Source organism: Microbacterium sp. ZOR0019, assembly GCF_000800925.1.
In the GTDB taxonomy this organism is placed as follows: Bacteria; Actinomycetota; Actinomycetes; order Actinomycetales; family Microbacteriaceae; genus Microbacterium; species Microbacterium aurugineum.
The window spans coordinates 1-114366 of the sequence record NZ_JRKC01000054.1 but is presented as its reverse complement, the minus strand read 5'-3'; the positions used below and the strand labels follow the sequence as shown (position 1 = coordinate 114366).

The following is a 114366-nucleotide window of genomic DNA, read 5'->3' as shown; positions in this document are numbered from 1 at the left end:
AACGCCAACACGAAGATCGGGATCGCGATCGCGACGAGTGCCACGATGAGCGACACGTTGTCGAACAGCTTCCCCTTGCGCAGCGCCGAGAGGGTGCCGATGATGATCGCCAGCACGAACTCGATCCCGATCGCCATGACCGCGAGACGCCCGGTGACGGGGAGCGTCGCAGCGAGCACCGAGGAGACGGAGCGACCGGAGTAGGTGTTCCCGAGGTCGCCCTGGAGAACGCCGGTGATGTAGTACCAGTACTGCACCAGGAACGGCTGGTCCAGGTGGTACTGCTCTCGCAACTGTTCGAGGACCGCCGGGTTCGGGGTCTTGTCACCGAAGAGGGCGAGGACCGGATCGCCGGGCATGGCGAACACGAGGAAATAGATGAGCAGGGTGGCTCCGAAGAAGACCGGGATCACCTGCAGAAGACGTCTCAGAATGTAACCGAGCATCCGCTTGTCCCTTCTTGAGGGCAAAGAAAGCGAGGCGAACACAGCCCATGAGGCGGTGACGAAGAATCGTCACCGCCTCATGGGTGAAGTGCCGTCAGACTTTACTCGCCGGCCTTCGTGATCTCGTAGTACAGCGGGACCGAGTTCCAGCCGAACGTCACGTTGTCGACGTTCTCGCTGAACCCACCGGTCACGTTCGAGTACCACAGCGGGATCGCAGGCAGGTCCTGGAACAGGATCTCCTGTGCCTTGGTGAAGTCCTCGAGCTGCGCGTCGGGGTCGGGGTTGCTGATGCCCGCGGAGATGAGGTCGTCGAACTCAGGGTTCGAGTAGTCACCGTCGTTGGAACCGGCGCCCGTCGCGTAGAGCGGTCCGAGGAAGTTGTACAGACCCGGGTAGTCGGCCTGCCAGCCCGAACGTGCCGCCGTGGTGATGGTGCGGTCGTTGATCTTGCTGCGCAGGTCCTGGAAGGTCGGGTACGGGTCGCCCGAGGCCTCGATGCCGAGCGTGTTCTTGATGCTGTTGCTCACTGCGTCGACCCAGGCGTCGTGTCCGCCGTCGGAGTTGTAGGCGATCTTGAAGTCGCCCTCCCACGGAGCGATGGCGTCAGCCTCGGCCCAGAGTTCCTTGGCCTTCTCGGGGTCGTAGCTGAGGACCTCGTTGCCGGGGATCGAGTCGGACCAGCCGGCGATGACAGGGGACGTGAAGTCCGCCGCCGGGGTGCGGGTGCCGGAGAAGATCGTGTCGGTGATCTCCTCGCGGTTGATCGCCATCGACAGCGCCTGACGACGCAGCTTGCCCTCTTCGCCGCTGAAGTGCGGGAGGAACTGGCCGATGGTGAACGACTGGAAGACAGCCGAAGGCTGGTTGACCGCGCGGTCACCGAACTCATCCTGGAAAACGGGCAGAGCATTGGTCGGGATCGCGTCGATCACGTCGACCTCGTTGCTCTGCAGGTCGGCGTACGCCGATTCCTGCGTGGCGTAGAACTTGATCGTCAGACCGCCGTTGGCCGGCTTGCGCCCGCCCTCGTAGTCGTCGTTGCGGACGAGGTCGATCTGCACGTCGTGCTGCCATGCATCTTCGCCGTCGATCATGTACGGGCCGTTGCCGATGGGGTTCTGGCCGAACGCGTCCATGTCCTCGAAAGCGACATCGGGAAGCGGGTAGTAGGCGGAGTAGCCGAGACGCAGCGCGAAGTCCGAGGCCGGCTTGTTGAGCGCGATCGTGAACGTGTAGTCGTCCACCTGCTCCAGACCGGTGAGCTCGGAGTCCTCGTCGTAGCTGAACCCCTCGATGTCCTCGAAGAAGTAGCTGGAGAGGTGTGCGTTGGAGGCCTTCGCGCCCTCGTTCCACGCCTTGATGAAGTTGTCGGCGGTGACCTCTTCACCGTTGGTGAACGTCTGCCCCTCCTTCAGCTTCACGGTGAGGTGCTGAGGGTCTTCGGTGGTGATCTCCTCGGCCATGTCGTTGACCGGCTCGCCATCGGCGTCGTAGTAGACCAGACCCGCGAAGATCTCGTCGAGGATCTTGCCTCCGCCGACCTCGTTGGTGTTGGTCGGGATCAACGGGTTCTCGGGCTCGGAGCCGTTCGTGGTGATGATGGCGTCGGGATCGGCGTTCGAGCCGTTGCCACCGTCACCGTTGTTGCCGGATCCGCTTGCGCAGCCCGCGAGCGACAGAGCGCCGACCGCGAACAGCGCGACGCCCGCGAGGGCGATCTTGTTGCGCTTCACTTTGTGTCCTCCTGTGGACGTGGGAATTCTGCGCACTCACCATCGAGCGAGCAGGGATACCTGAGCGTAACCCGCACCCCCGCCCGCGCCGCGCTCAGCTAACGAACCGTTACTGAGTGGTGACCATCCGTAATCTCGCCGAAACACGCGCAGACAGGAAGACGGTGCCGCACCCCACGGAGGTGCGGCACCGTCTGCTCACATGAGCACGAGAACTCAGGCGAACGCCTCCACCGGCGGGCACGCGCACACGAGATTGCGGTCACCGTAGGCCTGGTCGATCCGGCGCACGGGCGGCCAGTACTTGCCTGCGACGAGGGCAGGCACGGGATAGGCCGCCTCCTCTCGCGTGTAGGCGTGGTCCCACTCCCCCGCGATCAGCGAGACCGCGGTGTGGGGTGCACGCACGAGCGGGTTGTCGTCGGCGGGCCAGCGTCCTGCGGCCACGGCGTCCGCTTCCGCCTTGATCAGGATCATCGCCTCGATGAAGCGCTCGATCTCGTCCAGGTCCTCCGACTCGGTCGGCTCGACCATGAGTGTGCCGGCGACCGGGAACGACATGGTCGGCGCGTGGAAGCCGTAGTCGATGAGGCGCTTGGCGACGTCGTCGACCGTGATGCCGGTCGCCTCCTTGAGTGGACGCAGATCGAGGATGCACTCGTGCGCGACCCGGTCGTTCTCACCCGTGTACAGGACGGGGAAGTGGGCCGAGAGGCGCTCCGCGATGTAGTTGGCCGAGAGCACGGCCGCCGCGGTCGCCCGTCGCAGCCCGTCAGCGCCCATCATGCGCACGTACGCCCAGGAGATCGGCAGGATGCCGGCGGAGCCGTAAGGAGCAGCCGAGATCACCCCGCCGTCGAAGGTGAAGCCACCGAAGTGCTCGGCGCGCTGCGCGAGAGGGTGCGAGGGGAGGAACGGCGCGAGGTGGGACTTCGCCGCCACCGGTCCGATGCCGGGTCCCCCGCCGCCGTGCGGGATAGCGAACGTCTTGTGCAGGTTGAGGTGCGAGACGTCGCCGCCCAGATCACCGAAGCGCGCATAGCCGAGCAGCGCGTTGAGGTTCGCACCGTCGACGTACACCTGCCCGCCCGCGTCGTGCACGGCGGCCGTGATCTCGACGACCTGCTCCTCGTAGACACCGTGTGTGGAGGGGTAGGTGATCATCAGGGCCGACAGGGAGTCGGCGTGCAGGGCGATCTTCGCGCGCAGATCGTCGAGGTCGACGTTGCCGAGCTCATCGGTCGCGACGACCACGACCTTCATACCCGCGAGCACGGCCGAGGCCGCATTCGTGCCGTGGGCGGACGACGGGATGAGGCACACCGTGCGGTGCTGGTCGCCGTTCGCGTGGTGGTAACCGCGTATCGCCAGCAGACCGGCGAGCTCACCCTGCGAACCGGCGTTCGGCTGCAGCGAGACGGCGTCGTATCCGGTGACCTCGGCGAGCCAGCCCTCGAGCTGCTCGATGAGCTCGAGGTAGCCCTGCACGTCGGAGGCCGGCGCGAACGGGTGGATACCGGCGAACTCGGGCCACGTGATCGCCGCCATCTCGGTCGCCGCATTGAGCTTCATCGTGCACGAGCCCAGCGGGATCATGCCTCGATCGAGCGCGTAGTCGCGGTCGGCCAGGCTCTTGAGGTACCGCATCATGGCGGTCTCCGAACGGTGCGAGTGGAACACGGGGTGCGTGAGGTACTCGTCCTGACGGAGCAGGTCGACCGGAAGCGCCCGCAGCTTCTCGGCGCCGAAATTCCCGAAAGCCCGCTCGTTCTTGCCACCGAAGACGCGGGTGACCTGGTGCAGCTCGCCGAGGGTCGTGGTCTCATCGACCGCGATCCCGACCGTGTCGGCGTCTGCGACATGGAGCAGGATGCCGTAGCCGTCGTGCGCCTGCGCGGCGTACTCGGCCGCCCGCCCGGGGACCCGCACCTGCAGGGTGTCGAAGAACTGGGCATGCACGATGTCGACGCCCGCCTCCGTCAGCCAGTCGCGCAGCAATGCGGCCTTCGCGGCCGTCTGCGTCGCGATCTCGCGGAGCCCATCCGGACCGTGATAGACCGCATACATCGACGCCATGACGGCCAACAGCACCTGGGCCGTGCAGATGTTCGACGTCGCCTTCTCGCGACGGATGTGCTGCTCTCGCGTCTGCAACGAGAGGCGGTAAGCGGGCTTGCCGTCGGCATCCACGGACACCCCGACGAGTCGGCCGGGCAGCTGACGCTCCAGACCGGCACGAACCGCCATGTAGCCCGCGTGCGGCCCGCCGAACCCCATCGGCACGCCGAAGCGCTGGGTCGTGCCGACCGCGACGTCGGCACCGAGCGAGCCCGGCGATGCGATCAGGGTGAGGGCGAGCAGGTCGGCCGCGGCGACCGCGAGTCCGCCCGCGAGGTGCGCAGCATCGAACACGGCGGTCGGATCCCAGAGCCGACCCGATGCTCCCGGATACTGGACGAACACGCCGAACAACTCGGCGGGCAGCTCCTCCCCCGCAGCGAAGTCGACGAAGACGAGCTCGATTCCGAGGGCCTCGGCGCGCGTCGCGAGCATCGCCTTGGTCTGCGGAAGCGCGTCCGCGTCGACGGCGAACACCGTGGAGGTCGACTTCGAGGCGCGTCGCGCGAGCAGCATCCCCTCGACGACAGCCGTGGACTCGTCGAGCATCGAGGCGTTGGCCGTGGTGAGCCCGGTGAGTTCGGCGACCATCGTCTGGAAGTTGATGAGAGCTTCCAGGCGCCCCTGGGAGATCTCCGGCTGATAGGGCGTGTACGCCGTGTACCAGGAGGGGTTCTCGAGCACGTTGCGCTGGATCACCTGCGGCGTGATGGTGCCGTAGTAGCCCAGGCCGATCATCGGACGGTTCACCGTGTTGCGCGAAGCGAGGTCCCGCAACTCGGCGAGCGCCTCGGTCTCGCTCGCGGCGGCAGGGATCCGCGACGTCGCGCTCCCGGCGTCGGACGACGGGCCGGTGTAGATCGACGCGGGGACGGCCTGACGCATCAGCGTCTCGACCGGACTCAGAGCGTCGTCTGCTCCGGAGATGTCCAGACCGAGAGCGCTGAGCATGGTGTGCTGCGCGGCATCCGTCGGTCCGATGTGACGATCGGCGAAAGTGACCACTGCGCGATCAGCCCTCCGTCAGTGCGACGTAGGCGTCGCGGTCGAGCAGTCCGTCCAGCGCGCCGGCAGCGACGGACACCTTGAGCAGCCAGCCGCCCTCGAACGGCGCCGCATTGACGAGCGAGGGATCGTCGACGGCCGCATCGTTGATCTCGACGACCGTTCCCGAGACCGGCGCGTACAGCTCGCCGACGGACTTGGTGGATTCGATCTCGCCGACGACCGCTCCCGCGGTGACCTCGGTGCCGACCGCGGGAAGCTCGACGAACACGACGTCACCCAGCTTCTCTGCGGCGTAATCGGTGATGCCGATCGTCACGGTGTCGCCGTCAGCGGCGATCCACTCGTGTTCTTCGGTGTAGTGGAGTGCGGCGAGGTCGGTCATTTGGTCCTCCGGTAGAAAGGCAGGGCGGTCACGGTCGCGGGGATTCTGGTCCCCCGCACATCAAGGAATACTGCGGTTCCCGCGTCAGCGGAAGAAGGGTGCACATAGGCCATCGCGATCGGATGTCCGAGTGTCGGGCTGAGGGCCCCGCTGGTGATCTCGCCGAGCGTGGTTCCGTCGCCGTCGACCACGGCGTATCCGGCTCGCCCGGCACGTTTGCCCTCGGCGACGAGGCCGACCAGCACCGGTGCATCGGATGTCTCGTCCTGCTCAGCGGCGAGGAGTGCCTCCTTGCCCACGAACCGCTCCTTCGCCGTCACGACGACGCGACCGAGCCCGGCCTGCGCCGGACGGGTCTCGAGGCTCAGCTCGTGGCCGTAGAGCGGCATGCCCGCTTCGAGGCGCAGCGTGTCACGCGCCGCGAGTCCGGCGGGAACGAGTCCGTGCGGAGCGCCTGCTGCGAGCAGGGCGTCCCAGAGGGCGACCGCGTCGTCGGCTGCGACGAGCAGCTCGAAGCCGTCCTCGCCGGTATAGCCGGTGCGCGCGAGGAGAACGGGCTTGCCGGCGTATCCGGCCGACGCCCAGGCGTAGTACTTCTGCTCATCCCAGGGGGTGCTGACATCGGTGAGGTCGGTGGTCGCCGCGAGGACGGCCTCCGCGTGCGGGCCCTGCACGGCGATGAGGGCGTAGTCGTCGGACACGTCCTGCACGACGACCCCGAAGCCCTCGGTGCGAGCGCTCAACGCAGCGGACACCGCGTCTCGATTGCCCGCGTTCGAGATGATGAGGTAGTCGTCATCGGCCAGGCGGTAGACGATCACGTCGTCGATGATCCCGCCGGACTCGGCGAGCAGCAGCGAGTACTTGGCCTTGCCGACCGCCAGCGCCGACAGCCGACCGGCGAGCGCATGGTCGAGGAACGCCCCGGCTCCGTCGCCACGCACGGTGAACTCGGCCATGTGCGAGATGTCGAACATCCCCACGCTCTGGCGCACCGCATGATGCTCGGCGAGGTCGGACGTGTAGCGGACCGGCATCTGCCAGCCGCCGAAGTCGGTGAACGAGGCGCCAAGCGCTTCGTGGCGTTCACGCAACGGGGTGTAGCGAGGTTCGGACATGGAGTTCTCCCGGGCTGTGTCGGGCGGAACGGCGGCGGGCCGTCCCTCGGAACTCCCCCTCTGTCATAGGCCTGAGAGTTTCACCCGTGCACAGAGGCGGGGCTTTCACCGTCGGCGGATCCGCACGGTCGCGGGATCGCTTTTCAGAGTGGCCGGACCCGCGCGGTACGCATACCTGAGAGATTGGCGGGGAGGCTTGCTCCTTCGGTGCCCGGCTGCGTTCGCCGGGGCTCTCCCGCGTGGGTCATACGGCCTGTCTTCAGTTGTGGGTCCAGTCTAGCCGGTCGGATCCTCGGTGCCGGATCCGCCGGAACGGCGTTCGAATCGCGCGATTTGAAGGCGGAGTGCCGACCGTCAGTTCGCGATGCCGAGTTCGCGGCGGACCTCGTCACGGAGACGTCCGAGGTTGTCCGGCTCGGGTGCCGCGCCCAGGAGGGTCTTGGTGTACTCGTGCTGCGGGTTCAGGATGACCTCGTCCGCCGGGCCCCGTTCGACGACATCGCCCTTGTAGAGCACCATGATCTCGTCGGAGAAGTGCCTCGCCGTCGCCAGGTCGTGCGTGATGTAGAGCACGCCCAGGTTCTCCTCACGCTGCAGTTCCGCCAGCAGGTTCAGCACCCCGAGACGGATCGACACGTCCAGCATCGAGACCGGCTCGTCCGCCACGATGAACCGTGCCCCGGGCGCGAGAGCCCGCGCGATGGCGACGCGCTGCCGCTGTCCACCGGACAGCTCATGCGGACGACGCTCGGCGAAACTCTCCCCCGGCGTCAACCGCACACGCTCGAGGAGCTCCACCGCGCGCTCCCGCACCTGCGTGCGCGACAGCTCCGGGTGGTGCAGGCGCAGCGGCCGCTCCAGGTGGTGCACGATCGTATGGAACGGGTTCAGCGAGGCGAACGGGTCCTGGAAGACCATCTGCACATCCGAGCGATAGGCCTCCAGCGCCCGACCTCCGGTCCCCGACGGCTTCCCGTCGAGGAGGATCTCCCCGCTGGTGGGAGTCTCCAGCTTCATGAGCATCCGCGCGATCGTCGACTTCCCCGACCCGGACTCTCCCACCAGAGCAACCGTCTTGCCCGCTTCGATCGTGAAGGACACATCCTTCACCGCATGCAGGACGCTCGATCGGAACCCCGAACGCAGATGGAAGTCCTTCACCAGGTTCCGCGCCTCCAACGTCGCCGTCCCCCCGGCACCGGTCGCGGTCTCTGTGGTGGTGTTCCCGTTCATCGCACGCCCTCCTGGCTGACGCCGGTGCGGACGAAGTCCCCCCGCTCGCCCTTGAGCGACGGGAAGCTCGACAGCAACCGCCGCGTGTATTCGTGCTGCGGGGTGCGGTAGATCTCTTCCGCCGTCCCCTCCTCGACGATCTGCCCCTGCAGCATGATCGCGATCCGGTCACTGATCTCGATCAGCATCGGGAGGTCATGCGTGATGAAGATCACCGCGAACCCCAGCTTCTCGCGAAGACGCATGATCTCCCGGATGATGCCGCGCTGCACGACCACGTCGAGCGCGGTGGTCGGCTCATCCATGATCATGACCTGAGGGTCGAGTGCCAGGGCCATCGCGATCATCATGCGCTGCCGCATACCGCCCGAGAGTTCGTGCGGGAAGCTCGTGAGCCGACTCGGATCGACGCCGACCAGCGTCAGCAGTTCCTCGGCTCGCTCCTGCTTGGCTTTCTTGCTCATGCCGGGGCGGTGCGTGTCGAAGATGTCGAAGATCTGCGCCTTGACGCTGATCACCGGGTTCAAGGAGTTCATCGCTCCTTGGAAGACCATGGAGATCTTGTCCCAGCGGAAGGCTCGGAGGCCTTCGCCATCGAGCCCGACGACGTCGATGTCCTGACCGTCTCGGTCGTGGAACACGATCTCCCCGGCCGTCATCAGCGCGGGTGCCTTGAGAAGGCGGTTCATCCCGTACGCCAGCGTCGTCTTCCCGCAGCCCGACTCCCCGGCGAGGCCGAGGATCTCCCCGCGGTTCAGGGTGAGCGAGACATCACGCACCGCCTTCACCGGCGGATCGACTTCGTACTCGATCGACACGTTCCGTGCCGTCAGCACCGGCTCGCTCATGCGGTGACTCCCTTGGTCTTGGCGGCCTTGCGCACACGACGCGCGGCCTCCGGCGCATTGCGCAGCTTCGGGTTTATGACCTCGTCGATCGCGAAGTTGATGAGAGACAGCCCGGCGCCGAGCAACGCGATCATGAGTCCGGGCGGCACGAACCACCACCACGCTCCGCGACCGAGAGCCTGCCCCGATTGGGCGTCGTTCAGGATCGATCCCCACGTGATCGACGAATTAGGGCCCAGGCCGAGATAGGACAGACCCGCCTCACCGAGGATCGCGAAGATGATGGCGAAGAGGAACTGTGCCGCGAGCAGAGGGAGCAGGTTCGGCATGATCTCCACGAGGATCACGCGGAAAGAGCGCTCCCCCGCGACCTTCGAGGCGTAGACGTAGTCCCTCGTGCGCAACGACCTCGTCTGCAGCCGCAGCACATAGGCGGCCCCGGCCCATGACGTGATACCGAGCACGAACGCGACGAGCTGCCAGCTGCGCTGCGGCACGAAGGAGGCGATCACCATCACGAGCGGCAACCCGGGGATCACGATCATCACGTTGGTGAGGAGCGCGAGTCCGTCCTCCCGCCATCCGCCCAGGTAGCCCGCCAGGACACCGAACAAGAGGGAGAGGATGATCGCGATGCCGCCGGCGGTGACGCCGATGAGCAGCGAGCCCTGGGCACCGATGGCGAGCTGGGCGAACATGTCGTTGCCGAGCTTGGTCGTACCGAGCCAGTGCTCCGCGGAGGGCGGCTGGAGCGCGGGGTTCGCGGTGCTGCGCGGATCCTGCGTGAAGAAGGGCGCGATGATCGCGAAGAGCACGATCGCGACCACGATGCTCGCGCCGACGATGAACTTGGGTGAGGTGCTGGGCAGGATACGGCGCCGCTTGCGCCCTTGCTGAGTGGCCAAGGAGATCGTGCTGGCCGGTGCCGTGATCGGCGGCTCCTGCGTCAGGAGCGGGTTCTTCGTGTCAGACATTCTGGCGAGCCCTCGGGTCGATGAAGCCATAGACGAGGTCCATGATGAAGTTGGCGGCGAGCACCGTCAGGGTGATGACGAGGAACAGTCCCTGCATCAGCGCGTAGTCGTTGTTGGTCACGGCCTGGAACATCAGCTTGCCGATGCCGGGGTAGGTGAACACCTGCTCCATGACGATGGAACCGGCGACCACGAAGCCGAGTGTGATCGAGAACCCCGCGATCGAGGGGATCGCCGCGTTGCGAGCCGCGTACGTCGTCATGATGCGTCGCGGACGAAGCCCCTTGGCCTCCGCCGTGAGCACGTAGTCCTCGGCGAGGGTCGACACCATCATGTTGCGCATGCCGAACATCCAGCCACCGACCGAACTGATCACGATCGTGATCGCCGGGAGGATCGCATGCGCCACGGCATCGGTGAAGAACGCCCACGTCGGCTCGGGGCCGTCCGGATAGTCGAACACGTCGTAGCCGCCGAAGATCGGGAACCAGCCGAGGCCGACCGCGAACACGGCGACCAGGATCAGGGCCATCCAGAAGTACGGGATCGACTGGAGGACGGTGGTCGCGGGGATCAGGTGGTCGACCCAGGTGCCGCGCTTCCAGCCGGCCCAGGCGCCGAGCACGACGCCGAGCACGAAGGAGATGACGGTCGCGGTGCCGACCAGGACGAGCGTCCACGGAAGAGCGCCGGCGATGAGCTCCGTCACCGGAGTGGGGAACTTCGTGACCGAGACACCGAGGTCGCCCTGGAACATGCGTCCCCAGTACGCCAGGTACTGCTCCCACAGGGAGGAGTCGTCGCCGCCGAGCAGGAGCTTGATGTTGCGGATGGCCGTCTCGGAGACCTCGCCGCCGGCCCGCTGCATCTTGGCGATCATGATGTCGGCCGGGTTCCCCGGCATGAGCCGGGGAAGAAGGAAGTTGATGGAGATCGCGGCCCAGAGCGTGAACGCGTAGAACCCGATTCTTCGTGCATAGAACTTCATGTCACTGTTTCCTGACTTCCTTCTTCCCCGACTCCTCTCGGTTACTTGACCGGCTGCAGCTGCGTCAGGACGTAGCCCGCCGCGATCGCGCCCCAGGACGGCGGGAAGGCGTAGAGGTCTTCCTCGGTCGGCCAGCCCGTGAAGTCCTTCGTGTTGTAGAAGGTCTGGGTCGCGTTGATGACGAGCGGGATGTAGGGCAGGTCACGCACGATCTCGGTCTGGATCGTGCCGTAGAGTTCCTTCTTCTCCGCCTCGTCGTTGGTGCTGATGGCCGACTGGATCGCCTCGTCGACGACGGGGTTGTCGTAGCGGCTGAAGTTCCAGCGGCCCGCCGGGACCTCAGCACCCACCGGGCTGGTCGACTGGACGGTGGTGCCGCCGAACCAGTCACGGTAGATCTGGAACGGGTCCGCCACGGAGGTGCCGATGACACCACCGACGATCAGCTGGAACTCGCCACCCTGCCGGGCGTCGGAGAACTCCTGCCACTGCACCGTCGACGCGGTGATCTTGATTCCGGCGGCCTCGGCCTGCTCGGCGATCAGCTTCGCGGCGTCGTTGTAGTCCGTCCACCCGTCGACCGAGGTGAGGGTCAGCTCGAGGGGCACGCCGTCCTTCTCATAGATGCCGCTCGAACCCTTGGTGTAGCCCGCCGCCTCGAGGATCTCCCCCGCCTCGGCGACGTTCGCCTCCTGCGGGCTGACCTCGTTGGCAGGGTCCGCGACCCACTTCTCGTCGCGCGGCAGCAGGGCGAACGTCGGCGAGATGTCACCGGTCAGACCGACGAAAGCCTTGTCCTTGATGGTGGCGCGGTCGATCGCAGCGTTGAGCGCCTGGCGCACGGCGACGTCGGTCTGCGGACCGGTGCAGCCGAGGTCGGCGTTCGAGCAGGTGTACAGCACGGTCGGGTCCTGCGGGGTGTTGATCCAGTCGATCTTCCCGTTGCCGGTCACGTCGTCCGGGTTCGGGATGAACATGCCCGTCCAGTCGAGCTTGCCGGCCGCCAGCAGATCCTGCGCGGTCTGGTTGTTGTCGACGGCGATGTACTGGACCTTCTTGACGCCGAGCTTGTCGGCATCGCGGAAGTTCTCGTTCGCGACGAGGGTGTACGACTCGCTCGTGGTCTTGTCGACGACGTAGGCCCCGGAGCCGACGGGCTCCTCGTTCGTGAAGTTCGCGAAGTCGGTGACGTCCGCCCAGATGTGCTCGGGGAGGATGTAGGTCGAGCCCAGACGCTGGAACTCGGTCGTGTACTGCGCCGACGAGTAGGTCAGCACGACGGTGGTGTCGTCCGTGGCTTCGGCGGAGACCAGGCCGTTGCCCTCGGGGTTGTTGGCCTCGTAGTTGAAGGAGAACGCGACGTCGTTCGCGGTGAGCGGCTCGCCGTCGCTCCAGGTGAGGTCGGGCTTGATGGTGATCGTGATCGCCGTGCCGTCCTCGTTGTACTCGAACGTGTCGCCGATGAGTCCGACGGGCTCGGAGTCAGCCGTCTTGTTGAAGAAGAACAGCGGCTCGTAGATCGGCCCGAGCGCGCCGTGGAGCACGGTCGGTGCGAACGGGTTGTAGTTCGCGGTGATCGGTGTCTGGCTGCCGGCCCAGACACGAAGGGCGCGGTCGCTGTCGGCGTTGTCATCGCCGCTGCCGCCGGTGCCACAGGCGGTCAGGCCCAGGGCGAGGACGGATGCTCCGGCGATGGCGGTGAGCGCGAGCTTGCGCTTTCCGTTTCGGATCATTTCTCTTGTTTCCTCTCGGTGCTGCACTGCAGGAGGGATCGCTCCGGATGGAGCAGAACCCCGGGTATGGGGTTCGCGGGCCCCGGGGAGGCGACCGGCTGGCCACCACGAAGGGGTTTGTTAGGACAGTAACCTAACAAACCCCTATGCCGATAAACAAGGCTCCTTGCGCTCGTCGGATAACGTTTCGGACTCGGCGACGGATCGCGTCACACGTGCGCACTAAGGGTCCGCATGACACTAAGATCGTTCTCGGAGGTTAAGGTGTCTATGACTCAAAGCAGTGACATCCGGGTCGCCGTATCGACGGTGATCCTGACGCTGCGGCGCACCGATGACGGGCGGGCGCGGCTCGCGCTGCCGCTCGTGCTACGCACCCGCGAGCCGTTCGCACAGCAGTGGGCGCTTCCCGGCGGCTGGCTGACCGTGGCCGAATCCCCCGTCGACGCGGCTGCGCGCACACTCGCGGAGACCACAGGTCTCGCACCCAGCTACCTGGAGCAGCTCTACGCCTTCGGTGCGGTCGACCGCTCCCCCACCCGAGTCGTCTCGATCGTGTACTGGGCGCTGCTCCGCCAGGACGACGTGACCGCCCAGATCGCGGCGCACCAGGCTTCCGGCCGCGCCCCCGAGAACGTGCGCTGGTTCGATGTGGATCAGCTGCCCCGACTGGCTTTCGATCACTCCGAGATCGTCGAATACGCGCTGTGGCGACTCCGCAACAAGGTCGGATACAGCCGGGTCGCCCAAGGCTTCCTCCCCGAGGAGTTCACGCTTGCCGAGCTCCGGGAGGCCTACGAGTCGATCCTCGGCCGGACCCTCGACCCGGCGAACTTCCGCCGCCAGGTCGAGGCCGCCGGAAACCTCCTCCCCACCGACCGCTTCCGCACCGGAAGCCATCGTCCTGCACGTCTGTACCGCGACAACACCGATGTCGAGCTGGCCGACCGCGGCCCGCTCGGTCCCGAAGAAACGAGCACCCGATGAGCATCACCTTCGTACCCGCTCCCGCCGTTCCACCGCTGGACCCCTCGGTGGACCATGCAATCCAGGCGATCGTCACCGGCGCGTCGACCGACGCCACCTGCACGACGGACCTCGCCGCCGGCCCCTGGGACTTCGACGCGCGCCCGGGATACGGTCCCGGTTCCTCGATGGGCGACGTCATCCCGACCGGAGCCCCGCGGCAGGGCGAGCTGCCCGCCGAGTACCGGGAGGCATCCGAGGAAGAGCTCGACGGACGGATCCGCGCGGCCAAGGAGACGCTCGGCGACCGGGTCGTCATCCTCGGTCACTTCTATCAGCGCGAAGAGGTCGTCCAGCACGCGGACTACGTCGGCGACTCCTTCCAGCTCGCCACCGCCGCCAAAGGCCGGGCTGACGCCGAGGCGATCGTGTTCTGCGGGGTGCACTTCATGGCCGAGACCGCCGACCTGCTCTCCCAGCCCGACCAGGCCGTGATCCTCCCGAACCTCGCCGCCGGCTGCTCGATGGCCGACATGGCCGACATCGACCAGGTCGAGGAGTGTTGGGAACAGCTCGAGGAGGTCTTCGGCGACCTCGAGGCCACAGACGCCGAAGGCCGGGTACCGGTGATCCCGGTGACCTACATGAACTCCTCCGCCGCGATCAAGGGCTTCGTCGGGCGTCACGGCGGGATCGTCTGCACGTCGTCGAACGCCCAGACCGTGCTCGAGTGGGCCTTCGAGCGCGGCCGTCGCGTGCTGTTCTTCCCCGACCAGCATCTGGGGCGCAACACCGCCAAGGCGATGGGCGTGCCGCTCGAGCAGATGCCGATGTGGAACCCGCGGCGAGCGCTCGGTGGTTCGTCCGCCGAGCATCTCCTCGACTCCCGGGTGATCCTGTGGCACGGCTTCTGCTCGGTGCACCGGCGCTTCACGGTCGGTCAGATCGAGCAAGCCCGTGCCGAACACCCCGGCGTCCGCGTGATCGTGCACCCCGAATGCCCGATGGAGGTCGTCGACGCCGCCGACGAGGCCGGCTCGACCGAGTACATCCGGCGGGCGATCGACGCGGCGACCGAGCCTTCCGTCTTCGCGATCGGCACCGAGATCAACCTCGTCCGACGACTCGCGGCGCAGTATCCGCAGCACGAGATCTTCTGTCTCGACCCCGTCGTGTGCCCCTGTTCGACGATGTACCGCATCCATCCCGGCTACCTGGCCTGGGTACTGGAGGAACTCGTGGCGGGCCGCACCCCGAACCGGATCACGGTCTCCGGCGACATCGCCGATCCCGCGCGAGTGGCGCTGGAGCGGATGCTCGCCGCCAAGCCCCCGGTGGCCGCAGGCGTGCGATGAACGTCATCGTCGTCGGATCGGGCATCGCGGGCCTCACCGCTGCGCTCCACGCCGAGGAGGCCGGCCACTCGGTGACGGTGGTCACCAAGGGTGCGCTCGGAGACGGATGCACCGCGCTCGCGCAGGGCGGTGTGGCCGGGATCTACGGGCCCGGCGACTCGGCAGAGCAGCACGCGGACGACACGATGGACGCGGGCGCAGGACTCGCCGACCCGGCTGCGGTGCGGGCGCTCGTCGCCGACGCGGCAGAGCGGATCGCAGAGCTGATCAGCCGAGGTGTCGCCTTCGACAGGACGGCAGACGGCGAGCTGCAGCTCGGGCGGGAGGCCGCGCACGGCCACGCCCGCATCGTGCACGCGGGCGGAGACGCCACCGGAGCCGCGATCTCCGCAGCGCTCGTCGCCGCTGCCCGCCGGGCGTCCATGAGCATCGTGGAGCACGCGCTCCTGACCGAGGTGATCGTCGCGGATCACACCGCGCGCGGCGTCGTCCTCCTCATCGGCGGGAAGACCGTCGAGCTCTTCGCCGATGCCGTGATCCTCGCCACCGGCGGCGCCGGGCATCTCTACGCGCACACGACGAACCCCCGCGGCGCGACGGGCGACGGCATCGCCGCGGCCCTGCGCGCGGGAGCCGCCGTCGCCGATCTGGAGTTCGTCCAGTTCCATCCGACGATCCTGGCGTCGGGACCGGCATTCCTCATCTCGGAGGCTGTGCGCGGAGAGGGGGCGACACTGGTCGATGACCGCGGCCGTCGTTTCACCTTCGACAGTCACCCGGACGGTGAACTCGCTCCGCGGGATGTCGTGTCGCGCGCCATCGCGAGGCACGCAGCGATCCAGGCGACACCCGTGCGTCTCGACGCCAGCATGCTGGACGCCGAGAAGCTGGCGGCGCGGTTCCCGACCATCGATCGCGTGACGAGGGAACGCGGATACGACTGGTCACGCGAGCCCATCCCCGTCACTCCGGCCGCCCACTACCTGATGGGCGGCATCGTCACCGACCTCGATGGCCGCACCACGATCCCCGGGCTCTCTGCGGTCGGCGAGGTCGCACGCACCGGCGTCCACGGCGCGAATCGACTCGCCTCCAACTCCCTGTTGGAAGGGGCCGTGTTCGGGGCCCGAGCCGCGGCCGCGCTCGGGACTCCCTGGCGCCCGATCTCACCGGAACCGTCTCCCGCGGCCGTCCACGAGCCCGCGCCCCTTTCGTCTGCGCCGCCCGCCTTCACCCGCACCGCCTTGCAGCGGCTGATGTGGGAGGACGTCGGGCTCCTGCGCTCCGGCGCGCAACTCGCCCGAGCCTGGGCCACCGTGCGTGCATGGGCCGCCGCCGTCCCCGCTCCGGCCACGGCCACGGAGCACGAAGACGCGAACCTGCTGCTACTCGCCGAGGCCACTGCTGCCGCCGCCCTCGCCCGCACCGACTCGGTGGGGGCACACCATCGCGTCGACGCCCCCACCCCTGAAGCGCTCCCGTCGTCCCGCGACCGCTCATCGATCCTGGAGACCGTCTGATGCTCACCCGCGCCACCCTCACCCGCGTCGTCGGAGCAGCCCTCGAAGAAGACGCCCCCTGGGGAGACCTCACCAGCACCACCCTGCTCCCGGCGGAGGCGACGGCCACGGCTGACCTCGTGGCCCGCGAACCCGGCGTGTTCAGCGGTGGCGCGGTCTTCGCGGCCGCCTTCGCCCTCACCGATGACGAGCTCATCGTCGACGTGCACGTCGGCGACGGCGACGAGTTCGCCGCGGGCGATGTCCTCGCTTCGGTGTCGGGCTCGGCACGCAGCATCCTGACGGCCGAACGGGTGGCGCTGAACTTCGCGCAGCGGATGAGCGGCATCGCGAGCCTCACCGCGGCGTACGTCAGCGCGATCGAGGGCACGGCTGCGCGCATCGCCGACACACGCAAGACCACGCCGGGGCTGCGCGCCTTCGAGCGGCATGCGGTCGAATCGGGCGGCGGCCGCAACCACCGCTACTCCCTGTCGGACGCGGTGATGGCGAAGGACAACCACCTGGCCGTGCTCACCCGATCGGGTCTCGACCTCGCGACCGCTCTGCGTCAGGCACTGTCGCGGCTTCCGCACACCACGCACGTCGTCGTCGAAGTCGACCGTCTCGACCAGATCCCGGCCGTCCTCGACGGCGGTGCCCACACGGTGCTGCTCGACAACTTCTCCCTCGACGATCTGCGTGCGGGCGTCGCCCTGATCGGCGGGCGAGCGACGGTCGAAGCCTCCGGTGGAGTGAACCTCGACACCGTCGGCGACATCGCCCGCACCGGGGTGGACGTGATCTCAGTCGGGGCTCTGACCCACTCGGCCCGCGCCCTCGACCTCGGCCTGGATCTGCGGATCGACTGAACATCGTGCTCTACCTCGACCATGCAGCGACCTCTCCGGTGCGTCCGGAGGTGCTCGACGCGATGCGTCCGTACCTCACCGGAGTGTTCGGCAATCCCTCGAGCCATCACACGGCAGGCGAAGCGGCGGCGAGCGCACTCGACGACGCCCGCGTCCGGGTCGCGCGGGTGCTGGGACTGCGCACCGGCGATGTGGTCTTCACCGCGGGCGGGACGGAAGCGAACAACCTCGCGGTGAAGGGCATCACGCTCGCGGCCCTCGAGGCCGGGAAGCGGCATCTCGTCATCTCCCCGATCGAACACGAGTCGATCCTGGAATCCGCCGCGTACCTGCAACGCTTCCACGGGGTCGAGGTGACGATGCTTCCCGTCGACGACGCCGGTCGGATCGCACCGGCTGCGCTCGCGTCGGCGATCAGAGACGACACGGCACTGATCTCCATCGGCCATGCGAACAACGAGGTGGGCACGGTCCAGGACGCGACGGCGCTGGCGTCCGTGGCCCGGGCTTCTCGCGTGCCCCTCCACCTGGATGCGGTGCAATCGGCGGGGTGGCTTCCGCTTGACGGGCTCGGCGCCGACGCCGTCTCCATTGCCGGTCACAAGCTCGGCGCTCCCAAAGGCATCGGCGCTCTGGCCGTGCGAGGTCGCATACCCCTGGAACCGGTGCTGCACGGGGGCGGTCAGGAACGCGGGCGTCGGTCGGGCACGGAGAACGTCGCCGGAGCCGTCGCACTGGCGACCGCCCTGGAAGTCGCGGAGAGCGAGCGGGAGGTCCTGGCACCCCGTGTCGCGGCAACCACGGCACGGTTCATCTCCCTCGTGCTCTCCGGCATCCCCGAAGCCGCGCTCACCGGCGACCCCGCGCACCGCCTGCCCGGCACAGCGAGCTTCACCTTCGCGGGCACCAGCGGTGAATCGGTGCTCCTCGAGCTTGAACGCCGGGGGATCATCTCCTCGAGCGGCTCGGCCTGCGCGGCGGGCAGCGACGACCCCTCGCACGTCCTCCTCGCGTGCGGCGTGCCCCCCGAGGTGGCGCAGACCTCGGTCCGATTCACCTTCGGCAGGGAGGCACTGCCCGATGGCGCACCCGAACGACTCGCGGAACTCGTCATCGACTCCCTGCACGCGGCCCGAGGCTGATGCCCGGCCATAGACTCAGCTGGTGACTGCCTCCGACCCGATCGTGACGCTGGTCGTCCCCGGACGCGATATCGCCGCCTTCGCCCCTGCAGCCCTCGACTCCCTGCGTGCGCAGACCGAGCGCCGGTGGCGGGCGATCCTCATCGACGACGGGTCCACCGACGACACGGGAGCGATCTTCGATGCGGCCGCGGCCACGGACCGACGCTTCACGGCGATCCACCACCCGGCCTCCCGCGGCCTCGGAGCCGCGCGCAACCTCGGACTCGACCGGGTCGACACCCGATACCTCGGATTCCTCGACGGCGACGATGAGCTCCTCCCCGATGCGCTCGCCCGGATGACCCGCACGCTCGACCACACCGGAAGCGACTTCGTGGCCGGTGCGTACGTGCGTTCCCGCCCGGAGGGGTCCGGCTACGTCGCAGGGCGGGTGCAGCCCTGGGTGGCGGCCGCGACCTCTCCGGAGCGACTCGGCACGACCCTCACCGCGCACCCGCAGGCGGTGTCGAACATCGTCGCGTGGTCGAAGGTGAGCCGCACCGCCTTCTGGCGGGACCTCCGATTCCCCGAGGGTGTCGCGTACGAAGATCAGGTGGTCGCGCAGCTGATGTACACCCGGGCGCGCGCCTTCGACGTGATCCCCGACGTCGTCGTGCGATGGCGCCTCCGCGCTGACGGCACGTCGATCACGCAGAGCAAGTCGCAGCTGTCCGTCCTGCGCGACTACCTCGCGGCGTTGCGTGGCGGCATCCGCGTCCTGCACGACGCGGGCGCCCGCGCATCCGTCACCGCCCGACTCGACCTGATCCTCGCGATGGACATCGCACCCCTGCTCGAGATCGCGAGCACCCACCCCGACCCGGCCTACGCGGCCGAGGTCGATGCGTTCATCGCGGAACTCCGGGCACTCCCCGAGTTCGCCGACGCCGCGCCCGACCCCGCCATCGCCGCCGCGCTCGCGTGGTGACGCACGCCCTCCGACCGAACAGGTACCCACGACATGCACGACTACCTCTCCTCTCTCTTCTCGCTCGACGGTCGCACGGCGGTCGTGACGGGCGGCAGCTCCGGGATCGGCCGGGGCATCGCCACCGCGCTCGCCCGCGCCGGTGCCGCGACCGTCATCGTCGCCCGCGGTGAGGCCCGCATCGACGAGACCGTCGAAGAGCTCCGCGCGCACGGCTGCCGCGCCGCGGGGGTCGTCGGCGATCTCCGCACCCGTGCGGGCATCCACGCGGTCGCGGAGGCGGCCACCGAGCCGTTCGGCGAACCGGACATCCTCGTCAACTCGGCCGGGATCAACATCCGCCCTCCGTTCCCGGAGATCACCGAGGACGACTGGGATGCAACGATGACGGTCAACGCGCTCGCTCCCTTCCTCCTCGGACAGCGATACGCACCCGGCATGGCGGAACGCGGCTACGGCCGACTCATCCATATCAGTTCCCAGCAGGCCCACCGCGCCTTCGTCGGCAGCGGGATCTACGGTGTGTCCAAGGGAGCTGTGGAATCGCTCATGCGTTCTGAGGCGGAGGCATGGGGCGGCACCGGCGTGACCAGCAACACCCTGGTGCCCGGGTTCGTGCTCACCCCACTGAACGCCCGTCTGCAGGAGGATCCCGCGAAGATCGCCGAGCTCGCGGCACGCACGATGATCGGCCGCAACGGTCTTCCGAGCGACTTCGCCGGTGCTGCCGTCTTCCTCGCCGGCGCAGGCTCGGCCTACGTGACCGGACACTCGCTGTTCGTCGACGGGGGCCTCTCGGTGCACTGAGGCCGAACACAGCGTCTCAGGACTCCGGCGGGTAGATCGGCTCATCGGGCCGAGGCTCCGCGAGCAACGGCACCGCCGCCGTGATCGTCGCGACCGCGTCGGCACCCGCAGAGTCGGCAGGCGCCCTGTCCGCACGACGATCGGCGAGCGGGGCGGGGGCTCCTCCGGTCACGGCCTGTTCGACTGCGGCCTCGGTATCGAGCACGCGGGAGGCCGCGACCTGTTCCGCTGCGAGCTCGGCATAGAGACCGCCGAGCGCGAGGAGCTCGGTGTGGGTGCCGGACTCGACGATGCGCCCGGCTTCGAGGACGTGGATCACATCCGCGCCCATCACGGTCGACAGTCGATGCGCGATCGACAGCGTGGTCCGTCCCTTCGCCGCCTCGTCCAGCGCCTCCTGCACGACCCGTTCCGAGACGGTGTCGAGAGCGGAGGTCGCCTCGTCGAGGAGCAGGACCGGCGGATCCTTGAGCAGCACGCGGGCGATCGCGATGCGTTGCTTCTCGCCACCGGAGAGCCGGTACCCGCGCTCGCCCACGACGGTGTCGTAGCCCTGCTCGAACCCGGCGATGATGTGGTGGATGTTGGCAGCCGTGCAGGCCGCGATCAGTTCGTCCTCGGTCGCATCCGGCTTGGCATAGCGAAGGTTCTCGCGGATGGTGGCGTGGAAGAGATACGTCTCCTGCGACACGATGCCCACGTGGTCGATGATCGACTCCTGGGAGAGTTCGCGGACATCGGCACCGGCGAACAGCACGGCGCCCCCCTTGGCTTCATACAGACGCGGAGCGAGGTAGAGGATCGTGGTCTTTCCTGCGCCGGACGGTCCGACGAAGGCGACGTGCTGTCCCGGTTCCGCGACGAACGAGACCCCGTCCAAGGTCGCACGGGCCTCGGCGGACGCGTCCGGGTAACGGAAGACGACGTCGACGAATTCGAGCCTTCCGCGCGGCCCCGGAGCCTGGTCGACCGTGATCGCGTCGGGGGCATCCTGGATCTCGGGCACCAGGTCGAGGTACTCGAAGATGCGCGCGAACAATGCCGAAGAGGTCTGCACGTCGAGGGAGACGCGCATCAGTCCCATCAACGGCATGAGCAGTCGCGCCTGCACCGTCGTGAACGCGACCACGGTTCCTGCGGTGATGGCCCCGGTTCCGCCCGCGATCAGATACCCCGAGACGAGGTAGATGACGGCGGGCACACTGGCCATGAGCACCTGCACGACCGCGAAGAAGCCCTGACCGCTCATCGCCCTCCGCACCTGCAGGACGACCTGATTGCGGTTCTCCGCCTGATAGCGCTCGGACTCCGTGCGCTGGCGGTTGAACGCCTTCGACAGCAGCATCCCCGACACGCTCAGCGTCTCCTGCGTGATCGAGGTCAGTTCGGAGAGGGATTCCTGCGTCTCGCCGGCGATCCGCGCGCGCACCTGACCCACACGGCGCTGGACGAAGATGAGGAACGGCATCATGACGACCGCGATGAGCGTCAGACGCCAATCGATCAGGATCATGGCGACCAGCGAAGCGATCACGGTGACGACGTTGCCCAGGATGCTGGTGACGGTGTTGGTCAGCACGCCCGAGACCCCGCCGACGTCGTTCTGCAGACGGGACTGGATGACCCCCGTCTTGGTGCGGGTGAAGAAGCCGAGTTCCATCGCTTGCAGGTGCTCGAAGAGTTTTACCCGCAGATCGCCCGTCACGTTGTTGCCGACCGTGGACGTCAGCCAGGTCTGGGCGACACCGAGCACCGCGGAGAGCAGGAACAGGCCGACCATCGCGGCGACGAGCCAGGCCAGCAGCTCGAGGTGCGGGCCACCCCCGGCGACGGGGAACAGCGCATCGTCGAAGATGCGCTGCACGATCAGGGGCGGGACGACGGCGATCGCGGCTCCGACGATGACGAGGATCCCCGTGAAGAAGATGCGCCAGCGATAGGCGCTGAAGAGCGAGACCACCCGCGAACCCAGCCCGGCGATCCGTGGCGCCTCGGCGTTCAGCTTCCGTTGCGCGTCTTCGTCGACTCCGCGGAACCCACCGCGGTGTCCGCCGCCCATGCCGCCCATGCTCATGGCGCCAGCGTACCCACGCGCGGGGACATCACGGCCCGCGCACCCGTCCTCCACGGATATCTGTGAGTTCGGAATGAAATGTCGGCGATTGCCGTTACGCTGATTGACTCTTGCGAACTCTCGCGAAATCCGTTTCTTCTTCGCCCTGGAGGCCGCCCATGTCTGCCGTCGATACCGGCTCCATCTCGACGACCCCCGCGACGGCAGGGGGCGAGATCTCCCGCACCGACATGCGCGTGATCTGGCTGCTGCTCGTCGCCGCCTTCGTCGCGATCCTCAACGAGACCACGATGGGGATCGCGATCCCCCACCTGAACACCGACCTGGGCATCCCGCCCGAGCTCGGCCAGTGGCTCACGAGCGCGTTCATGCTCACGATGGCAGTCGTGATCCCGACCACGGGCTTCATCCTGCAGCGGTTCACCACGCGCCAGGTCTTCATCGCCGCGATGACCGCGTTCTCGCTCGGCACCCTCGTGGCCCTCGTCGCGCCCGGCTTCACCGTGCTGCTGATCGGTCGCGTGATCCAGGCCGCCGGCACCGGCATCATGATGCCGCTGCTGATGACGACGATCATGAACGTCGTGCCACCGCAGTCGCGTGGCCGCATGATGGGCCGTGTCGGCCTCGTGATCTCGCTCGCTCCGGCGATCGGTCCGACCCTCGCCGGTGCCGTGCTCGAGTTCGCCAGCTGGCGCGCACTCTTCGGGATCATCCTGCCGATCTCGCTGATCGCCCTCCTCATGGGCGTGAAGTGGATGACGAACCTCGGCGAGACCCGGTCCGTCCCGCTCGACATCCTCTCGATCCCGCTCGCAGCGCTCGGCTTCGGCGGCGTCGTGTTCGGGCTCAGCCAGTTCGGTGCCGAGGGCGGATCGGGTGAGACCGCCGGCATCATCTCGCTGATCGTCGGTGCACTGTCGCTGGGGCTGTTCGTCTGGCGTCAGCTCCTGCTGCAGCGCATCGATGACGCACTGCTCGATCTGCGCGTCTTCCGCTCCCGCAACTTCACGCTGTCCGTGATCATCATGTCGATCCTGGCGCTGTCGATGTTCGGCACTCTGACGCTCCTGCCGCAGTACCTGCAGAACGTCGCCGGGCTCAACCCGCTCCAGTCCGGCCTGATCCTCCTCCCCGGTTCCCTGCTGATGGGACTGCTCGGACCGATCATGGGCCGTGTCTACGACGCGCGCGGCACTCGCCCGCTGCTCATCCCCGGCACGATCCTGGTCTCGTCGTCGCTGTTCTTCTACTCGACGGTCGGCGAACACACCATCTGGTGGGCGCTCATCATCGTTCAGGCGGCCATGTCGGTCGGGCTCGCGATGTCGTTCACGCCGCTGTTCTCCGCCTCGCTGGGTTCGCTGCAGCGCTCCCTGTACTCGCACGGTTCCGCGGTGTTGAACACCCTGCAGCAGGTTGCCGGGGCCACGGGAGTCGCCCTGCTGCTGGTGACCTACTCCACGATCCTGCATGCCGGAGAGCAGGAGGGCCTGTCGACCGCGGTTGCGGGTGCTCCCGGTGCTCGCACGGCGTTCCTGATCGCGGCGTTCATCTCGCTCGCGGCCGTGGCGCTGAGCCCGTTCGTCCGCAAGCCTTCCGACGATGCCGGCGAGGCACTGCCTGCCGGGCACTGATCGTTCGGAGGCTGCCCGCGATGGCGTCTGTCTCTTACTCGCTCTTCGGAGCGGGGAACTGGCAGACGCCATTGCTGCAGTAGCCCGCAGCGTCGCCCTCGAGCAGGTTCAAGGAGTCCAGGAGCGGTTGCAGCCCGGCGGGCTCGTCCTGCTGCACGGAATCCTGCCGCGTGTTCTTCACCCCTCGATGCTACGCCTGTCGGGAAGGGGTGGCGCCGGATCCGCACGGTCGGACATGCCCGCAGATCGACCGCGGTTCTCCCGTACGGTTGAGGGATGGTCAAACGACTCCTCGCCCGCATGTTCTGGGCTTTCAGCAGATGGACGCTCGTGAGCGAGGCAGCGCCGACGCGGCCGACCGTTCTGGTCGGCGCTCCGCATACGTCCAACTGGGACTTCGTGCTGATGCTGGCGATCGCCTGGCGACTCGGCATCGACGTGCATTGGCTCGGCAAGAAGAGCCTCTTCCGTGGATGGCGCGGTCCGATCATGCGTGGGCTCGGCGGAATCCCCGTCGACCGTGCTGACCCCGCGAGGGTGGTCAACGACGTCGTGGGCCAGGTGCACGCGGGTACCGTCTTCGGGCTCGTCGTGACACCCGACGGCACCCGAGGCGGCAACGAGTACTGGAAGTCGGGGTTCTATCGGATCGCTCGCGAGACAGGTATGCCGGTGACGCTCGGCTTCGTGGATCGCACGACCATGACGAGCGGGCTCGGTCCGACCATCGATCTGACCGGCGATGTGGGGGCCGACATGGATCGGATCCGAGCGTTCTACGCGGACAAGGCCGGCGCGCGGCCCGAGCGTCGCACCGAACCGCGACTGCGTGAGGAAGGCGCCGAGACCACGGAGCCCGACGCCGCGTAAGCGCGGGTTCCTGCGATCAGCCCCTCTCCGCGGGGTGTGTGCGTGCGTACTCGAGATCCTCGTCACTCAAGGACTCCACCATCCCGACGACAGCACCGGTGATCACGCGGATCTCCTCGCGCACCGCCTCGTCGAGGTGCGGGGTATCGGCGTCGAGCACGGCCCGTCGCCCGTCTTCGGAGAGTTCAGGCCACCAGTCGCGGATCGGAGGGAGCGTCATCATGCCTTCTTTCGTTCCACGGATGCAAGCGTCTGGACAGCGGCCGAGCGGGGAAACCACACTGAGACCATGACATCAGATCCTTCGGGTGGAGGGAACGGTCTCGACGGCCGTGACGAGACCGCGAACGAGCGGGCCGATCGCAACTGGGAAGAGCTTCTTCAGGAGCTTCGCGTCATGCAGACGGGGACCCAGATCCTCACCGGCTTCCTCCTTGCGGTCGCCTTCCAGCCACGCTTCACCGACATGGACGCGCTCCAGCGCGATCTCTACGTCGTGCTCGTCGCTCTTGCGGCGGTGGCGACGATTCTCGCCCTGGCACCCGTGGGGATGCACCGGGCGCTGTTCGGTCGGCGTCGCAAGCCCGAACTGGTGCGCATCGCGGCGCGGATCGTCCGCATCGACCTCGTCGTGATCGGCGCGCTGACCATCGGCGTGACGACGCTGATCATCGACTTCACGGTCAACCGCGTCGCCGGCATCATCGCGCTCGTCGCGGCGCTGGTCCTCGTGACGGCGCTGTGGGCGGCGCTTCCGCGGATCATGCGCGGCAGCGCCCACGCCCGCGGAGCCGCCGCCGAGTGACGGCCCCGCGGTACCCGCAGTCAGCGTCCTGCTGGGCTCCGGTTCTCTGCGCTGACCATCCATGCGAACTGCTCGAGCCGTTCGATGATGGCGTGCAAGAGGTCCGCAGAGGTCGGGTCCGCCTCATCGACAGCGTCATGCACGTCTCGTGCTGTTGCGACCGCCGCCTCCAGTCGCTCCGTGACGAGGTCGATCGTCTCGGAGGTCGAGACCTCGCCGGCGGGGAACTCGGGAAGCGAGCTCGTCTTCGCGATGGTCGCACTGCGCCCGTCGGGGACGGCATGCAAGGCCCGCATGCGCTCCGCGATCGTGTCGCTGAAGGTGCGTGCATCGTCGATGATCTCGTCGAGCTGGCGGTGCGTGTCGCGGAAGTTGCGCCCCACGACGTTCCAGTGTGCCTGCTTTCCCTGGATCGCGAGATCGAGCAGATCGACGAGCACGGCCTGCAGGTTGTCCGCAAGGGTCTTCGAGGCTGTGAAGCCCTTCTCCGCGTTCTGCTGCCTGGTCGTCTTCGCCGCGCGCTTCGTCGAGTCGCCGGCCTTTTTGGTGGTCGTGCTTTTCGCCATGATGTACCTCCTGCGGCTGACGTTAATCCAGCGCGCAGCCGAGAGCGAGGGGGTTGACACCGCGGGGGCGGAACCCGGAATCTGACACGCGTGAGTGACACGGACATCGTGAACGAAGACCAGGAAAAGACGCAATCGGAGATCGTCATCTCCCCGATCAGCGATGAGGACGCCGGCGAGGTGCTGACGGTGCAACGCGCTGCCTTCGTCTCGGAAGCCGCCATCTACGGCAGTGTCGACATGCCACCCCTGACACAGACGCTCTCCGAGTTGGAAGCAGAGCTGCGCTCCGAGTCGGGACTGACCGCGCGCATCGACGGGCGCCTCGTCGGCGCCATCCGCTACGTCGAGAGAGACGGTCTGTTGCTGATCGGCAGGATCGCGATCGCACCGGACGTGCAGGGCGAGGGAATCGGCAGACTACTGCTCGAGAGCGCCGAGAGGGCGTCCGGAGCGGACGTCGCGGAGCTGTTCACGGGGAGCCTGAGCGAGGCGAACATCCGCCTCTACCGATCGTGCGGGTATGAGGAGCACGAGCGCGTTCCCGACGGCGACGGCACCGCACAGGTGTTCCTGCGCAAGAACCTGCGAGCAGGGTAAGAGTCTCCTCCGAGGACGCGCAAGGGGGTTGAGAGCATTCCCGACGTCGGGCATCGTAGCGAGGACATGTCGCGACCGCGTCATGCCCCAACCGGAAGGAGAGTCTCGTGCTCACCCTCACCGACAACGCCTCCGCAATCGTGACGACTCTCGTCAGCCGTCAGACGGACGCCCCGGACGCCGGGCTCCGCATCCACTCGACCGAGGCCCAGGGCCCGGAGGGCAGTGCACGTCTCGCCGTGCTCGTCGCCACCGACCCGGAGCCGCAGGACCAGGTCGTGGAGGTCGCCGGTACCCGGCTGTTCCTCGACGAGTCCGCTGTCGCCGCCCTCGACGACAAGATCCTCGATGCCGGCGTCGACGACGAAGGCTCCGTGTCGTTCGCCGTCACACCGCAGGTCGCCTGACCGAAGGATTCCGGATGCCGCGGCCGACTCGGCCGCGGCATCCGTCTGTCTGCACCGCGTAACCTGGAGCGAGCTCGCACGCCCGTGTGCGCAGTCGAAAGGCCATCGTGAAGATTTCCCTGCTCCGCCGCTTCGTCGTCCTCGCGGACGAACTGCACTTCCCGCGCGCGGCGGAGAAGCTCGGCATCCCGCTGGCTTCTCTCTACACTTCGATCGACAAACTCGAGGCCGAGGTGGGTCACCCGATCGTCCATCGCGACGGGCCCACGCGTTTGACGCCCGTCGGCGAGCTTCTGCTGGTGGAGGCGCGGGCCGAGGTGGCCGCCGCACCGGAGCCGGTGCGCAACGCCCCTGCCCCGGCCGGAGGCAAGGCCAAAGCCTCGAAGGGCAAGGGCCGGGCGCCCGCTGTGAAGGGGCAGCCGAAGCCGTACAAGAAGCGTCAGGGGCGCTGAGCGCCCGTCAGGGGCTCAATCCCAGTCGAGGTACTCCTCGATGACGACCGCGGTCTCGATCGGGTGTGTCATCGGGAACAGGTGATCAGCGCCGTCGATGCTCTTGACACTCGCACGCTCGGGTGCCGTGGACTGCAGCTGCTCACCGTTGGCGAACCGATTGGCGAGGTCCTTGGTGCCCTGGATGATCAGCACGGGCATCACCGGCGCAAGGGGCAGGTCGTTCTCTTCGACGCCCAGCAGTGCGAGACCGTTCACCCGGTCGGCGTGCGCCAAGGCGAAGGCCCGTGCGACCGTGCCGCCGAAGCCGTGCCCGCCGATCCAGGTATCACCCAACCCGACGTGGTCGATCACGGCGAGGGCGTCCTCGACCCGATCGTCGAGGGAGACCTCTTCGCTCTTGGCCTCGGCTCGATGGCCGATGCGCAGCACGTGGAACCCCGCTTCCTCGGCGAGGTAGTGTGCCACGACACCGAGGACGTCGGCTGCCAGATCGCGCTCCTGGATCAGGACGAGCTTGACAGGACCGTCGCCTTCATCGACGAACGGGATCGCGCGACCGTCGGGTTCGAAGATCTGAGTGTCGGTCATCGGCGTGAATCTCCTCGTGCCGTCGGTGTCAGGAACTCAGGCGGGATGTCCACGGCGGACGCCAGCGACCGGACCGCGGCCGGAGCCGCCGTCCTCCAGCCTAGCCGCATGTGCTCTCCGGCCGACGCTGCCGCTCAGACCTCCGTCACCTGCCCGGCCTCCACCCGCCAGTGCCGGTCGGTCTTCACGGTCGCGAGCATCCGACGGTCATGGGTGACGAGCAACAGAGTGCCCTCGTAGGACTCGAGCGCCTGTTCGAGCTGCTCGATCGCGGGCAGGTCGAGGTGGTTCGTCGGCTCGTCGAGCACGAGCAGGTTGACGCCCCGCGCCTGCAGCAGAGCCAGTCCTGCGCGGGTGCGTTCCCCGGGCGAGAGCTCGTCGACGGCGCGCATCACGTGATCGGCTTTGAGACCGAACTTCGCGAGGAGCGTGCGCACCTCGCCCGACGCCATCTCCGGCACGAGCTCCTCGAAGGCGCCGGCGAGCGGCTGCGTGCCGACGAGCTGCGCACGGGCCTGGTCGATCTCGCCGATCTGCACGCTCCCACCGAGGCTCGCCGTTCCCTCATCGGGGAGTTGCCGCCCGAGCAGCCCGCGCAGCAGCGTCGACTTCCCGGCGCCGTTCGGGCCGGTGATGCCGATCCGCTCCCCCGCGTTCACCTGGAGCGACACCGGGCCGAGCTGGAAGGATCCCTGTCGGAAGACGGCGGAACTCAGCGTGGATACCACCGAGCTGGAACGCGGCGCCGAACCGATCGTGAACTCGAGCTGCCATTCCTTGCGCGGCTCCTCGACCTCTTCGAGCCGAGCGATCCTGCTCTCCATCTGACGCACCTTCTGCGCCTGCTTCTCACTCGACTCCGCCGAGGCCTTGCGTTTGATCTTGTCGTTGTCGGGCGCCTTCTTCATCGCGTTGCGCACGCCCTGGCTCGACCACTCACGCTGGGTGCGGGCTCGGGCGACGAGGTCGGCCTTCTTGTCCGCGAACTCGTCGTACTTCTCACGCTGCTGTCGACGGATCGTCGCCCGCTCCTCCAAGTACGAGTCGTAGCCGCCGCCGAACACGCGGTTGCTCCCCTGCGCGAGATCGAGCTCCAGGACGCGGGTGACACATCGGGCGAGGAACTCGCGATCGTGGCTGACCACGACGACACCTCCGCGGAGGCCGCGCACGAACGCCTCCAGCCGCTCGATGCCGTCCAGGTCGAGATCGTTCGTCGGCTCGTCCAGCAGCGCGATGTCGAAGCGCGACAGCAGCAGTGCGGCCAGACCGACGCGCGCCGCTTGTCCGCCCGACAGCGATGTCATCAGCGTGTGGGCCGGATCCTCGCCCAGATCGAGGCCGAGGTCGGCGAGCACTGCCGGAAGCCGCTCTTCGAGGTCTGCCGCCCCGCTGGCCAGCCAACGATCCAGCGCGGCCGAGTAGGTGTCGGCGGGGTCTGTGCCAGGCGCAGCGAGAGACGGATCCCCGAGGGCCGCTGCGGCAGCATCCATGTCTCTGGTCGCCGCCGCACACCCGGTCCGGCGTCCGATGTAGTCGACCACGCTCTCACCCGCGACGCGCTCGTGTTCCTGCGGGAGCCATCCGACGAAGGCATCCGGCGGCGAGAGCCGAATCGTCCCGGCCTGCGGCTCGTCGACACCGGCCAGCAGCTTCAGGAGGGTCGACTTCCCTGCGCCGTTGGCCCCGACGAGGCCCACGACATCACCCGCGGTGACGGTCAGGTCGAGGGAGTCGAACAGGGTGCGGTGGCCGTACCCGCCGGCCAGCCCTTGGGCCACGAGTGTTGCGGTCATCCGTCAATCCTGTCACCCGTGCGGATGGTGCACGGACGCGGTTCCTCCGACAGCGGTGACGACATTCGATCTCTCGAGTCGTCGCGTCAGCACGAGTGCGATCGTGAGAGGCACCGCAGCCACGACCCCGAAGGAGATGTCGATGAGCTGCCAGCCGATCGGCAGACCACGGATGGCTCCGGCGATCACCGCCAGCGGGACGATACCCGCGCACATGATGAGGCCCCAGATGGTCACCCACACGTTGCGCACTGGATCGATGAGCGGACCGATGAAGGCCACCGCGATGGCCAAGTGCGCGAACGCCAGCCAATCCGTGCCATAGGCCAGGAACGGATACGCGCTCCCGGTGACGTCGAGCCCTTCCGCTACCCGCTGCACCCAGAAGGCGACGTCGGGGAAGGTCGCGCTGAGGCCCGTGTTGTTCAGGATGTCGCGCCCGAGCGACAACTCTTCGCGGAGCGGGAAGGCGGTGACCCCGCTCACCACGAGCCCGACGATGACGATGACCAGGCAGACACGGATGACCAGCGCGCGGCGTCTCCCGAGCGCGGCGGGAAACGAATCCGGTGTCTCGAACTCCATCACGGCCTCCCGGCTTTGCCGAACCCCGCTGTCGGCTGGGCCTCATCGATCGCCATGGGTCCTCCGGTCCGTGGAAGTCAGTCGTTGCGCAGCCTGAAGTGGTTTGATCGCCGCGATCTGCTCGGCGGCACGATCCTCAGCCAGATCCAGTTCGTACCGCGTCTGAAGATTGAGCCAGAACTGTGCCGAGACACCGAAGTATCGTGCAAGCCGCAGGGCGGTATCAGCCGAGATTCCCCGCTTGCCGTGCACGATCTCATTGATCCGACGCGGCGGCACACCGATGGCGACAGCGAGCTTGTTCTGCGTGATCTCGAAACCCTTGATGAAGTCCTCCATGAGGACCTCACCCGGGTGAATCGGGGGAATCTTGTCAATGGTAGTCAACGATCTCCACCTCCTCTGGGCCAGCGTCGGTCCACACGAAGCAGATCCGCCACTGGTCATTGACTCTGATGCTGTATTGGCCGGCTCGATCACCCTTCAGAGCTTCCAGCCGGTTTCCTGGCGGGAGACGAAGATCGTCAATCGATTCTGCAGACCCCACTTGACGGAGCTTGCGCAACGCCACCGAGAGGATCCGAGGATCGACCGACGGTACGCGCTCACGACGCCACAGACGTTCGGTCGCCTTGCTCCCGAACGATCTGATCACACCCAAGAATATAACGGACCCCGTTAATAATGCTAGACGTTATACCAGGACCCCACGACGTGCCGTAACCAAGCAGCCTCATAGGATCGCCGGATTCGCGGCGCACCTTCGCCTACTCGGCCACCCCGCTATTCACAAGCGTTGATTGGGAGCGTACGGTCGGTAGCGTTGCCAACTGGGTGACGTTCGGAGCGAACTCGACCTGAATGAGTCTCATCGGATACGTACTTTCGCCCGATAGCAACCCGGCGCACGTCGACGGTGGAGAGCAGCGACGCCGTGTAGCTTCGTCAGTTAGCTCGATGCCGGGAAGGCGAACACGCGGCACCGTCTGCACGCGCATTGCCTCGATCCGCCGTGGCGCGGATCGAGGCAATGCGAGTGCCGATGTGGGATCGGCGAAATGAAGTCGGCACAAAGCTGTGCCGCACCCCATCCGGACGTGTCCTGAAAGCGATCAGGCCTCTCCGCGATGATTCATGTGATCTGTCACATGGAAGCGAAACGGTGGCATACCACCGCGATCAGGCCAACAGAACCTGTCACTGTCACGCCGGTGTCGAAATGAGCCGCGCCCGTTCGTGGTCCTGATAGCCGGATGCAACGATTCCGGCCCGATCAGGAAGGGCCTCCTCCATGTTTATGGATCCGATGTTGACGATCATCTATCACCAGGCCGAGACCCGGCGGGCCATGGTTGAGGCGGAGCGACGTCGCGTTGCCGCTGAACGCAGGGCGGCCGCCGAGGCCGAGGGCCCGCGGCGAAAGTCTTCCGACCGCACACCGATCCGGCGGCTTTTCCGGAAGACTGTCGCAAGCTGAACGGCCCGCTCGGAGTATATGCAGCGAGGAGATGATGGCCATGCCGGAACCCCGGGACGACACTCGGGATGTCGCGACGGTGATCACGCGCACGCATCGGGAGGAGTGGGCGCGGATCGTCGCGGGACTCACGCGGCGGTTCGGAGACCTCGACCTGGCCGAGGAGATGACCGCGGAGGCGTTCGCGACCGCTGTCGAGCATTGGCCAGCACACGGCGTACCGCCGAACCCTGCCGGGTGGTTGACCACGACAGCGAATCGCAGGGCGATCGACCGGCTGCGACGTGAGGCGCGTCGAGACGAGAAGCACTGGGAGGCGCTGCGGCTGCACGATCCGGAACCCGCCGCCCCGACCGGCGCCATCGAGGATGATCGGCTTCGGCTGCTGTTCATCTGCTGCCATCCGGCGCTCTCGCTCGACGCGCGCGTCGCGCTGACCTTGAGGATCGTCGGCGGGCTCACCGTCGCCGAGATCGCCCACGCGTTCCTCGTGCAGGACACGACCATGGGTCAGCGGATCAGCCGGGCCAAAGCGAAGCTCAAGGCGGCCGGCGTCCCCTTCGCGATCCCCACGGCGGAGGACCTCCCCGAGCGCATCGATGCCGTCCTCGTTGTGCTGTATCTCGTCTTCAACGAGGGATACCTCGCTTCCGGCCCCGACACGCCCGCGATCCGGCGCGAGCTGACCGCCGAGGGGATCCGACTCACCCGGCTCGCACAGGGACTCCGTCCTGACGATGCCGAGGTGGTCGGTCTGCTCGCGTTGATGCTGCTCACCGACGCCCGCTCTCAGGCCCGCGTCTCGGTCGACGGTGAGCTGGTGCGGCTCGATGAGCAGGATCGGGGGTCCTGGGATCGAGAGTTGATCGCTGAGGGTCTGCAATTGCTCGGATCACGGGAGGCTGATGAGCCCTCCGGCAGATACCGGCTACTCGCGGAGATCAATGCCGCCCACGTCACCGCCCCGCACCCGCGTGACACCGACTGGGCGCGCATCGCGAGCCTCTACTCCCGGCTCGAGGAGATCGACCCGAGTCCACTCGTCACCCTCAACAAGGCCATCGCGATCTCCGAACACGACTCACCCGACCTCGCTCTCGCGATCATCGACCGACTCGCCGACACGCTCGACGGCCATCACGCCTTCCACGTCACCCGTGCGGAACTGCTGCGCGCGACCGGCCGCTCCGCCGACGCCCGAGCGGCCTATGATCGCGCAATCGGTCTGGCCGGGAACACCGCCGAGACCACTCACCTCATCCGCCGACGGAATCAGCTCGCACCATCGAATGGAGAACCCTCATGAGCAGCAAGTACCTCGTCGTCCACATGTCCGACCCCACCGGCACCGATCTGCCCCAATCCGAGGACCAGGCGATGCTCGAGCGCTGGGCTGCCGAGGGCGAAGCGGCGGGACGTCTGGGCGAGGGGGCACCTGTCGCGGGTCCCGAGCAGGCGAAGTCCGTCGTCGTCCGTGACGGCCGCGCCCTGATCACCGACGGCCCGTTCCCCGAGTTCAAGGAGTGGTTCGCCGGCTACGACCTCATCACCGCCGATTCGATCGACGAAGCCGCCGAGTACATGACGAGGCATCCGGTCGCGACCCTCGGCCGCATCTACATCCTGCCGCAGGTGAGGCTGCCGTGGGATCAGGAGTGATCGTCAACAAGAATGACGCTAGTTGTTGAAGCGGAACTCGACGACGTCGCCGTCCTGCATGACGTAGTCCTTACCTTCGAGGCGTGCCTTGCCCTTGGCGCGGGCTTCCACGACGGAGCCCGTCTCGACCAGGTCGTCGAACGAGACGATCTCCGCCTTGATGAAGCCCTTCTCGAAGTCGGTGTGGATGACACCGGCCGCCTGCGGCGCCTTCGACCCCTTGGGGATCGTCCACGCACGAGCCTCCTTCGGACCGGCCGTGAGGTAGGTCTGCAGGCCGAGGGTGTCGAAGCCGATGCGGGCGAGCTGGTCCAGGCCCGACTCGTCCTGGCCGGTCGACGCGAGCAGTTCTGCCGCATCCTCCGGATCGAGGTCGATGAGCTCGGACTCGATCTTCGCGTCGAGGAAGATCGCCTTCGCGGGAGCGACGAGAGCGGCAAGCTCCGCCTTGCGCGCATCGTCGGTCAGCACGGCCTCGTCGACGTTGAACACGAAGATGACGGGCTTGGCGGTGAGCAGACCGAGCTCTCGGATCGGCGTCAGATCGATGCCGGCGACCGACAGCAGCACGCCACGCTCCAGGGCGTCCTTCGCTGCCTTCGCGGTCTCGAGCACGACGGGCTCGATCTTCTTGCCGCGAACTTCCTTCTCGTAGCGGGCGATCGCCTTGTCGACGGTTTCCAGGTCGGCGAGCATGAGCTCGGCGTTGATCGTCTCCATGTCGGACGCGGGATTCACCGTGCCGTCGACGTGCACGACGTCGTCGTCGGCGAACCCACGGACGACCTGCGCGATGGCATCGGCCTCGCGGATGTTCGCCAGGAACTTGTTGCCGAGTCCCTCTCCCTCGCTCGCGCCGCGCACGATGCCGGCGATGTCGACGAACGACACCGCAGCCGGGAGGATCCGCTCGCTGCCGAAGATCTCGGCGAGCTTCTCCAGACGCGGGTCGGGCAGGTTCACCACGCCGACGTTGGGCTCGATCGTCGCGAACGGATAGTTCGCCGCGAGCACGTCGTTCTTGGTGAGTGCGTTGAAGAGAGTGGACTTGCCGACGTTGGGCAGGCCGACGATGCCGATAGTGAGAGCCACGGGGCACGAGTCTACCTCGCCCCGCCTGGCGGGATCGCCGGAACCGGGAGCTCCCGCCGCGCGCGGCTCAGTCCCGGATCGCTCGGAACGCCCTGGTCACATAGGGCAGGTCGATCGTGCTCTCGCCGTCGAGTCCGAGTTCGTCGAAGAGGTCGTCCATCTCTTGCCGGATCCGCGCCTTCTCTTCGGCGGTGGCGGTGATGACGAAGCTGCGCGAGGACGCCATCCGGTGCAGGTGGTCACGCGAGATCGGACGCACCCAGTCCCATGACTTCTCCTCCAACGGCCCGAACGGCGCGGCGACCTCGGGCCCGCCGTCGGCCAGCATGACCTCGGCATTGCTGCCGTGCATGATCTCGGTGAGGCGCCGCACCCAAGAGACGCGCTCGTCGCGGATGTTCCAGATCAAGCCGAGCACTCCCCCACTGCGCACCGTGCGACCGATCTCGGCCGAGCCGGTGACGGGATCCACCCAGTGCCAGGCCTGCCCGAGCACCGCGGCGTCGAGGCTGGAGTCAGGGAGCGGAAGGGATTCCGCCGTGCCCGCGAACGTCGGCACGCCGGGCACAGCGATCCGAAGAGCGGCGAGCATCTTCGGGTCCGGATCGATCGCGACGATCTCCGCTTCCGGCGCCCCGGCCAGGACCCTGGTGAGTTTCCCCGTGCCCGCGCCGACGTCGGCGATCCGCCGCGAGCCGACCGGCATCTTCTCCAGCATCCACGCGACAGCATCGAAAGGGTACTCAGGCCGTCCGACCTCGTAGTCTCCGGCCTGTGCTCCGAACGACGTCGCCATCTCCTCAGCCATGCCGCCAGCCTACGGCGAGTCTGCGTGCCGCTCGGCGCGCTCGGAGGGAGAGTGGTTCTGTGCCTTTGGACTTCACTGCGATCGACTTCGAGACCGCGAACTCCAGCCCTGCCTCGGCCTGCTCCGTCGGACTCGTCCGTGTGCGCGGAGGCGAGGTCGTCGCCACCACGGGATGGCTGATCCAGCCGCCGCCCGGGCACGACGAGTTCCAGGAGTGGAACGTTCGCATCCACGGCATCCAGCCCGAGGATGTCCTTTCGGCCGCCACCTGGGTCGACCAGTTCGACCGCCTGTGCGCGTTCGCCGGAGCCGACGTGCTGGTCGCCCACAACGCCGGCTTCGACCTCAACGTCCTGCGCCGCGCCTCCGAGGCCACGGGGCAGAGTTGCCCGCCCTATCGATCACTGTGCAGCCTTCAGGTCGCCCGCAAGACCTACGACCTCGAGTCCTATCGCCTACCCGTGGCCGCAGCCGCCGCCGGCTTCGCGGAGTTCGCACATCACGACGCTCTCGCAGACGCCCGCGCATGCGCACAGATCGTGATCGACGCGGCAGCCCGAGCGGGCGCCGCCGACGTCTTCGCCCTCGCCGATGCCCTGAGCCTGCGCGTGACCGCACCCGTAGCCACGATCGCGCCCGTGCTGGAGCGCGCGGTCGCCTGATCCGCCGCGCCCTGCGTGCGCGGCGACCTCGGAATGTCGGACGCCGGGAGCATCATGAACACATGGATGCACTCTCTGTCGTTCTCGTCCTCGTCGCCCTCGCGGTGGGCGTCGCTGTGGGCTGGTTTCTGCGGGCCGGCCGCGGGGCCGCGGAGCTCGCCCGTGCGCAGGCCGAACTCGCGGCTGCGCGCGACGACCGTGACCGCCAATACGACCTCTACCGCGACGCCGTCGAGCACGCCAGGACCGAGCAGCGCGCCGAAGCCCAGAGAGTCCAGCAGCAGAATGCCGTCCTGACCGCCCTCGCGCCGGTGCGGGAGAGTCTGCAGCAGATGCAGACCAAGGTCGCCGCGATCGAGCGGGAGCGTCACGCGCAGTTCGGCACGCTCGAGGAGCAGCTGCGTCGTGCCCAGGAGTCCGACGAGGCACTGCGGGCAACCACGGAATCACTAGCGGGAGCCCTGCGCTCGACCGCCACGCGCGGTGTCTGGGGCGAGACTCAGCTCCGCCGTGTGGTCGAAGCCGCCGGCCTCACTCGGCACATCGACTTCGACCTGCAGGCGACGATCTCCTCCGACCGCGGACAGGGACGACCCGACATGGTCATCCGTCTCGCGGGCGGCAGCTCGATCGCCGTCGATGCCAAGGTGCCCCTCGACGCCTATCTCGAGGCCTCCGCACTTCCGCAGGGAGACGCACACGAATCACAGCGCCGCGCGCACATGCACAAGCACGTCAAGGCGGTCCGCGCGCACATCGACGCGCTGGCGAAGAAGGCGTACTGGACCGGCCTCGACGCGAGCCCGGAGTTCGTGATCTGCTTCCTACCGAGCGAATCACTTCTGGCCGCCGCCATCGATGAGGATCCGACGCTGCTCGACTACGCATTCAGCCGCCGCGTGGCACTCGCGTCACCCGTCAACCTGTGGGCGGTCCTGAAGACGGTGGCCTTCACCTGGACGCAACAGGAAGTGTCCACCGAGGCCCGCACCCTGCTCGCGCTCGGCACGCAGCTGTACGACCGCCTGGGAACCCTCGCCGGGCACGCCGACGATCTGCGCCGCGCTCTGGAGCGGACGGTCGACAGCTACAACCGCTTCGCCGGCTCCCTCGAGACGCGTGTGCTGGTCACGGCCCGACAGTTCCCGGGGGTCGACGAAACCGCGCTCGCCTCCGTGACCCCGTCGACCGCGGCGAGCGCACGCCGCTTCACGGCTCCCGAGCTGCTCGCCGCAGACGATCTTCCCGAGAGCGCCGATGTCACAGTGGACCGCGTGAGCGCCTCGGCAGTCACCGCTGACGTCGGCGACGTGCGAGCGCGCCTGGCAGGAGACGAGACGTCGACGCCATGACCGAGTCCGTCGGGGGTGCGACAGAAGAGGTCAGGCGATGCCGGGGACGCCGCTGAGAAGCAGGATGACCAGACCGCTGGTCGCGAGGAAGGCTCCGATCATCCACCACGCGCTGATCTCGTGACCCTCGTCGCGGCGGACCCGGAACAGGACGTCAGCGCGACGCGCGGGATCCACCAGAGCTGCGGGTGGAGGTGTCACGGGAGGAGTGACACCGAGGCCGGGTTCGGCATCGGCACTCACCCGGAGAATACGCCCCGTGTTCGTGGTGACTATCTTCGTCGCGGCGGCCTTCGAGCCGCTCGTGTGCTGCGTTGTCATCCGTTCGCCCTCCTGTGCCTGCGGTGCCTTGCGGCTCCGTCCACGGCGACAAACCCAGTGACAATTGTGACACGGCGCTCCCGAAAGCGTGGCTCACGCCACTCGGAACCGATACCGGCTCGATAACGATGACCCGATGCGCCGCGCGGCCGTCACCGCGAGGACGCGGCCTCAGACCGGGCGGAAACCGGGGACACGCAAGCTCAGAGCCACTTCGAGACGAGGTGCTCCGAGGCGATACGACGCAGTGTTCCGGAGGCACCGCGAAGCACGACGCTCTCGGTGTACACGTAGCCCCGCTCACGCCGTACCCCGGCGACGAGCTGCCCGTCCGTGACGCCGGTCGCGACGAAGATCGTGTTGCTCCCCTGCACCAGATCATCGGCCTCGTAGACCTTGTCCATGTCGAGGCCGGCGTCGATCCCCCGCTGGCGCTCCTCGTCGTCGCGCGGCCAGAGGCGTCCCTGGATGTGTCCGCCCAGGGCCTTGATGGCGCACGCGGTGACGATCCCCTCCGGGCTCCCCCCGACGCCGACGCACATGTCGGTGCGGGCATCGTGCCGAGCTGCGTTGATCCCGCCGGCGACGTCGCCGTCGCTCATCAGGCGGGTACCGGCCCCGGCATCGCGGATCTCCTGGATCAACCGCTCGTGACGCGGACGGTTGAGCACGGAGACGACGATCTCATCGACGGGCTTGTCGAGCGCACCGGCCAGCTTGCGGATGTTCTCGCCGATCGGAAGGCGGATGTCGACGACTCCGACGCCGGCGGGCCCCGTGACCAGCTTGTCCATGTAGAAGACGGAGGAGGCGTCCAGCATCGTCCCCCGGTCCGAGACCGCGATCACGGAGAGTGCGTTCTGCCGACCGGCTGCGGTCAGCGAGGTGCCGTCGATGGGATCCACGGCGATGTCGCACAGCGGGCCGCGGCCGGTCCCGACGACCTCGCCGTTGAAGAGCATGGGCGCGTTGTCCTTCTCGCCCTCACCGATCACGACACGGCCCTGGAAGTCGACGGTGCCGAGGAACGCGCGCATCGCATCGACGGCGGCACCGTCCGCGGCTTCCTTCGCTCCCCGCCCGATGAAGGGGACCGCGCGGATGGCTGCGGCCTCGGTCGCACGGACCAACTCCATCGCGAGGTTTCGATCGGGACGAAGAGGGCTCAGATCCGCTGTCAGACTCACCATGCGGTCAGCCTAGCGACCGAAGAAGCGGATCTGCCCGGTTTTCCTGCCCGCGACAACGAAGGAATCTCGATTCTTAACGTCACCGCAGAAGCTGGGCCGCCCGCGCCCCGTCACGTCTGCGGCAAGTCCGTATGCGCCCCGATAGAGTGGCACCTGTCCCGGCTTCACCTACCGCAGGAGTTCATATGCCCGTCGCCACCCCGGATCAGTACGCCGAAATGCTCGACCGCGCGAAGGCCGGCGGCTTCGCATACCCCGCTTTCAACGTCTCGAGCTCGCAGACGATCAACGCCGTCCTCCAGGGGCTGACCGAGGCCGGCTCCGACGGCATCATCCAGGTCACCACCGGCGGTGCCGACTACTTCGCCGGCCACACCGTCAAGGCCCGGGCCACCGGTGCGCTCGCGTTCGCCCGATACGCCACCGAGGTGGCGAAGAACTACCCGGTCACGGTGGCTCTGCACACGGACCACTGCCCGAAGGACGCGCTGGCCGGCTTCGTGGAGCCGCTGATCGCCGCCTCCGAGGAAGAGGTCAAGGCCGGACGCAACCCGATCTTCCAGTCGCACATGTGGGACGGCTCGGCGGTTCCCCTCGCGGAGAACATCGAGATCGCGAAGGACCTCCTCCCCCGCATGAAGAACATCAACGCCATCCTCGAGGTCGAGATCGGCGTCGTGGGCGGCGAAGAGGACGGTGTGCAGCACGAGGGCTCGAACGAAGCCCTCTACACCACGTTCGCCGACGTCGACCAGGCTGTGCAGGCGCTCGGCCTCGGCGAGCAGGGCCGGTACATCGCCGCCCTCACGTTCGGCAACGTGCACGGTGTGTACAAGCCGGGTGGCGTGAAGCTTCGCCCGGAGCTCCTCGGTGAGATCCAGGCGCAGGTCGCGGCGAAGTACAACACGGGCGCGAAGCCGCTCGATCTGGTCTTCCACGGCGGGTCCGGCTCGACCGATGATGAGATCGCGCTGGCTGTCGCCAACGGCGTGATCAAGATGAACATCGACACCGACACGCAGTACGCGTACACGCGCGCGATCGCCGACTACATGTTCAAGAACTACGACGGCGTGCTCAAGGTCGACGGCGAGGTCGGAAACAAGAAGCAGTACGACCCGCGTGCCTGGGGCAAGATCGCGGAGACGGCGATGGCCGCCCGCGTGGTGGAGTCGACCCGTCAGCTCGGCTCGTACGGTCAGTCCCAGAGCTGACCTTCCGCGTCGAAAGAGATGCCCCGGCCGCGACGGCCGGGGCATCTCTCGTCTGGGGGCCGGTCCGGCTGCCGGACGACCTATCCCTGGCGTCCGCGACGGATGCGTGTGATCCAGATCGCGACATCGATCAGCGCGTCCACGACGAGCAGGACACCGAACGACCTGCCGCCTCCGCGCGTCCGTGAGGTCAGCCACATTCCGGCCGAGAACTCCGCCAGTGCCAGCGCGATCCCGACCACCGGCCGCCGCCGAATCGCTTCTCCGAGGCGCGCGAGGGGTCGGTCCCGACGGGTCAGAGCCGTGAACTCTCCGACGCCGGCGATGGCCGTCTCCCGCACCGTCGCCCACGGCCCCAGAGGAAGGAACCGTCGGTTCGGACGCGCGGCCTGACCGCCGAATGCGGCGTCGATCAAGTCGGGCGCGATCCCGAACGCTGCCAGGAACGCACGCTGACGAGCTTCGGTACCGACCACTCCCCCCAGCGACTCCGGCATCAGCGCGCGATGGGCCGCATCCACATCGAGCCGCACCATCGCGGCGAGCTCGAGGAGTTCATCACGGCTTCCGTCCCCCTCAGCGAGCAGCCGTCGGCAGATCTCCGCCGTCGCGGGGATACGGATGGCTTCGATGTCGAGAACGGGTCGGGTGCCGCGCTCGGCATCGATCCAGAACGGGATCGGGCCTCCCTTCGGTGGCGTCACTTCGATCCAGGCGTCGGAGTCGACGCGGTTCAGCTCGATCACGGGCAGCTCCGCCCGGGAGGTGGTCCAATCGCCCGTCGGCTCCGAGGTCTCGAACTGCTGGAGAGACCATTCCCCGGACTCCTGGTGATCCACCACCATCCGACGAATCGACGAGAGCAGGCGCGCGACGGCGGGACCCCGATGTGAGAAGGCGCAGACCTGCACGGTGGGGAGGGTGAAGGGCAAGGTATCCGAGTCGAGCTCCTCGTCTTCCAGGTCTTCCTCGTCTTCCAGGTCTTCGGGGGCTTCGGGGTCTTCGGCGTCGATTCCGTCGTCGTCAGGATCGGTGCCGTCCTCCAGCCACAGCGTGAGCCCCTGAGATCGGAAGGCCTCGCGCAGGTCGGCGGCAGAGAGCGTCGACGCGATCCGGTCCTCCTCGGTGAGCGTCAGCACATGCCCATCGTCCGTCACCGGGATCGCGAGCAGGGCGGCGGAATCATCATCCCACTCGTCCTCCGCATCCCGCACGCCCGCGGGGACCCGCAGGCCGGCCAGGATGTCGTGCGCGAGCGACCGAGGGTCGGAGCCGTCGCCGCGATCGACGGACGCAGAAGAGATGTGGACGCCGAAGCTGTTCTGAAGCATCCTTCGACAGTACCGGGGCGTCGGCCGCCGCTACGGCCCGACCGACGTGAGGTAGGCCGTGAACGCCGGGTCGCTCATCATCGGGACGGCGATGCACATCGAGACGATGATCCCCGTCACGATCGCACCCACGATCGGGAGCCACCACGTGAGACGCCCGCGACGCAGGCGGCGGATGGAGAGCGCAGCCGTGATCGCCCACCCGACGGCCAGGACGATCGCACCGATCGTGCCCCACGTGCGTCCCTGCGCGAAGTTCGTGAACTCCCCGTCGATGCCGAGGATCCTCATGGTCTCGTTCATCACGTTCGGAAGGTCGAGATACGACAGTCCCGTGACGATGACGTTCACCAAGCCGTACGCGAGAAGCGCGATCGTCACGAGCCGATCCACGGGGCGCCGACGCGGGGTCGAGCCATCACCCGGTGCCGGGGACGCAGCGGCGGCGGTCGGTGCGACAGGAGGCGTCGGCGGCGCGACGGCGACCTCGTCCAGCGGCGGCAAGCCGGCGGCTCGGCGCTGCTCCTCCGGCGTTGCGAGTTCGCCGTACTGCGGACGTTGATCGGTCATCCCGCCATGCTAACCGTCCCGGCTTCGCACGGCTCACAGCGAGGCGGCCGGACGGCGTGACACCGCATCACACCCGGAGACGATAGCGGCCCCGGAGAAGTGGGGACTCCTCGGGGCCGCGGACGTGAAGCGCTGGGGACGCTTCTCATCCATAGTGACCGCCTGCGCTGGGGACGCTCGGACGATCAGTAGCGATCTCGTATGGCGCTACTCCCCTGATCATAGGAAAACGCATGCCGCGGCACCAGGGGTCTCTGTTCAGATAGTGAACTCCGGGCCTGCATCGCCATCGAGAGAAGCGGCGCCGAGCTGCAGGGACAATCGCCGCGCCTCGCGCTGCAGCGTCGTGACGAGCGCGCGGTCCACCACGGCGCGGTCCGTGGGCAGGGAGATCGCCAAGGAGGCGGTGACCCCGGGCGCGATCACCGGCACGGCCACACACGTCGCGCCGATCGCGTACTCCTCCTGATCCACCGTCCACCCCGGGGAGTGCTCCAGCTGCGTCAAGAGGGTCCGGCGATCGCTGATCGTGCGCGGTGTGAGCTCCTCCAGGCGATGTCGCGACAGGTAGTCGAGTCTCTCGTCATCCGGGAGGTCCGCGAGGATCTGCTTGCCCAGCGCCGTCGCGTGGGCACTGGACTGCAACCCCACCCACAGCTCGACGCGCGGGTTGCGGACCGCATCGACGATGTCGACGAGGTGCATCTCACCGTCGTGGAAACGGGAGAGGTAGGCGGTGGCTCCCACGACCTCCGTCACGTCGCGAAGAGCCGCACGGACGCGTGCGAGGAAGACGCCCCGCGAATCGACCTGCTGCTGGAAGGCGGGGAATCGTGCACCGAGCACGAGCCCGTCCGGTTCGGCGTTCAGATAGCCCTCATGGACCAGGGTGCGAACGAGGTTGCAGGTCGTGCCCGGCGTTAACCCCGTGATCGCCGCGAGCATCTTGGCAGGCAGCGGACGGGGAGAGTTCGCGACGATGTCGATCAACCGCAGAGCGCGCTGCACCGACCCGATGAGGGTGGGCTCCGCCTCCGCGGCGCTCAACGCTACGCGCCTCCTCCAGCTGCGCGACCGCCGAGCGCCCGCTCGTCGCGTTTCCCCGCGGCGTCCTGACGCAGCTCCTTGGGGAGGGAGAACATCAGATCTTCTTCGGCCGTCTTCACCTCTTCGACGTCACGGTAGCCGGCGTCGCCGATCGCGTCGAGAACTTCGCGCACGAGCACCTCGGGGACGGACGCCCCGCTGGTCACCCCGATGGTCTCGACACCGTCGAGCCACTCCTGCTGGATCTCCTCGGCGTAGTCCACCCGGTACGCGGCCTTGGCGCCGTATTCGAGGGCCACCTCGACCAGGCGCACGCTGTTGGACGAGTTGGACGACCCGACGACGATCACCAGGTCGGCGCCCGCAGCGACCTTCTTGATGGCCACCTGGCGGTTCTGCGTGGCGTAGCAGATGTCATCGGACGGGGGATTGTGCAGTTCAGGGAAGCGCGTGCGCAGACGGTTGACCGTCTCCATGGTCTCGTCGACCGAGAGCGTGGTCTGTGAGAGCCAGACGACCTTGTTCGGATCCTTCACGACAACCGTGTCGGCCTCTTCGGGTGAGTTCACGACCGTGACATGCTCGGGAGCCTCTCCCGCCGTACCCTCGACCTCTTCGTGCCCGTCGTGGCCGATGAGCAGGATCTCGAAATCGTCCCGCGCGAAGCGCACGGCCTCCCGGTGCACCTTGGTGACCAGGGGGCAGGTGGCGTCGATCGCGTGCAGGCCGCGGTCGGATGCTGCGTTCACGACCGCCGGGGAGACACCGTGGGCGCTGAACACGACGTGTGCGCCCTCGGGAACCTCGTCGACCTCTTCGACGAAGATCGCACCCTTCTCCTCGAGTTCCGTCACCACGTGGATGTTGTGCACGATTTGCTTGCGCACGTATACAGGCGCTCCGTAGCGCTCCAGCGCCTTCTCGACGGCCACCACGGCGCGGTCGACACCGGCGCAATAGCCGCGCGGTGCGGCGAGCAGGACCCGCTTGCGTCCGACCACCGGGTTATCCTGAAGCCGCCCGGCCGCCGCCCGCACTCGAGGGAGACGGGGAATGGGAAGATGAACGGCAGTCGAAGTCACCCCTGAATTCTACCGCCGCACAGCTGTGCGGGGCCGGGGAGACTCCAGACGGGAGCGGGAGCGGATGACAGTCTTCGAAGCGACGACGGGACAGGGAGAGACTCCGCCCGCCGACTCCGTCGCCCCGCGCGACTCCACGGCCGACGCTCCCACCTCGGTCACCCGCCTCAACTCGACCATCCGCGACTTCATCGCGCGCTGGAACACGGTCTGGGTCGAAGGGGAGATCACCTCCTGGAATGTGCGTGCCGGCAACGTGTTCGCGCGCCTGAAGGACACCCGGTCCGACGCCCAGATCTCGATCCGTGTGTGGTCGAGCGTTCGTGGGCGCATCCCCTCCGACCTCGGCATCGGCGATCATGTCGTGGCTGCGGTGAAAGCCGACTACTTCGTCAAGGCAGGAGACTTCAGCTTCACGGTCTCGGCGATGAAGCACGTGGGCTTGGGCGATCAGCTCGAACGCCTCGAGAAGCTCCGTGTCCAGCTGCGACAGGAGGGCCTGTTCGACCCCGCCCGCAAGCAGCGCCTGCCCTTCCTCCCCCACGTCATCGGGCTGATCACGGGTGAGCGGTCGGACGCCGAGAAGGACGTGCACCGCAACGCCGAGCTCCGCTGGCCCCAGGTCCGGTTCCGGACCGAGTATGCCGCGGTCCAGGGCGACCGGTGCGTGCCGGACACCCTCGCCGCGCTCGCACGGCTCGACGCCGACCCGGACGTCGACGTGATCATCATCGCCCGGGGCGGCGGCGATCCGCAGACCCTCCTCGGCTTCAGCGACGAGCGACTCATCCGCGCCGTCGCCGCTGCCTCCACCCCGGTCGTCAGCGCGATCGGACACGAGAACGACCATCCCCTGCTCGACGACGTCGCCGACCTGCGCACATCGACGCCGACCGATGCGGCGAAACGCGTCGTGCCGGACGTGGGTGAGCAACGTGCCCTCATCGCCCAGCTGCGCTCGCGCGCGACGACGCGCCTCACCCAGCGCCTCTCGCACGACATCGCGCAGCTGGAGCAGCTCCGCTCGCGCCCTGTCCTGCGCTCCCCCGATCCGATCATCGACGCCCGCTCCCAAGAGCTGTGGCTGCTGCTCTCGCGCGGGCGCGACACCGTGACCCGGGAGATCGATTCCGCCGGTCGGCGGACCGGGGAGCTGCGTGCCTCCCTCCGCGCGCTCTCCCCCGCGGCCACGCTCGCGCGCGGCTACGCGATCGCCCACCTCGACGGCGGCGTGATTCTGCGCGACGCCGCCGATGCCCCGGCAGGCAGCGCCCTCACGATCACCGTCGATCGCGGCTCCGTCGCTGCGCGTTCGGAGGGCGAGATCCCGGAGTCCCGCTGAGCCGGAGCGCCACGCCGCACGACGTAGGATGGAGGAGTGAGCGCCCTCAACGACACCCCCGTGGACACGCTGTCGTTCGAGGCAGCCCGTGACGAGCTCGTCAAGGTCGTCGCCGAACTCGAACAGGGGTCACCGACCCTCGAGCACTCGCTCGCGCTCTGGGAGCGTGGCGAGGCGCTGGCCGCCCGGTGCGAGGAATGGCTCCTGGGCGCGAAGCGCCGTCTGGAAGAGGCCAGGGCCGCATCATCCACCACCGAGACCTCGGGCGCGGAGTCATGAGCAAGCAGACCAAGCAGCCGCCCATCATCGCGGAGCTGGGTCGCCCGGAGACGCCGGACGAGACCGCAGCGCGCAAGGCCGCCTCCAGCAAGGCGTATCGCTCGAGTCAGACGTTCCGGAACCTCATCGCAGCACTCCTCGTGACGGTCGCCGTGGTCGCCGTGATCATCCTCGCCGTCCCCCGCGGGGAGCCGGTCGAGCCCGAGCCGATCGACGTCGCCGGCATCGCCGCGGGTGTGGAATCCACGATGGACAGCCCCGTGCTCGTTCCCGAGCTGGGCGACTTCTGGCGGGCGAACAGCGCGAAGCTGCTCGGCGGCGCCACCGTCGTCTGGGAGGTCACGCTGGCCCCGTCCGCCGACGACGAACGCGGGTTCATCAAGGTCGCTCAGGCCTTCGACGCCGATGCGTCCTGGGCTCCGCAGCGCCTGAACGGCATCGCCCCCACGGACACGGTCCGCATCGGCGGCCGCGATTGGGACGTCTACGAGCCGGGCAACGCCGATTCGAACGCCAACGTCACCTACGCGATCGGCACCCAGGCCGGCGACGACTACATCCTGCTCTACGGCTCGCGCTCGCCCGATTCCACGGCAGAGCTCGCGGAGTCGCTGATCCCACAGATCCGTTCACTCTCGGAGGCCTCATGACGCACCCCTTGACTCCTTCCGCAGCCTGGCAGCAGATGCTGGACGGCAACCGTCGATTCGTCGCGGACGAGCCCCGGCACCCGAACCAGGACGTGGTACGCCGCAAGGATCTCGCCGCGGCGCAGCACCCCGTGGCGACGCTCTTCGGCTGCTCGGATTCCCGCCTGGCGGCCGAGATCATCTTCGACCTCGGTCTCGGCGACCTGTTCGTCGTGCGCAACGCCGGTCAGGTCATGGGCGAGTCGATCGTCGCGAGCCTCGAGTACGCGGTCGCCGTCCTCGAGGTTCCGTTGATCGTCGTCCTCGCGCACGATTCGTGCGGAGCGGTCCGCGCCGCGATCGACGGGACGGCGATCGATGCCGCTCCCCTGCCGCCGCACATCTGGAAGCTCGTCGCGCCGATCGTGCCCGCCGCGCGGAAGGTCCTCGCCGAGAGCGGCGGCGGCACGGTCGCCGACATCGACTCGGAGCTCGTCGGACGCGAGCACCTCCGCAACACCGTGAACGACCTGCTGCAGTCCTCCGAGATCATCAGCAACGCCGTCGCCGAAGGTCGTCTCGGCCTCGTCGGCGCGAACTACCGTCTGGCCGAGGGCACCGCGACGCCGGTGATCACGGTCGGCATCGACACCGAGGGGAACAGCCCCGTGACCAAGGAGGGTTCGGAATGACCGACAACGACCAGCGCAGCGGCGAGAGCTCGCAGGGCTACCGGATCGAGCACGACACCATGGGTGAGGTGCGGGTGCCCGTCAACGCGCTCTACGGGGCGCAGACGCAGCGGGCCGTGGAGAACTTCCCGATCTCGGGCAAGGGTCTGGAGTCGACGCAGATCGCCGCGCTCGCCCGGATCAAGAAGGCCGCCGCCCTTGCCAACAAGGAGCTGGGCACGCTCGACGGTGCCATCGCCGACGCGATCGCCCAGGCTGCCGACCAGGTGGCTTCGGGTGCCCACGACGGTGAGTTCCCGGTCGACACCTACCAGACCGGTTCCGGCACCTCGTCGAACATGAACATGAACGAGGTGCTGGCGACTCTCGCGACCCGCATCCTCGGTGCGACCGTGCACCCCAACGACCACGTGAACGCTTCCCAGTCGTCGAACGACGTGTTCCCGACCTCGGTGCACATCGCCGTGACCCAGGCGCTCATCGACACGCTCATCCCCGCGCTCGACCACCTCGCCGTCGCACTGGAGGCGAAGGCGGAGCTGTGGAAGGACGCTGTCAAGTCCGGCCGCACGCACCTCATGGATGCGACGCCTGTGACCCTCGGCCAGGAGTTCGGCGGCTACGCCCGCCAGGTGCGCCTCGGCATCGAGCGCGTGCAGTCCGCCCTCCCCCGCGTCGCCGAGGTTCCCCTGGGTGGCACGGCTGTCGGCACCGGCATCAACACCCCGCTCGGCTTCCCGCAGAAGGTCATCGCGCTGCTCGCGTCCGAGACGGAGTTGCCGATCACCGAGGCGAAGGACCACTTCGAGGCACAGGCCAACCGCGATGGTCTGGTCGAGGCGTCCGGCGCACTGCGCACGATCGCCGTCTCGCTGACGAAGATCAACAACGACCTCCGCTGGATGGGCTCCGGCCCCAACACGGGTCTCGGCGAACTGCACATCCCCGACCTGCAGCCCGGCTCCTCGATCATGCCCGGCAAGGTCAACCCCGTGGTCCCCGAGGCCGTCCTCATGGTGTGCGCCCGAGTGATCGGCAACGACGCGACCGTGGCCTGGGCCGGGGCCTCCGGGTCTTTCGAGCTCAACGTCGCGATCCCGGTCATGGGCACGGCGGTGCTCGAGTCCATCCGCCTGCTCTCGAACGCCTCCCGGGTGCTCGCCGACAAGACCATCGACGGTCTGCAGGCGAACGTCGAGCGTGCCGCCGCCTTCGCCGGCATGAGCCCGTCGATCGTGACCCCCCTCAACAAGCTCATCGGCTACGAGGCGGCGGCGAAGATCGCCAAGCACTCGGTCGCGAAGGGCATCACGGTGCGCGACGCCGTGATCGATCTCGGCTACGTCGAGCGAGGCGACCTCACCCTCGAGCAGCTCGACGAGAAGCTCGACCTCCTCTCGATGACCCACCCGGGCTGATCCGAGCGATTTCCGGATGCCGCGAGGACACGTTCCTCGCGGCATCCGTGGTTTGCGGCTCCGTTTCGGGCTTCGACTTCGGGGCTCCGGTCCTCCGTCCCTGGTTCCCGGTACGGGTGCATGAGCCGCCGTCACATGCATGAGCATCCGGCGCTGCTGGTCATGCATCTGCTCGCACCTCATGCAGGTGAGCGGAATTCACGCCCGCGCTCGCGCCAAGGCAGCCAGAACCGCGGCCGCGACCACGTCCCACGAGTGCAGGATCATCGCATAGTCGAAACGGAGCGTCTCGAAGCCGAGGTCGGAGGCCCTCGCGTCTCTTAAGAGATCTCGATGACGGTGCGCGGATCCGGCGTGGTTCTCGCGTCCGTCCGCTTCGAGGATGACCCGGCCCTCGATCACGAAGTCCACCCGCCCCACGCCGGTGATGGCGACCTGGACATGCACCTCGATGCCCATCAGGTGGAGCCGCAGCCGCACCAGGGACTCCAGACCGCTCTCGGCATCGGGGCGCGCGAAATCGACGAGCCAACGCGCTGTCAGTGGGAGCCTGGCGCGGATGCTCGCTCGCGCGGCAGCACTCAACATCCTCTTGTTCCACGCCGACTCGTACGCGGCGAAGAAGAACTCCGCTCCGTAGCAGGTGAAGGCGTGCACCAGCGCCACGTCGATCGGAGCGACGCCGAGATCCATACGACCGGGGGTGAAGTGTGCGATGCAACCGCATGACGGCGGGTGATGTCGCCGACCGCCGACCCCCATCCAGACATGCACCTGGGTCGGCTCCTCCAGCGTCCACACCTCTCTCGCACGCAGCGCACTCCCGCAGGTGAGGGCACCGCCGTGAGCCGCCGCCGTGATCGCCTGGTCGGACGCCTCCCCCGACGCGAACACTCCCGGTCGCACGCGGCTTATGCGGCCTGATCTGCACTCCGCGGAGAGCCGTGAACGCGAATACCCGAATCCCTGGAGCGTGGTTCCGCGCGCGACTCCCCCGAGGTGCTTGAGGATGAACACAACGTCGATCATCGTGTCATCCTCACCCCGGCGGACGACGCCTCTCGTCCACCATCCCGAGGGCGGTGGGACGCGGCGCTAGGTCGGCAACTGTGCAGGAGAGGACTCCGCGGAAGCACGAGCTCTTCGAGAGCTCAGATGCCGGAGGATCGCACACCCGCATGACCTCACTCAGGCGAACAGTCATGCATCCGGAAGTCCGTCATGCAACCGTCCCTGCCCCACCGCACGGTCCCCGGAACACGACAGCGGATGCCGCGGGGCATTCCGCGCGGCATCCGCTGTCGCCCGTCGTCAGCTGAGCTCTCCACCCTCCAGGAGCTCGGTGACGAGGGCTGCGATCGCCGAACGCTCGGAGCGTGTCAGGGTCACATGCCCGAAGAGGTCATGTCCCTTCAGCGTCTCGATCACGCTGGCGATGCCGTCGTGCCGGCCGACGCGGAGGTTGTCGCGCTGGCCCACATCATGGGTGAGGATGACTCGCGAGTTCTGGCCCATCCGGCTCAGCACCGTGAGGAGGACGTTGCGTTCGAGCGACTGCGCTTCATCGACGATCACGAATGCGTCGTGAAGGGAACGACCGCGGATGTGGGTGAGCGGCAGCACCTCCAGCAATCCGCGTTCGATGACCTCTTCGATGACGTTGCCGGAGACGACCGAGCCGAGCGTGTCGAACACCGCCTGCCCCCACGGTCCCATCTTCTCGCCCTGGTCGCCGGGGAGGTAGCCGAGCTCCTGCCCGCCGACGGCGAACAGCGGCCGGAACACGATGATCTTCTTCTGCTGCTGCCTCTCCAGCACCGCTTCGAGACCCGCGCACAGCGCGAGCGCCGATTTGCCGGTGCCGGCCCGACCGCCGAGGGAGACGATGCCGACTTCCTGGTCGAGGAGCAGGTCGATCGCGATCCGCTGTTCGGCCGAGCGACCGTGCATCCCGAAGATGTCGCGGTCGCCGCGCACCAGTCGGTATTCGCCGTCCCCGGTGACGCGTCCGAGCGCGGAGCCGCGTTCGGAGTGGATGATCAGGCCCGTGTTGACCGGAAGGCCCCGCGCCTCCTCGCTGATGCCGACCTCGCTCTCGTACAGGTCGCTGATGTCGTCGCCGGAGAGGTCGAGCGTCGAGATGCCGGTCCAGCCGGAGTCCACGGCCTGCTCGGCGAGGTACTCCTCGGCGCGCAGCCCCAGCGATGCCGCCTTCACGCGCATCGGGAGGTCCTTGGAGACGATCGTGACGTCCTGCCCGTCCTGCGCGAGGTGCATGGCGACGGACAGGATCCGCGTGTCGTTGTCGCTGAGCCGGATGCCTGCCGGGAGGACCGAGGAGTCGGTGTTCGCGAGCTCCACGCGAAGCGTGCCCCCTTCTCCGACCTCGACCGGGAAGTCCAGTCGCCCGTGCTCGATGCGCAGGTCGTCGAGGTGTCGCAGCGCCTGGCGTGCGAAGTAGCCGATCTCCGGGTCGTGACGTTTGCCCTCGAGCTCTGTGATCACGACGACCGGAAGGACGACCGAGTGCTCGGCGAACCGGAAGAACGCCTGCGGATCACTCAGCAGGACCGAGGTGTCGAGGACGTACGTCCGCAGATCCTGATCAGGCTCCGCGGATGATGTGCGTCTCGTCGTCTTACGGGTGGACTGCTGCGCGGTGCTGGTGGCCTGCTGCGCTGTACGTGTGGTCACGACCCACTCCCGACCCGGGGAATCCCGGCTATTCGAACGAGTCGACCAGGGGGTCACGAGTCGTCAACCTGAGGCCGACCCGACCGGGCGCCTTGCCCGATGCCTAGAACGTACGACCGCGAGGCGCATACCCGACACCGACACGCCAGTGGATTTCGTTACGTGCTGGTGAACGTCTCGTTGCCGAATGCGTGCAACGCCTCATCGAGGAGCTCGAAAGTGGCCGCATCGGTTCCCGCGTGCGGAGCGAGACGCACCGAGGAGCCGCGTGCCGTCACCGCGAGACCCGCGTTCGCGAGAGCAGCGGCGAGACGCGCCGGTTCGTCCGGCTCGAGGGCGACGATGCCCGCCCGCTCTCCCCGCTCCCGCGGCGAGCTCACCTCGATGCCGTGACGATCGGCGATCTCGATCACGGTGTCGACGTGCTCGGCGAGACGCGCCTCGATCGCGGCGACGCCGGCATCCCGCACATCTCGGACACCGATCGCGAGTCGGCCGGCGGCGAGCGTGTCCGGTTGGCTGACCGTGTACGCCCGCGCCGATGCCGCCGGCGCCGGAAGCTCGTCGACGAACAATCCGGTCGCCGTGGTCCCGGTGATCCCGGAGAGCACGGGCGTGATCCGCTCCCGCGCTCGCGGCGCGAACCACGCGAAGGCACTGCCCCGCCCGGCGCGCAGCCACTTGTAGCCGTGGCCCACCACGACATCGGCCGGGCCGTAGTCGACGTCCATGACGCCGAAGGACTGGACGGCATCGACGATGAGCAGGCGATCGGGGCCGATGAGCTCACGAAGTGCCGCGAGATCCACCCGATAGCCCGTACGGAAGTCGACGTGGCTCACGGCGAGCGCGACCACGTCGTCGTCCAGCGCCTCGGCGACGGCGTCGGTGGTCACGCGTCCGTCTGCGGGGGTGATCCATCGCGGCGTCACGGCGCGGTCCGACGCCGATGCGGCCCGCTCCACGGTGAGACTGACACTGGGGAACTCCGCCGTACTCGCGATGACGGCGCCCTTGAGCCCGTACAGGGCGTGCATGAGCCCGTGGGTCGACGAGGGCTGGAGCGTGACGTCGTCCGCCTCGCCGCCGAGGAGTTCTGCGACGAGCTCCTGTGCCTGGCCGATCCGCTCGGCGACGAGCGACAGTGAAGACGGGCGTCCACTGCCGAGAAGGTCGGCGTCGGCGAAGACCTCTTCGCGCACGGAGGGCGACAGCGGGCCGAAGGCGGCCCAGTTCAGATAGCCGGACTCATTGTCGAAGGTGTCGACGTAGTCCTGGAAAGTGCTCACTGCGTCATTGTGGCACGGCGCCGTGCATCGCGCGGACGGTCACCGGCCGTATCTGCGGTCGCGGTCGGCATAGTCGCGGATGGCGCGGAGGAAGTCCACCTGCCGGAGATCGGGCCCCAGCGCTTCCACGAAGTAGAACTCGCTGTGCGCGCTCTGCCAGAGCAGGAAGTCGCTGAGCCGCTGCTCGCCGCTCGTCCGGATCACCAGATCGGGATCGGGCTGTCCTCCGGTGTAGAGGTGCTCGCCGATCATCTCCGGGGTGAGGTGGGCGGCGAGGTCCTCCATCGTTCCGCCCGAGGCCTCGTGCTTGGTGATGATGCTCCGCACCGCGTCGACGATCTCGTTGCGGCCGCCGTATCCGACCGCGAGGTTCACGTGGAGTCCACTGTGCCCCTTCGTGCGCTCCTCTGCGTCGGCGAGCACACGCGCCAGTTCCGGCGGCAGGAGGTCGGATCGTCCGACGTGCTTGACCCGCCAGTTCCCCTCCTGCGACAGGGCTTCCGCCAGCTCGGCGATGATCTCGATGAGGTCGGCGAGCTCGGCCGAGTCCCGCTTCCGCAGGTTGTCGCTGGAGAGCAGATACAGCGAGACGACACGCACGCCGAGTTCGTCGCACCAGCCGAGGAACTCATGCATCTTCGCCGCGCCCGCCCGATGTCCCTCGGCCGGAGTGGCGAACCCGAGCTGTCGCGCCCAGCGCCGGTTGCCGTCGATCATCATCGCGACATGGTGCGGCACCGATGCAGGATCGAGGTGGCGACGCAGCCGACTGGTGTAGAGCCGATACAGCGGCCCCCGCACCGGATTCTCGCGTGATATCACCTCCCTACGCTATCGTGCCGACGTCTCGCCCACCGTGTGCGGATGCTGAGGATATGTGCCCTGCGGGGAATGCCACGCGGCTTAGAGTGAGCACGTGAGCACACCCGAGCAGTCCGGTCCCGATGTCCCCCAGCTACCGCTTCTCGAAGCCGCCGCCGTGGATGCTGCGGTCGATATCAAGCCGACCTGGCGCGGCTGGATCCACGCCGCCACTTTCCCGGTGGCCATCGCCGCGGGCATCGTCCTGATCATCGTGGCCGACGGCGCCCCGGCGAAATGGGCGTCCGCCGTGTTCATGCTCACGTCACTGCTGCTGTTCGGCAACTCCGCCCTCTACCACCGGTTCGACTGGTCCCCCCGGGTGAAGGTCGTCCTGAAGCGGATCGACCATGCCAACATCCTGCTGCTGATAGCCGGGACCTACACCCCCCTGGCGACACTGGCGCTGCCCCCGGACAAGGGCCTGCTGCTGCTCTGCGTGGTCTGGGGCGGAACTCTGGTGGGCATTCTCTTCCGCGTGTTCTGGATCAACGCCCCGCGCTGGCTCTACGTCGCCCTCTACCTGCTGCTCGGCTGGGCAGCGGTCATGTACATCGTCGACCTCATGAACGCGAACTTCGCGATGATGGTGCTGGTGATCGTCGGCGGCCTCCTCTACACGGGCGGCGCCGTCGTCTACGCGCTGAAGAGGCCCAATCCGTGGCCCGGCCATTTCGGCTTCCACGAGATCTTCCATGTGTGCACGGTGCTCGCGTTCCTCTGCCACTGGACCGCGTGTCTGCTCATCACCCTCGCCCCCCTGTCGCCCTCGCTGGGCGCGCCGTAGCCTCTGCGTGGTACGGCTCCCCCATCCGCCACGCAGGGCCTCTCAGCGTGTCGGGGGGTGGTCGTCCCCGTCGCGGGTGCTCGCCCCGTCGGGTGAGGGCGAATCCGGAGCGGACGTGCCGCCCTCCGCTGCGGCCTCGGCTCGCGCGGCTTCCTCGGCGTCGAGCTCTTCCCGCACCTCGTCGCGGTAACGGACCCGGCGGATGCGACGATTCATGTCCCAGATCAGCAGGATCACCGCGATCACGACGACGACGATGGCGGCGAAGCCGATGAAGCCCGGCGTGACGGCCTCCGGTGCCACGGTCATGGATGGCGTCGGCATCGGGGTCTCGGTCAGAGCGAGCATGAATCGGCCTTTCGTGCGCAGGTCGCATAACCTGGTAACACCAGCCTAACGACCGGGAAGACCCACCAGTGACGACCGCACAGCAGCTCGACGAACGCTATGGCCGAACGCGACGGCGTCGGCTGCCGTGGATCATCGGTGGCGCTGTCGCGCTCGTGGTCATCGGTGCCTTCAGCTGGATGACCGTATCGCAGTCGATCGCCTCGGTGGACGCCGACGACCTCGGCTTCACCCTCGTCGATGAGTACTCCGTCGATGTGAGCTTCCAGGTCACCGGCGTGCAGGGCAAGGACGTGGTGTGCGCCCTCGAAGCACTCGACGAGGAGTTCGGTGTGGTGGGCTGGAAGATCGTCGAGATCGCCGCCGGAGACAGCCACTCCCAGGCCGTCTCGGTCACCATCCCGACCGTCGCGCAGGCCACGACAGGTTTGGTGAACACCTGCTGGGTCGCTTAGACTCGTGCCAGACAGACGACGCCCCGGCACCGTGCCGGGGCGTCTTGGCATATCCCCCGCAGCACGTCGGTGGGATCCCGAAAGAAGGAGCTTCGCCATGTCCACCGATGCTCAGGTCCCCTTTCTCACGCAGGAGGCGTATGACCGGCTCGTCGCCGAGCTGGAGCACCTGTCGACCGTCGGTCGCGATGAGATCGCCAAGCGCATCGAGGCGGCCCGCGAAGAAGGCGACCTCAAGGAGAACGGCGGATACCACGCCGCCAAAGACGAGCAGGGCAAGCAGGAAGCCCGCATCCGCACCCTCGAGGGCCTGTTGAAGACCGCCAAGGTCGGCGAAGCTCCGGCCAGCCGCGGGATCGTCGAGCCCGGCACCGTCGTCACGGCGCTCGTGGCCGGCGGCGAAGAGGTCTTCCTCCTCGGCAGCCGCGAGATCGCTTCCGGCGGCGACCTCGACGTCTACAGCGAGGCCAGCCCGCTGGGCCAGGCGATCCTCGGCCTCAAGGTCGGCGAGAAGTCGTCGTACGAGGCCCCGAACGGCCGCAGCATCGACGTCGAGATCGTGAACGTCGAGACCTACACGGGCTGACGCACCGTCGACGAGCGCCCCCGCATCCTCTCGGACGCGGGGGCGCTTCTGCGTGGAGGGGGGGCCGCGGAGGATCCGGGCGCTCGTGCTCAATCCGGGACGAGGATGGGCGCGAACCCGGCGCGACGCAGCGTGTCGAGCGTGTGCTCCGAATGCTCGGGTCCCCGTGTCTCGACGCTGAGCTCCAGGATCACATCGCTGATCTGGAGTCCGTGACCGTGCCGCGTGTGCATGGCTTCGATGACGTTCGCCCCGGCTTCGGCGATGAGCTCCGACACACGAGCGAGCTGCCCCGGCCGGTCGGGGAGCGGAATCCGGATCGTCAGGTACCGGCCGGAGGCCGCGAGGCCGTGAGAGACCACGCGCTGCAACAGGAGCGGGTCGATGTTGCCGCCGGAGAGCACCGCCATCGTCGTTCCCGTTCCGGAGACCTTGCCGGCCAGGATCGCCGCCACACCCGCGGCACCGGCGGGTTCGACCACGACCTTCGCCTGCTCCAGCAGGATGAGGATGGCCCGCGCGAGATCATCGTCGGAGACGGTGACCACCTCATCGACGAGGTCTTTGATGATCTCGAAAGGGACGGCTCCCGGACGGGCGACGAGGATGCCGTCGGCGATGGTCGGACGAGTGACGATGTCGACCGGCTCCCCCGCCGCGAGCGACGGCGGCACGGCGGCGGCGTTCTCCGCCTGGACCCCGATGATGCGGACTGTCCGCCCGAGCTCGGCGGCTCGGGCCTTCACGGCCGCGGCGACACCCGCGATGAGCCCGCCTCCCCCGATGCCGAGGACGACCGTGTCGACGTCCGGCGCATCCTCCAGCAGTTCGAGGCCGAGCGTTCCCTGTCCGATCACGACGTCGCGGTGGTCGAACGGGTGGATCAGCACGGCCCCGGTGCGCTCGGAGAATTCCGCCGCCAGTCGCAGCGAGGTCGCGACGGTCTCCCCCTCCAGCACGACCTCTGCGCCGTACCCGCGGGTGGCGAGGAGCTTGGGCACGGGAACGCCGAGCGGCATGAAGATCGTGGCCGGGATGCCGAGGGCCTGGGCGGCGAGGGCGACACCCTGGGCATGGTTGCCCGCGGAGGCGGCGACGACACCGCGGGAGCGCTCCTCAGCGCTCAGCCGCGACAGCCGGTACGCGGCACCGCGGATCTTGAAGGAACCCGTGCGCTGAAGATTCTCCATCTTGAGCAGGACCGTGCTGCCGTGGATGTCCGACAGCGCTCGCGACGGCAGCGTCGGCGTGTGCGAGATCACCTCAGCCAGACTCTGAGCTGCGTGCTCGAACTCGGTCAGGCTGGGGACTTCGCTCATCGATTCCTCCGTCTCCGCTCGCGCGGTACTGTGCTCCAGATAAGGTCTCCGCTCGGGCCCGCGCCGGTGCGCCAGGAACCCGTGCTGATGGTCACCGCCGCGACGTTGACGAAAGCCGCCAACGGTACGGCGAAGAGGGCTCCGGGGATTCCCGCGATCATCGCGCCGCCCGCGACCACGAGGACGACGGCGAGGGGGTGCACCTTGACCGCCGAGCCCATCATGATCGGCTGCAGGATGTGCCCCTCGATCTGCTGGACGGCCAGCACGACCACGAGCATCCACAGCGCGATCCAGGGACCGTTGTAGACGAGCGCGAGGAAGACGGCCACGGCGCCGGTCACGACGGCACCGACGATCGGGATGAAGGAGCCGAGGAACACCAGGACGGCGACGGGAAGGGCGAGCGGCACCTGGAGCAGGAAGGCTCCGAGCCCGATGCCGATCGCATCGATGGTCGCCACGAACAACTGGGTGCGGGCGTAGTTCACGATCGTGGCCCAGCCGTTGCGCGCGGCCCCATCGACCGCCGGCCGTGCTTTGCGCGGGAAGATCTTGACCGTCCACCGCCAGATGCCCGCACCGTCGGCGAGCAGGCAGATGAGGATGAACAGCGACAGCAGCGCGCCGGTGGCGACGTGCCCGACGGTCGTGCCGATGGCGAGAGCGCCCGTCCAGAGGGCCTGGGTCTGCTCGGTGAGGAAGTCGAGTCCCTGCTGCAGGTAGTCGGCGATCTGCGTGTCGGAGAGCTTGAGCGGCCCTTCGTGAAGCCAGACCTGGAACTGATCGAACGCCTCGGTCGATCGCGCCTGGACGTCAGGGAGCTGAGCGCGCACCTGCCAGACCACCAGCCACATCAGCCCCGTGACGACGGCGGCTGTGCCGATGAGGGAGAGCGTGATCGCCAACCAGCGCGGGACGCTGTGACGCAGCATCCAGGAGAACGCCGGCCAGAGCAGAGCGGTGATGAGGATGCCGACCATGAGCGGGATGACCAGGAGCTTGAGCAGCATGACCAGCCAGATGAAGACGCCGATCGCCGCCGCGATGAGCAGCAGACGCCACGCGTAGCTCGCCGTGATCCGCAGTGGCAGCGGTACCGCCTCGTCGGCCTCGGTCGTCACGGTGCGGTCCGTGGAGACCGGGCGCGGACGGAAGAGATCTCGCAGCCGGGGTCGCTGATCCTCACTCATCGCCCAAGTCTACGGTCATGCCGTATGCCGTTGGACGCATCCTTCACCGCCGGGACCGCGATGTCGGACGCCGGCGATACGCTGACGACGTGACCGAATCCCTCAGCGCCACCCAGGCGCGCCGCATCGCGCTGGCCGCTCAGGGCTTCACGCGAGCGCGACCCGCGTCGGTCGCTACGCGCCACGTGCATCGGGTGATGGATCGTCTCGGCGTGCTGCAGATCGACTCCGTGAACGTGTTCGCGCGCTCCCACTACCTGCCGCTGTTCTCCCGTCTCGGCGACTACGACCCCGCTCTCCTGGACCGGGTCTTCCTCTCCCGCACCACGCACTACGTGGAGTACCTGGCGCACGAGGCGACGTTCATCCCGATCGCGGACTGGCCGCTCTGGCGTTTTCGCATGGAGGACTTCCGTCGGCGCTGGGCGGATGAGGACTCCTGGCTGAGCCGCAACGCCCGCACCGTGGCGTGGGTGCAAGACGAACTGCGCTCCCGAGGTCCGCTGCGCCCCGCCGACCTCCGCGCGGACGCGCCCCGCGAACGAGGCACCTGGTGGGACTGGGACGAGGTCAAGCTGGCGCTCGAGCACCTCTGGCGCACGGGAGACGTCGCCGTCAGTGGGCGCAAGGGCTTCGAGCGGACGTATGCCCTCGCCGAGCAGGTCATCCCCGACCCGATCCGTTCGCAGGAGGTCTCGCGCGCCGACGCGATCCTCGAGCTGACGCGCCGTGCCGCCCGCTCGAGCGGCGTCGCGACGCAGTCCGATCTCGCCGACTACTACCGGATCCGCGATCGCGCGACCATCGCGCGATCGATCGCCGCGTTGGTCGACGAGGGTGAGCTGATCCCGGTGCAGGTCCGCGGATGGGAACGAGGCGGACGCCCGCTCCCCGCCTGGCGACACCGTGACGCCGTGCTCCCTCGCAGAGTCGACGCGGCAGCCCTGCTGACGCCGTTCGATCCGGTGGTCTGGTTCCGCGAGCGCGCTCTTCGCATCTTCGACCTCGACTACCGGATCGAGATCTACGTGCCCGCCGAGAAGCGTCGGTTCGGCTACTACTCGCTCCCGGTCCTCGTGGGCGACCGCATCGTCGCGCGCGTCGATCTCAAGGCCGATCGCGCCACCTCCACCCTTCAGGTGCAGTCCGCCTGGTGGGAACCCCACGCCCGCCCCGAGGATGCAGATGAGATCGCCGCCGAACTGATGCTCGCCGCGCACTGGCAGGGTCTCGAGCACGTGTCGGTGTCGGGATGGGGCGACGCCACCGCCGAGGTGCACGGCGCATTGGTCCGGGCCGGTGGCTCCGTCGGGCGGCACGCACATGTCAGGGAGGGCGCGACGTGAGTCGGGCTCGGTGGTGGGTGATCGGCGGAGCCGCAGGAGTCGTGCTCGTGGCTGCCGCCGTCTGGATCTGGCAGTCGACCTCAGGTTCCCCGACGCCGGAGGATGCCGCCATCAGCTATCTCCGGGCGCTCGAATCCGGTGATCCCGATGCCGTCGAGGCGACGGGAGTCGACGTCTCCACCGAGGCTCTCACCGCGTTCGCGGCCGCGACCGGTGTCATCGAAGACGCCGCGGTGACATCGGCGAGCGACGACCGACGCGCCCGCGGCGGTGAAGAAGCGACCGTGGGGATCTCGTTCGTGCTCGACGGTGAGGAACACACGGCAGAGCTGTCTCTGACGCCTGTCGGCGGACGCTGGACCGTCGACGCCTCCGGCCTGGGTACGGTGACGCCCACGACCACGATCGGCTCCTTCGTCGCGGTCGGCGAGCAGACGCTGCCTACCGCAGAGAAGACCTTCCTGCTCCCTGCCGCCTACTCGGTCGCCCCCGCGCCGGTCGCACTGCTCGACGGCCGCAGCGCGCTGGTGGTGCTCCCCGGCGAAGAGTCGGAGCTCGCCGTGGAGGCCACGCTCCGACCGGAGGCGACGGTCGCGGCGCAGAAGCAACTCGACGACTACCTCACGGCGTGCATGACGTCGTCGGACGCGGCACCCGAGGGGTGCGGAATCCGGATCCCGTGGGGCACCGAGTTCCGCGCGGTGTCGGAGTTCCGCTACCGCGTCGAAGAACTGCCGGCCGTGATGCTCGACGGCACCGGGTTCCGCGCCGACGGCGGGGCACTCGTCGCCACGCTGGTCGGCACCGGTCAGGACGGCGCGGCGCGCACCACGACGTACCGCACGGATTCCTGGGGCGTGCGCGGAGAGGTGACCTTCACCGACGAGGGCCTGGTGCTGTCCGTCTGGTGAGTGCGCTCTCCATCAGAACTGCACGCGAGGTCAGAACTGCACGCGAGGCGGCTCGGAGATCGCGCTGCTGTCGGCGACCTCGAAGAACTCGCGCTCGGTGAAGCCCAGCCCCTTCGCGAACAGGTTGTTCGGGAAAACCTTGATCTTGGTGTTGAGCTCGCGCACACCGCCGTTGTAGAACCGGCGCGCGGCTTGGATCTTGTCCTCGGTGTCGACGAGTGCCTGCTGCACCTGGAGGAAGTTGGTGCTGGCCTGCAGCTGCGGGTATGCCTCGGCGACCGCGAACAGACTGCGCAGGGCCTGTTGCAGGTGTCCCTCGGCGATGCCGGCCTCGCCGGGTCCACCGGCCGAAAGCGTCTCGGCGCGCGCACGGGTGACGTTCTCGAAGACCGCCTTCTCATGGGAGGCGTAGCCCTTGACGGTCTCGATGAGGTTCGGGATGAGGTCGGCTCGTCGCTTCAACTGCACCGTGATCCCGCTCCACGCCTCATCGACGCGCACCTTGAGCTGCACCAACGAGTTGTACGTGGCCCACAGATAGATGCCGGCGAGCAGGATCACTCCGACAACGATCAGTACCGGCACGAGCCATTCCATCAGAGGCCCACCCTTCCTCGTGTTTCTCCCATCCTAGACGCGCACCCTGCACGTGGACTGGGCGCCGACGCACTCTCCACGGACGTCGGATCAGCTCCCGAGGACTCGCTCCAGGTAACGGTTCCCGAACCGGCGCTCCGGGTCGAGGCGGTCGCGCAACGCGACGAAGTCCTCGAAGCGCGGGTAGCGTTCGCGCAGCGTCTCTTCAGTCAGCGTGTGGAGTTTGCCCCAGTGCGGGCGACCGCCGAACTCGAGCATGATCTCCTCCACCGCGCCGAAGTACTCGGTCGGGTCGGCCCGCCAATACCGGTGCACGGCGATGTACGCCGTCGCGCGCCCGTGCGCCGTCGACAGCCAGCGGTCGTCGCTGGCGGCGAAGCGCACCTCGATCGGGAACTCGATCCGCCACCCGCGTCGGGCGATGAGAGCACGCACCGCCTCGAACGCCGGCACCACGTTCTCCGCGGGGAGCGCATACTCCATCTCGCGGAATCGCACGGTGCGACTCTGGATCAGCACTCGGTGCGAGAGCTCGGTGTACTCGCGATTCCCCGTGAGCCTGACCGCGAGCCGGCTGAACGGCGGGGTGATCGCGGGAACCGCTTGTCCCGCGGCACACACCATCCGATACACACCGTTGGACAGGAGCGTCTCGTCGATCCACCTCCCCACGACAGGGAGCGGCTGGCGCACGGTCGACTCAGGCAGGCGGGTCTGACGCTTGGTCAGGGCGACATCGGTGTGGGGGAACCAGTAGAACTCGAAATGATCGGACGCCGCCACCCGCTCCTCGAGCGTCCCGAGCACGTCGTCGAGCGGAGCCGGTTCATCGATCGCATGCATCACGAAGGCCGGCACGCACTGGAGCGTGACGTCGACGATGATCCCGAGCGCGCCGAGGCCGAGCGCGACGGCCGGGAGCAGCTCACTCTCGCGCTCGTCATCGATGCGGAGGAACTCGCCGGCTGCCGTGACCATCGTGACTCCGACGACCTGGGTCGCGAGCCCGCCGAACCCGGCGCCGGTGCCGTGGGTCCCGGTCGAGATGGCACCCGCGATCGACTGGCGGTCGATGTCCCCCAGGTTCTCCATCGCGAGTCCGAAGGGTGCGAGCAAGCGCGGGATCCGATGCAGCCGGGTTCCTGCCAGAAGCGTCACCCGGCCGGTTGCGGCATCCGCGGAGACGAGTCCCTGCAGATCGTCGAGCTCGAGCAGGACTCCCGGCGCCACGGCGATGCCCGTGAAACTGTGTCCGGCGCCCACCGCCTTGATGCTGAGCCCCTGCTTCACCGCAGCCAGAACCGCCCGCTGCACGCCCTCCGGGCTGCGCGGACGCTCCACACGCACGGGCCGCACCGAGGCCGAGCGGCCCCAGTTCTGCCAGGATCCGCCGATTCTCGTCACAGGAACGCCTTTCCCTCGCCGCGATAGGTCGGCAACTCGTCGATGATCTCCTCACCCGACACCAGGTGGTATCCGTCGATGCGCTCCGCCGGCTCGCCGCTCTTGGCGTGACGGAACCAGACCCGATCCCCCACTCCGAGTGACCTGGCGGCAGGACCCTGCAGCGGTGTCTGCACCTCACCCGCCGCTTCGCGGGAGAGCGTGTGGAGTCCCTGCGGCCAGACGGCTCGCGGCTGGCGCGAGGCGACGGCAGGCCCGGAGGCGATCCATCCGCCACCGAGCACGGTGGCGATGTCCGGGGCCGGGCGTCGGACGACGTCGAACGCGAATGCGGAAGCCGGCGCGGGACGGAAGGAGCGGTAGCCGTCGAACAGGTGTCCTCCGAGCAGGCCGCTGCCGGCGCTCGCCTCGGTGAGGGACTCATCGCTCCCGGTGAACTCGAGCGAACCCGTTCCCCCGCCGTTGAGGATCTCCAGAGAGGCGATCGCTCCGACCGCGGCCACGATGTCCGCCCGACGCTCCCGCAGTTCGTTCCGGGAGCGCGCCTGCACCATCCGGATCAGGGGTGCGTCGGGGCCGGCGTCGTCGCCCTGCCCGGCGATCTGCGCGTCGTACATCTGCAGTCCGACCAGCCGGAAGCCCGGGCGCGCGACGACCTTTCGGGCGAAAGCGGCCACCTCTCCCGCCGAGAACAGAGCCGAGCGACGCACACCGATGTGTCCGAGGAGCGAGGAGCGCCACGAGGCATCGACGTCGATCGCCACTCGGATCTCCGGACGGGATCCCGGTCCGGCGACACTGTCGATCACATCGAGGTGGACGAGGTCATCGACCATCAGCGTGATGCGCTGCGCCGCCTGCTCGTCGGCGAAGAGCTTCTCCAGCCCCGCGCGGTCCACGGTCGGGTAGCCGAGCATGATGTCGTCATGCGTCTCAGCGAGCCAGAGCGCCTCCTCGAGCGTGAACGCGAGGATGCCCCGGAACCCGGGGAGTTTCAGCACCGCATCGAGCACGGCACGCACACGCACCGACTTCGACGCCACGCGGATCGGAAGACCACCGGCGCGGACCAGGAGATCCATGGCGTTGTAGCGGAGCGCTTCCCGGTCGATCACCGCGACGGGCGCCGGCAGATGGCCCGTCACGGCGGAGAGGCGCGGCCAATAGCGGGCCGGATCCTCCCATTCGGGCGCGACCGCGAGCGCGCCGGGGGCCGGGCTCAGTTCGTCGATGAGGTCGAGCACTCCCCCACCCTACGGCCTCCTCGTACTCCGGATCACCCCCGACGGCACCGGGTCGCATCCTGTGACCGGGCTAGGCTGACGAGCAGGCCCCCGTAGCCCAATGGCAGAGGCAGGCGACTTAAAATCGCTTCAGTCTGGGTTCGAGTCCCAGCGGGGGCACCGCTTTCAGTCCTGTGCGCGTGCGAGGTTCTTCCGCTCCCCCGCCGCCTCACGTATCCGACGCACGACCAGCACGACGAGAGCGATCGCGATCGCCGTGTAGACGGCGTAGTCGAGATAGCCGAGATACTGCTCCAGCTGCTCGTGCTGTGTGCCGAGGGCCGCGCCGACCCCCAGGAGCAGCGTGTTCCAGAGCCCGCTGCCGATGATCGTGAAGAGGCTGAAGGTCACCAGGTTCATGCGAGCGGCACCGGCGGGGATCGAGATGAGGCTGCGCACGCCGGGCACCATGCGCCCGACCAGCACCGTCCACGCGCCGCTGCGCACGAACCACTCGGATCCGCGCTCCAGGTCCGAGCGGCTCACCAGACGCGTCGCCGCGAGCAGACGCACCGCCCGGTCCATCCCGACCGCTGCGCCGAGGCCGTAGAGCAGGAGCGCACCGATCCACGATGCCAGCGTGCTCCAGAAGATGAGCCAGCCCAGGTTCAGCTGTCCGCTCTGGCTCAGGTACCCCGCGAACGGAAGGATCACCTCGCTCGGGATCGGCGGGATCAGCACTTCGAGGAAGACCAGAAGGCCGACGCCGAAGTCGCCGAGAGCGATGAGCACATCGGCCGCGAATCCGGTGAGGCCGGTGAAGCCGTGATCGGTGTCGATGGACAGAAGCATCACTGGGCGAGCCTTCCCATGGTGGTCCCTTCGTGGAGCAGACCACCGGGCATCCCCACGTCGGAGAAGACGGCAGGGGTTTCTCGGCGGCCCGCGATGCGGGTGCCAAGGTCTCCTCCACCCTCGCGGGCCAGCGGGCCGGAGCACATTCTCGTGCTCGTAATGACGACGACGCTGCAGACGGGAGTACTCCCCTTCGCGGTGACGACACTATCGGAGCACGCCTGAGCAATGCCTCGGAAACGCACAGGTGCCGAGAAAACGAGGAACGGCCCCGGCGCTGAGCGCACGGGGCCGTTCCGGAGACGCGAGAGCGTCCGACTACTTCGCCGAAGCCTCGACGGGTTCAGCCGCCTTCTTCGCGGGAGCCTTCTTGGCGGGAGCCTTCTTGGTCGCCGGCTTCTTCGCCTCCGGCTCACCCTCCGCGTCGGCGGCCTTGGCCGCAGACTTCTTGACGGGAGGCTCGGACTTCGCGGCCGGAGCCGTGTCCGCAGCCGGCGCCGCGGGAGCAGCCGGACGCGGGCGGGCGGCGAACTCCTCGAACACGTAACGCGGGTTCTGCACGGTCTCGAGGTTCACCAGGTCGCGGCCCAGCCACAGGTTGTTCCACCAGCCCCAGATCACGCGGAACTTGCGCTCCCACGTCGGCATCGCGAGGCCGTGGTAGCCACGGTGCGCGACCCAGGCCACGAAGCCCTTGAGGGCGATCTTGCCGGACTGGAAGACACCGTTGTAGAGGCCGAGGCCCGCGACGGCGCCCAGGTTCTTGTGGAAGTACTCCTTGGGGTTCTCTCCGCGCAGGACGGCGACGAGGTTCTTGGCGAGGAGCTTCGCCTGACGGACCGCGTGCTGAGCGTTCGGCACGCAGAAGCCGCCGACTCCCCCACCGGAGAGGTCGGGCACGGCGGACACGTCACCCGCGGCCCAGGCGCCCTCGACGAAGGCCTCGGGGGTACCCACGCGCAGATCGGCGCGGGTCTGGATGCGACCGCGCTCCTCGACGGGAAGGTCTCCGCCCCGCACCACCGTCGGGTTGGCCATGACACCGGCGGTCCACACGATGACGTCGGTCGGGATGACCTCGCCCGTGGAGAGCTCGACGTTGCCGTCGATCGCCCCGGTGACCTGGGTGTCGAGGTGCACGTTGGCACCACGCTTGGCGAGGTCCTTCAGCACCCACTCGCTGGTCTTCAGCGAGACCTCGGGCATGATGCGCCCCATGGCCTCGATGAGGTGGAAGTGCGTGTCCTCGAAGCTCAGCTGCGGGTACTTGCCGACGAGCGAGGAGGCGAGCGAGCGCAGCTCCGCGAACACCTCGATGCCGGCGAAACCGCCACCGACGACGACGACGGAGAGCAGACGGTCGCGCTCGGGGCCGGCCGGCAGCGACGCCGCCTTGTCGAAGTTCGACATCACCTTGTCGCGGATCGCGACGGCTTCCTCGATCGTCTTCAGCCCGATCGCGTTGTCGGCGATGCCGGGAATCGGGAACGTGCGCGACACCGCTCCTGCGGTGACGACGATCTGGTCGTACGCGAACTCGTACGGCTCGCCCACGGGCGGCGTGATCGTCGCGACCTTCTGCGCGTGGTTGATGTTCGTCACCTTCGCGGTGAGGACGTGCGTGCGCTTGAGGTGACGACGGTGGGCGACCACCGAGTGCCGCGCTTCGATCGAACCGGCGGCGACCTCGGGGAGGAACGGCTGGTAGGTCATGTACGGCAGCGGGTCGACCATCGTGACGTCGGCCTCACCCTTGCGCAGGTGCTTCTCGAGCTTCCACGCAGTGTAGAAACCTGCGTACCCTCCGCCGACGATCAGAATCTTGGGCACAGTGCTGTTCTGAGGCACAGAAGAACTACTCCTCGGAGTCGGGGATTTGGCGTACGGGAACGCGCGCCGATCGGATGCGCCGGGCAGCTGCGGTGACGCCAAGCGCTATCAGGATACCAGGGACCGTGAGCGCAATGAGCGGCAGGGTACCGTAACGCAACGAATCAGCGCTGGGAAGCAACGGTGAACCCGCCTCGCTGGGCGCGTCCGCGGCCGGGAGAGGCGGCACGGCGACCGGTGTGACGGACGCCTCCGGTTCCGGTTTCGCCTCCGCGCGGCGGAACCACCGGATCCATTCGGCGAGATCGCCCATCGGGTTCTCGGTCACCGGCGCGATGTCCGCGGAGATCGCCGCCGCCGCATCCACGAGCCCGTAGCCGTAGAGCGGATCCCGCGGCTTGACGGCATCCGGAACCGGGATGGCGGTCTGGATGATCCGGTTGATCACGTCGATCGCCTTGATGTCGGGGTGCGCCGAACGGATCAGAGCGGCGACGCCGGCGACGATGGGGGCCGCGCCGCTCGTTCCACGCCAGGGCTGGATCGTCCCGTCGGCCGAGACGCCGATCAAGCCCTCGCTGGGCGCCGAGATGCCGATCGTGATGCCCTGCGTGGAGGCCTCGACACTCGCCGTACCCGTCTGGTCCACCCCGCCGACCGTGAGCACACCGGGGATCGTGGCCGGGGCGCCGATGATGTTCGTCCCGCTCCCCCTGTTCCCTGCAGCGACGACCACGACGACGTCGTGCTCGAAGGCGTACAGGAACGCATCGTCCCAGCTCTCGTCCCAATCCAGCGTGTTCGTCGTGAAGGAGAGGTTGATGATGTCGGCGCCGTTGTCGACGGCCCAGCGCATGCCCTTCGCGACCTGCTCCGTGAACGGGACGGCCGCGGCCGCACCGAACCCCACGGAGATCGACAGCAGGTTCGCCTCGGGCGCCACACCGATCATGCCGGTGCCGTCCGCCGCGCCGCGCCCCGCCGCGAGCGACGCCACCCAGGAGCCGTGGTTGCCGTCGACCGCGCCCAGCGGTGTGCGTCCGTCCGGAGTTCCCGCGCCGGACACGTCGGTCCCGCCCACCACGGCATCGCCGAACACCTGGGGCACCTTGCCGATGCCCGTGTCGATCACGGCGATCGTCACGCCCTCGCCCCGTGTGGTCTGCCAGGCCTCACGGATCCGCGCTCCGTCAAGCCAGTACTCCGACGCACGCGTCGGGTCGGACGGATCATCCGGGATCGGCGGCGGGGTCGCGGAGGCTCCGAGGAGCAGGACGGAGGCCGCGACCACCACGATGGCGGCAGCGCTGCGGAACGTCCGACGCACGGTCATTCCGGGAGAGCCGCCTCTTCACGCGTGGCGGCGCCGGGGTCCTCACACCGGCAGATCGTCGGGGACCACGAGGAGCGCGACAGCGCGGCGTCGCCGATGGGGTTCACTCCAGGGCCCGCCGCGAGAGCGTGTCCGGCGAGCGCATGGAGGCACTTCACGCGCGTCGGCATGCCCCCGGCGGAGATGCCGTCGATCTCGGAGACCTCTCCGAACCTCGTGCGGTCGGCGAGGTACGCCTGATGGGCGGCGAGGTAGGCCGCGGCCACCTCCTCGTCGTCGACGAGCAGGGCGGCGAGCTCCGGCATCACCTGCGTGGCTTCGAGTGTCGACATGGCCGCCGTCGCTGCCGGGTGGGTCAGGTAATAGAAGGTCGGGAACGGAGTGCCGTCCGGAAGACGGGGGGTCGTGGCGACCACCGTCGGGTTGCCGCAGGCGCATCGGGCGGCGATGCCCACCACACCCCGAGCGGGACGGCCGAGCTGGGCCGATACGACGGCGAGTTCGGCGGGAGTGGGGGCGGGGAACGGCGGCGTGGTCACCTCTCCAGCGTACGGGAGCCGCCCGAGAAGATGCTCGACGCGACCCCTCAGCGAGCCACCGCCGCCGTGTCGCTCAGGCCCGTCGAGACGAGCGTGCGCAACAGGTGCGGCATCCAGTCCGCGGGCTTCTCCTGGATGGTGTCGCTGACCGGCGCCTGCTCACGAGGCAGCGCGGAGGGATCGAGATCGTTGTCGATCAGGTACACGACCTCCCCCGGCTTCACGTAGTACAACCGTTCCCGAGCCTGGGTGGTGATGTAGGCGGGGTCGCTCCAGCGGTCCCGCTCTGCGATGAGCGCCGAGATCTCGTCCTCGCTCACCTGCACGGAGGCCTCGAGCGCCGCGATCTTCTGGCGCTGATCGATGAAGGTACCGAGCGTGGGCACGAGGACCCACGCGCCGAGCACCACCAGCGAGAGCATGATGACGGAGAAGGCGGACAGACGGATACCCGCCGCCCATTCGCGGACGTCGACACGCGGAGCGGAGCCACGCGTCGACCTCGATGCGGACGCGGACTTCGGCTTCGTGGCCGACTTCCCCGTCGTCCGCGGAGCCTTCGGCGCGGGAGACGCCGAAGGAGGAGCCGGTCGTCGTACCACGGCTCCTCCTTCGTCGTGCTGCCCGGCGGGTCGTTCGTGCATCCCCCGCCGGGCGAGATATCTCGCTGTCTCGGCTGCGCTCAGGCCTGGTAGCGCGGGAACGCCGAACGACCGGCGAAGACCGCGGCATCTCCCAGCTCTTCTTCGATGCGCAGAAGCTGATTGTACTTCGCCACGCGCTCGCTGCGGGCAGGCGCACCCGCCTTGATCTGACCGGCGTTCGTCGCGACGACGAGGTCGGCGATCGTGGTGTCCTCGGTCTCGCCCGAGCGGTGCGAGAGCATCGCCGTGTAGCCCGAGCGCTGAGCGAGGCTGACCGCGTCGAACGTCTCGGTCAGCGTCCCGATCTGGTTCACCTTGACGAGCAGGGAGTTCGCGACGCCGCGCGCGATGCCGTCGGCCAGACGTGCCGGGTTCGTGACGAACAGGTCGTCGCCGACCAGCTGCACCTTGGAGCCCAGGACGTCGGTGAGGTGCTTCCAGTTGTCCCAGTCGTCCTCGGCCAGCGCGTCCTCGATCGTGACGATCGGGAAGTCGTTGACGAGTCCGACGTAGTACTCGGTGAGCGCGGCGGCGTCCCAGTCCTTGTTGTCGAGACGGTAGACACCGTCCTTGAAGAACTCGGTGGCGGCGACGTCGAGGCCGAGCGCGATGTCGGTACCGGGGGTGAAGCCGGCCTTCTCGATCGCCTTCACCAGGAAGTCCAGGCCCTCACGGTTGCTGGGCAGGTCGGGGGCGAAGCCACCCTCGTCGCCGAGGCCGGTCGCGTAACCCGCGGCCTTCAGCTCCGCGCGCAGCACGTGGTAGGTCTCGACGCCCCAGCGGAGAGCTTCGGAGTAGGTCTCCGCACCGATCGGGGCGAGGAAGAACTCCTGCATGTCGATGCCGTTGTCGGCGTGCTCACCGCCGTTGATGACGTTGAACAGCGGAACGGGCAGCACGTGCGCGTTCGGGCCGCCGAGGTAGCGGAACAGCGGCAGATCGGCCGAGTCGGCGGCAGCCTTGGCGACCGCGAGGCTCACGCCGAGGATGGCGTTGGCGCCGACGCGCTTCTTGTTCTCGGTGCCGTCGACCTCGTTGAGGATCTCATCGACGATGCGCTGCTCGCTCGCCTCGACACCTTCGATCGCCGGGCCGAGCTCATCGATGATGGCCTCGACGGCCTTGAGCACGCCCTTGCCGCCGTAGCGGTCCTTGTCGCCGTCGCGGAGCTCGTACGCCTCGAACGCGCCGGTGGATGCGCCGGACGGGACAGCCGCCCGCTGCACGATGCCGTCGTCGAGGAGGACCTCCACCTCGACGGTCGGGTTTCCGCGCGAGTCGAGAATCTCGCGTGCGCCTACAGCCTCGATCAGTGCCACTGATGTGCTCCTTGCTCAGGGGGAAAACGTGGTGTGGAGCGTCGTCGATCCGCGCCCAGTCTAGCCCGCGCTCCTCACCGGCCCAGGGACTCTTTCCTCCCGGTACGCGCAGTCAGACCACGACCGCGATCGCGAAGCCGTCCCAGCCCTTGACCCCGACGGTCTGCAGCGCCGTGGCGTCGAAGCGCGGATCGTCCCCGAGCATCCGGAGTCCGTCACGGGTGCCGACGACCTTCGGGTCGACGGCGTCCTCACGCACGATCTCCCCCTCGCGCCCGATGTTGTCCAGCACGATCACGGTTCCCGCGTGCCCGAGCTTCGCCGCCCAGTCGAGGTAGATCGTGTTGGACTCCTTGTCGGCGTCGATGAACACCAGATCGAAACCGCCGACCAGGCTCGGGAGCACGTCCGCTCCCCTGCCCACCCGGATGTCGACGCGATCGCCGACGCCCGCCGCATCGATGCTCGCCCGGGCGACGGCGGCGTTGTCCGGCTCCGCCTCTACCGTCACCACCCGCCCCTCGGGCCCGACGGCGCGAGCGAGCCAGATCGTGGAGTAGCCGCCGAGCGTGCCGATCTCGAGCACCCGCCGCGCGCCGCTGATCCGGACGAGGAGGTTCAGCAGCTTGCCCGCCACGGGGGCGACCTCGATCTCGGGCAGACCCGCTGCCCGCTGGGCCGTGAGCGCCGCCTCGAGGTGGGCATCGGAGCCGATCAGTGTGTCGGCGAGGAACGAATCGGTCTGCGACCAGGCCGCGGGAGTGGATTCCATGCCCTCAGCCAACCCCCGACGCCTCGGCCCGTCAAGGCTGCGGTGGGGAGAGCCGGGGTGCCGGAGCGGCGAGTTCCGGCTGCGTGCGGAGCTGCCCGGTCAGCGCGAGCACGACCGCGACGAGGAGGAGCACGATCCACCCGGCGAGCCCGAGCGGCCCGGCGAGAGCCATGTCCGGCTGCGAGGCGGCGAAGATCAGCACGAGTCCGGCGGCGGCATTGAGCGATCCGTGCGCGATCACGGCGGGCCACACCGACCCCGAGCGCAGACGCAGCCACCCGAACAGGACGCCCCAGGCGACGCATCCGCCGATCATGAGCACCACGCCCAGGATGTCGGTACGCCCGAAGTTGTACCCGAGCAGGATGATCGGGCTGTGCCAGGCGCCCCAGATGACACCGCTCAGGATCAGGGCGGGCCAGGTCCCGAGCGGGCGCAACGCCGGCAGCAGCCAGCCCCGCCAGCCGAGCTCCTCGCCGAACGCGAAGAAGCTGTTGATCAACGCACCGACCGGGATCGCGGCGAGCTGCGCGAACACGAGGACTCCGACCGGGGGCAACGGCGTGCCGGCCGGGACGGCCTTCTCGAGTTCGGCGGCGAAGGCGGGGAAGGTCGGGTCGAACTGCACGAAGCCGAACGCCGCCGCCACGAGGAGGCTCGCTCCGACCAGGAGGGGCGGAACCAGCCATCCGACGACGATGAGCCATACGACGCGCTTCGCGGGACGCAGCGGCCAGAGTCCGAGGAACCGGGCGCGCCCACCCCGAGCGGGAACCCCCATCGCGAAGGTGACGATGACCGCGGCGACCGCCGGAGTGCACATCATCAGCGGGAGCAGCACGACGGTCAGCGGTTCGGCGAGTCCGTCACCGAGCCACAGCGGCAGCGCCACCAGCCACGCCAGGGCGAAGGCCACGACGACGAAGAGAAGGACGGCGGCCCAGGGCACGCGCCGCAGCTGTGGAGTGGAGTCGATCATGACGTCGCCTTTCCGGTGTCGGTGGGCATCGTGCCCGATGTTCGCGTGCGGTCGACATACGCCTGCAGCAGTGCGGCCGCCTCCTCTGCGCCGTCGATCGTCACGAGGAAGGGACGTCGACCGCGGCGCGAGACCTCGATCGCCGGCCCCCGGCGCAGGACGATGCCCGAACGGCCGTCGACGGCGACGCGCCATCCCCATCCGCCGAACTCACCGAACGGCGAGATGTCGACGGCGCGCGAGGCCTCGACCTCGTCGAGCGGGACACGGACCCGCGGCCACCCCAGGAGCGCCCGCGCAGCGAAGCCCTCCGGCGTGATCATGACGCGGAAGGAGGCCGTGGCCGCCAGCGAGATGCCCACGACGAGCACCACGAGAGCGACGATCCCTCCTCCCTCGGTTCCGGTCCCGAGCAGGTACGCGGCGAGCGCGACGAGTCCGAGCAGCACGACGAGGAGGAAGGCGACCACACCGCGGGGCATGCTCGTCGTGGCGATCCACACGACGCGTTCCCCCTTCTCGATGTGCACGGCGTAGCGCGGCTCGAGCGTGCGGCCCCGGGGAGCGCGGACGCGAGGCTGCACGGCCCAGGCCGCTCCGGCGACGACGAGGAGCGCGACGAAGGAAACGGCGACGACACCGCCGATGCCGGGGATTTCGGAGGACTCGGACAGATCGCGCTGGATCGCGAGCGACCCGATGCTCGTCACGGCGGCGAAGGCCGCCATCCCGGCGGCGAGCGCACCCATCAGCCGCGCTGCGCCGCCCCAGTGCGACCCGACCGCGACGAGTGTCGTGACGACCATCAGTGCGGGGATCCCGAGGCCCACCCCGAGCAGGAGCCAGAGATACGTGGCCGCGGGTCCGAACCCGTCGGCGCCGTCGACACCCCAGTGGGTCGCGACCTGCTCCGGAAGCGACGGCAACCAGGAGAGCAGCACCACCAGCGCCACCGTCGTGATCACGATCGGCACGAGCGCGGCGACGACGAGGAACATCCGTCGGGCGCGCTTCAGGAGCGGCGGTGGCGTGCGGGTGAGGTCGTAGGTGGTCATGGCGAGTCCTCCTCGCGACGGTCGGAGTGGTCGAGGTCGGAGCGGACCTCTCGATGGGAGCGCACGATGCCCGCGAGCGTATCGGCGGAGACACCGAGCGCAGCGGCGCGGCGCACCAGGTCGTCGATGTCATGGGCGAGTTCGGCGAGCGGTGCCGCCGACGCCGCGATGACCGCCCCTCGGCCCCGGCGGAGGTCGACGAGCCCTTCGTCGCGCAGCCGCTGGTAGGCGTGGAGCACGGTGTGCTGATTGATCGACAGCGCTTCGGCGACATCGCGCGCCGCGGGGAGCCGGTCCCCGGGAGCCAGGACGCCGGCGAGGATGTCGGAGCGGACGGAGGTCGCCACCTGGTCGTACAGCGCACGAGGGCTGTCGACATCGACACGGATGAGCATGCGGCCCCCTCTCCTCGAATCTCTAGTTATTCTATGCGAACTAGAACAACTGTCACAATCCTCCACACGTCTTTGTCGCTCTCGGAGCGGTACTCCACACTGACCTCATGCGCATCACTCCCCGCCGTCTCGCGATCGGCATGAGCCTGTGGATCCCCAATCTCTTCAGCGGAATCCGCATCCGCCGCTTCAGTGAGGACTGGACGCACGCCACCGTGGAACTGCACGTCAACGTCTTCACCCGCAACTACGTCAAGACCGCGTTCGGCGGCTCGATGTCGGCGATGACCGACCCGTACTTCTTCATGCTGGTGATGCACCAGCTCGGCCGCGACCATGTCGTGTGGGACACGCGCGGCGAGATCGAGTTCCTCAAGCCGGGACGAGGCGTGCTCACGGCCGAGTTCGAGGTGTCGAAGGAGAAGGCCGAGGAGATCCGCGAGCGTGCGCGGGGCGGAGCCAAGGTGCTCGAGTGGTTCGAGACGGTCATCACCGACCGCGAGGGCGACGTCGTCGCGAAGGTGCGCCGCGAGGTCTACATCCGCGAGAAGAAGCGGGTCACCGCCGCACGGAGCTGACCGCCGTCACCCGCCGTTCACCGTCGCATGCCACGATGACGGGATGCCCCTCGCTCGTCGCCTGACGCTCACGGACGCCGTCGCCATCGGCCTGGGTTCCATGATCGGTGCCGGCGTGTTCGCGGTGTGGGCACCGGCGATCGGCGTCGCGGGAAGCGGAGTCTTCGTCGCACTCGCCATCGCCGCCGTCGTCGCGTACTGCAATGCCACATCATCGGCGCAGCTCGCCGCTGCCCATCCTGTCGCCGGCGGGACCTACGCCTATGCACGCGCGGAGATCGGCCCCTGGTGGGGCTTCGTCGCCGGCTGGAGCTTCGTGATCGGCAAGATCGCCAGCTGCGCCGCCATGGCGATGACGTTCGCCGCCTATGCCGCCCCCGAAGGGTGGACCGTTCCGGTGGCGGTCGCCGCGGTCGCCGCGCTCGCGATCGTGAACTGCCTCGGCGTCACGCGCACCGCGATGCTCACCCGCGTGCTGGTCGTCTGCTCGCTCCTCGGGATCGCGGTCGCGGTCGGGTTCGGGTTCGGCGCCGGCGCGATCACCAGCGCGGCTCCGCTGCCCGACGCCACGGCGTACGGCGTGTTGCAGGGGGCTGGCCTGCTGTTCTTCGCCTTCGCCGGTTACGCCCGCATCGCGACGATGGGCGAAGAGGTGGTCGACCCCGCGCGCACCATCCCCCGTGCCATCGTGGTCGCGCTGGGCGGTGCCGTCGTCGTCTACCTGCTCGTGGCAGTCGTGGTGGTCCTCGTGCTCGGCGCCGACGCGGCGGAGTCGACCGCTCCCCTCGTCGACGTGCTCGTGGCGACCGGATGGCCCGCGCTCACGCCGATCGTGCGCGTGGCCGCCGCGGCCGCCTCACTCGGAGCCCTCCTCGCGCTGCTGACCGGTATCGGACGCACCACGCTGGCCATGGCACGGGAGAGCGACGTGCCGAGGTTCCTGGCGAAGATCGATCAGCGCCATCAGGTGCCGCAGCGCGCAGAGATCGTGATCGCGATCGCCGTGATCGCGATCGTCCTCGTCGCTGATCTCCGCGACGCCATCGGGTTCTCGTCGTTCGGAGTGCTCCTGTACTACCTCATCGCGAATGCGGCCGCCTTCCGACAGGCCGGAAGCGCTCGCCGCTACCCCCGCGCGCTGCAGGTGCTCGGAGCACTCGGCTGCCTCCTGTTGGTGAACACGCTTCCCGTGCTCGCCTCGCTCATCGGAGCAGCGGTGGTCCTCCTCGGCGTCGCCTATCGGCTGGTGCGTCTGCGCGTCTCCCCATCCTGATCTCAGAGGCTCGACTCGGCGCGGTACACCCGCGGCGCGATGCCCAGGACCGACTGGAAGTCGCGGGTGAGATGGGCATGGTCGGAGTACCCGAGGTCGGCCGCGATCGAGGCGAGGTCGACGCCCGGCTGATCCCGGACACGCTGTGCCGCCTCCTGCAGACGCCGTCGCCGGATCATCGCGGCCGGCGATATGCCCACATGACGATGCGTCATCCGCTGCAGGGTCCGCACGGAGACCCCCAGGCGCGTCGCCGCCTCCTCCGGCGTGAGCACCGCCGCGTCGTCCATCAGCACGTCCGTCAACGCGTTCGCCTGCCGGTCGGGCTCGCTCACCGCCCCGACTCGATCCGCGAGCCACCGTGCGAAGACCTCCACCGCTCGTTCCCGGCGCCCGTCGCCCGAGTCCATCGCGGCCACCACGTCGTGGCGGAGCGCGGCCACCGCGGTCTCGGGTGCGGTCAGTGCGCGCTCGCCGTCGATCAACGCAGCCGGGTCATTGATCAGCGCGGCCACCGCGGCGGGACGCAGCAGGGCACCGACCGCCCAGCCTCGCCCTCGCAGGTCGCGGTGGGAGACGCGGGTCGTGACACCGGACAGCATCACGGCATCGGCATCCACGACGAGGTTGAGCGCGGGGTAGGCCACCATCTCTTGCCGCGATGAGCGCCCGGCGGCGATGTCCCACTCCGGGATCCAGAACCACACGACCAGCTCCGCGACCTCCGCCGGCGCGGGCAGCCGATGGAATTCCGGGAGCCGCGCCGGATAGAGCACGCCACGAGTCGGATTCACCATGGGGCCAGGGTAGGCGCTGCCACCGACGTGCAGAGGTTGTCGCGGATCTTCAAGCCGTGGTCCGCCCGCGCGACGTACCGTGGCGACATGAGCGACGACACCTCCACGACAGCCACCCCGACCACCGGTGCCACCGGCACCCACACCACCGACGGCCGCCCGCACGGGGCCACCTCCCTCACCCCGTTCCTGGCGATCCGAGGCGCGAAGCAGGCGATCGACTTCTATCGCGACGTGTTCGGCGCGCGGGTCGTCGACGTCACCGAGTTCGGCGGCGTCGTCGTGCACGCCGACCTCGACTTCGGGCTGGGCCGTCTCCAGCTGGGCGAACCGAATCCGGAGTACCACCTCGTCCGCGCACCCGAGGGCGATGACGACTGCTACTCGATGGGTCTCTACGTCTCCGACGTCGACACCGTCGTCGAGAAGGCCGTGGTCGCCGGAGCCACCGTGCGCGAAGCACCGACCCTCTTCGTCTCCGGCGATCGGTTCGCCAGCATCCGCGATCCGTTCGGCGTGCGCTGGTCCGTCATGACGCGCGTCGAGGACATCTCCGAGGAAGAGAGCAGCCGACGGGTCGCGGAATGGGCGGCATCGTTCAGCGAGGCTCCCGCCGACGCGAGCTGAGCGACCGCTCCACCGCCCGGCACACGGCGGGTGTCAGGGCCTCGGCCGTACGGCGGTATCCCAGGGCACTCGGGTGGAACCGGTCCAGGCTGAACATCGTCTCCGGCTCGTCGAAGAACATCGGCCCCACCGCGCGGCGCAGATCGACCGCCTCCGCGCCTGCCTGTCGCGCCGTCTCGTCCTGGATCTCGGCGAGGCGGCGCGACAGGCTCGACGCGATCCGACGGAGGGGCTGCGGCACCGGGCGCAACGCCCCGAGGTCGGGGCACGTGCCCACGACGACCTCGACCCCGAGCGCGCTCAGCCTGCGGATCGTCTCCTGCAGGTGCTGCGCCGACAGCGCCACGGGCAGCCGATGCGTCACATCGTTGCCGCCCACCACGATCACCGCGACGTGCGGACGGTACCCGGTGGGGAGGGCATCGAGCTGAGCAGGCAGGTCGGGTGACTCCGAGCCGACGACCGCCGCCGTACGCAGCCGCACCGGACGGTGCATCCGGCGTCCGATCGCCTTCGCCAGACGCCCGCCGAGCGTCTCCTTGCGACGCTCGGCCCCGAGACCGGCGGCGATGGAGTCGCCGAGCATCAGCAGATCGAGCGGTTCCCCGTCGAGCGCGCCACGCCAGACGCGATCCGCATCGAGCGACTCCTCCCCCAGCGGCTTGCCGATGCGCTTCCGCGCGAGCGCAGCCTGCTGCACGAGCACCAGACGGACGGACGCCGCCACCGTCACGGCGATCAGCGCCGCGAGCATCACGAGACGGAACCGGCCCATGACCCGATTCGACCCGATCACCGTGAACACGGCGTGAACGGCCCGACGCCGCTCTCGTGCCCCGGGCAGGCATCAGGAGAGCGGCTTGACCTCCAGGTCGCCCCCGCCTGCCGTGACCATCGCGAAAGCCGTGTAGCCGTCGGCCGCCGACCGCTCGAGCAGCGCCTTCACGTTCTTCGTCCGTCGCTCCAGCCGCACGCGGGCGCCCTCGGCGATCAGCGCGGCCTTCTGCCGGACCAGCTCCTGCACCGGGACGTCCGCATCGTGGATCAGGACCACGGCCTGCGCCAGGGTGTCCTTCTCCTCGGCGATCAGGTCGACGAGACGCTCGAACCCGAGCGAGAACCCGACCGCCGGAACCTGCCGGCCGAGGAACCGCCCGATCATGCCGTCGTAGCGCCCGCCGCCGCCGAGCGAGTATGGGACGGAGGGGTGCGCGAGCTCGAAGATCGTGCCCGTGTAGTAGCCCATGCCACGCACGAGGAACGGGTCGAACACGAGCGGGATGTCGGACTGCCCACGCCCCGCTGCGACCGCCTCGCCGATGCCGACCAGGTGCTCGACGAGCTCGACGGGTGCTCCCTCGGGCAGCGCCTTGCGGATCTGCCGCTCCCCGAACGGGTGGTACTCCATCGTCTGCGGGCGCTGCAGGAAAGCATCGAAGGCGTCGGCGGCGGCCGCGGAAGCGCTGCGTTCGCGCAGCTCCGCGGCGACCCCCTCCGATCCGATCTTGTCGAGCTTGTCGATCGTGATGAGCACCCCTGGGCGCTCCTCGGCCGTGAAGCCGAAGCTGTCCAGCATCCAGTCCAACACCCGGCGGTCGTTGATCCGCACGGTCGCGCCGTCGAGTCCGAGCGCGTCCACGGCGTCGAGGGAGGCGACCATCAGCTCCGCCTCGGCCCGCGAGGAGTCATCGCCCATGATGTCGATGTCGCACTGGACGAACTGCCGATAGCGCCCCTTCTGCGGCCGCTCGGCGCGCCACACCGGGCCGATCTGGATCGACCGGAAGACGGTGGGGAGCTGGCCGCGGTTGCTCGCGTAGAAGCGCGCGAGCGGCACGGTCAGGTCGTAGCGGAGACCGAGGTCCGAGAGCGCGGCGGGGTCGTCGGCCGCGGCCCGGATCGCGTCTGCATCGAGGCCGCGACGGAGGATGTTGTACGAGAGCTTCTCGTTATCGCCGCCGATCCCGGCATGGAGGCGATCGTAGTCCTCGACGACGGGCGTCTCGATCTCGTCGAAGCCGTGCGCGAGGTAGCGCTCGCGGATGACGGAGAGGACCCGCTCACGGCGGGCCTTGTCGGCGGGGAGGATGTCGCGCATACCGCGCGGCGGGTTCACAGTAGCCACGGGTCCATCTTCCCAGGTCGGCCCGAGGGTCCGTGCGCCCGGACGATCAGGAGGCCGCTTCGGCCGCTCTCACGTCGTCCTCGAGCACGCGCAGGCGCTCGCGGAGTGCACGCTCCGCATCCCACCCTGCGACGCGGGCCGTCGCCACCAGCGCGAGCAGTGCGTCACCGAGTTCGGCTTCCGATGCCGGACCGTCGGCCTCGTCGCCGGGTTCGACCGCCACCTCCGCCTGAGCGGCGCGGCCGACCAGTTTCTGGGCGAGGGCGAGTGCCGGCATCCCCCGCGGCACGCCGTCGAGCACGCTGCGGCGGGTGCGCTTCTCCGCGGCCTTCGCCGCGTTCCAGTGCACGAGAACCTGCTCCGGGGTCTCGGCGACCTCACCGGCGAAGACATGCGGATGCCGGCGCACCATCTTCTCGGTGAGCGTCCGTGCCACGTCGTCGATGTCGAACGGATCCTCAGGGTCCTGCGCGGCGATCGCCGCGTGGAACAGCACCTGCCAGAGCAGATCGCCCAGCTCCTCACGCAGATCGTCCCGGGTGCCGGTCTCGACCGCGTCGATCACCTCATGCGATTCCTCGATCAGATACGGCACCAGGTCCTGGTGCGTGATGCGCTGCGACCAGACGCAGCGCGCGCGCACCTCCCGCATGGTCTCGGCAGCGGCGCGGAGCGGATCGTCCACCCCGGCACCCGGCTCAGGCTGAGAGCTCATGCGTCCTCCTTCGAACAGAGCGGAACCGGCTCCGCGCTCAGGACGAGGCGGATGCGGTGCGACGGTACCAGCGCGCACGCAAAGACACGATGAGCGCGGAAAGCAGAAGGGCGATCAACGACCCGACGAGCACGCCGAGGATCGCCTGGTCCCGGATACCGCGATCGTCGGCGAAGGCGAGATTCGCCAACAGCAGCGACACGGTGAACCCGATCCCGCCGAGCGCCCCGGCCGCGAGGATGTCGGCGAACGGCAGCGCCGGATCCGAGCCCTTCGGACGGATGTGCATCGCGAGCCAGCCGAACAGCGAGATCCCGATGATCTTGCCGACCGGCAACGCGACCACGATCCCCCAGAAGGCCGGAGAGAGCTGCGTGGGCGAGAGGGCGGGGATCACCACGAACGCCGCGACGAAGGCGAAGATCGGGAGGATCACCCCGTTCACGGACGGCTCGAGCGCGTGACGCGTGCGGGCAGCGGGAACCGGAGCCATGACGAGACCCAGCAGCACACCGGCGATCGTGGCGTGGATGCCCGACGAAGCCACGAGGCCCCACGTCACGACACCGACCACGACCATCGCGACGGCGATCAGCGGGTGCCCCTTCGCATGCAGGAAGCGGCTGAGGGCCCAGAACACGGCGACCCCCACGACCGCGAGGCCGAGCAGCAGCCACTGCACGTCGCCGGCGAAGAGGACCGCGATGAAGATGATGCCGATGATGTCGTCGAGGATCGCGAGGGCGAGCAGGAAGACGCGCACACGAGACGGCAGACCCTTCCCGAACATCGCCAGCACACCGAGGGCGAAAGCGATGTCGGTCGCGGTCGGAATGGGCCACCCCGAAGACGTCGAGCTGTCTCCCCCGGCGATCAGCAGGTACACCGCGATCGGGACCAGGACACCGCCGGTCGCCGCGATCGCGGGCTGCACGGCCTTGCGCAGGGAATCGAGCTCGCCGTGGGTGAGTTCGTGGCGCAGCTCGATGGCGACCACGAGGAAGAAGACCGCGAGGAGTCCGTCCGACACCCAGTGCTCGATCGACAGGTCGAGGTCGGTCCCCGGCACCGCGATGTGGAAGTCGAGGAAGGCGGCCAACGGATCGTGCGTGGGCAGATTCGCGAGCAACAAGCCGAGACCGGCCGCGAGGAGGAGGAGGACGGCGGGGAACTGCTGCCCGCGGAGGGGGTTCGCTGAGATGCGCATCCGTCCCATCGTATGGTCCCGGATCACCCCGCGGTCCCCGTGCCTTCCGCGATCCGCGCTCCGCGGTCAGGCGTCCGTCCGGCGTCCGTCATGCGTGCAGAACACCCTCGGCGTGCGGGATACTCTCGAAGTGTGACCCCCGCACACTCCTTCTCCGAACCCACGAACACCGAGGCGGTCCGCGTGATCGGCCGTTTCGAAGCCGGCCGCGGCATCCCCGATGCCATGCGCACCGACGTCAGGATGCTCGGGCAGCTGCTCGGGCAGGTACTGCGCGAAGCCGGCGGCGACGGACTCTTCGAAGACGTCGAACGCCTCCGGCTCGCCACGATCCAGGCCTACGACCAGGAGACCCCCGACGCATTCGAACGCGCCGCGGCGATCGCCGAGTCGTTCACGGTCGCCCGCGCCGACGAGGTCGCGCGCGCGTTCACCTGCTACTTCCACCTGGTGAACCTCGCCGAGGAGCACCAACGCGTGCGCGTGCTGCGCGAGCGCGCAGGGCAGCCGGGACGCGAGGACGCCGCCGACACCGTCGCGACCGCATACGCGCGACTGCGGACCGAGGTCGGCGACGACGAGGCGCGCCGGCGCCTGGAGGGCCTGCGCTTCCACCCGGTCTTCACCGCGCATCCGACCGAGGCCCGCCGCCGCGCGGTCTCGTCGAGCATCCGTCGCCTGTCCGAACTCCTCACGCAGCACGACGCAGCGAGCGAGGGCGGCTCGGAGGAGCACCGTGCTCGCCGACGCATGCTGGAGGAGATCGACACGCTCTGGCGCACGGCTCCCCTGCGGTCGCAGAAGCCGTCCCCGACCGACGAGGTCCGCACCGTGATGGGCGTGTTCGACGAGACGCTGTTCACGACCGTGCCGCACGTCTATCGCCGCATCGATGACGCCCTCCGCGGCGAGGAATCCGGCGCCAGTGCCCCGGTCGTGCCCGCGTTCGTGCGGATCGGCTCGTGGGTGGGCGGCGATCGGGACGGCAACCCGTTCGTCACCGCCTCCGTGACCCGCGAAGCCTCGCAGATCGCCGCCGACCATGTGCTGCGCGGCCTCGAGCGCGCGCTCGAGCGGATCGGTCGTGCACTCACGCTCTCGGCGGACGACACCCCGCCGAGCGCCGACGTCACGGCCCTGTGGGACCGATTCGCGGCCGGAGACCCCGAGCTGGCCGCGGAACTCGCGACCCGCTCGCCGGACGAGCCCCACCGTCGCGTGCTGCTGGTGATGTCGCGCCGCATCGCCGCCACCCGTCAGGGCGATGGTGCACGGGCCTACGCCCGCCCCGAAGAGCTGCTCGCCGATCTGCGGGCCGTGCAGTCGTCGCTCGCGGATGCCGGCGCGAAGCGTCACGCATTCGGCGGCGTGCAGCACCTGATCTGGCAGGTCGAGACCTACGGCTTCCACCTGACCGAGCTCGAGGTGCGTCAGCACTCGCAGGTGCACGCGAAGGCGCTGGCCGAGCTGGACGCCGGCGAGGCTCTCAGCGCCCAGACCGAGGAGGTGCTGGAGGTCTTCCGCGCGATCGCGGACATCCAGCGCGATCGCGGTGTGCGGGCCGCAGGGCGCTACGTCGTCTCGTTCACCCAGGCCGCCTCTGATCTCGCCAACGTGCATCGCCTCGCGCGGTACGCCCTGGGCGACGACGCCCCGGTGCTCGACGTGGTCCCGCTGTTCGAGACGTTCGCCGACCTTCAGGCCGCGCCGGGCATCCTCGCCGAAGTCGTGACGTTCCCGGAGTTCCGCGAACGCATGGCCGCCACGGGCAACCGCCTCGAAGTCATGCTCGGCTACTCGGACTCGTCCAAGGACGTCGGTCCGGTCGCCGCGAACCTGGCCCTGTACGAGGCGCAGGAGAAGATCGCCCGCTGGGCGCAGGAATCCGGCATCGTCCTGACGCTCTTCCACGGTCGCGGCGGCGCCCTCGGCCGTGGTGGAGGGCCTGCGAACTCCGCCATCCTCGCGCAGCCGCCGCACTCGGTGGACGGTCGGTTCAAGCTCACCGAGCAGGGCGAGGTCATCTTCGCGCGCTACGGCGAGCCCGCCATCGCGATGCGGCACATCGACCAGGTCGCCGCCGCGACGTTGCTGGCGTCCTCCCCCACGGAGGAAGCGCGCACCAGCCGCGCCGCCGAGCGCTACGCCGAGATCGCCTCGATCATGGACGCCGCTTCACGGGAGCGCTTCTTCTCACTCGTGAAGGCGGAGGGCTTCGCCCCGTGGTTCGCCACCGTGACGCCGCTCGAGGAGATCGGCCTGCTCGCACTCGGGTCCCGCCCCGCACGCCGAGGACTCTCGGTCGAGTCGCTGGAAGATCTGCGGGCGATCCCGTGGGTGTTCGCGTGGACGCAGGCGCGCATCAACCTCGCGGGCTGGTTCGGGCTCGGCACCGCACTGGACGCCGTCGGCGATGAGGAGCTCCTTGCCGAGGCGTATCGCGAGTGGCCGCTGCTGCACACGATGATCGACAACGTGGCGATGAGCCTGGCCAAGACGGATGAGCGCATCGCCCGGGAGTATCTGGCCCTCGGCGACCGTGACGACCTCGCTCAGCTCGTCCTCGATGAGCTGGCGACCACGCGGCGCTGGGTGATCCGGCTCACCGGGGGCGACAGCCTCCTGGAGAACAAGCCGGTCCTGCAACGCGCCGTGCAGCTGCGCAGCCCCTATGTGGATGCGCTCTCGCTCCTGCAGTTGCGTGCACTGCGGGCGCTGCGCTCCGCGGACGAGGAGCCGACGGGCTCGGGAGCCGACGCCGAACAGCAGCGACTGCTCCTGCTCTCGGTGAGTGGAGTCGCCGCGGGCCTGCAGAACACCGGGTGACCGGCAGCCCGCCTGCCGCGTGCGTCGCCCACGATGGACCGCCGCTAGAGTGAAATCTCGCGCCTGATCCGGCGAAGCCTCACGCGACACGATCGCCTGCACCACCATCCCCCACCAGAAAGCCCCTTCCGCGTGACCGCTACGACTCCCGTCGCCTTCCACCCGCTCGCCCCCGCCGTGCAGCCCGTCTTCGACACGGTGCTCGCCCGCAGCCCGCATGAGCCGGAGTTCCAGCAGGCCGTCCACGAAGTGCTGCACTCGATCGCGCCGGTCCTGGAGCAGCACCCGGAATACGTCGAGGGCGGCATCCTGGAACGGCTCGTCGAGCCCGAGCGTCAGATCCTGTTCCGCGTGCCGTGGGTCGACGACTCCGGAAAGCTGCAGGTCAACCGGGGCTACCGCGTGCAGTTCTCCTCGGTGCTCGGCCCGTACAAGGGTGGGCTCCGGTTCCACCCCTCGGTCGACCTGTCGATCATCAAGTTCCTCGGATTCGAGCAGATCTTCAAGAACGCGCTCACCGGTCAGGGCATCGGCGGCGGCAAGGGCGGATCCGACTTCGACCCGCACGGCAAGTCCGACGCCGAGGTCATGCGCTTCTGCCAGTCGTTCATGAACGAGCTCTACCGTCACCTCGGAGAGCACACCGACGTCCCCGCCGGCGACATCGGGGTGGGCGGCCGCGAGATCGGCTACCTGTTCGGCCAGTACCGCAAGATCACCAACCGCCACGAGTCGGGCATGTTCACCGGCAAGGGCACCGGGTGGGGCGGCGCGGAGGTGCGCACAGAGGCGACCGGATACGGCGCGGTGTTCTTCGCCCAGGAGATGCTCGCTGTGCACAACGACTCCCTCGCCGGCAAGCGCGTGGGCATCTCGGGCTCCGGCAACGTCGCGATCTACGCGATCCAGAAGGCCACGCAGCTCGGCGCGACCCCGGTGACCGCCTCCGACTCCTCCGGCTACGTCGTCGACGACGCCGGCATCGACGTCGACCTGCTCCGTCAGCTCAAGGAGGTCGAGCGCGCCCGCATCGTCGAGTACGCCAACCGTCGCCCGAGCGCACGCTTCATCGAGGGCGGCAGCGTCTGGGAGGTCCCGGTCGACATCGCGGTGCCCTCGGCCACGCAGAACGAGGTCAGTCTGTCCGACGCCGAAGCGCTGATCGCCAACGGCGTGCGCGTGGTGTCCGAAGGCGCGAACATGCCGTGTGTGCCGGATGCCGTCGACGCGTTCCAGAAGGCGGGCGTGCTGTTCGCCCCCGGCAAGGCCGCCAACGCGGGCGGTGTCGCGACCTCGGCCCTCGAGATGAGCCAGAACGCGTCGCGCCAGCGCTGGAGCTTCGGGGAAAGCGAGAACAAGCTGCGCGAGATCATGGCGGACATCCACGATGCCGCGTTCGACGCCGCGGAGCGTCACGGTGTCGCAGGTGACTACGTGGCCGGTGCCAACATCGCGGGCTTCGAGCGCGTCGCCGCCGCGATGCTCGCCCAGGGCGTCATCTGATCCCTCGCACCCTCCGTTCCGGTCGCGATATGTCACCGTTTCGGCTGATTTCGGCTGACATATCGCGACGGGAAGGGCTCGTGAGGGACCGCGCCGGCGGTCAGGAACGGTGGGGGCGGCGGTGTGCGTCGTCGAGATGCACGTCCTGCGCATGCCGCGCGAGGGAGCTGCCGTAGCGCTCGGTGAGCTGCACCATCAGGTCGGGGGTGTCCCGGTCGACGCCGAAGACGTGCCCGGGGAAGTCGAGGTCGGGCTGGGCGGCCGCGATGTCGTCCTCACGGTCCGGCGAGAAGAGCTGCACCGGATCACCGACCGCCACCCAGCCGATCGGGACCACCGTGCCTTCGGGCAGGACGGCGCGACGGAGGACGATCGCGTTGACGCGCACCTCGCAGCGCGCCCCCACCAGGGAACCGTTGAACAGACGCGACCCCGAGGCGAGGAACGTCTCCTCACCCACGGTCGCGCCCGCGATGCTCGACAGTGTGCCGATCAGGGTGTGCGCGCCGATGTGCACCGCGTTCGCGGCGGTCGCCCGGATGAGCGCGTTCTCCATCACGATCACGTGCTCGCCGAGGGTGATCGCTCCTCCTTCGGCCGTGATCACGGCGCCGTGCAGCACCTGGCAGCCCGGCCCGATCTCCACGTCGCCCGAGACGACGGCGGTGGGGGCGATGACGGCGGTGTCATGGATGCGGGGCCGAGCCCCGAGGTGCTCGTACAACATGCGGCCAGACTAGTACCGTCGCCGGTCGCCGCGCGCTACTCGGCCGCGACCGGCTCGGGGAAGATCGCGGTGAACAGCTGTCCGACCCACTCGAGCAACTGTGCATCGGGCAGCGGCTCGAGACCGACGCCGACCGCTGCGGGAACCATGGGCATCGGCACGACCAGCGCCTCTCCCCCGGCCACGAGCTTCGCCTTCGGATACAGCCGCTGCAACCGCACCTTGATCGAGTCTTCGAGGCGTGCGGGCGCGATGCGCAGGTTCGACCCCATCACGACCACATCCGTGAGCCCGACGCGGGCGGCACGGCGCCGCAGACGCGAGACCGCGACCAGGCCCTCCACCTCTTCCGGCGGTGTGCCGTAGCGGTCGACGAGCTCCTCGATCACGAGGTCGATGGCCTCGTCCTTCGCCGTCGCCGCCGAGGCCGCCGAGAGCTTCTGATAGGCCTCGAGTCGCAGACGCTCGCTGTCGATGTAGTACTCGGGGATGCGCGCATCGAGCGGCAACTCCAGTCGCAGCTCCTGTCCGGTCTCGACCTCGTCGCCGCGGAAGGTCGCCACGGCCTCGCCGATCATGCGCAGGTACAGGTCGAATCCGACGCCGGCGATGTGTCCGGCCTGCTCGGCACCGAGGAGGTTGCCCGCCCCCCGCAGTTCGAGGTCCTTCAGCGCGACCTGCATGCCGGAGCCGAGGTCGTTGTTGACCGCGATCGTCTGCAGACGGTCTGCCGCGGTCTCGGAGAGCGGCTTGGTCTCGTCGTAGAGGAAGTACGCGTACGCGCGCTCGCGCCCTCGTCCGACACGACCTCGAAGCTGGTGTAGCTGGCTGAGCCCGTACTTGTCGGCGCGGTCGATGATGATCGTGTTCGCGTTGGCGATGTCGAGGCCGGTCTCGATGATGGTCGTCGAGACGAGGACGTCGAACTTGCGCTCCCAGAAGTCGTCGACGACCTGTTCGAGCTGGTGCTCGCCCATCTGTCCGTGGGCGACGGCGATGCGGGCCTCCGGCACGAGTTCGGCGAGCTCGCTCGCCACGCGCTGGATGGACTGCACGCGGTTGTGCACGAAGAAGATCTGCCCCTCGCGCAGGATCTCACGTCGGATCGCGGCGGCCATCTGCTTGTCGCTGCGGGGACCGACGAACGAGAGGATCGGATGACGGTCCTCGGGCGGAGTCGCCAGCGTCGACATCTCCCGGATGCCCGTGACCGCCATCTCGAGCGTGCGCGGGATGGGGGTGGCACTCATGGCGAGGATGTCGACGTTGGTCTTCATCTTCTTGAGCGAGTCCTTGTGCTCGACCCCGAACCGCTGCTCCTCGTCGATGATCATGAGGCCGAGATCCTTGAACATCACCTGATCGGTGAGGATGCGGTGGGTGCCGATCACCATGTCGACCGAGCCCTCCAACAGCCCCTGGAGGGTGAGCCGGGCTTCCTTGTCGGTCTGGAAGCGCGACAACGGCCGCACCTTGACCGGGAACCCGGCGAAGCGCTCGGTGAAGGTCTCGAGGTGCTGCTTCACGAGAAGCGTGGTGGGCACGAGCATCGCGACCTGCTTGCCGTCCTGGATCGCCTTGAACGCGGCACGGACGGCGACCTCGGTCTTGCCGAAGCCGACATCCCCCGAGAGCAGTCGGTCCATCGGGATCGGCCGCTCCATGTCGGCCTTGATCTCGTCGATGGTCTGCAGCTGGTCCTGCGTCTCGGCGAACGGGAACGCCTCCTCCAGCTCGCGCTGCCACGGCGTGTCCGGACCGAAGGCGTGGCCCTTGGCGCTCATGCGCGCGGAGTAGAGCTTCACGAGCTCGACGGCGATGTCGCGGACTGCCTTGCGCGCCTTGCCCTTGGCCTGCGACCAGTCGCTTCCGCCCATCTTCGAGAGCGTGGGCGCTTCGCCGCCGACGTACTTCGAGAGCAGGTCGAGCTGGTCGGTCGGCACGAAGAGCTTGTCGCCCGGGTAGCCGCGTTTGGACGGTGCGTACTCGAGCACGAGGTAGTCGCGGACCGACTTGGCGGCGTTGCGCCCCCCGGTCGACACCTCCCGCTGCGTCATCTCGATGAACCGGCCGATGCCGTGCGTGGCGTGCACGACGAAGTCGCCCTGCTTGAGCTGGAGCGGATCGACGACGTTCTTGCGGCGGGAGGCGAGCTTCTTGACGACGCGCTGGTCGCCGCCGATCGTGCGGCCGTAGAACTCGTTGTCGGTGAGGACCGCGAGCTTCGCCTCCTCGACCTGGAAGCCCGCTTCGACCGAACCGGTGACGAGTGTCGCGACACCGGGCTCCGGCGCCTCGTCGAGCGTCTCGAGCACGCGAGCGGCCAGGCCCCGGTCTGCGAGGACGTCGCGTGCACGATCGACCAGTCCGTGACCGGCGGCGATCACGACCACGCGCCATCCGTCGGTCACCTTCGCCTCGACGAAGGAGATGGCCCCGTCGACGTTGCCGTGGAAGGAGGGGATGACGGCGGCGCCGAGGTTGGTCGCCTCCACCTCGCCCTCGCCGAGGCCGGCGCCGAACGGGCTGAGCCGCCACCACACGCCGCCGCGGTCGCGTACGACCTCCCGGAGCTCGGCGATCGTCAGGAAATCCCCGGCCCCCAGATCGATGGGCGCGGAAGCGCCGGAGGTGGCCGCGCTCCAGGCGGCGTCGAGGAACTCGCGGTTCGTGTCGCCCAGGGTGATGGCACGTGCGCTCGCGCGCTCGGGATCGATGACCGCCGTCGCGCTCCCGGCCGGCAGGTACTCGGCCAACGACTTCAAGGGTCCGGCGACGGCGGGGAGCAGCGACTCCATCCCCTCGACCGGGATACCCTCGGCCATCTTCTCGAGCATGCCGGAGATCGCAGGGAAACCGCCGATCAGCGCCCGGGCGCGTTCGCGGACGTCGGCCGTGAGCAGCAGTTCACGGGTCGGAGGAAGGTCGACGCTCGGGACATCGCCCGGAAGCGAACGTTGGTCGGCCACCGAGAAGGCCCGGATCTGATCGATCTCGTCGCCGAAGAACTCCACGCGGTAGGGATGCTCGGACGTGGGCGGGAACACGTCGAGGATGCCCCCGCGCACCGCGAACTCCCCGCGCCGCGACACCATGTCGACGCGCGAGTACGCCCGCTCGACGAGCTGCTCCACCACGCGGTCGAGTTCGTGACCCCGACTGCCGACCAGGAGCTCGAGCGGCGCGATCTCGCCGAGGTTCCCTGCGATCGGCTGCAGCGCGGCGCGGACGGACGCGACCACGATCAACGGGTGGTCGCCCGACCACTCCGCGATCCGACGCAGCGTCTGCAGCCGCTGACCCACCGTGTCGGGGCTCGGGCTGAGGCGCTCGTGCGGGAGCGTCTCCCACGCGGGGAACGTGAGGATGTCGGCATCGGGCATGTAGGCGTGCATCGCCAGCGCCAGACTCTCCGCCCGCCGACCGGTGGGCACGACCGCGAGAAGAGCGGCCGGATGTCCCGCCGCGGTCCGTCGAGCCAGCAAGCCGGCCAGAGTCGGCGCGTCGAGCCCGTCGACCAGGCCGAGGTCGGCGTCGGTGCGCGCCCAGCTGAGGGCGTCGCGGTACAGAGACGCCTCTTCCAAGGCGCGCAGAATCCCCGGAACAGTCACCGGACAAGACTAGTCGCGCCCACGGACACTCCCGCCGCCGTCCGACGACGAGCGCTCACCTGCGTAGGCTGTCGGGATGGAATCCGTCGTGCTGACCACCGAACGTCTCGTCCTTCATGCTCCGACGGATGCCGACGTCGATGCCATCACCGACGCGTGCCAGGACCCCGAACTCCCCCGCTGGACCACGGTGCCGAGCCCGTACTCGCGCGAGGATGCGGAGGCATTCGTGCGCCTGGTGACCGAGCACTGGAACGCGGGAACAGAGGCCGTCTGGGGCGTCTACGCGGACGGCGGGCTCGTGGGCATGATCGGTCTCCACAACAGGACCGAGCACTTCACGGGCGCGACGGCCGAACTCGGCTACTGGGTCGAGGTCTCCGCGCGCGGCAAGGGCTACCTCGTCGAAGCGGCCCATGCCGTGATCGACTGGGGGTTCACCGACCTCGGCCTCGCCCGCATCCGGTGGCAGGCCGTGGTGGGGAACGTCCCTTCCGCACGGGCCGCGCGCGCTCTCGGCTTCCGCTACGAAGGTCTGCAGCGCCAGGCGCTGACCAGCCAGCGCGGCCGTGACGACGGGTGGATCGCGGGGCTGCTGCCCGACGACGACCGCACCCCGGTGGACTGGCCGGTGCTCTGAGGGCCGCCCGCCGGGTGACAGTGTCGGCGGCCGGTGACAGGATGAACGCATGCCGGAGATGCCGGAAGTCCAGGGCCTGACCACCTTCCTCGACGAGCGCGCCGTGGGGCGGACGATCACGCGGGCGACCGTCGCCGCCATCGCCGCGCTCAAGACCTACGACCCACCGATCACTGCGCTGCAGGGACGCACGATCACGGCCTGCGCTCGCCTCGGCAAATTCGTGGTTCTCTCGTGCGGCGACGACCTGCACCTCGTGTTCCACCTCGCGAAGGCGGGGTGGCTCCGGTGGTACGACGCGCTGCCGACCACGCTCCTCAAGCCGGGCAAGTCCCCCATCGCGCTGCGCATCGCACTCGACGACGGCAGCGGCTTCGATCTCACGGAGGCCGGGACGAAGAAGTCGCTCGCGGTCTCCGTGGTCCGCGACCCGCAGGAGGTCCCCGGCATCGCGCGGCTCGGGCCCGACCCTCTCGACCCCGCGTTCACCAGAGAGGCGTTCGCGGCGCTGCTGGATGAGCGCCGGATGCAGATCAAGGGGCTGCTGCGCGACCAAGCGGTGATCGCGGGCATCGGCAACGCGTACTCCGACGAGATCCTGCACGCCGCGCGCATGTCGCCGTATGCGATCGCCGGAAAGCTGGACGATGCCGAGATCGACCGCTTGTTCGCCGCCCTGCGCGAGACGCTGACGGAAGCGGTCGCCGAAGCGTCCGGCAAGCCGCCGGCCGATCTGAAAGACGCCAAGCGCCGCGGGATGCAGGTGCACGCCCGCCGCGGAGAGGCCTGCCCGGTATGCGGCGACACGGTGCGCAGCGTCTTCTTCGCCGACCGTTCGCTCGAGTACTGCCCCACCTGCCAGACCGGCGGCAAAGTGCTCGCCGACCGGCGGCTCTCGCGGCTGCTCAAGTGACGGCGGTGGCGAGCGGCGGGGGAAGGTCCCTGTCGTGGAATGACAAGGTCCCTGTCGTGGAATGAAATGCGTGCAGGCGCGTTGAGTACACTCAGAGCAACAACGTGCTCCGGGGTCGGTGAGAATCCGAACCGGCGGTGACAGTCCGCGAGCGTCTCGAGAGATCGGGATGCCGATCCGGTGGAACTCCGGGACCGACGGTGATGCGAGGGAGACTTCGCTAGTCCGGAAGGGAGGCAGCACGAGACGCATCCGTGCGTCCGTTCCGCCATCCCTCCGACCCCCGGAGCCTCAGAGGAGGACGACGGATGGCAGTGAACGCGGCAGAGCGCGACGCGATGGTTCGCGCGCTCCACCTCGCCGCCCGCGGACCACGAGGGGCGAACCCGCAGGTGGGCGCGGTCATCCTCTCCCCCGAAGGCAGGGTGCTCGCCGAGGGGTGGCACCGGGGTGCCGGCACCCCGCACGCCGAGGTCGACGCGCTCTCGAAGCTCGACCCCCTCGAGGCCCGCGGCGCCACGGCCGTCGTCACCCTGGAACCCTGCAACCACACCGGCCGCACGGGTCCGTGCGCCGTCGCGCTGATCGAGGCCGGCATCGCCCGCGTCGTCTACGCACTCGACGACCCGGGCGCCGTCTCCGGTGGCGGGGCCGATCGGCTGCGTGCGTCCGGTGTCGACGTCGAGTCGGGAGAACAGGCCGAGGCCGCGCACGCCGTGATCGACGGGTGGCTCACCGCGCAGCGGCTCGGACGCCCGCACGTCACGGTCAAGTGGGCGCAGAGTCTGGACGGGCGCGCCGCTGCGGACGACGGTTCGAGCATGTGGATCACGGGCCCGGAGGCGCGCGCCGATGTGCACCGACGCCGTGCAGAGGCCGACGCCATCGCGGTCGGCACCGGCACCGTGCTCGCCGACGACCCCTCTCTCACCGCCCGCGACGGCGACGCCCTGCTGCCCCACCAGCCGATCCCGGTGGTCATCGGCGCGCGGGTCACTCCGGACGATGCCATGGTGCGTCGGCATCCCCACACGCCGCTGTTCTTCGACACCCATGATCTGCACGCGGTCCTGGCCGATCTGCACTCCCGTGGTGTGCAGAGCCTGTTCGTCGAAGGGGGCCCGACCCTCGCCAGCGCTTTCCTCGCGGCCGGGTTCGCCGACCGCATCCTCGCGTACGTCGCGCCCGTGCTGCTCGGCGGCCGGCGACTCGCGCTGACCGACATCGGGGTCGGTTCCCTCACCGAGGCCCGGCGCCTCACCATCGACGAGTGGGTGCCCCTCGGGGGCGACCTCCTCGCCATCGCACACCCCGCGGAAGAGACCGACCCGCAGCACGAAGGAGCCGCCTGATGTTCACCGGAATCATCGAGGAGATGGGCGAGATCACCGCGATCGCCCCGTCCGGAGACGGCTGGCGCCTGACCGTGCGCGCCCCCCGAGCCGCCGCGGATGCCGTCCACGGCGAGTCGATCGCCGTCTCGGGAGTCTGCCTGACCGTGGTCGGCTCGACAGCGGACACCTTCGACGCCGACGTGATGAAGCAGACGCTCGACGTCTCGGCCATCGGGTCGGCGACGGTCGGCACCCGGGTGAACATCGAGAAGGCCATGCCCGTCGGCGCCCGGCTCGGCGGTCACATCGTCCAGGGCCATGTCGACGGCACCGGCGACGTGCTCGCGGTGCGGCCGGGGGTCGAGTGGAGCGTGCTGCGCATCAGCCTCCCCGCCGACCTCGCGCCGCTGGTCGTCGACAAGGGGTCGATCTCGGTCGACGGCACTTCGTTGACCGTCAGCGCCGTCAGTGCCCCCGCCGCCCCCTCCCCGTGGTTCGAGATCTCACTGATCCCGGAGACCCTGGCCGCGACCACCCTCGGCGTCCGCGCCGTCGGGGACCGCGTGAACCTGGAGACCGACATCCTCGCCCGGCACGTCGAGCGCTTGCTCGCGTTCCGCGCCGCACCGGAAGGAGGCTCACGATGAGCCTTTCCACGATCGCCGAGGCCCTGGACGCACTGCGCGCCGGGCGACCCGTTCTCGTCGCCGACGACGAGAACCGTGAGAACGAAGGCGATGTCATCCTCTCGGCAGAGCTCGCGACCCCCGAGTGGGTGGCATGGACCGTGCGCTGGTCGTCCGGATTCATCTGCGCCCCGATGCCCGCCGACCTCGCCGATCACCTGAACCTGCCGCCGATGGTCGCCGCCAGCGAAGACGCCCGCTCCACCGCGTACACCGTGAGCGTCGACGCCGCCCAGGGCGTCACGACCGGCATCAGCGCGCATGATCGCGCACACACCCTGAACGTGCTGTCGGATCCGGAGTCGACGTCGACCAGCATCATCCGCCCCGGACACGTCCTGCCGCTCCGCGCCGTGGACGGCGGCGTGCGCGAGCGCAGCGGGCACACCGAGGCCGCTGTCGAGCTGATGAAGCTGGCCGGGCTCCGCCCCGTCGGAGCGATCGCCGAGGTCGTCGCGGAGGACGGCAGCATGATGCGCCTTCCGGGCCTGATCGAACTCGGCGCCCGCGACGGGGTGCCGGTCATCACGATCGAACAGCTCATCGACCACCTCAACGAGATCGACCCCGACGGCGCGACGCCGAGCGCGCACCGCGGTCGTCGTGTGAGCCTGCGCGCCGACGCCACGGTGCCGACGACCCACGGCAGCTTCCGATTCCTGGCGTACAAGGACCGCATCACCGGCACCGATCACATCGCCGTCGTCTCCGGTGAGCCCGGCGAGACGGCGCTCGTGCGGGTGCACTCCGAATGCCTGACGGGTGAGGCGTTCGGGTCGCTGAAGTGCGAGTGCGGTCCGCAGCTCGACTCCGCCCTCGACGCGATCGAGAAGGAGAGCGGCGTCGTCATCTACATGCGCGGGCACGAGGGGCGCGGGATCGGGCTCATCAACAAGCTGCGCGCGTACAGCCTGCAGGAAGAGGGGCTCGACACGGTCGACGCCAACCTCGCGCTGGGTCTGCCCGCCGACGCCCGTGACTACGCGGCAGCGGCCGGGATCCTCGCCGACCTGGGTGTGTCGAAGGTGCGCCTCCTGACGAACAACACCGACAAGGTCGCACAGCTGCGCGAACTCGGCCTCGACGTCGTCGAGCAGGTACCGCTGATCGTCGGCGTCGGACCCAACAACCACCAGTACCTGGAGACCAAGCGTGACCGGATGGGTCACATCATCGGCGAAGCAGAGCTCGCAGAAGCTCTCGCCAAAGGAGAGGACGAGAAATGAGCGGCGCAGGAGCACCCGAGACCGGCAACATCGACGGGCGGGGACTGAATGTCGTGATCGTGGCCGGCACCTGGCACGAGACGATCTCGAACGGCCTGATCGCCGGAGCCGAGCGTGTGCTGTCGGCAGCGCAGGCCACGCACCGACTGGTACGCGTGCCCGGATCCTTCGAGCTCGCGATCGCTGCGCAGGCGGCCTTCGCCGGTGGTGCGGATGCGGTCGTCGCGCTGGGCGTCATCATCCGCGGCGGGACCCCTCACTTCGAGTACGTGTCGGCGGCGACCACCGACGGCCTCACCCGGGTCGCGCTCGATGCCGGCAAGCCGGTCGGGTTCGGTGTGCTGACCCTCGACGACGAGCAGCAGGGACTCGACCGCGCGGGCCTCGACGGCTCGAAGGAGGACAAGGGCGCCGAAGCCGCGGACGCTGCCCTGCGCACCGCCCTCGTGACCCGGGAGCTGCGCGGCTGAGGCGGGCGCGTGCACCTGTCGGGAGAATGACCGGGCGAAGGGGCGAGACCGACGTTTCCGCCCGACATCCGTGCAATCTCCCGACAGGTGAACACAGGCGCACGTCGATTGCCCGTGCCTGAGGTCAGCCTGCCCTTGCTAGCGCAGAAGGGCGCCGCACTCGTACGGTGAAGGCATGGAGACCCTCCGCCACATCGTGCTGTTCGTCCACCTCATCGGATTCGCCGTGCTCTTCGGCGCCTGGGCGGCGCAGGCATTCGGGGGCAAGCGCCAGATCACGAAGATCATGGACTACGGCCTCGCCATCGCCGGTGTCGCCGGCCTCGCTCTCGCCGCACCGTGGGGTATCGAGTACGAGCTCAACTACGTCAAGATCGGCGTCAAGCTGGTCGTGCTGCTGATCATCGGCGCCCTGCTCGGCATCGGCTCCGCCCGTCAGAAGCGCGGCGCCGCCGTGCCGCCCGCCGTGTTCTGGCTGATCGGCATCCTGGCGCTCCTGAACGCGGGTCTCGCCGTCATCTGGCGCTGACCGGCTCCTCTGCTCAGCGCTTCCGCGGAGGTGCCGTGCTCGCGCGCACGATGAGTTCGCAGCTCACGAGCGGCGTCTGCTGACGTCCGGTGCCGTCGAGCTCGGCGAGCAGCGCGTCCACCGCGAGAGCTCCCACGCGTTCCGGATGCTGCTGCACGGTGGTCAGGGGCGGCCACAGCTGTGCAGCGTCGGGCAGGCCGTCGAAACCGACGATGCTGACGTCGCCCGGCACCTCGCGGCCGACTTCGCGAAAGGCCCGCAACACACCGATCGCCATCTGGTCGTTCGCGGCGAAGACGGCCGTGACCTCGGCGCGCTCGCGCAGTTCGACACCGGCTTCGTAACCCGAAGCGGCGGACCAGTCCCCCGGCAGCGGCTCCGGCACGCGACGCCCGTGCTGCTCCAGCGTCTCCCTCCAGGCCTCCCTGCGTCGCTCCGCGGAGTAGGAACGGGCGGGACCGGCGACGTGCCAGACGGTCTCGTGGCCGAGTTCGAGGAGGTGCTCGGTCGCCAAGCGGGCACCCTGCGCCTGATCCGTGTCGACGAACGGATGGGTCTCACCGCGGTTCGAGTCGACGAACACGACGGGGAGGGCCTCGGGGATCTCGATGTCGGCCTCGTCGAGCTGGTGCGCCTCGATCACGATGATGATGCCGTCGACGGCATGCTCTTCGAGCCTCCGGAACGCACCGGCCACGGTCTCACCGGCACTCGACTCCACCGGGATGAGGGTGAGGGCATAGCCGAGCTGGGCGGCGCGCACCGCGATCGCGTCGAGCGTGCGCTGATTTCCGTACGAGCTGAACGAGAACATCACGACGCCGATGGTGCGGAAGCGTCCTGATCGCAGAGCACGCGCCGCGCTGTTGGGCCGGTAGCCGAGACGGTGCATCGCGGCTTCGACGCGCTCACGGGTGGTCGCACCGACGTAGCCCCGGGCGTTCACGACGCGGGACACGGTCTGTCCTGAGACTCCGGCCTCCCGGGCGACGTCCTCCATGGAGGGCTCACGACGACGCGTCGACGTCTCGGTCGGATGCTCTGGGCTCACGATCACCCATCCCCTCATGTGTTGACGTTGACACACTAGCAGTCCATCGAATATGTTGACGTTGACACACGGCGCAGCAAGCGCCCGGATCGTAAGAAGGACTCGTCGATGACGACTGAAATCCCCGCACCCCTGGGCGCCCCCGGCGTCCGACGGCGCGACAGGCGCGATTGGAAGGGCTGGTCCTTCGTCGGCCCGTTCATGGTCGTGTTCGCCCTGGTGTTCCTGACACCGCTCGCCTACGCGCTGTATCTCAGCTTCTTCCAGGAGAAGCTGATCGGCGGAACCGCCTTCGTCGGCCTGGACAACTACGTCCGCGCGCTCACCGACCCGCAGTTCTGGGAGGCGTTCGGCCGCGTGCTCATCTTCCTGGTGGTGCAGGTGCCGATCATGCTCCTCCTCGCGCTCGGCGCCGCCCTCGCCCTGGACAGCGCACGCCTGCGCGGAGCGTCGTTCTTCCGCATCCTGATCTTCCTCCCCTACGCGGTTCCCGCCGTCGTCGCGGTCCTCATGTGGGGCTACATCTACGGCGACCAGTTCGGCCTCACCAGCAACATCAACGACTTCCTCGGCATCGACGCGATCACGCCGTTCGCCAAGGAATGGATGCTCGTCTCGATCGGCAACATCGTCACCTGGGAGTTCGTCGGCTACAACATGCTGATCTTCTACTCCTCGCTCAAGACCATCCCGACCGACATGTACGAGGCGGCCGCCCTGGACGGCGCGGGCGCCTGGCGCACGATCTTCTCCATCAAGATCCCCTCCGTGCGCGGGGCGCTCGTGATCGCGACGATCTTCTCGATCATCGGCAGCTTCCAGCTGTTCAACGAGCCCAACATCCTGCGCCCGCTGGCTCCAAACGTGATCACCACGTTCTTCACCCCGAACATGTACGCGTACAACCTGTCGTTCGCCGGTCAGCAGTTCAACTACGCCGCGACGATCGCCATCATCATGGGCGTGATCACGGCCGTCATCGCCTACGTCGTGCAGCTGCGCGGCTCGACATCGGAGGTGCGCTGACATGGCACTCCCCCTCGCCCGCCCCTCGCGCCGACGCGACGATCCGCTGAAGCCCCGCAAGTCCAACACGCTGCTGATCGTGATGGTCATCTACGCGCTGTACACGCTCGTCCCGCTGGTGTGGCTGCTCTTCAGCTCGACCAAGACGCAGGCCGGACTCTTCAGCTCCTTCGGCCTCTGGTTCGCCGACGACTTCGCGTTCTTCGACAACCTCGTCGCCACGTTCTCCTACCGCGACGGCATCTTCCTCCGCTGGCTGGGCAACACCCTGCTCTACGTGGTGGTCGGCGCCGGCGGTGCGACACTGCTCGCCACGATGGCCGGCTACGGACTCGCGAAGTTCCGCTTCCCCGGGCGGCGCGCAGTGTTCGCCGTGGTCCTCGGCGCTGTGGCGGTGCCGGGTACGGCACTGGCCGTGCCGACCTTCCTGCTCTTCAGCGAGCTCGGGCTCACGAACACGCCCTGGGCCGTGATCATCCCCTCGCTCATCAGCCCGTTCGGGCTGTACCTGATCTGGGTGTTCGCCTCCGAATCGGTGCCGACCGAACTCCTCGAGGCCGCACGCATCGACGGAGCCGGCGAGTTCCGGACGTTCTTCACGATCTCGATGCGGCTTCTCGCCCCGGGCATCGTCACGGTCGCGCTCTTCACGGTCGTCGCCACCTGGAACAACTACTTCCTGCCGCTGATCATGCTGTCGGACCCCGCCTGGTACCCCCTGACCGTCGGCCTGAACCAATGGAGCGCTCAGGCCATCGGCGCAGGATCCCAGCCGATCTACAACCTCGTGATCATGGGCTCGCTCCTCACGATCATCCCGATCGTCATCGCCTTCCTGCTGCTGCAGCGCTTCTGGCAGTCAGGTCTCACCGCGGGAAGCGTCAAGCAATAGCTCCCCGCATCTTCTGCAACACCCCCGCGATCCGATGCTGGACCGCACCTCCCGAAAGGACACAGCAATGAAGCACCTTCCCTCACCGACCCGGCGCAGCCTCGCCGTGCTCGCCGCCGGAACCGTGGCAGCACTGGCGCTGGCCGGCTGCAGCACCGGCGGCACGACCGACTCCGGTTCCGGCACCGATGCGGGCTCCGGCTCCTTCGACGCCGTCGAAGCCGCCCTGGAGAAGGGCGGAGAGATCACGTACTGGTCCTGGACCCCGTCCGCCGAGGCGCAGGTCGAGGCCTTCCAGAAGGAGTACCCGAACGTCACCGTCAATCTGGTCAACGCCGGGACGAACAACGAGGAGTACACCAAGCTGCAGAACGCGATCAAGGCGGGCTCCGGCGCCCCCGACGTCGTACAGATCGAGTACTACGCCTTCCCGCAGTTCGCCCTCACCGACGCCTTCGCCGACCTCTCGGCCTACGGGTTCGCCGACTTCGAGGACGACTACACCGCCTCGACCTGGAACTCCGTCACGAACGGCGACGCGATCTACGGTCTGCCGCAGGACTCCGGCCCCATGGCCCTGTTCTACAACAAGACCGTGTTCGACGCCGCCGGTGTCACGGTGCCCACCACGTGGGACGAGTATTACGAGGCCGCCAAGAAGATCCACGCAGCGAACCCCGACGCCTACATCACCAACGACGCCGGGGACGCGGGCTTCGCGACCTCGATGATCTGGCAGGCCGGCGGAAAGCCGTTCGAGACCTCGGGCACCGACGTCACGATCGACCTGCAGGACGCGGGCTCGAAGAAGTGGACCGAGAACTGGAACCGCCTCGTCGAGGAAGACCTGATCGCGCCCTACGGCAGCTGGAGCGACGAGTGGTTCCGTGCCCTCGGCGACGGCAGCCTCGCCAGCCTCGTGATCGGCGCCTGGATGCCCGGAAACCTCATCTCGGGCGCACCCGACGGCGCAGGCGACTGGCGCGTCGCCCCCATGCCGACGTATGACGGCACCCCGGCGAGCGCGGAGAACGGCGGTGGTGGCCAGGCCGTCACGACGCAGAGCGAGAACCCCGAGCTGGCGGCCGGCTTCCTGTGGTGGCTGAACAACTCCGAAGAGAGCATCTCGATCTTCCTCGAAAGCGGCGGGTTCCCGTCCACGACCGCCGAGCTGTCCAGCGAGGAGTTCCTCTCCGACGCTCCCGAGTACTTCGGCGGCCAGAAGATCAACGAGGTGCTCGCCGCCGCGGCCGATGACGTCGTCGAAGGCTGGAGCTACCTGCCCTACCAGGTGTACGCCAACAGCATCTTCGGCGACACCGTCGGCCAGTCGTACCAGAACGGCACCGATCTGAACGACGGCCTGACCGCCTGGCAGGACGCGCTGGTCGAGTACGGCAACGCGCAGGGCTTCACCGTCAACAAGTAATACCCGCGAGCTGTGCCGGTCCCGGATCCCCCGTCACGGGATCGGCACAGCTCGCCTCATCGAAAGCACCACGACTCGTGACCTCCTTCTCCCTCGGCGACACCGACTTCCTCCGCGACGGACGACCGCACCAGGTCATCTCCGGCGCGATCCACTACTTCCGCGTGCACCCGGACCAGTGGCAGGACCGCATCCGCAAAGCCCGGCTGATGGGGTTGAACACGATCGAGACATACGTGGCCTGGAACGCGCACGAACCTCGACGCGGCGAGTGGGACGCGAGTGGGTGGAACGATCTCGGGCGCTTCCTCGACCTGATCCACGCGGAGGGTCTGGACGCGATCGTCCGCCCCGGTCCGTACATCTGCGCGGAGTGGCACAACGGCGGGCTGCCGGTCTGGCTCACCGGTGGCACGGGTGGGCTGCGTTCCTCGGCGCCGGAGTACCTCGTGGAGGTGAGCGCGTACCTCCGCCGCGTGTACGACATCGTCGCACCGCGCCAGATCGATCGCGGCGGACCGGTCGTGCTCGTGCAGATCGAGAACGAGTACGGAGCCTACGGCTCGGACGCGGCGTATCTCGAAACGCTGGTCACGGTCACCCGCGAGGCCGGGATCACGGTGCCGCTGACGACCGTCGACCAGCCGGTCGACCGGATGCTGACGAACGGGAGCCTCCCCGGGCTGCACAAGACCGGGTCCTTCGGCTCACGCAGCACCGAGCGCCTCGCAACGCTGCGCCGGCATCAGCCCACCGGCCCCCTGATGTGCTCGGAGTTCTGGGACGGATGGTTCGACTGGTGGGGCGGCGTGCACCACACGACGGACGTCGCGACCACGGCCGCCGACCTGGATGCGCTCCTGGCCGCCGGCGCCTCGGTCAACATCTACATGTTCCACGGCGGCACGAACTTCGCACTCACGAACGGCGCGAACGACAAGGGACGCTATCTCCCGCTCGTGACCTCCTACGACTACGACGCCCCGCTCGACGAGGCGGGCAACCCGACGGAGAAGTTCTTCGCTTTCCGCGACGTGATCGCGCGCCATGCGCCCGTGCCGGACGAACTGCCCGCGAGCGCGACCCCCGCCCCCGCGCTCGAGGTCCCCCTCGTCGCCAAAGGTGCCTGGACGACGACCGCGGGATCGGCGGAACCGACGGCCCACCCCGAGACCTTCGATGCGCTCGGACACCAGAGCGCGTTGATGCGCTACGACGTCGACCTCCCCCACCGCAACGGCGGGGTGCTCCTCGTCGACGAACTCCGGGACCTGGGCTGGGTCAGCGTCGACGGGCGCGCGGTCGGCACGATCTCCCGCACCAGCCATGACCGCGCGATCCGGATCCCCGGTGGCCGCACCCTGAGCATCCTGGTGGAGGACCAGGGGCGGGTGAACTACGACCACCGGCTCGGCGAGGAGAAGGGACTCATCGGGGCGGTCACCCTCGACGGGGCACCGCTGAGCGGATGGCGCTGCACGCCGCTGGACGTCGCCGCCATCGCCGCGGGGATCGGGACGGACGCTGTCGCGGACGCCGAGGCAACGACTTCCGGAGATGGTCCGACAGCATGGACCGCCGAGTTCGAGCTGGATGCCCGCGCCGATCTCTTCCTCGAAACCGCGAGCTGGAGCAAGGGCTACGCGTTCGTGAACGGGTTCTTCCTCGGCCGCTACTGGCGCAACGGACCGCAGCGCACGCTCTACGTGCCCGCCCCCGTCACCGTCGCCGGGACGAATCGCCTCGTCGTCCTGGAGCTCGAGCAGCTCATCGAGCGCCGGGCCGCTTTCGTTCCTTCCCCGTCGCTCGGCGCCACGGAGGAGTGACCCTCGAATCGCGCAGACGGCTGCATCCGGTACGCAGATGCAGCCGTCTGCGCGACTCGAACAGGTCGCGGCGCACACAGGCAACACTCAGGAAGGCGTAAACTCGCCCAGGTCCCCGGCAGACCGGGGCTGATCGGAGAAGCGTCATGAGTACTGCCACTGCGCCCGCGAATCCCCGCTCGCGCGTCATCACCGCGAGCCTGGTCGGCACCACGATCGAGTTCTACGACTTCTACGCGTATGCCACGGCGGCCGTACTCGTCTTCCCGGTGCTGTTCTTCCCCACGGGCAACGACACCACCTCGCTCCTCTCCTCGTTCGCGGTCTTCGGCGCCGCGATGGTGGCCCGCCCGATCGGCGCCGTGGTCTTCGGACACTTCGGCGACAAGTTCGGCCGCAAGGCCACGCTGGTGGCGTCGCTGCTGACGATGGGCATCGCGACCTTCGTGATCGGGCTGCTGCCGACCTTCCAGCAGATCGGCTGGTGGGCGGCGCTCCTGCTGCTCATCCTGCGTCTCGCGCAGGGCTTCGCGCTCGGCGGCGAGTGGTCCGGCGCGGCGCTGGTGGCCACGGAGAACGCCCCGAAGGGCAAGCGCGCCTGGTACGGCACCTTCCCTCAGCTGGGCGCCCCGCTCGGCTTCATCATCGCCAACTTCCTCTTCCTCACGATCAACTGGCTGCTGCCGCACTCCGAGAACCCGGCCCTGAAGTCCGAGGCGTTCCTGGCGTGGGGCTGGCGCATCCCGTTCCTGTTCTCCGCGGTGATGGTCATCATCGGCCTGTGGGTGCGGCTCAAGCTCGTCGAGTCCGACACCTTCAAGAAGGCCGAGACGAAGGGCGCGATCCGCAAGCTTCCCCTCGCGACCGTGTTCCGTCACCACTGGAAGCAGCTCATCCTCGGCACGTTCATCATGTTGGCGACGTATGTGCTCTTCTACCTGATGACCAACTTCACGCTCGCGTACGGCACCAAGCCCGCATCGCTGGAGACCGCCTCGGCCGCGGCGAAAGCTGCAGCAGAGGCGACCGGTGCCTCCTTCGACCCGAGCGAATTCGCGGCGCAGTTCTACCCGGGGCTCGGCTTCGGATACACCGACTTCGTGCTGATGCAGATCATCGGCGTGGTGTTCTTCGGCATCTTCACGCTCCTGTCCGGCCCGATCGCCGATGCGGTGGGCCGCAGGAAGTTGCTGCTGTGGGTGACCGGGGCGATCATCGTCTTCGGCTTCACCTTCAACACGTTCCTCCTCCCCGCGGTCGACCCGAAGTTCACCGGTGCGCTCGCCCAGGCGTTCCTCGTGTTCGGGTTCCTGCTGATGGGGGCCACGTTCGGCCCGATGGGCGCGCTGCTGCCGGAGCTCTTCCCGACCAACGTGCGCTACACGGGCTCAGCGATCGCCTACAACGTGTCCTCCATCCTCGGTGCGGCCGTGGCCCCGTTGATCGCCCTGTGGCTGTGGGCGCTCGGCGACGGCGCCCCGTGGCTGGTCGGCCTGTACCTGTCGGCCATGGGCGTCCTGACCTTCATCGCGCTGCTGTTGAGCCCGGAGACGAAGGACCACGACTACGACGGCGACCTCGGCGTCGCCGCCGCCGTCGAGCTCTGATCAGTACGCGGCGGTGATCGTGCGCGCAGCGCCGTCCACGATCATCGTCCCGCCGTAGGGCAGGATCCACTGCGGTCGGGTGTGCCCGAACGGCGGGCCGACACAGATCACGGCGTCGGGGTTGTAGTGCGTCACGACGTCGAACACTGCATCCCGCTGCGCCGCACGCAGCGCTGCAGCCTCGGCGGGAGACGGCTGGAACACGAAGTCGCTCACGGGCGGGCGGGCGACGACCACGGCTGCCGCAGCCGCGAGGATGCCGCGCTCCCCCAGTCCCCGCAACCACCGGGCCACCCAGCCCGCGGACGGCCGCTCCTCGCTGGTCTCGAGCAGCAGGACAACTCCTTCCAGGTCCGCCGCGCGCGGCAGCCGGTCCGCGAAGGCCAGGCCGTCGATCACCTCGAGACAGCCGCCCCAGGTCACGCCTTCCACCCGTGATGCCGGCCCTGCCCAGGCCCACGGCTCGGTCGGGACGCGGTCGCCGAACTCGAGGAGCGCCCGAGGGTCGTGCCACCGTCGCCCGACGTCTTCCGACTCACCCGGCTCGGTGATGTCGAGCACACCACCGGTCAGGAGCAGGGCACGCAGGGAGCGCAAGTGGATGTCGTCGACGAACGGTCCGGGCCCGAGATGCACGGCGGTCGAGCCGCCGTAGTAGCCCCGAACCCCGAGGCCCCAGAGCCAGTTGAGGATGTTCGTGTTGTCGCTGTACCCGACGAACGGCTTGGGGTCGGCCACGGGCAGCGCCGGGTCGAGGTGCGGGACGACGAGGAGCTGGTCGTCTCCGCCGATCGTGGCGAGGATCGCGCGGATGCTCGGGTCGGCGAACGCCGCGTTCACGTCGGCGGCGCGGGCCTGTGGACTCGCGCCGAGCTCACGCGTGGTCGGATACTCGATCGGGATCAGCCCCGTGAGGTCCTCGAGCCGGTGCATCGCCTGCGCGTGCAGGTCCGGTGCGACGGCCGGAGCAGCGAATGACGGGGAGAGGACCGCGACACGGTCTCCCGGGGTGAGGCGGGGTGCGGACAGCATCCGCCCAGTCTGGCACGTCAACAAATATTGACAGCGCGTACAGCGTCAACGATGATTGACGCAGGAGGACATCATGACAATGCCGACCGCGATCGCACAGGACGACGGAAGCGAGCCGCTGGCCGCCCTGCACAGACTCGCCGAACTGCGCACGGAGATCGCCCGCGCCGAGGAGGCCAACGTGCGCCGCGCACGGAACCTCGGATACTCCTGGCAGGCGATCGCCAGCGCCCTCGGCGTGAGCAAGCAGGCCGCGCATCGGCGATTCGGCCGCTCCTGATCCGCATACAGCCCCTCCATAGGATTCGTCCACGCACGAAGTACGGTCGAAGTACCATCTCCAGATAGAGGTCCCGCATGTCCGGTTCGGCGACAGCACGCCGCCGCGGACGGGGCGCGCAGCCCGAAGGCCCGCGCGCCACCTTCCGCCAGCTCCTCCCCTTCCTGTTCGAGCACAAGCGCACGCTGATCGTGGTCGCGGTGCTCAGCGTCGTCGGTGCCGCGACCTCGCTCGTGCAACCCCTGCTCGTGGGGCAGGTCATCGAAGCGGTGCAGTCCGACACCGGGATCGGGATCCTCGTGTGGCTGCTGGTCGGGTTCGTGATCGTGTCGTCGATCATCTCCGGTTTCCAGCACTATCTGCTGCAGCGCACGGGAACCGCGGTCGTGTACTCGAGCCGGCGCAAGCTCATCGCGCGCATCCTGCATCTGCCCACTTCCGAGTTCGACGCCCGCCGGACCGGCGACCTCGTCTCGCGCGTGGGCACCGACACGACTCTGCTCTACGCCGTCCTCACCCAGGGGCTCGCGGACGCCGTCGGCAGTGCCGTCCTGTTCCTGGGCGCCCTGATCGCGATGCTCGTGATCGACCCCGTGCTGCTGCTGATGATCGTGCTCGTGATCGGCCTCTCGGTCACGGTCGTCGTGCTGCTGAGCGGCCGGATCCGCACGGCCTCGACCGCCCAGCAGATGAAGGTCGGCGAGCTGGCGTCCGGCGTGGAGCGGGCGATCGGCTCGATCCGCACCATCCGCGCCTCGGGAGCGACCGAGCGCGAAGCGGACACCGTCACGACGCTCGCCTCCGAGACCTACGGCATCGGCGTGCGCATCGCCAAGATCTCCTCGCTGGTGGTCCCGGTCTCCGGCATCGCTCTGCAGCTCTCGCTTCTGGTGGTCCTCGGCGTGGGCGGGTTCCGCGTCGCCGCCGGTGCCATCACGATCGCGTCGCTGATCTCGTTCATCATGTTCCTCTTCCTGCTCGTGATGCCGTTGGCGACCACTTTCGGGGCGATCACCTCGGTGAACCAGGCGCTCGGCGCGCTCGGCCGCATCCAGGAAGTGCTCGATCTTCCCACCGAGTCGCAGGACGACGAGAAGATCGCCGCCTCGTTGCCGCGTGAGGCCGCAGCGGCGGATGCCCCGGCGATCGAGTTCCGTGACGTGCGCTTCCACTACCCCGCGAACGTGGTGGCCGCCCGCCAGGCTGCGGCGAAGGAGGCGCGATCCCTGCTCGCGGACGCCCACCTGGAATCCACCGAAGATGCTGCCGACGCCCCACAGGACCACGAGGTGCTCCGCGGCGTGTCGTTCGCCGTCCCACACGGCTCCCGCGTCGCCCTGGTCGGGCCCAGTGGCGCGGGCAAGAGCACGATCCTGTCGCTGATCGAGCGGTTCTACGACCCGACCGGAGGGTCGATCCGCGTGCACGGCCATGATGCCCGCACCTACCCGCGCGACGACCTGCGCGCCCACTTCGGCTACGTCGAGCAGGACGCGCCGACGCTGGCGGGCACGCTGGCCGAGAATCTGCGACTCGCATCCCCCGACGCGACCGATGCCGACTGCGAACGCGTGCTGCGCGCCGTGAACCTGGGCGATGTGCTCGAGCGCAATCCGCTCGGCATCGAGGCCCCCGTGGGCGAGGACGGCGTGATGCTGTCGGGCGGCGAGCGTCAGCGCCTCGCGATCGCCCGCGCACTGCTCACGGACGCCCCGATCCTGTTGCTCGACGAGTCGACATCCTCCCTCGACGGTGTGAACGAGCAACGGATGCGCGAGGCCATCGACGCCGTGTCCACGGACCGCACGCTCATCGTGATCGCGCACCGCCTCTCGACGGTGGTGGACAGCGACCTGATCGTGGTGCTGCAGGACGGCGTCGTGGTCGGCCAGGGAACGCATGCGGAGCTCGTGGAGTCGACGCCCCTCTACCGCGACCTCGCCCGCCACCAGCTGCTCGCCTGACGGGCACCCCGCCCCCGCCCCGACCCCGCGTCCACGCCCCCGTCCAGCGCCGACACCCCCGTTTCTTGGCGTCCCTGCGGAGGGGTGTGGACAAGCAGGAGGGGTGTCGACAAGCAGGAGGGGTGTGGACGAGCAGGAGGGGCGTCGACGAGCAGGAGGGGCGTCGACGAGCAGGAGCGGTGGACGACACGAAGGCTGGCGCCGACACCCCCGTCCAGCGTCCATACCCCCGTCTCCTGGCGTCCCTGCGGCGGGGTGCGGACGAGCAGGAGGGGTGTGGACGAGCAGGAGGGGTGTGGATGAACAGGAGGGGCGGACGACACGAAGGCGGGACGTCGGAGACCACTCAGCCATGGGTTCGTCTCTGATGTCCCGCCTTCGCGGGTCTGCAGGGCACGAGGCCCTGAGGGTGCCGGCTCCCCCGAACCGGCACCGGTCTGGGGGCTACGCCTTGTCGAGGCGGTAGCGGAGCGAGGCGAGTTCCGCGCGCAGCGCCGCGGGGACCTTGTCGCCGAAGGTGTCGTAGAACGCCTCCGTCAGGTCGGCCTCGGTCTTCCAGGCCTCGGCGTCGACGGAGAACAGCTCATCGAGGTCTGCGGCCGGGATGTCGAGGCCGTCGAGGTTGAGGTCCTCCACGCGCGGCAGGCGTCCGATCGGGCTGTCGACCGCCGGGACGTCGCCCGCGATGCGCCGGATGATCCAGTCCACGACGCGGGAGTTGTCGCCGAACCCGGGCCACAGGAAGCGGCCGTCCTCCCCGCGACGGAACCAGTTCACCTGGAAGATGCGCGGTGCGCGGTCGAAGCGCAGGCCACGGCCGACCTTCAGCCAGTGCCCGAAGTAGTCGGCCATGTTGTAGCCGCAGAACGGCAGCATCGCGAACGGGTCGCGGCGCAGCTCCCCGACCGTGCCCTCGGCGGCAGCGGTGCGCTCCGACGAGATGTTCGAGCCGAGGAAGACGCCGTGCGTCCAGTCGGTGGCCTCGACCACGAGCGGCACGTTGCTGGCGCGGCGCCCACCGAAGAGGATGACGTCGAGCGGGACGGCCTCTTCCCAGTCCTCGGAGATCTGCGGGCACTGCGCCGCCGACACCGTGAAGCGGGAGTTCGGGTGCGCTGCGGGCCGGCCGGACTCGGGCGTCCAGTCGTTGCCCTCCCAGTCGGTCAGGTTCGCGGGCGGCGCGTCGGTCAGGCCTTCCCACCACACATCTCCATCGGGGCGGAGCGCGACGTTCGTGAAGATCGTGTTGCCCCACAGCGTCTCGACGGCCGTGACGTTGGTCGACTCGCCGGTTCCGGGCGCGACCCCGAAGAAGCCGGCCTCGGGGTTGATCGCCCACATGCGACCGTCTTCTCCCGGACGGATCCACGCGATGTCGTCACCGAGGGTCTCGACCCGCCACCCGGGGATGGTCGGCCGCAGCATGGCGAGGTTCGTCTTGCCGCACGCCGAGGGGAACGCGGCGGCGACATGGTAGGCCTTGCCCTGCGGGTCGATCACGCGGATCAGCAGCATGTGCTCGGCGAGCCACCCCTCGTCGCGAGCGATGACGGAGGCGATACGCAGAGCGAAGCACTTCTTCGCCAGGATCGCATTGCCGCCGTAGCCCGAGCCGTAGGAGTAGACCTCGAGCGTCTCGGGGAAGTGCACGATGTACTTGTCGTCGTTGCAGGGCCACTCGACGTCCTGCTCACCCGGAGCGAGGGGCGCGCCGACCGAGTGCACGGTCTTGACCCACGGGGCCCCCTCGGCGATCTGACGGGTCACCGCATCGCCGACCCGGGTCATGATGCCGATCGACGCGACGGCGTAGGCGCTGTCGGTGATCTGGACGCCGATGTGCGAGAGGGGACCGCCGACGCGTCCCAGCGAGAACGGCACGACGTACATCGTGCGGCCGCGCATCGAGCCCGCGAAGATCTCGTTCATCTTCGCGTGCATCTCGGCCGGAGCGGCCCAGTTGTTCGTCGGACCGGCATCCTCCTCGCGCTCGGAGGCGATGAAGGTGCGTCCCTCGGTCCGGGCGACGTCGCTGGGGTGCGAACGCGCGAGGTAGGAGCCGGGACGCCACTCGGGGTTGAGCTTGATCAGCTTGCCCTCGTCGACGAGATCGCGCAGGAGCCGGTCGTTCTCGGCCCGCGAGCCGTCGACCCAGTGCACGGCGTCGGGCTGGGTGAGCTCGCGGATCTCCTCGACCCAGGCAGCCAGCTCGGCCATGGCAGGAGTGTCGTACGTGGGGGGCGGCGCCGTACGTACGCGTCGCGGCGACCGGAGACGTGCGGGGGGTGAAGACTTCGGCGATGGCCATGACGTGTGCTCCTTCGAAGTGGGGGCGTTGCACCTATCTTCTTCCGATTCAGGCGCAACTTTCGGGCGAATCGAGCGATAAGAAACGCAATTCTTTCGCTACACTCAAGGAATGGCGTCCTCCGGCATCCACCTCACGACCCTCGGCCACCGCATCCGTCACCACCGGCTGGAGAACGGCTTCACGCTCGATGAGCTCGGCGCACTCGTCGGTGTGGCCGGCTCGCAGCTGAGTCTGATCGAGAACGGCAAGCGCGAGCCGAAGCTGTCCCTCCTCCAGGCGATCGCGCAGGCCACGAGCACGGAGGTCACCGACCTGATCTCCGGCGAACCGCCGAACCGACGGGCGGCTCTCGAGATCGAGCTCGAGCGCGCTCAGGAGAGCCCCGTCTTCCGGCAGCTCGGCGTCGCTCCCGTGCGCGTGACCAAGGGCATGAGCGACGAGACGATCGAGTCGGTCCTCGGTCTGCACCGCGAGCTCGAGCGTCGCGAGCGCGAGGCGATCGCGACACCGGAAGAAGCGCGTCGTGCGAACACCGAGCTGCGGCTGCGGATGCGCGCGCAGAACAACTACCTCCCCGAGATCGAGAAGCTCGCCGAGAAGCACCTCAAGGCGGCCGGTCACGTCCAGGGCGCACTCACGCACCGCACCGTGAGCATCATGGCCGAGAAGCTCGGCTTCGAGCTGATCTACGCCAACGACCTCCCCCACTCCACCCGTTCGGTCACCGACCTCGAGAACGGACGGATCTACCTGCCGCCGGCTTCCATCCCCGGCGGCCACGGACTGCGCTCGATGGCTCTGCAGGCCATGGCGCACCGCCTGCTCGGACACACGCCGCCGACCGACTACGCCGACTTCCTCCAGCAGCGCCTGGAGATCAACTACTTCGCCGCGTGCTGCCTGATGCCCGAGACCGCCGCCGTGGCCTTCCTGCAGCAGGCCAAGAAGGACCGTAACCTCGCGGTCGAGGACTTCCGGGACGGCTTCGGCGTGACGCACGAGGCCGCGGGCATGCGCATGACCAACCTGCTGACCCAGCATCTCGGGATGGCGCTGCACTTCCTGCGCGTCGACTCCACCGGGGCGATCACCCGGGTCTACGAGAACGATGACCTGCCGTTGCCGATGGACGTGACCGGCGCGGTGGAGGGCCAGCGGGTGTGCCGCAAGTTCCAGGCGCGCGCGGCGTTCACGCAGCAGAACCGCACGGTCGAGCACCACCAGTACACCGACACACCCTCCGGCACGTTCTGGTGCTCGACCCAGACCGGATCGTCGAGCGACGGCGAGTTCTCGGTGACCGTCGGAGTGCCGTTCGACGATGCCCGGTGGTGGCGAGGACGGGAGACCAACGACCGGGCCGTCTCCACCTGCCCGGACGAGTCGTGCTGCCGCCGCCCGTCGGCCGAGCTGAGCGAGCGCTGGAGCGGACGGGCGTGGCCGAGTGCACGCGTGCACACGCACATGTTCTCGCCACTCCCCCGCGGCGCCTTCCCCGGCGTGGACGACAACGAGGTGTACAGCTTCCTCGCACGGCACGCCGGTGAGTGATCGCGACCGTCCTCGCGGCGAGCGGGATCAGTCGTCGAGGAACCGTGCGAATCGCCCCAGAGCGGCGGTCACCCCTGCGGGATCGGCCGGGTCCGCGAAGAACTCGGGAGGCGCGTCGCGCGTCGCGGTGGCGTGCGACCAGGTTCCGATCACGCGGCCCTGCTCGATGAGCGTCGCGCGCACCATCCCGTTCTTCCCCGGACCGACAGCCGCCAGATGCTCCGGGGCGCACACGTCCGTGCGGTCGGCGTAGGAGATGTAGTACTCGTCGAAGGCACCGAGCGCGTGGACGGCGGATGCACCGGTCGTCCGTCGCGGTCGCCGGACCGCCGTGAACAGTCCCTCCTCGACCTCGACGACGCGCTCTGCCGCGCGTGCGGCGGCCTCGCGGGACTGCCCGAGCGTGAGTCCGGACCACCAGGAGAAGTCCGCGACACCCGCCGGACCGTGGCCGTCGATGTACCGCACGAACAGCTCCACGAGTGGGTCGTCGGGGCGCGCCGGGTCGGGGATGTGGTCCTCGACGAGGACGAACCGCTGCTCCCGCGTCACGCCGGCGCGCGGGGCGACGGGGCCCTGGCAGATGAGTCCGTCGATCGTGAGGGTGAAGAGCAGGTGGATCCCGCGTTGCCCCGCGGGGTCGATGCCGATTCGCTCGAGGATCTCGAAAAGCTCGGCGCGGGTGCGGCCGCCGTCGCGCAGCGCCGGTGTCACGGCCCGCACGACCGCGGCGATCATGTCGTCGTCGATGCCGAGCTGCCGATGACGCGTCGCCGCCTGGTGGCGCTGCCGTGCGGCCGTGACCTCCAGCATCCACCCGAGGTCACGCGCCGGAACCGTGTGCAGCGTGCCGCGCATGGTCCAGCCCCGCACGAGATCACCGCGATCGAAGGCGCGATCGACGTCGCGCAGGGTCACGTCTCCGCGGGTGCGTACCGCGAGGGCCCAACGACCGGCGGTGAAGTCCTGACTCTGTATGGCCAGCAGGTGATGCGCGGCGTCTTCCACCGTCGGCGTCGGCGCGGTGAGGCGATGCGAGCGGAGGCGCTCGGCGAGCAGGGTCGCGGACTTCATGACCCCATCATGCCGGGCGCCTCCGACGCCGCGCACGCGCGACGTCAGCCCTGCAGCGTCACCTCACGGCGCTCCGGGAGCACGATCGGGTGCGAGCCCGCCATGACCTCGAGCACACGGATCACCTGGCAGGAGTAGCCGAACTCGTTGTCGTACCAGACGTAGAGGATGAGGGTGTCCTCGTCGGCGATCGTGGCGAGTCCGTCGACGATGCCGGCCCGGTGCGACCCGACGAAGTCGGTGGAGACCACGTCGGGGCTCTCGACGTAGTCGATCTGCTGACGCAGCTTCGAGTGCAGGGAGACGCGGCGCAGGTAGTCGTTGACCTGGTCCTTGGTCGCCGGACGCTCGATCGTCAGATGCAGCACCGCGAGCGAGACATCGGGGGTGGGGACGCGGATCGAGCTGCCCGTGAGCTTGCCCTCGAGCTGCGGGAGCGCCTTCGCGACGGCCTTCGCCGCACCGGTCTCGGTGATGACCATGTTGAGCACCGCCGAACGCCCGCGTCGGTCGCCCTTGTGGAAGTTGTCGATCAGGTTCTGGTCGTTCGTGAACGAGTGCACCGTCTCGACGTGTCCCTTGACGACGCCGTAGGCCTCGTCGATCGCCGCGAGCACCGGTGTGATGGCGTTCGTCGTGCACGAGGCCGCGGAGACGATGCGGTCGGAGTCGGTGATGGTGTCGTCGTTGATCCCGTGCACGATGTTCTTGAGCGGGCTCTTGCCCGGAGCGGTGAGCAGGACCCGGGCGACCCCCTTCGATCGCAGATGCCGCGAGAGCCCCGCCTCGTCGCGCCAGCGGCCCGTGTTGTCGACCACGATGGCGTCGTCGATCCCGTGGGCGGTGTAGTCGATGGTGGCGGGGTCGTCGGAGTAGATCACCTGGATGCGGGTGCCGTTCGCGATGATCTGCTCGGCCTCCTCGTCGACCGTGACGGATCCGGCGAAGCGGCCGTGCACGGAATCGCGCAGCAGCAGCGATGCCCGCTTGACGAGGTCGTTCTCGGAGCCGCGCCGCACCACGATCGCGCGCAGCCGCAGTCCGCTGCCGCCACCGGTGTGGGCGATGAGGATGCGGGCCAGCAGACGGCCGATGCGTCCGAAGCCGTAGAGCACGACGTCGGTGGGTTCGGCGGCGACGGCACCCATCGCGGGTGCCAGCACGTCGGCGAGGTAGGTCTCCAAGGACTCGCCGCTGGAGGCATGCCCGGCCACGAGACGGGCGACATCGAGCGAGGAGGCGCCGGGCGCGAGCGCGTGGATCGCTTCCAGCACGGCCAGGCTGTCTTCGATCGGGAGGCGCTCGTGTCCGAGCTGGGCCACGCGCTCGTGCACCTCGACGAGCCCGGTCGCCGACAGGCCGAGCAGACGGTGCCCGTGGAGGGAGGTCACCACGTCGTGCTCGCGTCGAAGCGCCCCGATGAGCGGGATCATCCGCTCCGCCAGTTCTTCGCTCGCCGTCCAGTCTTCGCGGTGTGCCGCGGAATCGTTCATCTGCGTCCTTGCATGTGTGAGCGCGCACCGAGGTCACCGGCGCGCGGGTTGCCGGGTGATCGGGGGATGGCTCCAGCGTACAAGCCCCGGAACCGCGCGCCGAATCCAGGTCTTCCCGCTCTCACCGCAGGTCCCGTTTTACGTCTACACTGGTGGAATAATGAGTGAGACACTGCCCGGCGACGACGCCGACCTGATCATCCGCGGCGGCCGCATCCACACCCTCGACGGGACGGACTCCATCGCCCACACCCTCGCCGTGCGAAACGGCGTGATCGTCGCGGTCGACGAAGCCGTCGCGCCACTCCGAGCGCGCACCACCCTCGAACTCGACGGGCGCACCGCGATCCCCGGCATCAACGACGCCCATCTGCACGCCGCCTGGCTCGGCGCGCGCTGGCCGCACCTGTTCTTCTCCGACACGTCATCCGCAGAGCAGCCGTCCGGGCGCCTCATATCGAGCCGGGAAGAGCGGCGCACCGCCCTTCTCCGCGCGTGGAGCCTCCTCGCCGAACGCGGCATCACGAGCTACACCGAGCCCGGGATCGGCCCGGGAGAGGACGCCGGCGAGACCGGCTGCTTCGGCACGGCCATGCTCGACACCTACGGCGAGCTGCACCGCGAAGGCGCCCAGACCTCGCGCGTGACCCTGCTTCGGCTGTTCGGCACGATCGACGGCGAGAGCACACTGGAGGACTTCGAGCGCGGCATCCGCACCCCGGCGCCGACACACGACCCCCGGTGGCTCGCGATCCCCGGGGTCAAGATCTTCGCCGACGGCATCCCGCCGATGGCCACCGCCTGGGTCGAGGAGCCCTACACGGACGGCAGCACCGGCGCCCTGCTCACGCGCGGCGGGGATGATCCGCTCTCCGCGTTCCAGCGGATGGTGGAGCTCGCCGCCTCCCGCGGCATGCAGATCGCCGTGCACGCGACCGGCGACCGATCGATCTCGGAGTTCCTCGCCGTCCTGGAACGCCTCCCCGACGCGCCCCGGCCGCCTGCACCCCACTACGTCGTCCACGGAGACCTGGCCACGCCCCAGCAGATCGCCCGGATGGGAAGGGTCGACGCCGGATTCGCCGTGCAACCGTTGATCGCCGCGCACACGCACTCCTGGGCGGCGCTGCAGCTCGGCGAAGCACGCATCGCCGCGGCCTGGCCCCTGGCGGCGATGCTCACCTCCGGAACGCTCACGACGGTGACGAGCGACTCGCCGATCGCGAGCCCGGACTGGCGGCTCGGCCTCGACGCCTCGCTCGGCCTGCTCGGCGACGCCGGCGTCGCCGATGACGGACGATCGCGCCGCCGCCTGCTGCGTTCGATGACGGTGGATGCCGCGCGACAGGACGGCGCGTCCGCCTGGAAGGGAACGCTCGAGATCGGGAAGGTCGCCGATCTGACGATCCTCGATGAGGATCCCCTGACTCCCGGGCGTCCGTTCTCCTCCCTCGAGGTCGAGCGCACGATGGTCGACGGCCGCACGGTGTTCACCCGCGAGTGAGCTCTCGCACGACTGAACGCGGGTGCGCACGGAAACGGCGGGCGGCATGTTCACGCATGCCG

The 114366-nt window shown here is 68.6% G+C and carries 108 protein-coding genes, 1 tRNA gene and 3 riboswitches (1 of these 112 only partly in view); of the genes, 50 read left to right on the top strand and 59 right to left on the bottom strand.

Annotated features, from left to right (window positions below; all coding sequences use genetic code 11):
• The 10 genes from L978_RS11790 to L978_RS11745 all read right to left on the bottom strand — a co-directional run.
• Positions 1-446: the start of an ABC transporter permease gene (locus tag L978_RS11790; RefSeq protein ID WP_047523253.1), read on the bottom strand. 481 nt of this gene lie to the left of the window's left edge; only the first 446 of its 927 coding nucleotides appear in the window; its start codon is at positions 444-446; its stop codon lies beyond the left edge, outside the window.
• Between the two features lie 101 nt (positions 447-547).
• Complete coding sequence (locus tag L978_RS11785) at positions 548-2182, bottom strand: peptide ABC transporter substrate-binding protein (RefSeq protein ID WP_047523252.1); 1635 nt, start codon at positions 2180-2182, stop codon at positions 548-550.
• A 216-nt stretch (positions 2183-2398) separates the two neighbouring features.
• Positions 2399-5251, bottom strand: a complete 2853-nt coding sequence (gene gcvP / locus L978_RS11780; RefSeq protein ID WP_052193650.1) for an aminomethyl-transferring glycine dehydrogenase — start codon at positions 5249-5251, stop codon at positions 2399-2401.
• Between the two features lie 61 nt (positions 5252-5312).
• Entirely contained in the window at positions 5313-5690 is a 378-nt protein-coding gene (gene gcvH, locus L978_RS11775; protein ID WP_046749583.1) for a glycine cleavage system protein GcvH, read from the bottom strand.
• Positions 5687-6808, bottom strand: coding sequence for a glycine cleavage system aminomethyltransferase GcvT (gene gcvT / locus L978_RS11770; RefSeq protein ID WP_047523250.1), 1122 nt, complete (start codon positions 6806-6808; stop codon positions 5687-5689). The genes gcvH and gcvT overlap by 4 nt, the downstream gene beginning before the upstream one ends.
• 53 nt (positions 6809-6861) lie before the next feature.
• A riboswitch (glycine riboswitch) is annotated at positions 6862-6960 on the bottom strand.
• Between the two features lies 1 nt (position 6961).
• Positions 6962-7056: riboswitch (glycine riboswitch) on the bottom strand.
• Between the two features lie 106 nt (positions 7057-7162).
• Entirely contained in the window at positions 7163-8041 is an 879-nt protein-coding gene (locus L978_RS11765) for an ABC transporter ATP-binding protein (protein ID WP_052193645.1), read from the bottom strand.
• The gene (locus tag L978_RS11760) at positions 8038-8889 is read right to left on the bottom strand and encodes an ABC transporter ATP-binding protein (RefSeq protein WP_047523249.1); all 852 of its coding nucleotides are present in this window, start codon (positions 8887-8889) and stop codon (positions 8038-8040) included. The genes L978_RS11765 and L978_RS11760 overlap by 4 nt, the downstream gene beginning before the upstream one ends.
• Positions 8886-9863 carry an ABC transporter permease gene (locus L978_RS11755; protein ID WP_047523248.1) on the bottom strand — a complete coding sequence of 326 codons (978 nt, stop codon included), beginning with the start codon at positions 9861-9863 and terminating at the stop codon, positions 8886-8888. Before L978_RS11755 ends, L978_RS11760 begins: the two co-directional genes overlap by 4 nt.
• Positions 9856-10851 (bottom strand): ABC transporter permease, encoded by a 996-nt coding sequence (locus L978_RS11750; RefSeq protein ID WP_047523247.1) that lies wholly within the window; start codon positions 10849-10851, stop codon positions 9856-9858. The genes L978_RS11755 and L978_RS11750 overlap by 8 nt, the downstream gene beginning before the upstream one ends.
• A 41-nt stretch (positions 10852-10892) precedes the next feature.
• Entirely contained in the window at positions 10893-12584 is a 1692-nt protein-coding gene (locus tag L978_RS11745) for an ABC transporter substrate-binding protein (RefSeq protein WP_047523246.1), read from the bottom strand.
• Positions 12585-12854: 270 nt separating this feature from the next.
• Here L978_RS11745 and L978_RS11740 point away from each other — a divergent pair, with 270 nt between their 5' ends.
• The 7 genes from L978_RS11740 to L978_RS11710 are packed head-to-tail and all read left to right on the top strand — an operon-like array spanning position 12855 to position 20195.
• Positions 12855-13571, top strand: coding sequence for an NUDIX hydrolase (locus tag L978_RS11740; protein WP_047523245.1), 717 nt, complete (start codon positions 12855-12857; stop codon positions 13569-13571).
• Entirely contained in the window at positions 13568-14905 is a 1338-nt protein-coding gene (nadA, locus tag L978_RS11735; protein ID WP_047523244.1) for a quinolinate synthase NadA, read from the top strand. The genes L978_RS11740 and nadA overlap by 4 nt, the downstream gene beginning before the upstream one ends.
• Positions 14902-16425 carry an L-aspartate oxidase gene (gene nadB, locus L978_RS11730; protein ID WP_047523243.1) on the top strand — a complete coding sequence of 508 codons (1524 nt, stop codon included), beginning with the start codon at positions 14902-14904 and terminating at the stop codon, positions 16423-16425. Before nadA ends, nadB begins: the two co-directional genes overlap by 4 nt.
• Positions 16425-17276: a carboxylating nicotinate-nucleotide diphosphorylase gene (nadC, locus tag L978_RS11725; protein WP_047523242.1), complete on the top strand. Its 852-nt coding sequence runs from the start codon at positions 16425-16427 to the stop codon at positions 17274-17276. The genes nadB and nadC overlap by 1 nt, the downstream gene beginning before the upstream one ends.
• Positions 17277-17281: 5 nt before the next feature.
• A complete protein-coding gene (locus L978_RS11720) occupies positions 17282-18418 on the top strand; it encodes a cysteine desulfurase family protein (RefSeq protein WP_047523241.1) in 1137 nt (378 codons plus the stop codon).
• Between the two features lie 22 nt (positions 18419-18440).
• Positions 18441-19388, top strand: a complete 948-nt coding sequence (locus tag L978_RS11715; RefSeq protein WP_047523240.1) for a glycosyltransferase family 2 protein — start codon at positions 18441-18443, stop codon at positions 19386-19388.
• A 33-nt stretch (positions 19389-19421) separates the two neighbouring features.
• Entirely contained in the window at positions 19422-20195 is a 774-nt protein-coding gene (locus L978_RS11710) for an SDR family NAD(P)-dependent oxidoreductase (RefSeq protein WP_047523239.1), read from the top strand.
• A 16-nt stretch (positions 20196-20211) separates the two neighbouring features.
• Here L978_RS11710 and L978_RS11705 read toward each other — a convergent pair whose 3' ends face one another.
• Positions 20212-22263: an ABC transporter ATP-binding protein gene (locus L978_RS11705; RefSeq protein WP_047523238.1), complete on the bottom strand. Its 2052-nt coding sequence runs from the start codon at positions 22261-22263 to the stop codon at positions 20212-20214.
• 164 nt (positions 22264-22427) lie between these two features.
• Here L978_RS11705 and L978_RS11700 point away from each other — a divergent pair, with 164 nt between their 5' ends.
• The gene (locus tag L978_RS11700) at positions 22428-23906 is read left to right on the top strand and encodes a DHA2 family efflux MFS transporter permease subunit (protein ID WP_047523237.1); all 1479 of its coding nucleotides are present in this window, start codon (positions 22428-22430) and stop codon (positions 23904-23906) included.
• Positions 23907-23940: 34 nt separating this feature from the next.
• Here the strand turns inward: L978_RS11700 and L978_RS18950 are convergent, their stop codons facing one another.
• Positions 23941-24087 carry a hypothetical protein gene (locus L978_RS18950; RefSeq protein WP_166804714.1) on the bottom strand — a complete coding sequence of 49 codons (147 nt, stop codon included), beginning with the start codon at positions 24085-24087 and terminating at the stop codon, positions 23941-23943.
• 95 nt (positions 24088-24182) lie between these two features.
• On the opposite strand from L978_RS18950, the gene L978_RS11695 reads away from it, so the two are divergent.
• Positions 24183-24776, top strand: a complete 594-nt coding sequence (locus tag L978_RS11695; RefSeq protein WP_047523236.1) for a 1-acyl-sn-glycerol-3-phosphate acyltransferase — start codon at positions 24183-24185, stop codon at positions 24774-24776.
• A gap of 16 nt (positions 24777-24792) precedes the next feature.
• On the opposite strand, the gene L978_RS11690 is transcribed toward L978_RS11695, so the two are convergent.
• Positions 24793-24999 carry a hypothetical protein gene (locus L978_RS11690; protein WP_047523235.1) on the bottom strand — a complete coding sequence of 69 codons (207 nt, stop codon included), beginning with the start codon at positions 24997-24999 and terminating at the stop codon, positions 24793-24795.
• 66 nt (positions 25000-25065) lie between these two features.
• On the opposite strand from L978_RS11690, the gene L978_RS11685 reads away from it, so the two are divergent.
• Positions 25066-25581: a DUF6328 family protein gene (locus tag L978_RS11685; protein WP_047523234.1), complete on the top strand. Its 516-nt coding sequence runs from the start codon at positions 25066-25068 to the stop codon at positions 25579-25581.
• A 20-nt stretch (positions 25582-25601) separates the two neighbouring features.
• On the opposite strand, the gene L978_RS11680 is transcribed toward L978_RS11685, so the two are convergent.
• Positions 25602-26147 carry a Dps family protein gene (locus L978_RS11680; protein WP_047523233.1) on the bottom strand — a complete coding sequence of 182 codons (546 nt, stop codon included), beginning with the start codon at positions 26145-26147 and terminating at the stop codon, positions 25602-25604.
• Between the two features lie 90 nt (positions 26148-26237).
• Here L978_RS11680 and L978_RS11675 point away from each other — a divergent pair, with 90 nt between their 5' ends.
• The 3 genes from L978_RS11675 to L978_RS11665 all read left to right on the top strand — a co-directional run bounded on the left by L978_RS11675 (position 26238) and on the right by L978_RS11665 (position 27606).
• On the top strand, positions 26238-26747 hold the full coding sequence (locus tag L978_RS11675; RefSeq protein WP_231555050.1) for a GNAT family N-acetyltransferase: 510 nt from the start codon (positions 26238-26240) through the stop codon (positions 26745-26747).
• A gap of 107 nt (positions 26748-26854) precedes the next feature.
• Entirely contained in the window at positions 26855-27154 is a 300-nt protein-coding gene (locus L978_RS11670; protein WP_047523232.1) for a Fe-S cluster assembly protein HesB, read from the top strand.
• A 107-nt stretch (positions 27155-27261) separates the two neighbouring features.
• Positions 27262-27606, top strand: coding sequence for a helix-turn-helix domain-containing protein (locus L978_RS11665; RefSeq protein WP_047523275.1), 345 nt, complete (start codon positions 27262-27264; stop codon positions 27604-27606).
• Between the two features lie 15 nt (positions 27607-27621).
• On the opposite strand, the gene L978_RS11660 is transcribed toward L978_RS11665, so the two are convergent.
• The 5 genes from L978_RS11660 to L978_RS18600 form a co-directional block, all read right to left on the bottom strand.
• On the bottom strand, positions 27622-28197 hold the full coding sequence (locus tag L978_RS11660; protein ID WP_047523231.1) for an alpha/beta fold hydrolase: 576 nt from the start codon (positions 28195-28197) through the stop codon (positions 27622-27624).
• A 134-nt stretch (positions 28198-28331) separates the two neighbouring features.
• Positions 28332-29993, bottom strand: coding sequence for an ABC-F family ATP-binding cassette domain-containing protein (locus tag L978_RS11655; protein ID WP_047523230.1), 1662 nt, complete (start codon positions 29991-29993; stop codon positions 28332-28334).
• 12 nt (positions 29994-30005) lie between these two features.
• A complete protein-coding gene (locus L978_RS11650) occupies positions 30006-30578 on the bottom strand; it encodes a hypothetical protein (protein WP_052193642.1) in 573 nt (190 codons plus the stop codon).
• A 42-nt stretch (positions 30579-30620) separates the two neighbouring features.
• Complete coding sequence (locus L978_RS11645; protein WP_052193641.1) at positions 30621-30965, bottom strand: HigA family addiction module antitoxin; 345 nt, start codon at positions 30963-30965, stop codon at positions 30621-30623.
• A complete protein-coding gene (locus L978_RS18600; RefSeq protein ID WP_081997026.1) occupies positions 30952-31233 on the bottom strand; it encodes a type II toxin-antitoxin system RelE/ParE family toxin in 282 nt (93 codons plus the stop codon). The genes L978_RS11645 and L978_RS18600 overlap by 14 nt, the downstream gene beginning before the upstream one ends.
• A gap of 862 nt (positions 31234-32095) precedes the next feature.
• Between L978_RS18600 and L978_RS11635 the strand changes: the two genes are divergently transcribed.
• Together L978_RS11635 and L978_RS11630 are read left to right on the top strand one after the other, a co-directional pair.
• Positions 32096-33361, top strand: a complete 1266-nt coding sequence (locus tag L978_RS11635; RefSeq protein WP_047523271.1) for an RNA polymerase sigma factor — start codon at positions 32096-32098, stop codon at positions 33359-33361.
• Complete coding sequence (locus tag L978_RS11630) at positions 33358-33714, top strand: YciI family protein (protein ID WP_047523228.1); 357 nt, start codon at positions 33358-33360, stop codon at positions 33712-33714. The genes L978_RS11635 and L978_RS11630 overlap by 4 nt, the downstream gene beginning before the upstream one ends.
• Before the next feature lie 18 nt (positions 33715-33732).
• Here L978_RS11630 and ychF read toward each other — a convergent pair whose 3' ends face one another.
• Together ychF and L978_RS11620 are read right to left on the bottom strand one after the other, a co-directional pair.
• Positions 33733-34806 carry a redox-regulated ATPase YchF gene (ychF, locus tag L978_RS11625; protein WP_047523227.1) on the bottom strand — a complete coding sequence of 358 codons (1074 nt, stop codon included), beginning with the start codon at positions 34804-34806 and terminating at the stop codon, positions 33733-33735.
• Positions 34807-34873: 67 nt separating this feature from the next.
• Complete coding sequence (locus tag L978_RS11620; RefSeq protein ID WP_047523226.1) at positions 34874-35614, bottom strand: class I SAM-dependent methyltransferase; 741 nt, start codon at positions 35612-35614, stop codon at positions 34874-34876.
• Between the two features lie 59 nt (positions 35615-35673).
• On the opposite strand from L978_RS11620, the gene L978_RS11615 reads away from it, so the two are divergent.
• Positions 35674-36276, top strand: a complete 603-nt coding sequence (locus L978_RS11615; protein ID WP_047523225.1) for a 3'-5' exonuclease — start codon at positions 35674-35676, stop codon at positions 36274-36276.
• A 62-nt stretch (positions 36277-36338) separates the two neighbouring features.
• Positions 36339-37628, top strand: a complete 1290-nt coding sequence (locus tag L978_RS11610) for a DNA recombination protein RmuC (protein ID WP_047523224.1) — start codon at positions 36339-36341, stop codon at positions 37626-37628.
• Positions 37629-37658: 30 nt separating this feature from the next.
• Here the strand turns inward: L978_RS11610 and L978_RS11605 are convergent, their stop codons facing one another.
• Together L978_RS11605 and glpX are read right to left on the bottom strand one after the other, a co-directional pair.
• Positions 37659-37949 (bottom strand): hypothetical protein, encoded by a 291-nt coding sequence (locus L978_RS11605; RefSeq protein ID WP_047523223.1) that lies wholly within the window; start codon positions 37947-37949, stop codon positions 37659-37661.
• 203 nt (positions 37950-38152) lie between these two features.
• A complete protein-coding gene (gene glpX, locus L978_RS11600) occupies positions 38153-39139 on the bottom strand; it encodes a class II fructose-bisphosphatase (RefSeq protein WP_047523222.1) in 987 nt (328 codons plus the stop codon).
• 185 nt (positions 39140-39324) lie between these two features.
• Here glpX and fbaA point away from each other — a divergent pair, with 185 nt between their 5' ends.
• On the top strand, positions 39325-40353 hold the full coding sequence (gene fbaA, locus L978_RS11595) for a class II fructose-bisphosphate aldolase (RefSeq protein WP_047523221.1): 1029 nt from the start codon (positions 39325-39327) through the stop codon (positions 40351-40353).
• Positions 40354-40433: 80 nt separating this feature from the next.
• Here the strand turns inward: fbaA and L978_RS11590 are convergent, their stop codons facing one another.
• The 4 genes from L978_RS11590 to L978_RS11575 all read right to left on the bottom strand — a co-directional run bounded on the left by L978_RS11590 (position 40434) and on the right by L978_RS11575 (position 44356).
• A complete protein-coding gene (locus tag L978_RS11590) occupies positions 40434-41684 on the bottom strand; it encodes a hypothetical protein (protein WP_047523220.1) in 1251 nt (416 codons plus the stop codon).
• 30 nt (positions 41685-41714) lie between these two features.
• Positions 41715-42254, bottom strand: a complete 540-nt coding sequence (locus tag L978_RS11585; protein WP_047523219.1) for a DUF6264 family protein — start codon at positions 42252-42254, stop codon at positions 41715-41717.
• Between the two features lie 258 nt (positions 42255-42512).
• On the bottom strand, positions 42513-43301 hold the full coding sequence (locus L978_RS11580) for an IclR family transcriptional regulator (RefSeq protein ID WP_047523218.1): 789 nt from the start codon (positions 43299-43301) through the stop codon (positions 42513-42515).
• Between the two features lie 2 nt (positions 43302-43303).
• On the bottom strand, positions 43304-44356 hold the full coding sequence (locus L978_RS11575; protein WP_372492651.1) for a 4-hydroxy-3-methylbut-2-enyl diphosphate reductase: 1053 nt from the start codon (positions 44354-44356) through the stop codon (positions 43304-43306).
• Between the two features lie 91 nt (positions 44357-44447).
• Between L978_RS11575 and xseA the strand changes: the two genes are divergently transcribed.
• The 5 genes from xseA to L978_RS11550 are packed head-to-tail and all read left to right on the top strand — an operon-like array spanning position 44448 to position 48743.
• Positions 44448-45725 carry an exodeoxyribonuclease VII large subunit gene (gene xseA, locus L978_RS11570; RefSeq protein WP_047523215.1) on the top strand — a complete coding sequence of 426 codons (1278 nt, stop codon included), beginning with the start codon at positions 44448-44450 and terminating at the stop codon, positions 45723-45725.
• Positions 45726-45761: 36 nt separating this feature from the next.
• Positions 45762-46004: an exodeoxyribonuclease VII small subunit gene (locus tag L978_RS11565; RefSeq protein WP_047523214.1), complete on the top strand. Its 243-nt coding sequence runs from the start codon at positions 45762-45764 to the stop codon at positions 46002-46004.
• Positions 46001-46654: a DUF4245 family protein gene (locus L978_RS11560; protein WP_047523213.1), complete on the top strand. Its 654-nt coding sequence runs from the start codon at positions 46001-46003 to the stop codon at positions 46652-46654. Before L978_RS11565 ends, L978_RS11560 begins: the two co-directional genes overlap by 4 nt.
• A complete protein-coding gene (locus L978_RS11555; protein ID WP_047523212.1) occupies positions 46651-47325 on the top strand; it encodes a carbonic anhydrase in 675 nt (224 codons plus the stop codon). The genes L978_RS11560 and L978_RS11555 overlap by 4 nt, the downstream gene beginning before the upstream one ends.
• Positions 47322-48743, top strand: a complete 1422-nt coding sequence (locus tag L978_RS11550; RefSeq protein WP_047523211.1) for a class II fumarate hydratase — start codon at positions 47322-47324, stop codon at positions 48741-48743. Before L978_RS11555 ends, L978_RS11550 begins: the two co-directional genes overlap by 4 nt.
• A 198-nt stretch (positions 48744-48941) precedes the next feature.
• On the opposite strand, the gene L978_RS11545 is transcribed toward L978_RS11550, so the two are convergent.
• The 4 genes from L978_RS11545 to L978_RS11530 form a co-directional block, all read right to left on the bottom strand.
• Entirely contained in the window at positions 48942-49772 is an 831-nt protein-coding gene (locus L978_RS11545; RefSeq protein ID WP_052193640.1) for an endonuclease domain-containing protein, read from the bottom strand.
• A 282-nt stretch (positions 49773-50054) separates the two neighbouring features.
• The gene (locus L978_RS11540; protein ID WP_047523210.1) at positions 50055-51437 is read right to left on the bottom strand and encodes a PhoH family protein; all 1383 of its coding nucleotides are present in this window, start codon (positions 51435-51437) and stop codon (positions 50055-50057) included.
• Positions 51438-51595: 158 nt separating this feature from the next.
• Positions 51596-52726 carry an aminotransferase class V-fold PLP-dependent enzyme gene (locus tag L978_RS11535; RefSeq protein WP_047523209.1) on the bottom strand — a complete coding sequence of 377 codons (1131 nt, stop codon included), beginning with the start codon at positions 52724-52726 and terminating at the stop codon, positions 51596-51598.
• Between the two features lie 39 nt (positions 52727-52765).
• A complete protein-coding gene (locus L978_RS11530; RefSeq protein WP_047523269.1) occupies positions 52766-53545 on the bottom strand; it encodes an isoprenyl transferase in 780 nt (259 codons plus the stop codon).
• Positions 53546-53642: 97 nt separating this feature from the next.
• Between L978_RS11530 and trhA the strand changes: the two genes are divergently transcribed.
• Positions 53643-54374, top strand: coding sequence for a PAQR family membrane homeostasis protein TrhA (trhA, locus tag L978_RS11525; protein ID WP_052193639.1), 732 nt, complete (start codon positions 53643-53645; stop codon positions 54372-54374).
• Between the two features lie 42 nt (positions 54375-54416).
• Here trhA and L978_RS11520 read toward each other — a convergent pair whose 3' ends face one another.
• Positions 54417-54722, bottom strand: coding sequence for a hypothetical protein (locus L978_RS11520; protein ID WP_047523208.1), 306 nt, complete (start codon positions 54720-54722; stop codon positions 54417-54419).
• Between the two features lie 68 nt (positions 54723-54790).
• Here L978_RS11520 and L978_RS11515 point away from each other — a divergent pair, with 68 nt between their 5' ends.
• A complete protein-coding gene (locus L978_RS11515) occupies positions 54791-55177 on the top strand; it encodes a DUF4307 domain-containing protein (protein WP_047523207.1) in 387 nt (128 codons plus the stop codon).
• A gap of 97 nt (positions 55178-55274) precedes the next feature.
• Entirely contained in the window at positions 55275-55763 is a 489-nt protein-coding gene (greA, locus tag L978_RS11510) for a transcription elongation factor GreA (protein ID WP_047523206.1), read from the top strand.
• Between the two features lie 89 nt (positions 55764-55852).
• Here greA and ilvA read toward each other — a convergent pair whose 3' ends face one another.
• Both ilvA and L978_RS11500 read right to left on the bottom strand, forming a co-directional pair.
• Positions 55853-57082: a threonine ammonia-lyase gene (gene ilvA / locus L978_RS11505; RefSeq protein ID WP_047523205.1), complete on the bottom strand. Its 1230-nt coding sequence runs from the start codon at positions 57080-57082 to the stop codon at positions 55853-55855.
• Positions 57079-58275: an AI-2E family transporter gene (locus L978_RS11500; RefSeq protein WP_047523204.1), complete on the bottom strand. Its 1197-nt coding sequence runs from the start codon at positions 58273-58275 to the stop codon at positions 57079-57081. Before L978_RS11500 ends, ilvA begins: the two co-directional genes overlap by 4 nt.
• Before the next feature lie 89 nt (positions 58276-58364).
• Here L978_RS11500 and L978_RS11495 point away from each other — a divergent pair, with 89 nt between their 5' ends.
• Entirely contained in the window at positions 58365-59621 is a 1257-nt protein-coding gene (locus L978_RS11495; RefSeq protein ID WP_047523267.1) for a winged helix-turn-helix domain-containing protein, read from the top strand.
• Positions 59618-60532 (top strand): hypothetical protein, encoded by a 915-nt coding sequence (locus L978_RS11490; protein ID WP_156118288.1) that lies wholly within the window; start codon positions 59618-59620, stop codon positions 60530-60532. Before L978_RS11495 ends, L978_RS11490 begins: the two co-directional genes overlap by 4 nt.
• A 30-nt stretch (positions 60533-60562) precedes the next feature.
• Here the strand turns inward: L978_RS11490 and L978_RS11485 are convergent, their stop codons facing one another.
• The 3 genes from L978_RS11485 to L978_RS11475 all read right to left on the bottom strand — a co-directional run bounded on the left by L978_RS11485 (position 60563) and on the right by L978_RS11475 (position 63777).
• A complete protein-coding gene (locus L978_RS11485) occupies positions 60563-61129 on the bottom strand; it encodes a LemA family protein (protein ID WP_029262976.1) in 567 nt (188 codons plus the stop codon).
• 90 nt (positions 61130-61219) lie between these two features.
• Positions 61220-62533 (bottom strand): D-arabinono-1,4-lactone oxidase, encoded by a 1314-nt coding sequence (locus L978_RS11480; RefSeq protein ID WP_047523202.1) that lies wholly within the window; start codon positions 62531-62533, stop codon positions 61220-61222.
• Entirely contained in the window at positions 62530-63777 is a 1248-nt protein-coding gene (locus L978_RS11475) for an alanine racemase (RefSeq protein WP_047523201.1), read from the bottom strand. Before L978_RS11475 ends, L978_RS11480 begins: the two co-directional genes overlap by 4 nt.
• A gap of 86 nt (positions 63778-63863) precedes the next feature.
• Here L978_RS11475 and L978_RS11470 point away from each other — a divergent pair.
• A tRNA-Leu gene (locus tag L978_RS11470) sits at positions 63864-63936 on the top strand.
• A gap of 6 nt (positions 63937-63942) precedes the next feature.
• Here L978_RS11470 and L978_RS11465 read toward each other — a convergent pair.
• From L978_RS11465 to L978_RS11420, 10 genes are all read right to left on the bottom strand, one after another.
• The gene (locus L978_RS11465; protein WP_047523200.1) at positions 63943-64608 is read right to left on the bottom strand and encodes a DedA family protein; all 666 of its coding nucleotides are present in this window, start codon (positions 64606-64608) and stop codon (positions 63943-63945) included.
• Between the two features lie 321 nt (positions 64609-64929).
• On the bottom strand, positions 64930-66441 hold the full coding sequence (locus L978_RS11460; protein WP_047523199.1) for an NAD(P)/FAD-dependent oxidoreductase: 1512 nt from the start codon (positions 66439-66441) through the stop codon (positions 64930-64932).
• A 25-nt stretch (positions 66442-66466) separates the two neighbouring features.
• Positions 66467-67774 carry a S8 family serine peptidase gene (locus L978_RS11455; protein WP_047523198.1) on the bottom strand — a complete coding sequence of 436 codons (1308 nt, stop codon included), beginning with the start codon at positions 67772-67774 and terminating at the stop codon, positions 66467-66469.
• Positions 67771-68313: a DUF501 domain-containing protein gene (locus tag L978_RS11450; protein WP_047523197.1), complete on the bottom strand. Its 543-nt coding sequence runs from the start codon at positions 68311-68313 to the stop codon at positions 67771-67773. The genes L978_RS11455 and L978_RS11450 overlap by 4 nt, the downstream gene beginning before the upstream one ends.
• A gap of 47 nt (positions 68314-68360) precedes the next feature.
• Entirely contained in the window at positions 68361-68915 is a 555-nt protein-coding gene (locus L978_RS18595) for an FtsB family cell division protein (RefSeq protein WP_231555049.1), read from the bottom strand.
• An 80-nt stretch (positions 68916-68995) separates the two neighbouring features.
• Positions 68996-70276: a phosphopyruvate hydratase gene (eno, locus tag L978_RS11440; protein WP_047523196.1), complete on the bottom strand. Its 1281-nt coding sequence runs from the start codon at positions 70274-70276 to the stop codon at positions 68996-68998.
• A gap of 112 nt (positions 70277-70388) precedes the next feature.
• Complete coding sequence (locus tag L978_RS11435) at positions 70389-71048, bottom strand: O-methyltransferase (RefSeq protein WP_047523195.1); 660 nt, start codon at positions 71046-71048, stop codon at positions 70389-70391.
• Between the two features lie 31 nt (positions 71049-71079).
• On the bottom strand, positions 71080-72027 hold the full coding sequence (locus L978_RS11430) for a CPBP family intramembrane glutamic endopeptidase (RefSeq protein ID WP_052193638.1): 948 nt from the start codon (positions 72025-72027) through the stop codon (positions 71080-71082).
• Complete coding sequence (locus tag L978_RS11425) at positions 72024-73082, bottom strand: DUF1648 domain-containing protein (RefSeq protein ID WP_047523194.1); 1059 nt, start codon at positions 73080-73082, stop codon at positions 72024-72026. Before L978_RS11425 ends, L978_RS11430 begins: the two co-directional genes overlap by 4 nt.
• Positions 73079-73477, bottom strand: coding sequence for a GntR family transcriptional regulator (locus L978_RS11420; RefSeq protein ID WP_047523193.1), 399 nt, complete (start codon positions 73475-73477; stop codon positions 73079-73081). Before L978_RS11420 ends, L978_RS11425 begins: the two co-directional genes overlap by 4 nt.
• Positions 73478-73584: 107 nt before the next feature.
• Here L978_RS11420 and L978_RS11415 point away from each other — a divergent pair, with 107 nt between their 5' ends.
• Positions 73585-74055: a PaaI family thioesterase gene (locus tag L978_RS11415; protein WP_047523192.1), complete on the top strand. Its 471-nt coding sequence runs from the start codon at positions 73585-73587 to the stop codon at positions 74053-74055.
• A 43-nt stretch (positions 74056-74098) separates the two neighbouring features.
• Positions 74099-75328 (top strand): APC family permease, encoded by a 1230-nt coding sequence (locus L978_RS11410; RefSeq protein ID WP_047523191.1) that lies wholly within the window; start codon positions 74099-74101, stop codon positions 75326-75328.
• A gap of 2 nt (positions 75329-75330) precedes the next feature.
• Here L978_RS11410 and L978_RS11405 read toward each other — a convergent pair whose 3' ends face one another.
• A complete protein-coding gene (locus L978_RS11405) occupies positions 75331-76125 on the bottom strand; it encodes an AraC family transcriptional regulator (RefSeq protein ID WP_047523190.1) in 795 nt (264 codons plus the stop codon).
• A gap of 87 nt (positions 76126-76212) precedes the next feature.
• Between L978_RS11405 and L978_RS11400 the strand changes: the two genes are divergently transcribed.
• Positions 76213-76752: a VOC family protein gene (locus tag L978_RS11400; protein ID WP_047523263.1), complete on the top strand. Its 540-nt coding sequence runs from the start codon at positions 76213-76215 to the stop codon at positions 76750-76752.
• Here L978_RS11400 and L978_RS11395 read toward each other — a convergent pair.
• The 4 genes from L978_RS11395 to nhaA form a co-directional block, all read right to left on the bottom strand.
• Positions 76724-77527 (bottom strand): SGNH/GDSL hydrolase family protein, encoded by an 804-nt coding sequence (locus tag L978_RS11395; protein ID WP_081997028.1) that lies wholly within the window; start codon positions 77525-77527, stop codon positions 76724-76726. The genes L978_RS11400 and L978_RS11395 overlap by 29 nt on opposite strands.
• Positions 77528-77599: 72 nt before the next feature.
• On the bottom strand, positions 77600-78850 hold the full coding sequence (gene hisS, locus L978_RS11390) for a histidine--tRNA ligase (RefSeq protein ID WP_047523189.1): 1251 nt from the start codon (positions 78848-78850) through the stop codon (positions 77600-77602).
• 73 nt (positions 78851-78923) lie between these two features.
• On the bottom strand, positions 78924-79592 hold the full coding sequence (locus L978_RS11385; protein ID WP_047523188.1) for a MazG family protein: 669 nt from the start codon (positions 79590-79592) through the stop codon (positions 78924-78926).
• A 37-nt stretch (positions 79593-79629) separates the two neighbouring features.
• On the bottom strand, positions 79630-80799 hold the full coding sequence (gene nhaA / locus L978_RS11380; protein ID WP_047523187.1) for a Na+/H+ antiporter NhaA: 1170 nt from the start codon (positions 80797-80799) through the stop codon (positions 79630-79632).
• A gap of 132 nt (positions 80800-80931) precedes the next feature.
• Between nhaA and L978_RS11375 the strand changes: the two genes are divergently transcribed.
• Both L978_RS11375 and gdhA read left to right on the top strand, forming a co-directional pair.
• On the top strand, positions 80932-83625 hold the full coding sequence (locus L978_RS11375) for a phosphoenolpyruvate carboxylase (RefSeq protein WP_047523186.1): 2694 nt from the start codon (positions 80932-80934) through the stop codon (positions 83623-83625).
• A gap of 132 nt (positions 83626-83757) precedes the next feature.
• Positions 83758-85128, top strand: a complete 1371-nt coding sequence (gene gdhA / locus L978_RS11370) for an NADP-specific glutamate dehydrogenase (RefSeq protein WP_047523185.1) — start codon at positions 83758-83760, stop codon at positions 85126-85128.
• Between the two features lie 100 nt (positions 85129-85228).
• Here the strand turns inward: gdhA and L978_RS11365 are convergent, their stop codons facing one another.
• Complete coding sequence (locus tag L978_RS11365) at positions 85229-85855, bottom strand: gamma carbonic anhydrase family protein (protein WP_047523184.1); 627 nt, start codon at positions 85853-85855, stop codon at positions 85229-85231.
• A gap of 35 nt (positions 85856-85890) precedes the next feature.
• A complete protein-coding gene (gene mfd, locus L978_RS11360; RefSeq protein ID WP_047523183.1) occupies positions 85891-89466 on the bottom strand; it encodes a transcription-repair coupling factor in 3576 nt (1191 codons plus the stop codon).
• Positions 89467-89542: 76 nt separating this feature from the next.
• Here mfd and L978_RS11355 point away from each other — a divergent pair, with 76 nt between their 5' ends.
• The 7 genes from L978_RS11355 to L978_RS11325 all read left to right on the top strand — a co-directional run bounded on the left by L978_RS11355 (position 89543) and on the right by L978_RS11325 (position 95264).
• On the top strand, positions 89543-90106 hold the full coding sequence (locus L978_RS11355; protein WP_047523182.1) for a GNAT family N-acetyltransferase: 564 nt from the start codon (positions 89543-89545) through the stop codon (positions 90104-90106).
• 49 nt (positions 90107-90155) lie between these two features.
• A complete protein-coding gene (locus L978_RS11350) occupies positions 90156-91019 on the top strand; it encodes an Fpg/Nei family DNA glycosylase (protein ID WP_047523181.1) in 864 nt (287 codons plus the stop codon).
• 101 nt (positions 91020-91120) lie between these two features.
• Positions 91121-91265: riboswitch (FMN riboswitch) on the top strand.
• A gap of 62 nt (positions 91266-91327) precedes the next feature.
• A complete protein-coding gene (ribD, locus tag L978_RS11345; protein WP_047523180.1) occupies positions 91328-92371 on the top strand; it encodes a bifunctional diaminohydroxyphosphoribosylaminopyrimidine deaminase/5-amino-6-(5-phosphoribosylamino)uracil reductase RibD in 1044 nt (347 codons plus the stop codon).
• Entirely contained in the window at positions 92371-93000 is a 630-nt protein-coding gene (locus L978_RS11340) for a riboflavin synthase (RefSeq protein WP_047523179.1), read from the top strand. The genes ribD and L978_RS11340 overlap by 1 nt, the downstream gene beginning before the upstream one ends.
• On the top strand, positions 92997-94265 hold the full coding sequence (locus L978_RS11335) for a bifunctional 3,4-dihydroxy-2-butanone-4-phosphate synthase/GTP cyclohydrolase II (RefSeq protein ID WP_047523178.1): 1269 nt from the start codon (positions 92997-92999) through the stop codon (positions 94263-94265). Before L978_RS11340 ends, L978_RS11335 begins: the two co-directional genes overlap by 4 nt.
• Entirely contained in the window at positions 94262-94735 is a 474-nt protein-coding gene (gene ribH / locus L978_RS11330; RefSeq protein WP_047523177.1) for a 6,7-dimethyl-8-ribityllumazine synthase, read from the top strand. Before L978_RS11335 ends, ribH begins: the two co-directional genes overlap by 4 nt.
• A 175-nt stretch (positions 94736-94910) precedes the next feature.
• A complete protein-coding gene (locus L978_RS11325) occupies positions 94911-95264 on the top strand; it encodes a hypothetical protein (RefSeq protein ID WP_047523176.1) in 354 nt (117 codons plus the stop codon).
• A gap of 13 nt (positions 95265-95277) precedes the next feature.
• Here the strand turns inward: L978_RS11325 and L978_RS11320 are convergent, their stop codons facing one another.
• Positions 95278-96264 (bottom strand): LacI family DNA-binding transcriptional regulator, encoded by a 987-nt coding sequence (locus L978_RS11320; RefSeq protein ID WP_081997027.1) that lies wholly within the window; start codon positions 96262-96264, stop codon positions 95278-95280.
• A 159-nt stretch (positions 96265-96423) separates the two neighbouring features.
• Between L978_RS11320 and L978_RS11315 the strand changes: the two genes are divergently transcribed.
• The 5 genes from L978_RS11315 (at position 96424) to L978_RS11295 (ending at position 103095) form a co-directional block, all read left to right on the top strand.
• Entirely contained in the window at positions 96424-97341 is a 918-nt protein-coding gene (locus L978_RS11315; protein WP_047523174.1) for a carbohydrate ABC transporter permease, read from the top strand.
• Position 97342: 1 nt separating this feature from the next.
• Positions 97343-98233, top strand: coding sequence for a carbohydrate ABC transporter permease (locus L978_RS11310; protein ID WP_052193637.1), 891 nt, complete (start codon positions 97343-97345; stop codon positions 98231-98233).
• A 67-nt stretch (positions 98234-98300) separates the two neighbouring features.
• Complete coding sequence (locus L978_RS11305; protein ID WP_047523173.1) at positions 98301-99662, top strand: ABC transporter substrate-binding protein; 1362 nt, start codon at positions 98301-98303, stop codon at positions 99660-99662.
• Between the two features lie 77 nt (positions 99663-99739).
• Positions 99740-101488, top strand: coding sequence for a glycoside hydrolase family 35 protein (locus tag L978_RS11300; protein WP_047523172.1), 1749 nt, complete (start codon positions 99740-99742; stop codon positions 101486-101488).
• 146 nt (positions 101489-101634) lie between these two features.
• Positions 101635-103095, top strand: a complete 1461-nt coding sequence (locus L978_RS11295) for an MFS transporter (protein ID WP_047523171.1) — start codon at positions 101635-101637, stop codon at positions 103093-103095.
• Here L978_RS11295 and L978_RS11290 read toward each other — a convergent pair whose 3' ends face one another.
• A complete protein-coding gene (locus L978_RS11290; protein ID WP_047523170.1) occupies positions 103096-104127 on the bottom strand; it encodes an LD-carboxypeptidase in 1032 nt (343 codons plus the stop codon).
• A gap of 73 nt (positions 104128-104200) precedes the next feature.
• On the opposite strand from L978_RS11290, the gene L978_RS11285 reads away from it, so the two are divergent.
• Positions 104201-104407, top strand: a complete 207-nt coding sequence (locus L978_RS11285; RefSeq protein ID WP_047523260.1) for a hypothetical protein — start codon at positions 104201-104203, stop codon at positions 104405-104407.
• 77 nt (positions 104408-104484) lie between these two features.
• Complete coding sequence (locus L978_RS11280) at positions 104485-106371, top strand: ABC transporter ATP-binding protein (protein ID WP_047523169.1); 1887 nt, start codon at positions 104485-104487, stop codon at positions 106369-106371.
• A 444-nt stretch (positions 106372-106815) separates the two neighbouring features.
• On the opposite strand, the gene L978_RS11275 is transcribed toward L978_RS11280, so the two are convergent.
• Positions 106816-108588: a phosphoenolpyruvate carboxykinase (GTP) gene (locus L978_RS11275; RefSeq protein WP_052193635.1), complete on the bottom strand. Its 1773-nt coding sequence runs from the start codon at positions 108586-108588 to the stop codon at positions 106816-106818.
• 202 nt (positions 108589-108790) lie between these two features.
• Here L978_RS11275 and L978_RS11270 point away from each other — a divergent pair, with 202 nt between their 5' ends.
• A complete protein-coding gene (locus L978_RS11270) occupies positions 108791-110233 on the top strand; it encodes a helix-turn-helix transcriptional regulator (RefSeq protein ID WP_047523168.1) in 1443 nt (480 codons plus the stop codon).
• 27 nt (positions 110234-110260) lie between these two features.
• On the opposite strand, the gene L978_RS11265 is transcribed toward L978_RS11270, so the two are convergent.
• A complete protein-coding gene (locus L978_RS11265) occupies positions 110261-111307 on the bottom strand; it encodes a winged helix DNA-binding domain-containing protein (RefSeq protein ID WP_047523167.1) in 1047 nt (348 codons plus the stop codon).
• Between the two features lie 44 nt (positions 111308-111351).
• Complete coding sequence (locus L978_RS11260; protein WP_047523166.1) at positions 111352-112800, bottom strand: glyceraldehyde-3-phosphate dehydrogenase; 1449 nt, start codon at positions 112798-112800, stop codon at positions 111352-111354.
• Between the two features lie 160 nt (positions 112801-112960).
• Here L978_RS11260 and L978_RS11255 point away from each other — a divergent pair, with 160 nt between their 5' ends.
• Positions 112961-114304 carry an amidohydrolase gene (locus tag L978_RS11255; protein ID WP_052193632.1) on the top strand — a complete coding sequence of 448 codons (1344 nt, stop codon included), beginning with the start codon at positions 112961-112963 and terminating at the stop codon, positions 114302-114304.
• Positions 114305-114366: the final 62 nt, after the last annotated feature.

Excerpts from the sequence above, each read along its gene's own strand:
- gcvP (WP_052193650.1), bottom strand. The coding sequence starts at position 5,251 with ATGCTCAGCGCTCTCGGTCTGGACATCTCCGGAGCAGACGACGCTCTG.
- gcvH (WP_046749583.1), bottom strand. The coding sequence starts at position 5,690 with ATGACCGACCTCGCCGCACTCCACTACACCGAAGAACACGAGTGGATC.
- gcvT (WP_047523250.1), bottom strand. The coding sequence starts at position 6,808 with ATGTCCGAACCTCGCTACACCCCGTTGCGTGAACGCCACGAAGCGCTT.
- L978_RS11765 (WP_052193645.1), bottom strand. The coding sequence starts at position 8,041 with ATGAACGGGAACACCACCACAGAGACCGCGACCGGTGCCGGGGGGACG.
- L978_RS11760 (WP_047523249.1), bottom strand. The coding sequence starts at position 8,889 with ATGAGCGAGCCGGTGCTGACGGCACGGAACGTGTCGATCGAGTACGAA.
- L978_RS11755 (WP_047523248.1), bottom strand. The coding sequence starts at position 9,863 with ATGTCTGACACGAAGAACCCGCTCCTGACGCAGGAGCCGCCGATCACG.
- L978_RS11750 (WP_047523247.1), bottom strand. The coding sequence starts at position 10,851 with ATGAAGTTCTATGCACGAAGAATCGGGTTCTACGCGTTCACGCTCTGG.
- L978_RS11745 (WP_047523246.1), bottom strand. The coding sequence starts at position 12,584 with ATGATCCGAAACGGAAAGCGCAAGCTCGCGCTCACCGCCATCGCCGGA.
- L978_RS11740 (WP_047523245.1), top strand. The coding sequence starts at position 12,855 with ATGACTCAAAGCAGTGACATCCGGGTCGCCGTATCGACGGTGATCCTG.
- nadA (WP_047523244.1), top strand. The coding sequence starts at position 13,568 with ATGAGCATCACCTTCGTACCCGCTCCCGCCGTTCCACCGCTGGACCCC.
- nadB (WP_047523243.1), top strand. The coding sequence starts at position 14,902 with ATGAACGTCATCGTCGTCGGATCGGGCATCGCGGGCCTCACCGCTGCG.
- nadC (WP_047523242.1), top strand. The coding sequence starts at position 16,425 with ATGCTCACCCGCGCCACCCTCACCCGCGTCGTCGGAGCAGCCCTCGAA.
- L978_RS11710 (WP_047523239.1), top strand. The coding sequence starts at position 19,422 with ATGCACGACTACCTCTCCTCTCTCTTCTCGCTCGACGGTCGCACGGCG.
- L978_RS11705 (WP_047523238.1), bottom strand. The coding sequence starts at position 22,263 with ATGGGCGGCATGGGCGGCGGACACCGCGGTGGGTTCCGCGGAGTCGAC.
- L978_RS11700 (WP_047523237.1), top strand. The coding sequence starts at position 22,428 with ATGTCTGCCGTCGATACCGGCTCCATCTCGACGACCCCCGCGACGGCA.
- L978_RS11695 (WP_047523236.1), top strand. The coding sequence starts at position 24,183 with ATGGTCAAACGACTCCTCGCCCGCATGTTCTGGGCTTTCAGCAGATGG.
- L978_RS11690 (WP_047523235.1), bottom strand. The coding sequence starts at position 24,999 with ATGATGACGCTCCCTCCGATCCGCGACTGGTGGCCTGAACTCTCCGAA.
- L978_RS11685 (WP_047523234.1), top strand. The coding sequence starts at position 25,066 with ATGACATCAGATCCTTCGGGTGGAGGGAACGGTCTCGACGGCCGTGAC.
- L978_RS11680 (WP_047523233.1), bottom strand. The coding sequence starts at position 26,147 with ATGGCGAAAAGCACGACCACCAAAAAGGCCGGCGACTCGACGAAGCGC.
- L978_RS11660 (WP_047523231.1), bottom strand. The coding sequence starts at position 28,197 with ATGACCGACACTCAGATCTTCGAACCCGACGGTCGCGCGATCCCGTTC.
- L978_RS11655 (WP_047523230.1), bottom strand. The coding sequence starts at position 29,993 with ATGACCGCAACACTCGTGGCCCAAGGGCTGGCCGGCGGGTACGGCCAC.
- L978_RS11650 (WP_052193642.1), bottom strand. The coding sequence starts at position 30,578 with ATGGAGTTCGAGACACCGGATTCGTTTCCCGCCGCGCTCGGGAGACGC.
- L978_RS11635 (WP_047523271.1), top strand. The coding sequence starts at position 32,096 with ATGCCGGAACCCCGGGACGACACTCGGGATGTCGCGACGGTGATCACG.
- L978_RS11630 (WP_047523228.1), top strand. The coding sequence starts at position 33,358 with ATGAGCAGCAAGTACCTCGTCGTCCACATGTCCGACCCCACCGGCACC.
- L978_RS11620 (WP_047523226.1), bottom strand. The coding sequence starts at position 35,614 with ATGGCTGAGGAGATGGCGACGTCGTTCGGAGCACAGGCCGGAGACTAC.
- L978_RS11610 (WP_047523224.1), top strand. The coding sequence starts at position 36,339 with ATGGATGCACTCTCTGTCGTTCTCGTCCTCGTCGCCCTCGCGGTGGGC.
- L978_RS11605 (WP_047523223.1), bottom strand. The coding sequence starts at position 37,949 with ATGACAACGCAGCACACGAGCGGCTCGAAGGCCGCCGCGACGAAGATA.
- glpX (WP_047523222.1), bottom strand. The coding sequence starts at position 39,139 with ATGGTGAGTCTGACAGCGGATCTGAGCCCTCTTCGTCCCGATCGAAAC.
- fbaA (WP_047523221.1), top strand. The coding sequence starts at position 39,325 with ATGCCCGTCGCCACCCCGGATCAGTACGCCGAAATGCTCGACCGCGCG.
- L978_RS11590 (WP_047523220.1), bottom strand. The coding sequence starts at position 41,684 with ATGCTTCAGAACAGCTTCGGCGTCCACATCTCTTCTGCGTCCGTCGAT.
- L978_RS11585 (WP_047523219.1), bottom strand. The coding sequence starts at position 42,254 with ATGACCGATCAACGTCCGCAGTACGGCGAACTCGCAACGCCGGAGGAG.
- xseA (WP_047523215.1), top strand. The coding sequence starts at position 44,448 with ATGACAGTCTTCGAAGCGACGACGGGACAGGGAGAGACTCCGCCCGCC.
- L978_RS11560 (WP_047523213.1), top strand. The coding sequence starts at position 46,001 with ATGAGCAAGCAGACCAAGCAGCCGCCCATCATCGCGGAGCTGGGTCGC.
- L978_RS11555 (WP_047523212.1), top strand. The coding sequence starts at position 46,651 with ATGACGCACCCCTTGACTCCTTCCGCAGCCTGGCAGCAGATGCTGGAC.
- L978_RS11550 (WP_047523211.1), top strand. The coding sequence starts at position 47,322 with ATGACCGACAACGACCAGCGCAGCGGCGAGAGCTCGCAGGGCTACCGG.
- L978_RS11545 (WP_052193640.1), bottom strand. The coding sequence starts at position 49,772 with ATGATCGACGTTGTGTTCATCCTCAAGCACCTCGGGGGAGTCGCGCGC.
- L978_RS11520 (WP_047523208.1), bottom strand. The coding sequence starts at position 54,722 with ATGCTCGCTCTGACCGAGACCCCGATGCCGACGCCATCCATGACCGTG.
- greA (WP_047523206.1), top strand. The coding sequence starts at position 55,275 with ATGTCCACCGATGCTCAGGTCCCCTTTCTCACGCAGGAGGCGTATGAC.
- ilvA (WP_047523205.1), bottom strand. The coding sequence starts at position 57,082 with ATGAGCGAAGTCCCCAGCCTGACCGAGTTCGAGCACGCAGCTCAGAGT.
- L978_RS11500 (WP_047523204.1), bottom strand. The coding sequence starts at position 58,275 with ATGAGTGAGGATCAGCGACCCCGGCTGCGAGATCTCTTCCGTCCGCGC.
- L978_RS11485 (WP_029262976.1), bottom strand. The coding sequence starts at position 61,129 with ATGGAATGGCTCGTGCCGGTACTGATCGTTGTCGGAGTGATCCTGCTC.
- L978_RS11465 (WP_047523200.1), bottom strand. The coding sequence starts at position 64,608 with ATGCTTCTGTCCATCGACACCGATCACGGCTTCACCGGCCTCACCGGA.
- L978_RS11455 (WP_047523198.1), bottom strand. The coding sequence starts at position 67,774 with ATGACCGTGCGTCGGACGTTCCGCAGCGCTGCCGCCATCGTGGTGGTC.
- L978_RS11435 (WP_047523195.1), bottom strand. The coding sequence starts at position 71,048 with ATGGAATCCACTCCCGCGGCCTGGTCGCAGACCGATTCGTTCCTCGCC.
- L978_RS11430 (WP_052193638.1), bottom strand. The coding sequence starts at position 72,027 with ATGATCGACTCCACTCCACAGCTGCGGCGCGTGCCCTGGGCCGCCGTC.
- L978_RS11425 (WP_047523194.1), bottom strand. The coding sequence starts at position 73,082 with ATGACCACCTACGACCTCACCCGCACGCCACCGCCGCTCCTGAAGCGC.
- L978_RS11420 (WP_047523193.1), bottom strand. The coding sequence starts at position 73,477 with ATGCTCATCCGTGTCGATGTCGACAGCCCTCGTGCGCTGTACGACCAG.
- L978_RS11415 (WP_047523192.1), top strand. The coding sequence starts at position 73,585 with ATGCGCATCACTCCCCGCCGTCTCGCGATCGGCATGAGCCTGTGGATC.
- L978_RS11410 (WP_047523191.1), top strand. The coding sequence starts at position 74,099 with ATGCCCCTCGCTCGTCGCCTGACGCTCACGGACGCCGTCGCCATCGGC.
- L978_RS11405 (WP_047523190.1), bottom strand. The coding sequence starts at position 76,125 with ATGGTGAATCCGACTCGTGGCGTGCTCTATCCGGCGCGGCTCCCGGAA.
- L978_RS11400 (WP_047523263.1), top strand. The coding sequence starts at position 76,213 with ATGAGCGACGACACCTCCACGACAGCCACCCCGACCACCGGTGCCACC.
- L978_RS11395 (WP_081997028.1), bottom strand. The coding sequence starts at position 77,527 with ATGGGCCGGTTCCGTCTCGTGATGCTCGCGGCGCTGATCGCCGTGACG.
- hisS (WP_047523189.1), bottom strand. The coding sequence starts at position 78,850 with ATGCGCGACATCCTCCCCGCCGACAAGGCCCGCCGTGAGCGGGTCCTC.
- L978_RS11385 (WP_047523188.1), bottom strand. The coding sequence starts at position 79,592 with ATGAGCTCTCAGCCTGAGCCGGGTGCCGGGGTGGACGATCCGCTCCGC.
- nhaA (WP_047523187.1), bottom strand. The coding sequence starts at position 80,799 with ATGCGCATCTCAGCGAACCCCCTCCGCGGGCAGCAGTTCCCCGCCGTC.
- L978_RS11365 (WP_047523184.1), bottom strand. The coding sequence starts at position 85,855 with ATGTTGTACGAGCACCTCGGGGCTCGGCCCCGCATCCATGACACCGCC.
- L978_RS11355 (WP_047523182.1), top strand. The coding sequence starts at position 89,543 with ATGGAATCCGTCGTGCTGACCACCGAACGTCTCGTCCTTCATGCTCCG.
- L978_RS11350 (WP_047523181.1), top strand. The coding sequence starts at position 90,156 with ATGCCGGAGATGCCGGAAGTCCAGGGCCTGACCACCTTCCTCGACGAG.
- ribD (WP_047523180.1), top strand. The coding sequence starts at position 91,328 with ATGGCAGTGAACGCGGCAGAGCGCGACGCGATGGTTCGCGCGCTCCAC.
- L978_RS11340 (WP_047523179.1), top strand. The coding sequence starts at position 92,371 with ATGTTCACCGGAATCATCGAGGAGATGGGCGAGATCACCGCGATCGCC.
- L978_RS11335 (WP_047523178.1), top strand. The coding sequence starts at position 92,997 with ATGAGCCTTTCCACGATCGCCGAGGCCCTGGACGCACTGCGCGCCGGG.
- ribH (WP_047523177.1), top strand. The coding sequence starts at position 94,262 with ATGAGCGGCGCAGGAGCACCCGAGACCGGCAACATCGACGGGCGGGGA.
- L978_RS11325 (WP_047523176.1), top strand. The coding sequence starts at position 94,911 with ATGGAGACCCTCCGCCACATCGTGCTGTTCGTCCACCTCATCGGATTC.
- L978_RS11320 (WP_081997027.1), bottom strand. The coding sequence starts at position 96,264 with ATGGAGGACGTCGCCCGGGAGGCCGGAGTCTCAGGACAGACCGTGTCC.
- L978_RS11315 (WP_047523174.1), top strand. The coding sequence starts at position 96,424 with ATGACGACTGAAATCCCCGCACCCCTGGGCGCCCCCGGCGTCCGACGG.
- L978_RS11310 (WP_052193637.1), top strand. The coding sequence starts at position 97,343 with ATGGCACTCCCCCTCGCCCGCCCCTCGCGCCGACGCGACGATCCGCTG.
- L978_RS11305 (WP_047523173.1), top strand. The coding sequence starts at position 98,301 with ATGAAGCACCTTCCCTCACCGACCCGGCGCAGCCTCGCCGTGCTCGCC.
- L978_RS11295 (WP_047523171.1), top strand. The coding sequence starts at position 101,635 with ATGAGTACTGCCACTGCGCCCGCGAATCCCCGCTCGCGCGTCATCACC.
- L978_RS11290 (WP_047523170.1), bottom strand. The coding sequence starts at position 104,127 with ATGCTGTCCGCACCCCGCCTCACCCCGGGAGACCGTGTCGCGGTCCTC.
- L978_RS11285 (WP_047523260.1), top strand. The coding sequence starts at position 104,201 with ATGACAATGCCGACCGCGATCGCACAGGACGACGGAAGCGAGCCGCTG.
- L978_RS11280 (WP_047523169.1), top strand. The coding sequence starts at position 104,485 with ATGTCCGGTTCGGCGACAGCACGCCGCCGCGGACGGGGCGCGCAGCCC.
- L978_RS11275 (WP_052193635.1), bottom strand. The coding sequence starts at position 108,588 with ATGGCCGAGCTGGCTGCCTGGGTCGAGGAGATCCGCGAGCTCACCCAG.
- L978_RS11270 (WP_047523168.1), top strand. The coding sequence starts at position 108,791 with ATGGCGTCCTCCGGCATCCACCTCACGACCCTCGGCCACCGCATCCGT.
- L978_RS11265 (WP_047523167.1), bottom strand. The coding sequence starts at position 111,307 with ATGAAGTCCGCGACCCTGCTCGCCGAGCGCCTCCGCTCGCATCGCCTC.
- L978_RS11260 (WP_047523166.1), bottom strand. The coding sequence starts at position 112,800 with ATGAACGATTCCGCGGCACACCGCGAAGACTGGACGGCGAGCGAAGAA.
- L978_RS11255 (WP_052193632.1), top strand. The coding sequence starts at position 112,961 with ATGAGTGAGACACTGCCCGGCGACGACGCCGACCTGATCATCCGCGGC.